Annotated in this window: 100 protein-coding genes (1 of these 100 cut by a window edge); 48 read left to right on the forward strand and 52 right to left on the reverse strand. The window is 65.8% G+C overall.

Translation table 11 applies throughout. The annotated features are described in order from the left end of the window. The 7 genes from rsfS to FSZ31_RS12280 all read left to right on the forward strand — a co-directional run. Window positions 1-212, forward strand: the 3' portion of a protein-coding gene (gene rsfS, locus FSZ31_RS12250) for a ribosome silencing factor (RefSeq protein WP_236643825.1). The gene continues 121 nt to the left of window position 1, outside the view; the window shows 212 of its 333 coding nt (coding positions 122-333); its start codon lies off the left edge, out of view; its stop codon occupies window positions 210-212. A gap of 27 nt (window positions 213-239) precedes the next feature. Beyond that, window positions 240-662: a 23S rRNA (pseudouridine(1915)-N(3))-methyltransferase RlmH gene (locus FSZ31_RS12255; RefSeq protein ID WP_147123703.1), complete on the forward strand. Its 423-nt coding sequence runs from the start codon at window positions 240-242 to the stop codon at window positions 660-662. A 35-nt stretch (window positions 663-697) separates the two neighbouring features. Further along, window positions 698-1,900 carry a murein hydrolase activator EnvC family protein gene (locus FSZ31_RS12260; RefSeq protein ID WP_236643815.1) on the forward strand — a complete coding sequence of 401 codons (1,203 nt, stop codon included), beginning with the start codon at window positions 698-700 and terminating at the stop codon, window positions 1,898-1,900. A gap of 154 nt (window positions 1,901-2,054) precedes the next feature. Beyond that, window positions 2,055-3,413 (forward strand): S41 family peptidase, encoded by a 1,359-nt coding sequence (locus FSZ31_RS12265; protein WP_147123705.1) that lies wholly within the window; start codon window positions 2,055-2,057, stop codon window positions 3,411-3,413. A 7-nt stretch (window positions 3,414-3,420) separates the two neighbouring features. Beyond that, the gene (locus FSZ31_RS12270) at window positions 3,421-3,912 is read left to right on the forward strand and encodes a disulfide bond formation protein B (RefSeq protein ID WP_147123706.1); all 492 of its coding nucleotides are present in this window, start codon (window positions 3,421-3,423) and stop codon (window positions 3,910-3,912) included. Beyond that, a complete protein-coding gene (locus FSZ31_RS12275; RefSeq protein ID WP_236643816.1) occupies window positions 3,909-4,448 on the forward strand; it encodes a demethoxyubiquinone hydroxylase family protein in 540 nt (179 codons plus the stop codon). The genes FSZ31_RS12270 and FSZ31_RS12275 overlap by 4 nt, the downstream gene beginning before the upstream one ends. Window positions 4,449-4,531: 83 nt before the next feature. Further along, complete coding sequence (locus FSZ31_RS12280) at window positions 4,532-5,170, forward strand: hypothetical protein (protein WP_201739185.1); 639 nt, start codon at window positions 4,532-4,534, stop codon at window positions 5,168-5,170. Between the two features lie 11 nt (window positions 5,171-5,181). On the opposite strand, the gene FSZ31_RS12285 is transcribed toward FSZ31_RS12280, so the two are convergent. Further along, window positions 5,182-6,987, reverse strand: a complete 1,806-nt coding sequence (locus tag FSZ31_RS12285) for a DUF885 domain-containing protein (protein WP_147123707.1) — start codon at window positions 6,985-6,987, stop codon at window positions 5,182-5,184. A 243-nt stretch (window positions 6,988-7,230) separates the two neighbouring features. Here FSZ31_RS12285 and FSZ31_RS12290 point away from each other — a divergent pair, with 243 nt between their 5' ends. The 12 genes from FSZ31_RS12290 to FSZ31_RS12345 all read left to right on the forward strand — a co-directional run bounded on the left by FSZ31_RS12290 (window position 7,231) and on the right by FSZ31_RS12345 (window position 19,112). After that, complete coding sequence (locus tag FSZ31_RS12290) at window positions 7,231-7,626, forward strand: hypothetical protein (protein WP_147123708.1); 396 nt, start codon at window positions 7,231-7,233, stop codon at window positions 7,624-7,626. Window positions 7,627-7,689: 63 nt separating this feature from the next. Then, on the forward strand, window positions 7,690-9,036 hold the full coding sequence (locus FSZ31_RS12295) for a TldD/PmbA family protein (protein WP_147123709.1): 1,347 nt from the start codon (window positions 7,690-7,692) through the stop codon (window positions 9,034-9,036). A gap of 31 nt (window positions 9,037-9,067) precedes the next feature. After that, window positions 9,068-9,847, forward strand: a complete 780-nt coding sequence (locus FSZ31_RS12300; protein WP_147123792.1) for a 3'(2'),5'-bisphosphate nucleotidase CysQ — start codon at window positions 9,068-9,070, stop codon at window positions 9,845-9,847. 256 nt (window positions 9,848-10,103) lie between these two features. Then, on the forward strand, window positions 10,104-10,472 hold the full coding sequence (gene rpsM / locus FSZ31_RS12305; RefSeq protein ID WP_147123710.1) for a 30S ribosomal protein S13: 369 nt from the start codon (window positions 10,104-10,106) through the stop codon (window positions 10,470-10,472). A gap of 88 nt (window positions 10,473-10,560) precedes the next feature. Next, complete coding sequence (gene rpsK, locus FSZ31_RS12310; protein ID WP_147123711.1) at window positions 10,561-10,950, forward strand: 30S ribosomal protein S11; 390 nt, start codon at window positions 10,561-10,563, stop codon at window positions 10,948-10,950. Between the two features lie 121 nt (window positions 10,951-11,071). Continuing rightward, a complete protein-coding gene (locus tag FSZ31_RS12315; RefSeq protein ID WP_147123712.1) occupies window positions 11,072-12,133 on the forward strand; it encodes a DNA-directed RNA polymerase subunit alpha in 1,062 nt (353 codons plus the stop codon). Between the two features lie 107 nt (window positions 12,134-12,240). Then, a complete protein-coding gene (gene rplQ, locus FSZ31_RS12320) occupies window positions 12,241-12,660 on the forward strand; it encodes a 50S ribosomal protein L17 (RefSeq protein ID WP_147123713.1) in 420 nt (139 codons plus the stop codon). A 228-nt stretch (window positions 12,661-12,888) separates the two neighbouring features. Further along, entirely contained in the window at window positions 12,889-15,000 is a 2,112-nt protein-coding gene (locus FSZ31_RS12325; RefSeq protein WP_408021668.1) for a prolyl oligopeptidase family serine peptidase, read from the forward strand. A 153-nt stretch (window positions 15,001-15,153) separates the two neighbouring features. Further along, window positions 15,154-15,726, forward strand: a complete 573-nt coding sequence (locus FSZ31_RS12330; protein WP_147123715.1) for a hypothetical protein — start codon at window positions 15,154-15,156, stop codon at window positions 15,724-15,726. Window positions 15,727-15,835: 109 nt separating this feature from the next. Continuing rightward, window positions 15,836-17,443 carry a glutamine-hydrolyzing GMP synthase gene (gene guaA, locus FSZ31_RS12335; RefSeq protein WP_147123793.1) on the forward strand — a complete coding sequence of 536 codons (1,608 nt, stop codon included), beginning with the start codon at window positions 15,836-15,838 and terminating at the stop codon, window positions 17,441-17,443. Between the two features lie 134 nt (window positions 17,444-17,577). After that, window positions 17,578-18,762 (forward strand): formate-dependent phosphoribosylglycinamide formyltransferase, encoded by a 1,185-nt coding sequence (gene purT, locus FSZ31_RS12340; protein ID WP_147123716.1) that lies wholly within the window; start codon window positions 17,578-17,580, stop codon window positions 18,760-18,762. Then, complete coding sequence (locus FSZ31_RS12345; protein WP_201739189.1) at window positions 18,762-19,112, forward strand: ArsC family reductase; 351 nt, start codon at window positions 18,762-18,764, stop codon at window positions 19,110-19,112. Before purT ends, FSZ31_RS12345 begins: the two co-directional genes overlap by 1 nt. Window positions 19,113-19,115: 3 nt before the next feature. On the opposite strand, the gene proC is transcribed toward FSZ31_RS12345, so the two are convergent. From proC to FSZ31_RS12400, 11 genes are all read right to left on the reverse strand, one after another. After that, a complete protein-coding gene (gene proC, locus FSZ31_RS12350) occupies window positions 19,116-19,949 on the reverse strand; it encodes a pyrroline-5-carboxylate reductase (protein ID WP_147123717.1) in 834 nt (277 codons plus the stop codon). 35 nt (window positions 19,950-19,984) lie between these two features. Continuing rightward, complete coding sequence (locus FSZ31_RS12355; RefSeq protein WP_147123718.1) at window positions 19,985-20,488, reverse strand: type III secretion system chaperone family protein; 504 nt, start codon at window positions 20,486-20,488, stop codon at window positions 19,985-19,987. 22 nt (window positions 20,489-20,510) lie between these two features. Continuing rightward, a complete protein-coding gene (locus FSZ31_RS12360) occupies window positions 20,511-20,813 on the reverse strand; it encodes an accessory factor UbiK family protein (RefSeq protein ID WP_147123719.1) in 303 nt (100 codons plus the stop codon). Between the two features lie 22 nt (window positions 20,814-20,835). Beyond that, entirely contained in the window at window positions 20,836-21,390 is a 555-nt protein-coding gene (locus FSZ31_RS12365; RefSeq protein WP_147123720.1) for a TspO/MBR family protein, read from the reverse strand. Next, on the reverse strand, window positions 21,387-22,145 hold the full coding sequence (locus FSZ31_RS12370) for a TlyA family RNA methyltransferase (protein ID WP_147123721.1): 759 nt from the start codon (window positions 22,143-22,145) through the stop codon (window positions 21,387-21,389). The genes FSZ31_RS12365 and FSZ31_RS12370 overlap by 4 nt, the downstream gene beginning before the upstream one ends. Continuing rightward, the gene (locus tag FSZ31_RS12375) at window positions 22,142-24,184 is read right to left on the reverse strand and encodes a protein-disulfide reductase DsbD family protein (protein ID WP_147123722.1); all 2,043 of its coding nucleotides are present in this window, start codon (window positions 24,182-24,184) and stop codon (window positions 22,142-22,144) included. The genes FSZ31_RS12370 and FSZ31_RS12375 overlap by 4 nt, the downstream gene beginning before the upstream one ends. Window positions 24,185-24,215: 31 nt before the next feature. Continuing rightward, entirely contained in the window at window positions 24,216-25,154 is a 939-nt protein-coding gene (locus FSZ31_RS12380) for a right-handed parallel beta-helix repeat-containing protein (RefSeq protein ID WP_147123723.1), read from the reverse strand. 64 nt (window positions 25,155-25,218) lie between these two features. Next, window positions 25,219-27,837 carry a methionine synthase gene (metH, locus tag FSZ31_RS12385; RefSeq protein WP_147123724.1) on the reverse strand — a complete coding sequence of 873 codons (2,619 nt, stop codon included), beginning with the start codon at window positions 27,835-27,837 and terminating at the stop codon, window positions 25,219-25,221. 13 nt (window positions 27,838-27,850) lie between these two features. Continuing rightward, window positions 27,851-28,897, reverse strand: a complete 1,047-nt coding sequence (locus FSZ31_RS12390) for a homocysteine S-methyltransferase family protein (protein ID WP_147123725.1) — start codon at window positions 28,895-28,897, stop codon at window positions 27,851-27,853. After that, complete coding sequence (gene metF / locus FSZ31_RS12395; protein ID WP_147123726.1) at window positions 28,894-29,847, reverse strand: methylenetetrahydrofolate reductase; 954 nt, start codon at window positions 29,845-29,847, stop codon at window positions 28,894-28,896. Before metF ends, FSZ31_RS12390 begins: the two co-directional genes overlap by 4 nt. Further along, window positions 29,844-30,845, reverse strand: coding sequence for an ArsR/SmtB family transcription factor (locus FSZ31_RS12400; RefSeq protein WP_147123727.1), 1,002 nt, complete (start codon window positions 30,843-30,845; stop codon window positions 29,844-29,846). Before FSZ31_RS12400 ends, metF begins: the two co-directional genes overlap by 4 nt. Before the next feature lie 145 nt (window positions 30,846-30,990). Here FSZ31_RS12400 and FSZ31_RS12405 point away from each other — a divergent pair, with 145 nt between their 5' ends. The 3 genes from FSZ31_RS12405 to FSZ31_RS12415 all read left to right on the forward strand — a co-directional run bounded on the left by FSZ31_RS12405 (window position 30,991) and on the right by FSZ31_RS12415 (window position 31,918). Then, complete coding sequence (locus tag FSZ31_RS12405; RefSeq protein ID WP_161596028.1) at window positions 30,991-31,317, forward strand: hypothetical protein; 327 nt, start codon at window positions 30,991-30,993, stop codon at window positions 31,315-31,317. Beyond that, the gene (locus FSZ31_RS12410) at window positions 31,314-31,553 is read left to right on the forward strand and encodes a hypothetical protein (RefSeq protein ID WP_147123729.1); all 240 of its coding nucleotides are present in this window, start codon (window positions 31,314-31,316) and stop codon (window positions 31,551-31,553) included. The genes FSZ31_RS12405 and FSZ31_RS12410 overlap by 4 nt, the downstream gene beginning before the upstream one ends. Window positions 31,554-31,642: 89 nt before the next feature. Continuing rightward, window positions 31,643-31,918 carry a hypothetical protein gene (locus tag FSZ31_RS12415; protein ID WP_236643817.1) on the forward strand — a complete coding sequence of 92 codons (276 nt, stop codon included), beginning with the start codon at window positions 31,643-31,645 and terminating at the stop codon, window positions 31,916-31,918. A 1,473-nt stretch (window positions 31,919-33,391) separates the two neighbouring features. Here the strand turns inward: FSZ31_RS12415 and groL are convergent. After that, on the reverse strand, window positions 33,392-35,044 hold the full coding sequence (gene groL / locus FSZ31_RS12420) for a chaperonin GroEL (RefSeq protein ID WP_147123730.1): 1,653 nt from the start codon (window positions 35,042-35,044) through the stop codon (window positions 33,392-33,394). A 57-nt stretch (window positions 35,045-35,101) separates the two neighbouring features. Further along, window positions 35,102-35,389: a co-chaperone GroES gene (locus FSZ31_RS12425; protein WP_147123731.1), complete on the reverse strand. Its 288-nt coding sequence runs from the start codon at window positions 35,387-35,389 to the stop codon at window positions 35,102-35,104. A gap of 211 nt (window positions 35,390-35,600) precedes the next feature. Here FSZ31_RS12425 and sppA point away from each other — a divergent pair, with 211 nt between their 5' ends. Then, a complete protein-coding gene (sppA, locus tag FSZ31_RS12430) occupies window positions 35,601-37,559 on the forward strand; it encodes a signal peptide peptidase SppA (RefSeq protein WP_147123732.1) in 1,959 nt (652 codons plus the stop codon). On the opposite strand, the gene FSZ31_RS12435 is transcribed toward sppA, so the two are convergent. The 15 genes from FSZ31_RS12435 to FSZ31_RS12505 form a co-directional block, all read right to left on the reverse strand. After that, a complete protein-coding gene (locus FSZ31_RS12435; RefSeq protein ID WP_147123733.1) occupies window positions 37,536-38,180 on the reverse strand; it encodes a trimeric intracellular cation channel family protein in 645 nt (214 codons plus the stop codon). The genes sppA and FSZ31_RS12435 overlap by 24 nt on opposite strands. Next, window positions 38,177-38,866, reverse strand: a complete 690-nt coding sequence (locus FSZ31_RS12440) for a PepSY domain-containing protein (protein ID WP_147123734.1) — start codon at window positions 38,864-38,866, stop codon at window positions 38,177-38,179. The genes FSZ31_RS12435 and FSZ31_RS12440 overlap by 4 nt, the downstream gene beginning before the upstream one ends. A 47-nt stretch (window positions 38,867-38,913) precedes the next feature. Continuing rightward, window positions 38,914-40,329: a dihydrolipoyl dehydrogenase gene (lpdA, locus tag FSZ31_RS12445; protein WP_147123735.1), complete on the reverse strand. Its 1,416-nt coding sequence runs from the start codon at window positions 40,327-40,329 to the stop codon at window positions 38,914-38,916. 112 nt (window positions 40,330-40,441) lie between these two features. Next, the gene (odhB, locus tag FSZ31_RS12450) at window positions 40,442-41,767 is read right to left on the reverse strand and encodes a 2-oxoglutarate dehydrogenase complex dihydrolipoyllysine-residue succinyltransferase (protein ID WP_147123736.1); all 1,326 of its coding nucleotides are present in this window, start codon (window positions 41,765-41,767) and stop codon (window positions 40,442-40,444) included. A gap of 18 nt (window positions 41,768-41,785) precedes the next feature. Further along, a complete protein-coding gene (locus tag FSZ31_RS12455) occupies window positions 41,786-44,638 on the reverse strand; it encodes a 2-oxoglutarate dehydrogenase E1 component (RefSeq protein ID WP_147123737.1) in 2,853 nt (950 codons plus the stop codon). 64 nt (window positions 44,639-44,702) lie between these two features. Next, window positions 44,703-44,993: a GIY-YIG nuclease family protein gene (locus FSZ31_RS12460; RefSeq protein WP_408021664.1), complete on the reverse strand. Its 291-nt coding sequence runs from the start codon at window positions 44,991-44,993 to the stop codon at window positions 44,703-44,705. A 74-nt stretch (window positions 44,994-45,067) separates the two neighbouring features. Further along, window positions 45,068-45,952 carry a succinate--CoA ligase subunit alpha gene (sucD, locus tag FSZ31_RS12465; RefSeq protein ID WP_147123738.1) on the reverse strand — a complete coding sequence of 295 codons (885 nt, stop codon included), beginning with the start codon at window positions 45,950-45,952 and terminating at the stop codon, window positions 45,068-45,070. Between the two features lie 12 nt (window positions 45,953-45,964). Next, window positions 45,965-46,294 (reverse strand): hypothetical protein, encoded by a 330-nt coding sequence (locus FSZ31_RS12470; RefSeq protein ID WP_147123739.1) that lies wholly within the window; start codon window positions 46,292-46,294, stop codon window positions 45,965-45,967. 17 nt (window positions 46,295-46,311) lie between these two features. After that, complete coding sequence (gene mdh / locus FSZ31_RS12475; RefSeq protein WP_147123740.1) at window positions 46,312-47,274, reverse strand: malate dehydrogenase; 963 nt, start codon at window positions 47,272-47,274, stop codon at window positions 46,312-46,314. 163 nt (window positions 47,275-47,437) lie between these two features. After that, window positions 47,438-48,844 (reverse strand): M20/M25/M40 family metallo-hydrolase, encoded by a 1,407-nt coding sequence (locus FSZ31_RS12480; RefSeq protein ID WP_147123741.1) that lies wholly within the window; start codon window positions 48,842-48,844, stop codon window positions 47,438-47,440. Between the two features lie 76 nt (window positions 48,845-48,920). After that, window positions 48,921-49,727, reverse strand: coding sequence for a COG4705 family protein (locus FSZ31_RS12485; protein ID WP_147123742.1), 807 nt, complete (start codon window positions 49,725-49,727; stop codon window positions 48,921-48,923). Between the two features lie 131 nt (window positions 49,728-49,858). Beyond that, complete coding sequence (locus FSZ31_RS12490) at window positions 49,859-51,823, reverse strand: putative bifunctional diguanylate cyclase/phosphodiesterase (RefSeq protein WP_147123743.1); 1,965 nt, start codon at window positions 51,821-51,823, stop codon at window positions 49,859-49,861. A 99-nt stretch (window positions 51,824-51,922) separates the two neighbouring features. Continuing rightward, window positions 51,923-53,047 (reverse strand): cell division protein ZapE, encoded by a 1,125-nt coding sequence (zapE, locus tag FSZ31_RS12495; RefSeq protein WP_147123744.1) that lies wholly within the window; start codon window positions 53,045-53,047, stop codon window positions 51,923-51,925. Beyond that, window positions 53,044-53,523: a PaaI family thioesterase gene (locus tag FSZ31_RS12500; protein ID WP_236643818.1), complete on the reverse strand. Its 480-nt coding sequence runs from the start codon at window positions 53,521-53,523 to the stop codon at window positions 53,044-53,046. The genes zapE and FSZ31_RS12500 overlap by 4 nt, the downstream gene beginning before the upstream one ends. A 15-nt stretch (window positions 53,524-53,538) precedes the next feature. After that, window positions 53,539-54,324 carry a succinate dehydrogenase iron-sulfur subunit gene (locus tag FSZ31_RS12505; RefSeq protein ID WP_147123745.1) on the reverse strand — a complete coding sequence of 262 codons (786 nt, stop codon included), beginning with the start codon at window positions 54,322-54,324 and terminating at the stop codon, window positions 53,539-53,541. 154 nt (window positions 54,325-54,478) lie between these two features. Here FSZ31_RS12505 and FSZ31_RS12510 point away from each other — a divergent pair, with 154 nt between their 5' ends. The 4 genes from FSZ31_RS12510 to FSZ31_RS12525 are packed head-to-tail and all read left to right on the forward strand — an operon-like array spanning window position 54,479 to window position 59,155. Continuing rightward, entirely contained in the window at window positions 54,479-55,621 is a 1,143-nt protein-coding gene (locus FSZ31_RS12510) for a hypothetical protein (RefSeq protein ID WP_147123746.1), read from the forward strand. Beyond that, window positions 55,618-56,706, forward strand: coding sequence for a glycosyltransferase (locus FSZ31_RS12515; protein ID WP_147123747.1), 1,089 nt, complete (start codon window positions 55,618-55,620; stop codon window positions 56,704-56,706). Before FSZ31_RS12510 ends, FSZ31_RS12515 begins: the two co-directional genes overlap by 4 nt. Beyond that, window positions 56,703-58,046, forward strand: coding sequence for a lipopolysaccharide biosynthesis protein (locus tag FSZ31_RS12520; protein WP_147123748.1), 1,344 nt, complete (start codon window positions 56,703-56,705; stop codon window positions 58,044-58,046). Before FSZ31_RS12515 ends, FSZ31_RS12520 begins: the two co-directional genes overlap by 4 nt. Next, window positions 58,043-59,155 carry a glycosyltransferase family 4 protein gene (locus FSZ31_RS12525; protein WP_161596029.1) on the forward strand — a complete coding sequence of 371 codons (1,113 nt, stop codon included), beginning with the start codon at window positions 58,043-58,045 and terminating at the stop codon, window positions 59,153-59,155. Before FSZ31_RS12520 ends, FSZ31_RS12525 begins: the two co-directional genes overlap by 4 nt. Here FSZ31_RS12525 and FSZ31_RS12530 read toward each other — a convergent pair. Then, window positions 59,152-59,922, reverse strand: a complete 771-nt coding sequence (locus FSZ31_RS12530; RefSeq protein ID WP_147123750.1) for a nucleotidyltransferase family protein — start codon at window positions 59,920-59,922, stop codon at window positions 59,152-59,154. The two genes, FSZ31_RS12525 and FSZ31_RS12530, sit on opposite strands and share 4 nt — an antisense overlap. After that, window positions 59,919-60,830 carry an alpha/beta hydrolase gene (locus FSZ31_RS12535; RefSeq protein WP_201739186.1) on the reverse strand — a complete coding sequence of 304 codons (912 nt, stop codon included), beginning with the start codon at window positions 60,828-60,830 and terminating at the stop codon, window positions 59,919-59,921. The genes FSZ31_RS12530 and FSZ31_RS12535 overlap by 4 nt, the downstream gene beginning before the upstream one ends. 34 nt (window positions 60,831-60,864) lie before the next feature. On the opposite strand from FSZ31_RS12535, the gene FSZ31_RS12540 reads away from it, so the two are divergent. Further along, the gene (locus tag FSZ31_RS12540) at window positions 60,865-61,683 is read left to right on the forward strand and encodes a diacylglycerol kinase family protein (RefSeq protein ID WP_161596030.1); all 819 of its coding nucleotides are present in this window, start codon (window positions 60,865-60,867) and stop codon (window positions 61,681-61,683) included. A 2-nt stretch (window positions 61,684-61,685) separates the two neighbouring features. Next, window positions 61,686-62,525 carry a metallophosphoesterase family protein gene (locus FSZ31_RS12545; protein ID WP_147123753.1) on the forward strand — a complete coding sequence of 280 codons (840 nt, stop codon included), beginning with the start codon at window positions 61,686-61,688 and terminating at the stop codon, window positions 62,523-62,525. Window positions 62,526-62,577: 52 nt separating this feature from the next. Here the strand turns inward: FSZ31_RS12545 and rpsI are convergent, their stop codons facing one another. From rpsI to FSZ31_RS12565, 4 genes are all read right to left on the reverse strand, one after another. Further along, complete coding sequence (rpsI, locus tag FSZ31_RS12550) at window positions 62,578-63,153, reverse strand: 30S ribosomal protein S9 (protein ID WP_147123798.1); 576 nt, start codon at window positions 63,151-63,153, stop codon at window positions 62,578-62,580. 11 nt (window positions 63,154-63,164) lie between these two features. Further along, window positions 63,165-63,644 carry a 50S ribosomal protein L13 gene (gene rplM / locus FSZ31_RS12555; RefSeq protein ID WP_147123754.1) on the reverse strand — a complete coding sequence of 160 codons (480 nt, stop codon included), beginning with the start codon at window positions 63,642-63,644 and terminating at the stop codon, window positions 63,165-63,167. A gap of 156 nt (window positions 63,645-63,800) precedes the next feature. Next, window positions 63,801-64,679, reverse strand: coding sequence for a hypothetical protein (locus tag FSZ31_RS12560; RefSeq protein WP_161596031.1), 879 nt, complete (start codon window positions 64,677-64,679; stop codon window positions 63,801-63,803). 11 nt (window positions 64,680-64,690) lie between these two features. Further along, on the reverse strand, window positions 64,691-65,716 hold the full coding sequence (locus FSZ31_RS12565; RefSeq protein WP_147123799.1) for a COX15/CtaA family protein: 1,026 nt from the start codon (window positions 65,714-65,716) through the stop codon (window positions 64,691-64,693). Window positions 65,717-65,920: 204 nt separating this feature from the next. On the opposite strand from FSZ31_RS12565, the gene FSZ31_RS12570 reads away from it, so the two are divergent. Genes FSZ31_RS12570 through dxs form a run of 3 tightly spaced genes read left to right on the forward strand, consistent with a single transcriptional unit; the run spans window position 65,921 to window position 68,875 of the window. Beyond that, window positions 65,921-66,346, forward strand: coding sequence for a MerC domain-containing protein (locus FSZ31_RS12570; protein ID WP_147123756.1), 426 nt, complete (start codon window positions 65,921-65,923; stop codon window positions 66,344-66,346). A 59-nt stretch (window positions 66,347-66,405) separates the two neighbouring features. Continuing rightward, window positions 66,406-66,885 carry a Fur family transcriptional regulator gene (locus FSZ31_RS12575; RefSeq protein WP_147123757.1) on the forward strand — a complete coding sequence of 160 codons (480 nt, stop codon included), beginning with the start codon at window positions 66,406-66,408 and terminating at the stop codon, window positions 66,883-66,885. Between the two features lie 58 nt (window positions 66,886-66,943). Next, entirely contained in the window at window positions 66,944-68,875 is a 1,932-nt protein-coding gene (gene dxs, locus FSZ31_RS12580; protein ID WP_147123758.1) for a 1-deoxy-D-xylulose-5-phosphate synthase, read from the forward strand. A gap of 71 nt (window positions 68,876-68,946) precedes the next feature. On the opposite strand, the gene FSZ31_RS12585 is transcribed toward dxs, so the two are convergent. The 7 genes from FSZ31_RS12585 to purE all read right to left on the reverse strand — a co-directional run bounded on the left by FSZ31_RS12585 (window position 68,947) and on the right by purE (window position 76,149). Beyond that, window positions 68,947-69,351 carry a DUF3035 domain-containing protein gene (locus FSZ31_RS12585; protein WP_147123759.1) on the reverse strand — a complete coding sequence of 135 codons (405 nt, stop codon included), beginning with the start codon at window positions 69,349-69,351 and terminating at the stop codon, window positions 68,947-68,949. A gap of 2 nt (window positions 69,352-69,353) precedes the next feature. Further along, the gene (gene lspA, locus FSZ31_RS12590; protein ID WP_408021665.1) at window positions 69,354-69,935 is read right to left on the reverse strand and encodes a signal peptidase II; all 582 of its coding nucleotides are present in this window, start codon (window positions 69,933-69,935) and stop codon (window positions 69,354-69,356) included. Next, entirely contained in the window at window positions 69,932-72,952 is a 3,021-nt protein-coding gene (ileS, locus tag FSZ31_RS12595; RefSeq protein ID WP_147123760.1) for an isoleucine--tRNA ligase, read from the reverse strand. Before ileS ends, lspA begins: the two co-directional genes overlap by 4 nt. Window positions 72,953-73,138: 186 nt before the next feature. Further along, entirely contained in the window at window positions 73,139-74,071 is a 933-nt protein-coding gene (locus FSZ31_RS12600; RefSeq protein ID WP_408021666.1) for a bifunctional riboflavin kinase/FAD synthetase, read from the reverse strand. Beyond that, the gene (locus FSZ31_RS12605; RefSeq protein ID WP_147123761.1) at window positions 74,068-74,571 is read right to left on the reverse strand and encodes a dihydrofolate reductase; all 504 of its coding nucleotides are present in this window, start codon (window positions 74,569-74,571) and stop codon (window positions 74,068-74,070) included. The genes FSZ31_RS12600 and FSZ31_RS12605 overlap by 4 nt, the downstream gene beginning before the upstream one ends. Continuing rightward, a complete protein-coding gene (locus FSZ31_RS12610; RefSeq protein WP_147123762.1) occupies window positions 74,568-75,650 on the reverse strand; it encodes a 5-(carboxyamino)imidazole ribonucleotide synthase in 1,083 nt (360 codons plus the stop codon). Before FSZ31_RS12610 ends, FSZ31_RS12605 begins: the two co-directional genes overlap by 4 nt. Window positions 75,651-75,660: 10 nt before the next feature. Beyond that, a complete protein-coding gene (gene purE, locus FSZ31_RS12615; protein ID WP_236643819.1) occupies window positions 75,661-76,149 on the reverse strand; it encodes a 5-(carboxyamino)imidazole ribonucleotide mutase in 489 nt (162 codons plus the stop codon). A 221-nt stretch (window positions 76,150-76,370) separates the two neighbouring features. Between purE and FSZ31_RS12620 the strand changes: the two genes are divergently transcribed. The 4 genes from FSZ31_RS12620 to FSZ31_RS12635 all read left to right on the forward strand — a co-directional run bounded on the left by FSZ31_RS12620 (window position 76,371) and on the right by FSZ31_RS12635 (window position 81,375). Further along, window positions 76,371-76,979, forward strand: a complete 609-nt coding sequence (locus tag FSZ31_RS12620; protein WP_161596032.1) for a GGDEF domain-containing protein — start codon at window positions 76,371-76,373, stop codon at window positions 76,977-76,979. A 112-nt stretch (window positions 76,980-77,091) separates the two neighbouring features. Then, the gene (locus tag FSZ31_RS12625; protein ID WP_147123764.1) at window positions 77,092-77,280 is read left to right on the forward strand and encodes a hypothetical protein; all 189 of its coding nucleotides are present in this window, start codon (window positions 77,092-77,094) and stop codon (window positions 77,278-77,280) included. An 89-nt stretch (window positions 77,281-77,369) separates the two neighbouring features. After that, window positions 77,370-79,196, forward strand: a complete 1,827-nt coding sequence (locus tag FSZ31_RS12630) for an ABCB family ABC transporter ATP-binding protein/permease (protein WP_147123765.1) — start codon at window positions 77,370-77,372, stop codon at window positions 79,194-79,196. Between the two features lie 70 nt (window positions 79,197-79,266). Further along, the gene (locus tag FSZ31_RS12635) at window positions 79,267-81,375 is read left to right on the forward strand and encodes a RelA/SpoT family protein (RefSeq protein ID WP_147123766.1); all 2,109 of its coding nucleotides are present in this window, start codon (window positions 79,267-79,269) and stop codon (window positions 81,373-81,375) included. 25 nt (window positions 81,376-81,400) lie between these two features. Here the strand turns inward: FSZ31_RS12635 and FSZ31_RS12640 are convergent, their stop codons facing one another. The 6 genes from FSZ31_RS12640 to FSZ31_RS12665 all read right to left on the reverse strand — a co-directional run bounded on the left by FSZ31_RS12640 (window position 81,401) and on the right by FSZ31_RS12665 (window position 87,716). Beyond that, window positions 81,401-82,123 (reverse strand): GIN domain-containing protein, encoded by a 723-nt coding sequence (locus tag FSZ31_RS12640; protein WP_147123767.1) that lies wholly within the window; start codon window positions 82,121-82,123, stop codon window positions 81,401-81,403. A gap of 93 nt (window positions 82,124-82,216) precedes the next feature. Next, window positions 82,217-83,026: a head GIN domain-containing protein gene (locus tag FSZ31_RS12645; RefSeq protein WP_147123768.1), complete on the reverse strand. Its 810-nt coding sequence runs from the start codon at window positions 83,024-83,026 to the stop codon at window positions 82,217-82,219. A gap of 118 nt (window positions 83,027-83,144) precedes the next feature. Continuing rightward, window positions 83,145-83,675, reverse strand: coding sequence for a CarD family transcriptional regulator (locus FSZ31_RS12650; protein WP_147123769.1), 531 nt, complete (start codon window positions 83,673-83,675; stop codon window positions 83,145-83,147). Window positions 83,676-83,942: 267 nt separating this feature from the next. Further along, window positions 83,943-84,284 (reverse strand): ferredoxin FdxA, encoded by a 342-nt coding sequence (gene fdxA / locus FSZ31_RS12655; RefSeq protein WP_147123770.1) that lies wholly within the window; start codon window positions 84,282-84,284, stop codon window positions 83,943-83,945. 56 nt (window positions 84,285-84,340) lie between these two features. After that, window positions 84,341-84,724 (reverse strand): S4 domain-containing protein, encoded by a 384-nt coding sequence (locus FSZ31_RS12660; protein WP_328592404.1) that lies wholly within the window; start codon window positions 84,722-84,724, stop codon window positions 84,341-84,343. Further along, window positions 84,699-87,716, reverse strand: coding sequence for a helicase-related protein (locus FSZ31_RS12665; RefSeq protein ID WP_147123771.1), 3,018 nt, complete (start codon window positions 87,714-87,716; stop codon window positions 84,699-84,701). Before FSZ31_RS12665 ends, FSZ31_RS12660 begins: the two co-directional genes overlap by 26 nt. 238 nt (window positions 87,717-87,954) lie before the next feature. Between FSZ31_RS12665 and FSZ31_RS12670 the strand changes: the two genes are divergently transcribed. Genes FSZ31_RS12670 through FSZ31_RS12685 form a run of 4 tightly spaced genes read left to right on the forward strand, consistent with a single transcriptional unit; the run spans window position 87,955 to window position 91,707 of the window. Then, window positions 87,955-89,514 carry a M23 family metallopeptidase gene (locus tag FSZ31_RS12670; protein ID WP_236643820.1) on the forward strand — a complete coding sequence of 520 codons (1,560 nt, stop codon included), beginning with the start codon at window positions 87,955-87,957 and terminating at the stop codon, window positions 89,512-89,514. Between the two features lie 60 nt (window positions 89,515-89,574). Then, window positions 89,575-90,570 (forward strand): porphobilinogen synthase, encoded by a 996-nt coding sequence (hemB, locus tag FSZ31_RS12675; protein WP_147123772.1) that lies wholly within the window; start codon window positions 89,575-89,577, stop codon window positions 90,568-90,570. Further along, window positions 90,563-91,150: a GNAT family N-acetyltransferase gene (locus FSZ31_RS12680; RefSeq protein WP_147123773.1), complete on the forward strand. Its 588-nt coding sequence runs from the start codon at window positions 90,563-90,565 to the stop codon at window positions 91,148-91,150. Before hemB ends, FSZ31_RS12680 begins: the two co-directional genes overlap by 8 nt. Next, complete coding sequence (locus FSZ31_RS12685; protein WP_147123774.1) at window positions 91,147-91,707, forward strand: gamma carbonic anhydrase family protein; 561 nt, start codon at window positions 91,147-91,149, stop codon at window positions 91,705-91,707. Before FSZ31_RS12680 ends, FSZ31_RS12685 begins: the two co-directional genes overlap by 4 nt. Window positions 91,708-91,865: 158 nt before the next feature. Here the strand turns inward: FSZ31_RS12685 and FSZ31_RS12690 are convergent, their stop codons facing one another. After that, entirely contained in the window at window positions 91,866-92,390 is a 525-nt protein-coding gene (locus FSZ31_RS12690) for a hypothetical protein (RefSeq protein ID WP_147123775.1), read from the reverse strand. A gap of 219 nt (window positions 92,391-92,609) precedes the next feature. On the opposite strand from FSZ31_RS12690, the gene rplU reads away from it, so the two are divergent. From rplU to FSZ31_RS12705, 3 genes are all read left to right on the forward strand, one after another. Next, window positions 92,610-93,131, forward strand: a complete 522-nt coding sequence (gene rplU, locus FSZ31_RS12695; RefSeq protein ID WP_147123776.1) for a 50S ribosomal protein L21 — start codon at window positions 92,610-92,612, stop codon at window positions 93,129-93,131. A 45-nt stretch (window positions 93,132-93,176) separates the two neighbouring features. Next, entirely contained in the window at window positions 93,177-93,443 is a 267-nt protein-coding gene (rpmA, locus tag FSZ31_RS12700; RefSeq protein WP_147123777.1) for a 50S ribosomal protein L27, read from the forward strand. Window positions 93,444-93,671: 228 nt separating this feature from the next. After that, window positions 93,672-94,253, forward strand: coding sequence for a GNAT family N-acetyltransferase (locus FSZ31_RS12705; protein WP_147123778.1), 582 nt, complete (start codon window positions 93,672-93,674; stop codon window positions 94,251-94,253). Between the two features lie 6 nt (window positions 94,254-94,259). On the opposite strand, the gene FSZ31_RS12710 is transcribed toward FSZ31_RS12705, so the two are convergent. After that, window positions 94,260-94,805 carry a GNAT family N-acetyltransferase gene (locus FSZ31_RS12710; protein ID WP_147123779.1) on the reverse strand — a complete coding sequence of 182 codons (546 nt, stop codon included), beginning with the start codon at window positions 94,803-94,805 and terminating at the stop codon, window positions 94,260-94,262. 35 nt (window positions 94,806-94,840) lie between these two features. Beyond that, on the reverse strand, window positions 94,841-95,725 hold the full coding sequence (locus tag FSZ31_RS12715) for a metal-dependent hydrolase (RefSeq protein WP_147123780.1): 885 nt from the start codon (window positions 95,723-95,725) through the stop codon (window positions 94,841-94,843). 28 nt (window positions 95,726-95,753) lie between these two features. On the opposite strand from FSZ31_RS12715, the gene FSZ31_RS12720 reads away from it, so the two are divergent. Next, window positions 95,754-96,347 (forward strand): TetR/AcrR family transcriptional regulator, encoded by a 594-nt coding sequence (locus tag FSZ31_RS12720; protein WP_147123781.1) that lies wholly within the window; start codon window positions 95,754-95,756, stop codon window positions 96,345-96,347. A 67-nt stretch (window positions 96,348-96,414) separates the two neighbouring features. On the opposite strand, the gene FSZ31_RS12725 is transcribed toward FSZ31_RS12720, so the two are convergent. Further along, complete coding sequence (locus tag FSZ31_RS12725; RefSeq protein ID WP_236643821.1) at window positions 96,415-96,870, reverse strand: ferritin-like domain-containing protein; 456 nt, start codon at window positions 96,868-96,870, stop codon at window positions 96,415-96,417. 162 nt (window positions 96,871-97,032) lie between these two features. On the opposite strand from FSZ31_RS12725, the gene obgE reads away from it, so the two are divergent. From obgE to spt, 4 genes are all read left to right on the forward strand, one after another. After that, window positions 97,033-98,091, forward strand: coding sequence for a GTPase ObgE (gene obgE / locus FSZ31_RS12730; RefSeq protein ID WP_147123782.1), 1,059 nt, complete (start codon window positions 97,033-97,035; stop codon window positions 98,089-98,091). A gap of 4 nt (window positions 98,092-98,095) precedes the next feature. Then, entirely contained in the window at window positions 98,096-99,022 is a 927-nt protein-coding gene (locus FSZ31_RS12735) for an NAD-dependent epimerase/dehydratase family protein (RefSeq protein ID WP_236643822.1), read from the forward strand. Between the two features lie 94 nt (window positions 99,023-99,116). Continuing rightward, window positions 99,117-99,359 (forward strand): acyl carrier protein, encoded by a 243-nt coding sequence (locus FSZ31_RS12740; protein ID WP_147123783.1) that lies wholly within the window; start codon window positions 99,117-99,119, stop codon window positions 99,357-99,359. Between the two features lie 4 nt (window positions 99,360-99,363). Beyond that, window positions 99,364-100,611, forward strand: coding sequence for a serine palmitoyltransferase (gene spt, locus FSZ31_RS12745; RefSeq protein ID WP_147123784.1), 1,248 nt, complete (start codon window positions 99,364-99,366; stop codon window positions 100,609-100,611). Window positions 100,612-100,739: the final 128 nt, after the last annotated feature.

The raw sequence follows: 100,739 nt of genomic DNA on the forward strand, positions 1-100,739 counted from the left end.
GCCACGTCGCGGCAATGGCCAACAAGCTCGCCGAGCGGATCAAGCGCGAGGGCAAGCGCAACGTTCGCATCGAAGGCCTGCCGACCGCCGACTGGGTGCTGGTCGATGCCGACGATGTCATCATCCACCTGTTCCGTCCCGAGGTGCGCAGCTTCTACAATCTCGAGCGCATGTGGCAGGTCGAGGACGCGCCCGCCGAATCGACGCATTAGGCGCGCGCCAGCGCCGCCCCTGCACCCATGCTGCTCCACATCATCGCGCGCGGAAAGATCGGCCGCGGTCCCGAGGCCGAACTGGTCGATCGCTATGCCAAGCGCCTGGCGTGGCCGCACAAGATCACCGAACTGCCCGACACCGGCGGCAAGCTACCCGCTCCCGTTACGCCGGGTGTCACCGTCCTGCTCGACGAAAAAGGCGAGCAGCTATCGTCGATGACGCTCGCGCGGCGGCTTGAACGCTGGCGCGACGACGGCATGCGCGAAGCGCGCTTCCTGATCGGTGCCGCCGACGGCTTTGACGAGGCGCAACGCAGCGAGGCCGACCTGCTGATCTCGTTCGGTCGCGCGACCTGGCCGCACCTGATGGCGCGCGCGATGCTCGCCGAGCAATTGTGGCGGGCGACGAGCATCCTTGCTAACCATCCCTATCACCGGGAGGGATAATGGCACGCAGGGGCAGTTGGATCGCGATTGTCGCAATGGCTGCGTTGGCGCTCGCCGTGCCCGCCATGTCGTACGCCCCGACCCCCGCAAAACCTGTCACGGCTTCGCCGGATCCTGTCCTCGCCGCCGAACGCACCGCGCTTGCCCGCGCCCGGTCGCAGGCGCTCGAGGCGAAGCGGCGCAGCAGCGTGCTCGAACAGCGCGCCGCCGCCGCGAGCACCGCGGCCGATCGCGCCCGGACGCAAGCCGCCGCGATCGCCGCGCGGATCCAGGCGGCCGAGGCCGATATCGGCGCGGGCGAGGCTGAACTTTCGCTGATTCGCCGGCGGCTCGGGCTGCAGCAGGCGCGCCTCGCCGAGCGGCAACTGCCCGTCATCCGCCTGACCGCCGCGCTGCAATCGCTCGCGCGCAAACCCGCGGTCGCGCTGCTCGCGCAGCCCGGATCGATGACCGACATGGTCCATATCCGCAGCGTCCTCAAAGCGGTGCTGCCTGAAATCGAGCGGCGTACCGCCGACCTGCGGCGCGAGCTCGAACGGATGCGGGCGCTCGACCGCGAGGCCAAGCGCGCGGTCGCCTCGCTCCAGGCGGGGCGCGAACGGCTGACGCAGCAGCGCACGCAGCTGTCGCGGCTCGAGGCCGAGCGGCGGCTGACCTCGCGGCGGCTGTCGCGCGGCGCGGGGATCGAATCGGATCGTGCGATTGCGCTCGGCGAGGACGCGCGCGACATCACCCAGTTGCTCGGCTCGCTCGAGGACGCTGCCGATCGCCGCGCCGTGCTCGCCGAACTGCCCGGCCCGATCGCCCGGCCGCGCGACCCGACGCAACCGGTTGCGGTGCGAACTCCGCCGCCTGCCGTCGCGCGCAGCACGGGGCGACCCGCCTATCGCCTGCCGGTGGTCGGCGACATCGTCATCGGCCTGGGCGAGCCGACGCCGAGCGGGGTGCGCTCGCGCGGGCTGACGATCGAGGCGCAGCCGGGCGCCCAGGCGGTCGCGCCGGCCGACGGACGGATCGCCTTTGCCGGGCCCTATCGCGGCTATGGATCGATCCTGATCATCGAACATGACGGCGGCTGGACCAGCCTGATCACCAATCTTGTTGGGGTCAGCGTCGCGGTCGGCGACCGTGTCCGCCAGGGCGATCCGGTCGGCCGCGCCGGGCCGGGATCGCCGCGGATCACGGTCGAACTGCGCCGCGCGGGCAAGCCGATCGACATCGTCGCGCTGCTCGGTTGACGTCTGATCGGCGGACGCCCGGCACGTTCAGCAGCGCTTCAACCCGAGCGGCGCATGCCAGGCGTGTGAAATGCGGGCTTTGCAAGCCTCGCCGAGCGCGCTTAAAGTGTTCGGGAATTTGAACGGGCCACAGGCCCGCTACGGAAAGACATTTATGGTCACCGATTTGCCGCGCACCAAACCATCGAAGTGGAAGGCGTTGCGCCCGCTGCTGGCGCTTTCGGCGATCGCCCTCGTGCCCGTTGCGACGAGCGCGATGGCGGCGGTCGATTCGCGCACGCAGGACGACCTGGCGCGTTTCATGAACGTGTTCATGACGGTCCGTGCCAATTATGTCGAACCGGTCGATGACGGCAAGCTGATCGAAGGCGCGATCAACGGCATGCTCGCCAGCCTCGATCCGCATTCGAGCTATCTCGATATCCACGACTTCGATAACCTGAAGCTGCAGACCGACGGCGAATATGGCGGCCTCGGCTTGACCGTCACGATGGAAGACGGCGCGGTCAAGGTGATCACCCCGACGCAGGGTACGCCCGCCGATCGCGCCGGGATCAAGGCCGGCGACTATATCACCAAGGTCGACGACCAGCTGATCTATGGCATGACGATCGACGAGGCGGTCGACCTGATGCGCGGCAAGCCGGGCACGCCGATCAGTGTCACGATCGTGCGGCCGGGCCGCGACAAGCCGATCGAATTGAAGCTGGTCCGCGAGATCATCGACCTGAAGCCGGTCAAGTGGACGGTCGAGGGCGATGTCGGCGTCATCACGATCATCGGATTTTCGACCGATACCGGCAAGGACGTCCGCGCGGCGATCAGCGGCATTACCAAGCAACTGGGCCATGCACCGACCGGTTACGTGCTCGATCTTCGCTCGAACCCGGGCGGGTTGCTCGACGAGGCGATTTCGGTCAGCGACGTGTTCCTCAATTCGGGCGAGATCGTCTCGCAACGCGGCCGCCGCGCGAGCGACATCGAACGCTATTATGCGCGCAGCGGCGACCAGGCCAACGGCCTGCCGCTGGTCGTGCTGGTCGATGCCGGATCGGCCTCGGCCGCCGAAATCGTCGCCGGTGCATTGCAGGACCAGCATCGCGCACTGGTCATGGGCGAACGCAGCTTCGGCAAGGGATCGGTCCAGACCGTCCTGCCGCTGACCGCCGACACCGCGCTCAAACTGACCACCGCGCGCTATTACACGCCGTCGGGCCGGTCGGTGCAGGAAGGCGGCATCGCCCCCGACATCCGCGTGCCGCAGCTGAGCGATCCCGATTACAAGTCGCGCCCGCGCTTTCGCGAAGCTGATCTGCGGCGCCACCTGATCAATGAAAAATCGGTCAAGGAGGACGTGCTCGAGGACGACGTGAAGGACGATCCGCGCTTCTCGGCAACCGCCGAAGAGCTCAAGGCCAAGGGCATCGAGGATTTCCAGATGCACTATGCGCTCGAGACGGTGGCGCGCACCGCACGCGCGGGCAAGCTCGCGACGGCGCAGGGCAAACGGTGATCACGGCATGATACACCGCACATCCGCCGGTCTGCCGCACCGCCTGCAGGCCGCGCTCGTCGCGCTCGCGGTCCCTAGCGCATTGTGGGGCGGGGCGCTGATCAGCCAGTTCGTCTTCGGCCTGGTGCCGTGCGAGATGTGCTATTGGCAGCGCTGGCCGCACGAGGTCGCGATCGTCCTCGCGCTGTTCTCGCTGCCCTTCCTCGCCAACCGCGCGGGTCCCGTGTTCATTTTCCTGTCCGCCTGCGCGATCGCGGTCAGCGGCGCGATCGGGGTCTTCCACGCCGGGGTCGAATATGGCTGGTGGCAAGGCCTGACGAGCTGCACCGCGACGGGCGGGTTCGACATGATGTCGGCCGATGTCACACCGATCATCCGATGCGACGTGGCGCAGTGGCGGATGTTCGGCATTTCGCTTGCCGGGTTCAACGCGATCTTCTCGTTCGCCGGGGCGGCGCTGGTGCTGTGGCTGCTGCGCGGCAAGGGCCGTTCGCGATGACCGCAGCGAGCCGGATTCCGCCAAGCCGCCGCGCGATCGAGGCGATGATCCGCGTTGACCAGGCGGGCGAATACGGCGCCAAGCATATCTATGCCGGGCAACTCGCGGTGATGGGCGACCGATCGCCCGCAGCGCGCCAGATCGCCGGCATGGCCGCACAGGAAGACCGCCACCTCGCCTGGTTCGATCGCGAAATGACGCGGCGCGGGGTTCGCCCGACTTTGCTCCAGCCGTTCTGGCGTGCCGCCGGCCATGCGCTCGGCGCGGTGACCGCTGCGATGGGCCCAGAGGCAGCGATGGCGTGCACCGTCGCGGTCGAGACCGAGATCGACCGCCATTATGGCGAGCAGCTCGACACGCTCGGCGACCGCGAACCCGAGCTTGCTGCGGCGGTCGCCGAATTCCGCGCCGAGGAACAGGAACACCACGATACTGCGCTCGCCGCAGGGGCGGAAAATGCGCACGGCTATCCGTTGCTCGCCGGTGCGATCCGCGCCGGTTGCCGGCTGGCGATCGGCCTGTCGAAACGCATCTGAACGCTACCGGTCGTCGTGGCGGAACCCGATGCCCGCCGCGACGGTTCATTGACCGTCAATCCATTTGCCCGCAAGGTATCGCCATGAAAGCTTTCCACGCCCCGTCGCTCGCCCTTGCTGCCATTCTCGTTCTCGGAGCTGCGGCTCCGGCGAGCGCGCAGGAAACCGGCACCGAAACGATCCGCCAGGAAACCGTCTATGGCGACGATGCCTGTTCGCAGCCGTCACGTGACGACGAGATTATCGTCTGCGTGAAGCTCAACGAGGCCGAACGCTTCCGCATTCCCGAGATCCTGCGCAGCGACCCCAATGCGCCGGTCAACCAGGCCTGGGCGACCAAGATCGAGAGCATCAGCCGGATCAGCAAGTTCGGCACCGACAGCTGTTCGCCGAGCGGGCTGGGCGGCTTTACCGGCTGCACCCAGCAGCTGATCGATACCGCGATGGCGGCACGTCGCCAGGATTCGAAGGTCGACTGGTCGGCGGCGATCGCGGCCGAGCGGCAGAAGCGGATCGACGCGATCGACGCAAATGCCCGCGAAGCCGAACAGGCGTACCAGCAGCAGCTTGCGACACAGGACGAGCGCGATGCCGAGATGGCCGCTGCGCGCGCCCGGCTCGAAGCAGAAGAACGCGGCGAGACCGTCGCGCCGCTGCCGCCCACCGACGGCTCGCTGGCCGTCCCGCCGGGGGCCGAGGACAGCCCGCAAAAGCCGAATTAGGCTTTAACCGCTCAGGACGCCTTGGCGGGCGTTGCCTGTTGCGCCGCGATCCACTCGTCGATCTGGCGTTCGAGGACCGACAGCGGCACCGCGCCCTGGCCGAGCACCGCGTCGTGGAAGGCGCGCAGGTCGAAGCGCGTTCCCAGTGATTTTTCAGCCCGCTTGCGCAGTTCGCGGATCTTGAGCTCACCCAGTTTGTACGCCAGCGCCTGGCCCGGCCAGCTGATGTAGCGATTGACCTCGGCGTCGATATTGGCGTCGCTCAGCGCGGTATTGTCCTTCATGTAGGCAACCGCGCGCTCCTTGCTCCAGCCTTTGGAATGGATCCCGGTATCGACCACCAGGCGGCACGCGCGCCACATCTCGTACGACAGCCGTCCCATGTCCTTGGCGGGCGTATCGTAGATGCCCATTTCGATACCGAGATGCTCCGAATACAGCCCCCAGCCTTCGACGAAGGCGGTGAAGAACGCCCCGTATTTGCGGAAATCGGGCAGGTCGAGCTCCTGGTTGAGCGCGATCTGGTTGTGATGGCCGGGAACCGCTTCGTGCGCGGTCAGCGCGGGCAGTTCGTAGAGCGGACGCTGGTCGAGCTTCGAGGTGTTGACGTAATAATTGCCCGCCACGCCGATCTCGGGTGAGCCGGGGCTGTAATAGGCGGTCGTCGTGCCTTCGGCGATCTCGGCGGGGATTTCCTTCACGCCATAGGGCAGGCGCGGCAGCCGCCCGAAATATTGCGGCATCAGCCCGTCGTGCTTCTTGGCTTCGAGCGCGGCGGCGGCCATCAGCTCGCCGGGCGTCTTGGCATAATATTTGGGGTCGGTGCGCAGTTCGGTGATGAACGCCTCGCGCGACGCATAGCCTGCCTTTTTCGCGACCGTGTCCATTTCGGCGCGGATCCGGGCGACTTCGCCCAGGCCAATCGTGTGGATCTGGTCGGCGGTGAGATCGGTCGTCGTCATCTGGCGGATCTGGAAATCATAATAGGCCGCGCCGCCCGGCTGCGCCGAGATGCCGACCGCCTTGGCGCAATGCGGCAGGTACGTGTCGCGGAACCAGGCGGCGTGCTTGGCATAAGCGGGGTTGATCTTGTCGGTGATGATCGCGCGCGCCTCGGCCTGCATTGCGCTCCACTGGGCGTCGGTCATGTCGATCGGGCGCGGCTTGGTGAAGGGGGCGTAATACCGGCTCTTGGTCGGGTCCTGCTGGATCACCCCGGTGATCGACCCCTCGCTGTTGCCGAGTACCGCGCATGGCAGGACAAAACCGTCGGCGATGGCGCGATCGCTGACCTTCAGCGCGGCGTCGTTATAGGCAGGATATTCGGCCATCCGCGTCAGGTAGCTGCGATAATCGGCCTGATTCTTGAACGGCAAATTGTCGGACATGCCGGCGAAATTCTGGTGCCAGCCCGAGTAGGTCGTGAACAGCATCTCGCGCTGGCCGAAGCGGTTGGCATCGACGGTGGCTTCAAGCTGCCACTTGAGGATCAGCGCGTTGGTCCGGTCGGTGGCGCTCAGCCGGTCGAGCGGGATCGCGTTGAGCCGGATGAGGAACCTGGCCGCCTGCGCCGCCTGCGCGTCCATTGCGGCAAGGCTGGGATCACCGATCTGGTCGTCATAGTCGCGCACGCCGAGCGAGGTGGCAAAGGTCGGGCTCTGCGACAGGTTATAGCGCCATGCGTCGTCGATCAGCGTGGCGAGCGCGGCGGCCGGATCGGTCGCGGCAGCGTCGGTCGATGCCGGCTGCGCGGTGGCGAGCGATGGATGCACCGCGGTCGCGAGCAGCATTGCAATCAACAGGGGTCTGGCAGCCATATTCTGTCTCCGGAGGGGTCGGTTATCGCGACGCGCGCGCTTGGATCGGGCGAGCTTAGCGAAAGCTCGACCGCTGGCAAGCCAAGCGCGAGCAGACGCGCTGCCGAGGCGCGCGCAAAAGCTGGAAAACCCGGGAATTCGACGAGACGAACGCGCTTTCGGCTGAAATGATCGCATTATCCCCGTGCAGCCGTTGACGCGTGCTCGCGATTCCTGCGACATGCACCCATCGGGCGAGGGTCAATGGCAACACGTTTCACATCGCGCCAAAGCGCGTTTCCGCCGGGCGACCAGCCCGATGCGCGCGCGCTGTCGCGCCGGATGACCTGGCATGTCGCCGCCGCGCTGATTGTCTATGCCGGATTGCAACTGTGGCTCGTCATCGGAGCGGTATCGGGCGGCGCGACGCGCTTGCTGCCCTATGTCGCGGTCGGCCTGATCCTCGTCGCGGTGGTGCCGCTTGCGCGCAAGATCGAACAGCGCTGGGCGCGCCTTGCCCAGACCGCGCTGCCGTCGCGCCAGCTGAGCCGGAACTATCGCCTCGAGGCGCTGCGCCTGTGGGTTGCCGCGATCGTCCTCCCGTTCATATGGGTCGGCGCGTTCGTCGGGGCCAGCGCGGCGGCGCGCGTCATTTCCTGATTTCGCTGCAAAGCGGCGAGTCGGCGCTTTGACGCGCTCGCGCGGCGCGGCTAGGGCGGCGCGATGCTGACCCTAGACCAGGCGATCGATCGCACCACCGACATTACCACCGCAGCCCGCAAGGCAGGCGCCGATGCGGCCGACGCGCTCTATTACTGCGACGCATCGACCTCGGTCGACGTGCGTCTCGGCGTGCTCGAGGACGTCCAGCGCGCCGAGGGCGAGCAAATCGGCCTGCGCGTTTTCGTCGGCCAGCGCTCGGCCAGCGTGTCGACCTCCGACTTCGAGCCCGAACGGCTGACCGCGCTCGTCGCGCGCGCCGTCGCGATGGCGCGCGAGGCGCCCGAGGATCGCTTCGCCGGCCTTGCCCCCGAGGACCGGTTGCTCGACGGCGACGCTCCCGACCTCGACCTCGACGACCACAGCGATGTCGACCCCGCAGCGCTACGCGCCAGCGCGCTGGCCTGCGAAGACGCCGCGCGCGCGGTCGACGGCGTGACCAATTCCGAAGGCGGCAGCGCGAGCCACAACCGCGTCCGCCTCGCGCTCGCGACCAGCCACGGTTTCGCCCGCGCCTATGGCCAGTCGAGCCACGCGATCTCGGCGAGCGTGCTCGCGGGCAGCGGCAGCAACATGCAGCGTGATTACGACTGGCACAGCGCGCGCTACCTTGCCGATCTCGACACGCCCGAAGCGATCGGTCGCAGCGCGGGCGAGCGCGCGGTCGCGCGGATGTCGCCGGGCGAATTGCCAAGCAAGGCGATGCCCGTCGTGTTCGATCCGCGCGTCGGCGGCAGCCTGATCGGCCATCTGATCGGTGCGATTTCGGGGTCGGCGATTACGCGCAAGACGAGTTTCCTGCTCGACGCGGCGGGCCGCCAGGTATTCGCGCGCGGGATCAGCATCATCGAAGAACCGCACCGGCTGCGCGGACTCGCCTCGCGCCCGTTCGACGGCGAGGGACTGCCGACGCAGCGCACAGCAATCGTTGACGACGGCGTGCTTGCCGGCTGGTTGCTCGACAGCGCTTCGGCGCGCCAGCTCGACCTTGCTCCGACCGGCCATGCCTCGCGCGGGACGCACGGCTCGCCCGGCGTCTCGACCGGCAATCTTCACATCGCCCCCGGCGAGGTATCGCGCGCCGCGCTGATCGCCGACATCAAGGACGGCGTGCTCGTCACCGAGCTGATCGGGCACGGCGTCAACGGCGTCACCGGCGACTATAGCCGCGGCGCGTCGGGCTTTCGCATCGTCGACGGCGAAATCGCCGGGCCGGTCGCCGAATTCACCATCGCGGGCAACCTCAAGGACATGTACGCGAGCCTGGTCGCCGCCGATGACCTCGTCTTCCGCTATGGCACCAATGTGCCGAGCCTGCGCTGCGACGCGATGACCGTGGCCGGTGCCTGATCGCGTCCCGCCCGCGCTGACCCCGGCCGCCATGATCGATGCGGTCGAGGCGGCCGCGCGCAGCGTCGGCGACATGGCGATGCGCCGCTTCAAGGGCGAGGGCGGCGCCTACAAGGTGTGGGACAAGAGCCCGGGCAACCCGGTCAGCGATATCGACCTGGCCGCCGACCTTGCGCTGCGCGATCATCTCGCCCGGCTCGACCCCGAGGCCGGCTGGCTGTCGGAGGAAACTGCCGACGAACCCTCGCGGCTCGGCCGGCGACGGATCTGGTGCGTTGACCCGATCGACGGGACGCGCGATTTCGTCCGCGGCCGAACCGGCTGGGCGGTATCGATTGCGCTGGTCGAGGATGGCGCGCCGGTGATCGGCGTTCTTTATGCCCCCGCCCGCGAAGAAATGTGGTGCGCGGCAACGGGCGAGGGCGCGACCTGCAACGGGGTCCGCCTGACCGCTGCCGATTGCCAGGTGCTCGCCGGCGCACGCGTGCCCGCCGACCAGCTCGCACGCGAAGATGCCGACCTTGAGATGATCGCCAAGCCCAACTCGATCGCGCTGCGTATCGCGATGGTCGCGGCGGGCGCCGCCGATCTCGTCGCGACGCTGCGCTGGGGCCATGAATGGGATGTCGCCGCCGCCGCGCTGATCGCCAGCGAGGCCGGCGCGAACGTCACCGACGCGTTCGGCGGTGCACTGAGCTTCAACAAGCGCGACCCGCGCGCGTTCGGCGTGCTCGCCTCGGCACCGGGCATTCATGGCCATGCGGTCGAGCGGCTCGCCGAGCGCGCCGCGCGGATTGCTCCGCAAGGCTGAATGCGCCACGGATTGCGGGGGATACGCCCTCCGGACCGCTTGACATGACAGGCGACTCGCCTTAGTTGAACCCTATTCCGAACCACGGAGCCGATCGGCGGTGCAATTCTTGCGCCCGCCGTATTTGTGCATTCCGGGCAGGGCGATCACTCGTTTTTCCCGAAAATGCGTATGACCGACACTGTGACGTACGGATATTAACGCTTTGAGATGGGACCCCACGCCAGCGGTCCCGTGGAGCCGGGAGAAAACGAACATGGCACGTATTGCGGGCGTCAACCTGCCCACCAACAAGCGCGTGATCATCGCGCTTACCTATATCCATGGAATCGGTCGCACCACCGCGGTCAAGATCGCCGACAAGCTCGGCATCGACCACGCGCGCCGCATCCAGGACCTGAGCGACGCCGAAGTCCTGCAGATCCGCGAGACGATCGACGCCGAGCACACCGTTGAGGGCGATCTTCGTCGCGACACCGCGATGAACATCAAGCGCCTGATGGATCTGGCCTGCTATCGCGGCCTGCGTCATCGCAAGGGCCTTCCCGTTCGCGGCCAGCGCACGCACACCAATGCGCGCACCCGCAAGGGCAAGGCGAAGCCGATCGCGGGCAAGAAGAAGTAATCAGTCCTCGGGACTCGACTATTCTTCTCCGCCGGAGGCAACCAATCCTCCGTCACAGCATTAAAGATATTCAGGCAGGAATTCACACATGGCACGCGAACCACAGCGCATCCGTCGCCGCGAGCGCAAGAACATCTCGTCGGGCGTCGCGCACGTCAATGCGAGCTTCAACAACACGATGATCACCATCACCGATGCCCAGGGCAACACGATCAGCTGGTCGTCCGCTGGCACGATGGGTTTCAAGGGGTCGCGCAAATCGACGCCTTATGCGGCGCAGGTTTGCGCCGAAGACGCGGGCAAGAAGGCCGCCGAGCACGGCGTCCGGACGCTCGAAGTCGAGGTCAAGGGTCCCGGTTCGGGTCGCGAAAGCGCGCTGCGCGCGTTGCAGGCGGTGGGTTTCACCATCACCTCGATCCGCGACGTCACGCCGATCCCGCATAACGGCGTACGCCCTTCCAAGCGTCGTCGCGTCTGACCGCAGAATTTCTCGCCGGGACCGCTCCGTCCCGGCGCCGGTTTCGTTTTTCGGCCGGACGCATTTGACCCGAGGCGAGCAGGGTCAGCAGCGTTCCCGCCCAACACATTAGGGGAAGTCCATGACTGTCAACATCAAGAACTGGCAGGAATTGAAGAAGCCCAACAGCCTCGAGATCAAGACTGGCGGCGACAAGAAACGCAAGGCGACGTTCGTTGCCGAGCCGCTCGAGCGTGGCTTCGGTCTGACCATCGGCAACGCGCTGCGTCGCGTTCTGCTGTCGTCGCTTCAGGGTGCCGCGATCACCTCGATCAAGATCGAGAACGTCCTGCACGAATTCTCGTCGCTGGCCGGCGTGCGCGAAGATGTCACCGACATCGTCCTCAACATCAAGCAGGTTGCTCTGCGCATGGAAGGCGAAGGCCCCAAGCGGCTGCAGCTTTCGGCAACGGGTCCTGCCGAGGTCAAGGCGGGCGACATTTCGGTCACCGGCGATATCGAGATCATGAACAAGGATCTCGTCATCTGTCACCTCGATGAGGGCGCGACGCTCAACATGGAGCTGACCTGCGACATTGGTTCGGGCTATGTGCCCGCCACCGCCAACCGCCCGGCCGACGCGCCGATCGGCCTGATCCCGGTCGATTCGCTCTATTCGCCGGTTCGCCAGGTTGCCTACAAGGTCGAGAACGCCCGCGTCGGGCAGGAGCTCGATTTCGACAAGCTCAACCTGACGGTCGAGACCGACGGCACCGTGACGCCTGAAGACGCCGTGGCCTATGCCGCGCGCATCCTGCAGGACCAGTTGCAGGTCTTCGTCCACTTCGAGGAAGCGCTGTCGCAGAGCTCGCCGATGATCGGCATGGCCGCACCCGGCCAGTCGACCGAGGAAGCCGACACCAACCAGCTCAACCGTTACCTGCTCAAGAAGGTCGACGAGCTCGAGCTGTCGGTTCGTTCGGCCAACTGCCTCAAGAACGACAACATCATCTACATCGGCGACCTCGTTCAGAAGACCGAAGCCGAGATGCTGCGCACGCCGAACTTCGGCCGCAAGTCGCTCAACGAGATCAAGGAAGTCCTTTCGTCGATGGGCCTGCGCCTCGGCATGGACATCCCCGGCTGGCCGCCCGAGAACATCGAGGAAATGGCCAAGAAGCTCGAGCAAGAGCTGCTCGGCTGAACCAATCCGCAATCTTCGGATTGCATCCGGGGTTTGGGCGGCGCCCCTCAACGCCGCCTGGTCTGGGCTACCTCATACGGGCCCTTAACGAACGAAGGACTTAAATCATGCGTCATAGAATGGGTGGCAGGAAACTGCAGCGGACGAGCTCGCATCGTACCGCATTGTTCCGCAACATGTCGGCCGCGCTGATCAAGCACGAGCAGATCACGACGACCGTCCCCAAGGCGAAGGAGCTTCGCCCCTATATCGAAAAGCTGATCACGCTCGCCAAGAAGGGTGGCCTTTCCAACCGTCGCCTGGCGCAGTCGCGCCTGCTCGACGAGACGCAGCTTGCCAAGCTGTTCGATACGCTGGCCAAGCGCTACGAAGGTCGCCCCGGCGGCTATGCGCGCGTCATCAAGATCGGCCCGCGCGCGTCGGACGCCGCACCGATGGCGATCATCGAACTGGTCGACCGCGACGTTTCGGCCAAGGGCCAGGATTCGGGTCCGGTGATGACCGACGAGGACATGGCCGACGCCTGATCGGCACGCCTTTTGATACCGAAAGGGCCGCGCATGTCGCGGCCCTTTTGCGTTGGGGCAAATCGGCGCGACTCGATGGTCAAGGTTTCAGATGAAACCGTTTGATTGCACGCCCATCGCTGTTAGCGTGGCGTCAATTCATCGCCGCCAAGGAGCGCCCCTATGATTTCGACCCGCATGATTCTGTTCGCCACCGCATCGACGCTGATGCTGTCAGGCTGCGCGACGATGGAAGGTACCCCGACCGATATGCCACAGGCCGACGCCACGCCCGTAAAAGCCGCAGCACTGACCTATCCTGCAACGCGCCGCGGCGATGTGGTCGAGACGCAGTTCGGCGTGGCGGTCGCCGATCCCTATCGCTGGCTCGAGAACGACGTGCGCGAAGACAGCGAAGTCGCGCAATGGGTCGCGGCGCAGAACGCGGTGACCGACGCCTATCTCGCCAAGCTGCCCGGCCGCGACGCGTTCAAGGCTCGGATGACGCAACTCTACGATTACGAGCGGATCGGCACGCCTACCAAAAAGGGCGGCCGCTATTTCTACAGCCGCAATGACGGGCTGCAGAACCAGTCGGTGCTTTATGTCCGCGATTCGCTCGACGGACCGGGGCGCGTGCTGATCGATCCCAATGGCTGGTCCGCCGACGGCGCCACCGCGCTAGCCGAATGGTCGCCGAGCGAAGACGGGACCAAACTGCTCTATTCGGTTCAGGACGGCGGCACCGACTGGCGCAGCGTCAAGGTGCTCGACGTCGCGACCGGCAAGCCGATGTCCGACGAGGTCAAATGGGTCAAGTTCTCGGCGCTCGACTGGGCCAAGGACGGCAGCGGCTTTTACTATTCGCGCTTCCCCGAGCCAAAGGCCGAAGGCACCTTCCAGTCGCTCAACACCAACCAGGCGATCTATTTCCACCGCCTCGGCACGCCGCAGAGCGCCGACGTGAAGCTCTATGCGACGCCGTCCAAGCCCGACCTCAACCATGTCGGGCAGGTCAGCGACGACGGCCGCTGGCTGACCGTGACGAGCTCTTCGGGGACCGACGACCGCTATGAGCTCAATTTGATCGACCTCGCGTCGAAGGATCGCACGCCGCGGCTGCTGATCCCCGGCTTCGACAACAACTGGTCGTATGTCGGCAACCGCGGGTCGACCTTCTATTTCCAGACCAACAAGGATGCGCCGCTGCTGCGCGTCGTTTCGCTCGACATCAGCCAGGCCAAGCCGCAGCCCAAGACGATTATCGCCGAAGACAAGGCCACGCTCGACGGCGTTTCGCTGGTCGGCGGCAAGCTGATCGCCGACTATCTCGTCGATGCGAAGACCGAGGTGCGCGTCTACAATCTCGACGGCAGTCTCGAGCGCAAGATCGCGCTGCCGGGCATCGGTTCGGCGGGCGGTTTTGCCGGCACGTTCGACGATGACGAGACGTTCTTTTCGTTCACCAGCTTCGCACGCCCGACGACGGTCTATCGCTATGATGTGAAGACCGGCGGCGTCGCGGTCTGGGCGCAGCCCAAGGTCGCCTTCGACCCCGACGACTATAGCGTCGAACAGCGTTTTTACGCATCGAAGGACGGCACGCGGATCCCGATGTTCGTCATCGCCAAGAAGGGTATCGACCGCACCGGCGGATCGCCGACTTTGCTCTACGGCTATGGCGGCTTCAACATTTCGCTGACGCCGAGCTATTCGGTGACGCGCATGGCGTGGCTCGATGCCGGCGGTGTCGTTGCGGTCGCGAACCTGCGCGGCGGCGGCGAATACGGCAAGGCGTGGCACGATGCCGGCCGCCTCGCCAACAAGCAGAACGTGTTCGACGATTTCATCGCCGCGGGCGAATATCTCAAGGCCGAAGGGATTACCGGCAAGGACCAGCTGGCGATCGAGGGTCGCTCGAACGGCGGGCTGCTCGTCGGTGCAGTGGTCAACCAGCGCCCCGACCTGTTCGCCGCGGCATTGCCCGGGGTCGGCGTGATGGACATGCTGCGCTTCGACAAGTTCACCGCCGGGCGCTACTGGGTCGACGATTACGGCTATCCGTCGAAGGAGGCCGATTTCCGCAACCTCTATGCCTATTCGCCCTATCACAACATCAAGAGCGGGCGCGATTATCCGGCGATCATGGTTACCACCGCCGACACCGACGATCGCGTCGTGCCGGGCCACAGTTTCAAATATATCGCCGCGTTGCAGCATGCCGATACCGGGCCCGAGCCCAAGCTGATCAGGATCGAGACGCGTGCGGGCCATGGATCGGGCAAGCCGACGACCAAGATCATCGACGAGTTCGCCGATATGTACGCCTTTATCGGCTATCATACCGGCCTGACCCGGTAGCTCGCCGCGCCATTGCTGAACGTCAGGCAACTGAACCTTAGATAAGCAAGGGGTTCAGCAGGGCCTCATTGCGAATCACCTATACCAGTCTCAGAGATCGGAGGTCCGGTCTCATGCGAAGTGTTTCAACGCCCGCAAACCAGGAGGCTGATAATGACTTATACGAGCAAATTCACGAAAATCGCTCTCGGCACCGCTGCTGCGGGCATGATGGCAACCGCTGCAGTTCCGGCCCAGGCCGCCGATCGCTATGATCGTCGCGGCGACGGCATCGGCGTCGGCGAAATAATCGCCGGCGTGGCGATCCTTGGCGGTCTCGCCGCGATCCTGTCGAGCGGCAACCGCGATCGCGACTATCGCGGCGGCACCAACGGCTATGACGATCCGTACTACAATAATGGCTACAACGACGGCTATGACCAGCAGTCCTATGGCGGATCGCGTGCAGCGGTGCAGCAGTGCGTAGCCGCGACGCAGAACGAGGCGCGCCGTTACGGCCAGGGCCGCGTGCGGATCACCGATATCACCGATATCGATCGCAACCGCGGCGGTTATACGATCAACGGACGCCTGCAGGTGCAGGACTATAACCGCGGTTACGGCAATCGCTACGACAGCCGTTACGACAATCGCTACGATCGTCGTTCGCGCGTCGACAACGGATCGTTCCGTTGCAAGGTCCGCAACGGCCGTGTCGTCGATGTCGATATCCGCGGCATCCGCTAAACGATAGCGACACGCAGAATACCGCCGCCGGGTGCCGTGTGCACCCGGCGGTTTTTTCGTGTCGGCTGGACAGCGCGCTGCCTGCCGCCTATCCGGCCATCGCATGACCATGCATCAAAATGCCGGCGACCAGCCGCCCCAAAGCCCGTTCGGCGACACCATCCTGATCGTCGATTTCGGCAGCCAGGTAACCCAGCTGATCGCGCGCCGCGTCCGCGAGGCGGGAGTCTATTCCGAAATCGCGCCGTTCACGCAGGCCGAAGAGGCGTTCGCCCGCCTCAAACCCAAGGGAATCATCCTGTCGGGCAGCCCCGCCTCGGTCCCCGACGAGGGGTCCCCGCGGGCACCGCAATGCCTGTTCGATTCGGGCCTGCCGATGCTCGGCATCTGCTACGGCCAGCAGGTCATGACCGAGCAGCTCGGCGGCAAGGTCGTCAGCGGCAGCGGATCGGGCGATGGCGAACGCAGCGGCGAATTCGGCCGCGCGTTCATCGAGGTCGCCGAGGAATGCGTCCTGTTTGACGGCCTGTGGCAGGTCGGCGAAACGCACCAGGTGTGGATGAGCCACGGCGACAAGGTTGCCGAGTTCGCACCCGGTTTTCGCATCGTCGCGACGACGCCCGGCGCGCCGTTCGCGCTGATCGCCGACGATGCGCGGCGCTATTACGGCACGCAATTCCACCCCGAGGTCGTCCACACGCCCGATGGCGGACGGTTGATCGCCAATTTCGTCCGCCATGTCTGCGGCTGTGCCGGCGACTGGACGATGGCCGAATTCCGCGCTGCCAAGATTGCCGAGATCCGCGAACAGGTCGGTGACGGCAACGTCATCTGCGGCCTGTCGGGCGGGGTCGATTCGGCGGTCGCTGCGGTGTTGATCCACGAAGCGATCGGTGACCAGTTGACCTGCGTCTTTGTCGATCACGGGCTGATGCGGATGAACGAGGCCGAACAGGTGCTCGGCCTGTTCCGCGAACATTACGGCATCAAGCTGGTCCACGTCGATGCCGAGGAGATGTTCCTCTCGGGTCTCGCCGGGCTGACCGACCCCGAAAAGAAGCGCAAGTTCATCGGCGGCGCGTTCATCGACCTGTTCGAGGAAGAAGCGCGCAAGATCGGCGGGGCTGACTTCCTCGCGCAGGGCACGCTCTATCCCGACGTCATCGAAAGCGTCAGCTTCACCGGCGGGCCATCGGTCACGATCAAGAGCCACCACAATGTCGGCGGCCTGCCCGAGCGGATGAACATGCAGCTGGTCGAACCGTTGCGCGAGCTGTTCAAGGATGAGGTCCGCGATCTCGGTCGCGAGCTCGGCCTGCCCGAGATCTTCGTCGGGCGGCACCCGTTCCCCGGCCCGGGCCTAGCGATCCGCATCCCCGGCGAGGTGACCAAGGAGCGCTGCGATATCCTGCGCAAGGCCGACGCGATCTACCTCGAGGAAATCCGCAATGCCGGCCTCTACGACGCGATCTGGCAGGCGTTCGCGGTGCTGCTGCCGGTCAAGACCGTCGGCGTGATGGGCGATGCGCGCACATATGACAGCGTCTGCGGCCTGCGCGCGGTGACCAGCACCGACGGCATGACCGCCGACGTCTATCCGTTCGACGCGAGCTTCCTGACGCGCGTTGCGACGCGCATCGTCAACGAGGTCAACGGGGTCAACCGCGTGGTTTACGATTATACGAGCAAGCCGCCCGGGACGATCGAGTGGGAGTGACGCAAAACCGTCGGGGGGACGGCTTTTCGTTACTCTTAGGGGCATAACTATTGGGGGGAGCGGGTTTTGACTAAGCCATCGAGCAAGGCAGGCGCGCCGCGCCGCCGCCGCTTTGACTCTGGGGGGTCGAACGCATGACCCCGACCGCCAAGATCCTGCTGCTCGGTTCGGGCGAACTGGGCCGCGAATTCGTCATTTCGGCCAAGCGGCTCGGTTGCCAGGTGATCGCCTGCGACAGCTATGACGATGCCCCTGCGATGCAGGTCGCCGATGCGCGCGAGATATTCTCGATGCTCGACGGCGTCGCGCTGCGGGCCGCGATCACCAGGCACCACCCCGATTTCATCGTCCCCGAGATCGAGGCGATCCGCACCACGGTGCTCGCCGAAGTCGAGGCGGTGGGATATCATGTCGTGCCGTCGGCACACGCGGCGCAGATGACGATGAACCGCGACGCGATCCGCGATCTGGCCGCCGGCAAGCTTGGCCTGGCGTGCTCACCCTATCGCTATGCCAGCAATGCCGCCGAACTGGCCGAGGCGGTCGACGCGATCGGCCTGCCGATCGTCGTCAAGCCGGTGATGTCGTCGTCGGGCAAGGGGCAGAGCGTGGTGCGCGAGCGCAGCGAGATCGCCACCGCCTGGACCTATGCCGCCGAGGGCATGCGCGGCGACCGCCAGCGCGTCATCGCCGAGGGCTTTATCGATTTCGATTACGAGATCACGCTGCTGACCGTCAGCGCCGCCGACGGCATTCATTTCTGCCCCCCGATCGGCCATCGCCAGGAGCGCGGCGACTATCGCGAAAGCTGGCAGCCGGCGGCGATGTCGCCCGCCGCGCTCGCGGCCGCGCAGGAGATGGCGGCAAAGGTCGTCACCGCGCTCGGCGGCCACGGCATTTTCGGCGTCGAGTTCTTCGTGCACGGCGACGCGGTGATCTTCTCCGAACTCAGCCCGCGGCCGCACGACACCGGCATGGTCACGATGATCAGCCAGGACCTCAATCAGTTCGACCTCCATGCGCGCGCGATCCTCGGCCTGCCGATCCCGCCGATCGTCGCGCGCGGGGCTGCGGCCAGCGCGGTGATCCTTGCCGACCGCGACGCCGAAGATTTCGCGATCGAGGGGTTGGCCGACGCGCTCGTTGCGCCCGACGAGGAAACCCACATCGATGTCCGCATCTTCGGCAAGCCCGTGACGCGGCCCTATCGCCGCATGGGCGTCGCGCTCGCGCGGCATGACGGCGGCGATGTCGATCGTGCGCGCCGCTCCGCGATGGCGGCGGCCGACGCCGTCACGATCACGTACGGAGACGAATGATCATGCTGACGCTCTATGGCATTCCCAATTGCGACACGGTCAAAAAAGCGCGCAATTGGCTCGATGCGCAAGGCATCGCCTTTGATTTCCACGACTATAAGAAGGCTGGCGTGCCCGAGGGCGCGCTGGCCGACTGGGTCGATGCGCTCGGCTGGGAGGTGCTGCTCAACCGGCGCGGGACGACGTTTCGCAAGCTGTCCGAGGACGACAAGGCCGATATCGATGCGGCCAAGGCGCTGCGCCTGATGATCGCAAATCCCTCGATGATCAAACGCCCGGTCGTAACCACCGGCGAAGGCAAGCCGCTGGTCGGCTTCGACGCGAACGCCTGGCGCGCGCGACTCGGTTGATCGTCAGTCCTGGCCTTCGCGCGCCAGGGCGGCGAGCTCGCGTCCGCGCGCGCGCGCGGCGCGCAGCGTTTCGGCCATCAGGCTGGCGAGCCGCGCATCCTCGTCGAGCACGTCGAGCCCGGCCTGCGTCATGCCGCCGCGGCTGGCGACCTGCGCGGCGAGTTCGGTTGGCGTCAGCTCGCTGACCTCGAGCTGGGCGGCGGCACTTGCCAGCGTCGCGCGGGCGAGGCGCAGCGCGGTCGGCTCATCGAAACCGAGGCGTTCGCCGCCGGCGCGCATCGCATCGACGAAGCGGTAGACGAACGCCGGACCCGATCCGGTCAGCGCGGTCAGCGCGTCGAACTGGTTTTCCTCGTCGATCCATTCGACATGACCGAGCGGCTTCATCAACCGGGTGATCGTCTTGCGCGCGGCGTCCTTGCCGTCGGCTCCGGCGAGGCCCACAACGCCCTTGCCGGTCCGCACGGGCATGTTGGGCATGACGCGCATCCGCGCGGCGGCGCCGGGAAAGCGTCCACGCAAATCGTCGATCGTGACGCCGGCGAGGATCGACAGGACGATCGTGTCGGGGCCGATCAGGCGGGCGATATCCTCGGCGACGTCGCCGAGCATCTGCGGCTTTACGCCGATCATCAGGATGTCGGGATTGGCGGGAGCCTCGGCGGACGTCGTGACGACCTTCACGCCGTTGGCGACGGCCTTTCCGCTCGGCCGGATTGCGGTCACCTGGGCCGGATCGAGGCCTGCATCGAGCCAGCGGCCGAGCATCGCGCTCGCCATGTTGCCGCAACCGAACAGGACGATGTGCTGCCCGAAACGGGAGAGAGAAGTGGTCATGTTGGGTTCCTGTCGGAAAGGGAGTGCGGCGGGCGTCAGGCCTCGCCGCGCGTGTCGATCAGCGATGCACTCAAGGCTTCGGCGGGCGTCTTGCCGCCCCATAGCACAAATTGGAAGACCGGATAGAACCGCTCGCATTCATCGATCGCGGTCTCGACGAGCGTCTGCGCCTGTTCGAGCGTCAGCGTCGCATCGGGTCCGAGCAAAACGGCGTGGCGGAACAGGACGATGCCGCTCGACGACCACATTTCGAAATGGCCGAGCCACAGTTGCTCGTTGGCGAGACCGATGACTTCCCAGACGGGTGCGCGCTTGTCCTCGACGACGCGGACGTCGGGAAAGGCGAGCAATTGCAGCACCTGATCCTCTTCGCGCCAGATCGCGCGCAGTTCGTAATTCGCCCACGACCCTTGCGTCGTCGCGACGATCTCGTCGTCGCTGACGTGCTCGTGCGACCAGCCGTGCGCCTCGAAATAGACGCCGAGCATGTCGATCGGGGCGGCATCGTCTTCATCGTCGGGGAAAAGTTCGTCGCTCATGTCGTTGCCTCGATGCGCCCGTTCAGGCGGCGGGCTTTCCCTTCGGCTTGGCGGCGGCCTTGCGCGGTGCTGCGGGCTTCGCGGCGGTCTTGCCCTCGAGCGCGTCGAGCCGGGCTTTCAGGACGTCGACCTCGGCGCGTGCCTTGGCTGCCATGTCCTTGACCGCGTCGAATTCGTCGCGGGCCACGAAATCGAGCCCGCCGATCCATTCGCGCGCGCGGTCGCGGGCCGAGGATTCGGCCTCGCGTCCGACCCCGGCGATGGTCCCGGCGGCGCCGTTGATGACCTTGGCGAGGTCGTCGAAAAATCGGTTCTGCGATTGCATGTCGTATTTCCTTAAAGCGCGTTCAGAGGTCTATCTGGGTACTCGCGGCGGGCGTGTGAAGGGTTGCGGCATCGGGATTGTCGAGCGCGATGGTCAGGTTGAGCATCGCGGCAAAGCCGAGCCATATCATGTATGGCACGAGCAGCCACGCCGCGGCCTTGCGAATCCGCGCGAACAGGACGGTGATGACGATCGCCGAGATGAGCATCGCGGCGATGATCCAGAACGCCGGCCAGACCTGGTGGAGCCGGAAAAATACCGGCGACCAGGCAAAATTGAGCAGCATGTGGAGGCTGAACAATGCGATCGCGATCCCGCGTCCGCGGGCACGGCGGGCATTGAGGACCATCGCAATGGCCAGCCCAAGCATGACATAGAGGATCGGCCAGACGACGCCGAAGACCCAGCCCGGCGGGGTAAGCGCGGGCTTGGCGAGCAGCGCGAACCAGTTGTTCTGATAGCCCGAGTTCGACAGATAGCCCATCGCGCTGCCGATCACGACGATCAGCGGTACGGTGAACAGGGCCCAGCGCAGGTAGGACATGCGCAATTGGCCCGGGGATGCGATCTCGTTCATGACGTCTCCAGTGGAGTTAAAGCGGCTTTGCGCGCGGCGATGAGAAATTCGACATTGCCTTGTGGGCCGGTGATCGGGCTGGAGGTAATGCCTAACACGTCCCATCCGACCGAGACCAGAAATTCGCGCACCTCGTCGCATACGCGCGTGTGGACCGCGGCATCGCGCACGACGCCCTTCTTGCCCACCTCGTGGCGTGCCGCCTCGAACTGCGGCTTGATCAGCGCGACGAGCGTTGCGCCTGCCGGCGCGAAGCCGAGCGGGACCTCGAGCACCTTGGCGAGGCCGATGAAGCTCGCATCGCAGACGATCAGGTCGACCGGTTCGGGGATATGCACCGGCGTCAGGATCCGGGCGCTGGTCTGTTCATGGACGACGACGCGGTCGTCCTGTCGCAGCTTCCAGGCGAGCTGGTTGGTCCCCGAATCGACCGCGTAAACGCGTTTTGCTCCGCGCGAGAGGAGGACGTCGGTAAAGCCGCCGGTCGAGCTGCCGACGTCGATCGCGACGCTGTCGGCCACATCGAGTGCGAAATGGTCGATGGCGTGGTCGAGCTTGAGCCCGCCGCGCGACACCCACGGATGGTCGCGCCCGCGCACGTCGATCGGCGCATCGTCGGCGATCTGTTGCCCCGCCTTGTCGATTCGCCGGTCGCCGGTGAAGACCAGTCCCGCGAGGATCAGCGCCTGCGCGCGCGTCCGGCTCTCGGCCAGGCCGAGATCGACGATCCGCTGGTCGGCGCGGGTCTTGCTCACCGCGCGCGGGCTCGTTCGATCAGCATCGACGGCGTCAGCACCTGCGGCAGGATCTCCGCCTCGCCGCGCCCGCGCGGATACCAGAGGTAAAGCGGCACCGAGTTGCGCTCGAACTGCGCCAGCGCGCGGGTCAGCGCGGGATCGCCGTCGGTCCAGTCGCCGACGAGCACCGCGACATCGTTATCGCGGAATGCCTGTCGCACGCCCTCGCGATCGATCGTCGCGGCCTCGTTCGCCTTGCAGGTGACGCACCAGTCGGCGGTGAAATAGACGAAGGCGGGGGTGCCGCTGGCGCGCAGCGCGGCGATCGCATCGGCGCTGTACGGCGTATCGGCATCGGCGGCGCTCTGGGTGGCGGCGATATGCGGCGCGATGCGGACCAGCGCGATGAGCGCGACGAGGCCGACGAGCAGCGCGGGCGCCAGCGCACGGCCTGCCGATATTCCGCGCTGCTGGTCGCGGCCCGCCTTCCACAGCGCGGCGACGAGGAACAGTCCGGCCATCGCGGCGAAGGCGAGCAACGCACTGCCGCCCTGTTTCCAGAACAACCACAGCAGCGCCAGCGCGGTCAGCCCCATTGGCAACGCCATCCAGCGGCGGAAGCGCTCCATCCACGGGCCGGGCCGGGGCAGGCGGTTGCGCAGCGCGGGGACGTAACCGATCACGAGGAAGGGCAGCGCCAGGCCGAGCCCCAGTCCGCCGAAAATCGCCAGCGCGGCGGCGGCGGGCAGGACGAGCGTCGCGCCGAGCGCCAGGCCCATGAACGGGCCGGTGCACGGCGTCGCGACGAAGGCGGCGAGCGCGCCGGTCCAGAAGGCGCCGCGCGTTCCGCCACGCCCCGCCAAAGCTTCGCCGCCGCCGAAGCCGGGCAGTTCGAACAGGCCGGCAAGGTTGGCGGTGATCGCAACGACGAGCAGCAGCAGGATGAAGACGATGCGGCGGTCCTGGAGCTGGAATGCCCAGCCGAGGTTCTCGCCGCCGGCGCGCAGCGCGATGAGCAGACCGCCGAGCGCGAGGCAGACGAGGATCACGCCGCCGGCATAAGCGAGCGCTTCGTGGCGCGCGCGGCGCTCGTCGCCGCCGGCGCGCGCGAGCGACAGCGCCTTGAGGCTGAGGATCGGGAAGACGCACGGCATGATGTTGAGGATCAGCCCGCCGAGCACTGCCGCACCCAATGCGGCGAGCAGCAGGCCGATATCGAACCCCTCAGCGATCGGCGGCACGTCGCCGGGCGCGGCGCTGAACGACAGGCCGCGCGACCCGGCGAGCCGGATCAGCGCATCGACCCGGGTGCCGGGGGTAAGGTTCGGTGCGGCGCGCGTCGCGACGATCAGCCGGTCGCCGTCGCGCGCGAAGCGCTGTGGCGCGCCCGCCTCGACCGCGTCGATGGTCGCGACGAACAGGTGCGGATCGGCTGCGGCGATGGCGGCGGGCAAGGGGATGGCGAAGCGGATGTCGGCGCCGTCGATCGTATAGGATGCGGGCGAGCCGAGCGGTTGCGGCAGCTGGGCCCGAAAGCCGTCGAAGCGGGCACGGCTGGCCGGATCGATCGTGCCGTCGCCGGCGCGCAGTCGCAGGGTAAAAGTGCCGCTTTCGGGGACGCAGACCTTGTCGGTGCACGCCAGCCAGCGCGCCCGCGCCTCGATCGCGATCATCGTCCCCGGTGCGATTGCGCGCGAGACTTTGAGCGGGACGGTCAGCGCATAGGGCGCCTCATAGACATGGTTCATCAGCCCCGCGATGACGAGCGTCTTGGGCACCGGATAGGCGAGCTCGCCGACACTGACGCCCGTCGGCAGCGACCAGTCGATGTCCATGCCCAGCCCGGCATCGCCGCCGTTCTTCCAGTATCCGTGCCAGCCGGCATCGGGCTTCATGACGAAGGCGAACGTCGTCTCGCCGCCGGGCGCAGGGCGCATCGTCTCGGCTTCGAGCGAAGCCTGGATATGTGCGGGGCCGGCGCCGAAGCCCTGTGCGGCCAGTGGGGCGGGCAGGAGCAACGCCAAGGCGCCGAGGAGGAACAGGATCGTGCGGGTCATGCGGCGCCTATAGCGGGCGAAGCGCTGCGCGTCAGCGTTTCTCGTAAAGCGTCAGTCCGTCGCCGAGCCGGTTGTCGCCGATCGCGAGCTTGTCCTTGCTCCAGTTGGCGATGAAGATTGTCGATCGCGTCACCCCGGGCGCGATCGCCGCGACATTGTCGTCGATCTTGAGACCCGCCGAACTGTACGTCCGGTCTTCGGCGGCGACCGCGATGAAGGCCGAATAGTTTTCCTTGTCGCGGCCCTGGATGAAGAGGTTGCCGGTGATCGCGCCGGTCGACCCTTCGGGCAGGTCGATCATGTAGTTGGTCGCCCGCCCGGCGGTGTCGTCGAAGGTCGAATCGGTGACGACGGTGCGGCGCGACCGGCTCTTGACGTAATGGCCGCCATTGCCCTTTTCAAAGCGCGACTGGGTGACGTTGAGCGAACCGTAATCGCCGATATAGATGCTGTGCGCGCATGACAGGCCGCGGTCGCAGCGGCCGAGCCGCGAAAAGGTCGAACGCGTGACGCTGATCGAAGAGGCGGCATCGTCGGCGCTCAATATCCCTTCCTCGCTGTTGCGGAACAGCGAGTTGGCGACCTCGAGATTGCCCGTCTCGATGCGGATGCCCGCGCCGTTGCCGTCTGCGACCTGGAGGTTCTGGAAGACCAGGCCGTCGACCCGCGCGCCCCTGCCATGGAGGACGAGCGTCGCCTTGTCCTCGCAGATGCCGCCGTCGAAGATCGCGGTGCCCGGCTCGGCGGCGACATAGGCAATGATCCCGCCATCCTGCACCGCGCAGTCGGAATAGGTTCCCGGCGCGATGCGGATCGTCCCCGCGCCGTCGCCGATCGCGGCGACCGCGTCGGCGAGACGCGCATAGCTGCGCCCGCTCTTCTCGATGGTGAAGGGCCCCTCGGCGCGCTGCGCGGAGGCTGGGGCGGCGAGGGCGATGAGCGCGGTCAGCGCGATGGCGAAACGGGTCATGCGATCATATTACCACCGCGCGGGCGGCGCGGTCGAGCGGCTTAACCATGTCAGCCCGGCTCGCTCAGTCGAGATTGGGCCGCAGCCATTTTTCGGCCTGTTCGATATCGACGCCGCGGCGCACGGCGTAATCGGCGACCTGGTCGGGACCGATCCGCGCGACGCCGAAATATTCGGCCTGCGGATGACCGAAATAGAACCCCGACACCGCCGATGTCGGCAGCATCGCGAAGCTTTCGGTCAGCGTAATCCCGGTCGCGTCCTCGCCGCCGAGCAGATCGATCAGCGCGGGTTTCAGGCTATGGTCGGGGCAGGCGGGATAGCCCGGTGCGGGGCGGATGCCGCGATAATCCTCGTGGATCAACGCCTGGTTGCTCAGCCGTTCGGTGCTGCCATAGCCCCACAGGGTCGTGCGGACATGCGCGTGGAGCACTTCGGCAAACGCCTCGGCAAGCCGGTCGGCGAGGGCTTTCAAGAGGATGTCAGAATAGTCGTCATTGTCGGCCTTGAAGCGCGCGAGATGCGGTTCGGCGCCGTGGATGCCGACGGCGAAACCGCCAATCGTGTCGGGCCGGTCGGCGAGGATGAAATCGGCGAGGCAGCGATTGGGCACGCCGTCGCGCTTTTTCACCTGCTGGCGCAGGAAGGCGAGGCGGGTGCCATTGTCGAGGACGACGTCGTCGCCGTCGCGGCGGCAGGCCCACAGGCCAACGCTGCCCTTGGCGGTCAGCCAGTCCTCTTCGACGATCCGCGTCAGCATCGCCCTGGCGTCGGCAAACAGCGATCGTGCGCTCGCACCGACGATCGGGTCCTGCAGGATCGCGGGGTAATTGCCCGCCAGCTCCCAGCTGCGAAAGAACGGCGTCCAGTCGATATGCTCGATCAGCTCGGCGATCGGCCACGCGTCGAAATGATGGACGCCAGGAGCACGCGGCGGCGGCGGGGCGAGGCGCGGGTCGATGGGTCCGCCATTGGCGCGCGCCTCGGCGATCGGGACGAGCGCGCTCTGCCCCTTGCGTGCGCGTGCTACGCGAAGGCCTTCATATTCGGCGACATAGGTGGCGAGATAGGCATCGCGCCCGGTGTCGCTGACCAATGCGGTGGCAACGCCGACCGCGCGGCTGGCGTCGTTGACGTGGAGCACCGGCCCCGAATAGGCGGGATCGACGCGCAGCGCGGTATGGACCTTCGATGTCGTCGCCCCACCGATCAGCAGCGGCATGGTAAAACCGCCGCGCTCCATCTCGCTCGCCACCGTCACCATCTCGTCGAGCGAGGGCGTGATCAGCCCCGACAGGCCGATCATGTCGGCATCGTGTTCGCGCGCGGCATCAAGGATCGTCTGCGCGTGGACCATGACGCCGAGATCGACGATCTCGAACCCGTTGCACTGGAGGACGACGCCGACGATGTTCTTGCCGATATCGTGGACGTCGCCCTTGACCGTCGCCATGACGACGCGGCCCTTGCCGCGTGAGGTCTCGTCCTTTTCGGCCTCGATATAGGGCAGCAAATGAGCGACCGCCTTTTTCATCACGCGCGCCGATTTGACGACTTGTGGCAGGAACATCTTGCCCGACCCGAACAGGTCGCCGACGATGTTCATGCCGTCCATCAACGGCCCCTCGATGACATGGATCGGGCGGCCGCCGTTATCAGCCACGGCTTGTCGCGCTTCCTCGGTATCGTCGACGATATACGCGTCGAGTCCCTTGACCAGCGCATGCGACAGTCGCTCGGTGACCGGCCAGCCGCGCCATTCGGCGGCGGCCTTTTCGGCGACCGCGTCGGTTCCGCGAAAGCGCTCGGCGAGTGCGATCAGGTTCTCGGTCGCATCGCCGCCATTTGTCGGCGCGCGGTCGAGCACGACGTCTTCGCACGCGTCGCGCAGTTCGGGGTCGATCTCGTCGTATATGTCGAGCTGGCCGGCATTGACGATCGCCATGTCGAGCCCGGCAGGAATCGCGTGATAGAGGAACACCGAATGCATCGCGCGGCGAACGGGTTCGTTGCCGCGAAAGCTGAACGACAGGTTCGACAGGCCGCCCGAAATGTGGACGTGCGGACAGCTCGCCTTGATCGCGCGGCACGCCTCGATGAAGTCGAGGCCGTAGCGGCGATGCTCGTCGATCCCCGTCGCGACCGCGAAGATATTGGGATCGAAGATGATATCCTCGGGTGGAAAGCCGATCCCCGTCAGCAGCTTGTACGCACGCTGGCAGATTTCGACCTTGCGCTCCCTGGTGTCGGCCTGGCCGCTCTCGTCGAACGCCATGACGACGACTGCGGCGCCATACGCCATGCATTTGCGCGCCGAATCGAGGAACGCCGCTTCGCCTTCCTTCATGCTGATCGAATTGACGATCGGCTTGCCCGAGACGCATTTCAGCCCCGCCTCGATGACCGACCATTTCGAGCTGTCGATCATCACCGGCACGCGCGATATGTCGGGTTCGGCAGCGACGAGCAGCAGGAAGCGCGTCATCGCGGCTTCGGAATCGAGCAGCCCTTCGTCCATGTTGACGTCGATGATCTGCGCGCCGTTGTCGACCTGGTCGCGCGCGACCTCGACCGCGGCGTCGTAATCGTCGGCGAGGATCAGCTTCTTGAATCGGGCCGAGCCGGTGATGTTGGTCCGCTCGCCGATATTGACGAAGCGCGCGCTCGAGGCTGAATTGGTCATCTGTACAGGGGCCTCAGGCGACGAGGGTGAAGGGTTCGAGGCCCGCGAGGCGCGTCACGACCGGCTGGGCGGGAACTGCGCGCGGCGCGAGGCCCGCAACGGCCTTCGCCATCGCGGCGATATGGTCGGGGCGCGATCCGCAGCAGCCGCCGAGCACGTTGACGAGGCCGCCAGCTGCCCAGTCGCGGACCAGCCCCGCGGTCGTCTGAGGTTCCTCGTCATATTCGCCGAGATCGTTGGGCAGGCCGGCATTGGGATAGGCCATGACGAGCGTGTCGGCGATCGCGCTCAACTGCTTGACGTGGCTGCGCAATTGTTCGGCGCCGAATGAGCAGTTGAGCCCGATCGTCAGTGGGCGGGCGTGGCGGACGCTGTACCAGAATGCCTCGATCGTGTGACCCGACAGGTTGCGACCCGACAGATCGGTCAGCGTCATCGACAGCATCAGCGGCAGTTCGCGTCCCAGAGCCTGCTCGGCCTCGAGCGTGCCGAAGATCGCTGCCTTGGCGTTCAATGTGTCGAACACTGTCTCGACCAGGATGAAATCGGCGCCGCCCTCGGCGAGCGCTTCTGCCTGTTCGCGATAAACGTCTTTCAGCGTATCGAAATCGATCGCGCGAAAGCCCGGATCGCCGACATCGGGCGACAGCGACAGCGTCTTGTTGGTCGGCCCCAGCGCGCCGGCAACGAAGCGCGGGCGCCCGTCGCTGGCGGTCGCGGCATCGACGCGTTCGCGCGCAATCCGTGCGGCGGCGCGGTTGATCTCGCCGACCAGGTGTTCGGCGCCATATTCGGACTGGCTGACGCGGTTGGCGTTGAAGGTGTTGGTCGCGATGAGGTCGGCGCCCGCGGCGAGATAATCGTCGATCACCGCACCGACGATGTCGGGCCGCGCCAGATTGGCCATGTCGCCATTACCGCGCTGGTCGGCGGAAAGACCGAGGTCGCTGGCGAAGTCACCGGCATAGGCGTCGCGGCGCTGCAATTCGGTGCCGAACGGACCGTCCTTGATCAGGATTCGTTCGGCGGCTGCGGCGTGGAAGGCTTCGCGCGACGTCATGCGGCTTGATCCTGGCTGAGGGCGGCGTTCGCGTCGGGCTTCGGCCTGAGACCCAGCAGGTGACAGATCGCATAGGACAGTTCGGCGCGGTTGAGCGTGTAGAAATGGAATTCGCGGACGCCGCCGGCATACAATCGGCGGGCGAGTTCGGCCGCCAACGTCGCGGCGACGAGCTTGCGCGCATCGGGGCGGTCGTCGAGGCCTTCGAACAACCGGTCCATCCAGCCGGGGATCGCGGTGCCGCACAGGCCGGCGAAGCGGCGTGTCTGCGCGACGTTCGACACCGGCAATATGCCTGGTACGATCTCGGCATCGATCCCGGCGGCGGCAACTGCATCGCGAAAGCGGAAAAAGCATTCGGGGGTGAAAAAGAACTGCGTGATCGCGCGGTTGGCGCCGGCGTCGATCTTGCGTTTCAGATTGTCGAGATCGACCGCGCTGTCGCCCGCATCGGGGTGCGTTTCGGGATAGGCGGCGACCGAAATGTCGAAATCGGCGATTTTGCGGAGACCCGCGACGAGATCGGCGGCATTGGCATAGCCTTGCGGGTGCGGCGCATAGGCCTGGCCGTCGGGTGCATCGCCGCGCAGCGCGACGATATGGCGCACGCCTGCCTCCCAGTATCCGCGCGCGACTTCGTCCACCTCGGCGCGGGTGGCCCCGACGCAGGTCAGATGCGCCGCGGGAGTGAGATCGGTTTCGGCAACGATCCGTTTGACGGTTTCATGCGTGCGCTCGCGCGTCGATCCGCCGGCGCCATAGGTCACCGAAACGAAGCGCGGGCCGAGCGGCGCGAGCGTTTCGATCGCGCTCCACAATTTTGTCGCCATCGCGTCGCTCGCAGGCGGGAAGAATTCGAAGCTGACCGCAATATCGCCCGACAGGTCGGCGAACATCGGGGCGCCGAGCGCGCGGCTCGCTTCTTCGAGGTCGGTGAACGAAGGGGTCATGCCGCGTGCCTTTTTTGATGGGCCTTGCTGTTCCAGGCTTCGCCGTCGCCCTTGCCTGCGCCGTCGGCGGCACCGCGCCGCGCAAGCCACAGGCAGACCGTGAGTTCGCCGCCGCCGATCTCGCTCTGGCTCTCGATCTGCATGCCTTCTTCGTCGAGCCATGCCCGCATCTGCTCGTGCGCGAAGCCCAGCCGCGCATGCGCGCTGCCGGTGCGCAGGTCTTCGCGCATATGCGGGGCGAAATCGGCGAACAGCGCGATGCCGCCAGGCGTGAGGACACGCGCGACCTCGGCGATTACGCGTTGCGGGTTACGCGAATAGTGCAGAACCTGGTGGAGGATCGCGGTATCGAACGCGCCGGACTCGAACGGCAGCGCGTTGAAATCGCCCTGGACGAATTCGACCGGCTGCGCGCTTGGCACCAGCTTGGCGCGCGCGATCCGCAGCATTTCCGAACTGCGGTCGAAGGCGACGGCGATATCGGCCTGGTGCGCGAACAATTCGACCATGCGCCCGGTGCCGGTGCCGATGTCGAGCAAGCGGCCGAGCGGGCGGCTGCCGAGCAGTTTCGCCATCGCCTTTTCGATCTCTCCGTCGGGGGCATAGAGCGACCGGATCGCATCCCATTCCTTGGCGTGGTCGGCGAAATAGCGCCGTGCGGCGGCGTTGCGTTCCTCATGGACTTCGCCCAGCGCCGCGTGGTCGGCCGCGATCACGGCCTGTTCTTCGGGCGATTGCTCGACCTTTGCGACAAACACGCGATAGGCACGCGCGGCGTCGCTGTCGGCCATTTTGAGAAAGACCCAACCGCCCTCCTTGCGCCGTTCGACGAGATCGGCCTCGATCAGGATGCGGACGTGGCGCGATACGCGCGGCTGGCTCTGGCCGATAACCTGTGCGACTTCGCCGATCGCCAGTTCGACATCGCCGAGCAGCGCCAGGATACGGAGCCGCGTCGGATCGGCAAGCGCGCGGAAAATGTCGAGAACGGCGGTCATGGATGCCATATAAAGAATTCTTTATATGCCCGTCAATCGACGCTTTGCGTCTTGGTCTGCATGCGCGCGATGCGTACCGGTTGAAACCCGAACGGATTCGCGGGTAGATGATCGCGAGGCTCAAGCACATGGGGACATCGCTGTCATGAAAACGGGTATTTCCGCTATTCTATTGCTTACCGCCGGCGCGTTGCCGCTCGCGGCGTGTGACAAGTCCACATCGGGCGATGGCCAGGACCAGCTGGCAAATGATGAAGCCGTCGGCGATTCGACCGAAGCGGCCGCAGATCGTGCGATGATGGCAGCCGAAAAGGCGATCGATGCGAGCGCTTCAGCCGCCAAGCAGGCTGGCGACAAGGTCGGCACCGCGGCCGGGCGCGCGGGTGCCGCGGTCGGCGATGCGACAAAGGATGCTGTCGGATCGGCATCCGAGCAGGCCGACCGGATTGCCGCCGACGCGAAGGCCGAATGACCGCTCGGCTACGCCTGGTGACAATCTTGCTGCCGGTCGTGCTGTCCGCGTGCGGCGCGAACGACAACGATCCCGGTCCGGGCGGGGTGACCGTGGGCGAGGCCAAGGCGCTCGACGAGGCCGCTGAAATGCTCGAAAAGCGGGGACGCTCCCCGGCCGACGCCAATGCCGAACAGGCCGAACGCCTGCGTCAGGCGCAAGCGCAAAATGGAAGCGATGTTCATGCCCCTGAATGACAGGTTGCCGAGCGCTACTGGCCAGCATCGGAGCCGAGTCGCTTGCGCTCGCGACCGCGAACCCCTAAATAACCCGCTGGACTTCGCCCATGGAGGCGGGTCTGGATTCAATTGGAGGGAATTTCATGCGTAAGTTTTTCACCGTAGCCATGGTTGCTACCGCCGCACTCGGCCTGGCCGCCTGCTCGGAAAAGACCCAGGACAATGCTGCTGAGACGGCTGATTCGATGGGCAATGATGTCGCAAACGCTGCCGACGCAACCGGCGAAGCGATCGACAACACCGGCGAAGCGATTGCCAACGAAGGCACCGCTGTCGAAGCGGCCGCTCAGGACGAATCGATGAACGAAGCTGCTGCCGACTAATTACGGGATGCGGCGACCCTCGGGTCGTTCAAACAGATCAGGGCGCGTCGTTTCGTACGGCGCGCCCTTTTTCTTTGCGGGCCGAGACAGGGTGGGGGCCCGCGGACGTCGCGCTAGAAATTAAACGATACCCTTACATTCGCGCGCTCCGAACCCGGCGGCGTCGGGCAATCGCCTGGCGAGGCGCGAATGATATTTCGCAAGCGCTCAATGGTCGCGGCGAGAGCCGTCGCAAAGCGACCAGCCATTACGCGATCCGCCTCCGCGCGCTTGTTCGCAGCGTCAGGGGTAAATTTCCGACCAGCCGTTTTCGTATCGCGGTCGCTCGCCTCGGCCATTGCCGTCAAGGATCGGGGGCTTGGTGTTACGCGAAAGTGCGGCAGGATCGCCTGCGCGACCGCGCCCGGAAGATCGGCATAATCGAGCAGCAACATTGTCGGATCGAGGCTCGCCGCATCGGCGGCGGCCCTACATATCCGGTCGAGAACCCATGCTGGATAGTCGTCCTCGGCGATGCGATCGGCCCCTATGACGCCGAATGCGTCAAGCGCAATAGCGCCGGGAACGACATGGAGCCCGGGCCTGCGCATCTGGGAAACGATCACTTCGCTGGCGTCGCGAAACGCGAACATGCGCCGGGCGGCCGGAAACAGCAACGCAAGCGGATCGAGCGCCAGCGTGTGCCAGGCGTCGAGTTTGACAAAGCGATGCTCGATGTCGCCGGTCCGGTCCCGAGCCAGCGCACCGATCATGCCTCGCACGACCGCTGCTGGGACCTGACCGCTGAGATAGAGCTGCAAGGCGAAATCGAACGGCGGCGCCTCCGCAACGACGACGGTGCGGTCGAGCGCCGCCAGCATCTGCGCGACAAGCGTCGATCCGCAGCGCGACATGTGGAACACGAATCCGTCGGGCATCGGTTCGTCAGCCAGCCTCTCGAGTGCAGCGAGCGGCGTAGTACATCGCAGCAGCCGGTTTGCCGGGAGTGCGCGAGCGCGCGCGACCGATTGTTCGAAAAACGGTTCGACAAGCGGGGCGGAAGCGAAATGCAGCCATTCGACCGAAAGGTCCGAGCCTTCCGAATAAATCTGGACCGGCAACCACTGGCGCGGCGGCGGCGTATCGAGCCGGTGGGTCGGCGCTGCATCGATTCGAGCATCACGCAAGGCACTGGTCAGCAACGCGCGGTCGCAAGCGGCACCCATCCGGGACAGGATTGCGCCGCCAACGTCCGCCAGCGCCGCGATATCGGACGCCGAAACCAGCGCACGCTGCACGCCCTCATCGGCCAGCGCGGCGGTCATCAGGCGTTCGAGAGGAGAACGAGATTCCAGCGGACAACGGCCTTCGAATGCGAGCAAGATCGAACCGCTTTTATGACTCTCTCGGGAGGCCGGCGAAAGCACAAAGAAACGGGGCCGCAAGATCGCTCTTCCGGCCCCGCTCGGTGCCTGTTGGCAAGTGGTGGACGGTTTAGAAGTCCATGCCGCCCATACCGCCCATGCCGCCCATGCCGCCGGGCATGCCGCCGCCGGACGATTTGTCCTCGGGCAGCTCGCTGACCGCAGCTTCGGTGGTGATGAGGAGGCCGGCCACGCTGGCGGCATCCTGCAGGGCTGCACGAACGACCTTGGTCGGATCGATCACGCCGGCTTCGACGAGGTTTTCGTACACGTCGGTTGCCGCGTTGAAGCCCATGTTCTCGTCGTTTTCGCGGAGCAGATTGCCCGCGACCACGGCGCCGTCATGGCCAGCATTCTGCGCGATCTGGCGCAGCGGAGCTTCGATCGCCTTGCGGATGATGTCGATCCCGCGAGTCTGGTCGTCATTGTCGCCCTTGAGACCTGCCAGCGCCTTGGTGGCGTAAAGCAGGGCGGTACCGCCACCGGGGACGATGCCTTCTTCGACCGCGGCGCGGGTCGCGTGGAGCGCGTCATCGACACGGTCCTTGCGTTCCTTGACCTCGACCTCCGAAGCGCCGCCGACCTTGATCACGGCAACGCCGCCGGCGAGCTTGGCAAGACGCTCCTGGAGCTTCTCCTTGTCATAGTCGCTGGTGGTGTTCTCGATCTGCTGGCGGATCGCATCGGTGCGGGCCGTGATCGCGTCATGATCGCCTGCGCCGTCGACGATAACGGTGTTATCCTTGTCGATCGTGACGCGCTTGGCTTCGCCGAGCATGCCGAGCGTGACGTTCTCGAGCTTGATGCCGAGGTCTTCCGAGATCATCTCGCCCTTGGTCAGGATCGCGATGTCTTCGAGCATCGCCTTGCGACGATCGCCGAAGCCGGGCGCCTTGACCGCTGCGACCTTGAGGCCGCCGCGCAGCTTGTTGACGACGAGCGTGGCAAGAGCCTCGCCCTCGATGTCCTCGGCGATGATCAGCAGCGGACGACCCGACTGGACGACCGTTTCGAGGATCGGCAGCATCGCCTGCAGGCTCGACAGCTTCTTCTCGTGGATCAGGATGTAGGGATCGTTGAGTTCGACCGACATCTTTTCCGGGTTGGTGACGAAGTAGGGCGAAAGATAGCCGCGATCGAACTGCATGCCTTCGACGACATCGAGTTCGAACTCGAGACCCTTGGCCTCCTCGACGGTGATGACGCCTTCCTTGCCGACCTTTTCCATCGCTTCGGCGATCTTCTCACCGACTTCGACGTCGCCATTGGCCGAGATGATCCCGACCTGGGCGATTTCCTTGGTCCCCGAAACGTCCTTCGAACGCGCCTTGAGGTTCTCGACGACCTTCTTGACGGCGAGCTCGATGCCGCGCTTGAGGTCCATCGGGTTCATGCCGGCGGCAACCGACTTCATGCCTTCGCGAACGATCGCCTGGGCGAGCACGGTCGCGGTGGTGGTGCCGTCGCCGGCAATGTCGTTGGTCTTCGAAGCGACTTCGCGGACCATCTGTGCGCCCATGTTCTCGAACTTGTCCTTAAGTTCGATTTCCTTGGCGACGGTAACGCCGTCCTTGGTGATGCGCGGCGCGCCGTACGACTTGTCGATGACGACGTTGCGGCCCTTGGGGCCGAGCGTGACCTTGACCGCGTCGGCCAGGATATCAACGCCCTTGAGAATGCGCTCGCGCGCATCGCGGGAGAATTTTACGTCTTTGGCAGCCATAAGCTATCTACCTCTGCTTTCTGTCTAAATTCGAGTGAGTGGAAGCGCCTTTGATCGTCAGCCGACGATGCCGAGGATGTCGCTTTCCTTCATGATGATCAGGTCTTCGCCGTCGATCTTGACCTCGGTGCCCGACCATTTGCCGAACAGGATCTTGTCGCCGGCCTTGACCTCGAGCGGGTGGATGTCACCGGCATCGTTGCGCGCGCCGGTCCCTGCAGAGACGACTTCGCCTTCCTGCGGCTTTTCCTGGGCGCTGTCGGGAATGATGATCCCGCCGGCGGTTTTCTGATCAGCCTCGACTCGACGGACGAGGACGCGGTCGTGAAGCGGACGAAAATTCATACGCGCTAACCTTGCCTTTCTGGTGCTTTCTGAAAGCGAATGAGTGAATGTCTTGGCACTCGCTCTGGGAGAGTGCCAACCCCCGCCATATGATGGGCGCGGGCCGCAGGTTCAAGGGCCGACAGCGTGAAAATTTGAAAGCGGGATGATCGGGCAACGTCGGGGTGTGTTAGGCGTTTACAACGGTTTGGCGGATCAATAGGGTGGGCGGATGACCACAGCATCCACCGTACCCGCTACCGCCCGCCCCGTCGCCGACAGCGCTGCCGCGACGACATCGAACCGCCGTTTTCTCGGCAAGGCGTGGGGGATATTGGTCGGGATCAAGGACGCGCTGGTCCTCGTCTTCATGCTGCTGTTCTTCATTGCGATCTTCGCGATCCTGTCGGGCCGCCCGAATGCCGCGGCGGTGCGCGACGGTGCGCTGGTCCTCGACCTTGCCGGCGTGGTGTCCGAACAGCCCGCCGATCCCGCACCCTTTGCCGCGCTGCAGGGTCCCGTGACCAGGCAATTCCGCGCGCGCGATATCGTCCGCGCGGTCGAACACGCCGCCAGCGACGACAAGGTGAAGGTGATCGTCCTCGACCTCGACCGCTTCCTTGGTGGGGGACAGGTGACGCTGGAGCGGATCGGCACCGCGCTCGACACCGCGCGCAAGGCTGGCAAGCCCGTCCTTGCCTATGCCACCGCCTATAGCGACGACAGCTATGCGCTCGCCGCGCACGCCTCGGAAATCTGGGTCGACCCGATGGGTGGTGCGCTGTTCACCGGACCCGGCGGCTCACGCCTCTATTACAAGGGGCTGATGGACAAGCTCGGCATCGAGGCGAAGGTCTATCGCGTCGGCACGTTCAAGAGCGCTGTCGAACCCTATATCAGGAGCGACCAGTCGCCCGCCGCGCGCACGATGAACCAGGCCTATGCCGATACCTTGTGGGAGCAATGGCTGGCGCACGTCGTCGCGGCACGGCCCAGGGCGAAGATCGCCGCGTTCACCGGCGATCCGGCGGGCGCGGTCGAAGGCGCCGGCGGCGACCTGGCCAAGGCGGTTGTTGCCGCCGGGCTGGTCGACAAGACGGGCAACCGCATCGCCTTTGGCCGGCGCGTGGCGAACCTCGCAGGCGTCGGTCCCGACAAGGATCGTCCGTGGAAGTTCGCTTCGATCAGGCTCGACGATTACCTCGCCGCGAACGACGCCGATGATAGCGGCGACGAGATTGCCGTCGTGCCGGTGGTCGGAACGATCGTCGACGGCAAGGCGGGGGCGGGGACCGCGGGCGGTACGACGATCGCCACGCAGATCCTCGATGTCGTCGCGCGCGGCGATGCCAAGGCGATCGTCCTGCGCGTCGATTCGCCGGGCGGATCGGCGCTGGCGTCGGAGGAAATCCGCCAGGCGCTGATGTCGGCGCGGGCCAAGGGCCTGCCCGTCGTCGTATCGATGGCCAACGTCGCCGCATCGGGCGGTTTCTGGGTTTCGACCGCGAGCGACCGGATCTTCGCCGAGCCCGATACGATCACCGGATCGATCGGTGTGTTCGGGATCATCCCGACCTTTTCCGGTTCGCTCGACAAGCTCGGCATCGGCGCCGACGGCGTTACCACCACGCCCTTGTCGGGCCAGCCCGATATCTTCGGCGGGACCAGCGAACAGTTTGATCGCGTCGTCCAGGCGAGCATCGAGAATATCTATGGCAAGTTCACCGGCATCGTTGCGGCCAACCGCAAGCTGCCGGTCGAGCGCGTCCGCGAAATCGCCGAGGGGCGCGTCTGGTCGGGCGGCGCGGCACGCCAGCTTGGCCTGATCGACGCGTTCGGCGGACTCGACGAGGCGATGGCGGCGGCGGCCAAGCTTGCCAAGCTCGATCCGGCCAAGGTCCATGCGACCTATTACGAACCGCAGCCCGATGCCTTTGCCGCGATGCTCGCCGATCTGTTCGCCAGCGACCAGGACGACGAACCCGAGGCGCGCGGCATGCTCGCGGTGCTCGGCGCGCGCCACACGCTGCTTGCCGCGCGCGCGGTCAGCGACGTCGAACGGCTGGTTGCCGAGGGCGGATCGGTCCAGGCCGATTGCTTCGAATGCCGCTCGCTGGTCGCGACCGCCGCACCCGATGCGACACGCCTGTCCGGCCTGTGGTCGCGGCTATGGCTGCTCGTCGCGCGCTAGGCCGTAGCTCGGCAGGGCCAGCCCCTTCCAGATCGCCAGCGCGCGCAATCCGAAACCTGCAACGAAAGCAATGCTGGCGGCGGCGACCAAGGGCATGCCCACCAATGTCAGCGCGATGAACAGCGACGATCCCAAGGCGGCGGCGGTGACGTAAAGCTCTGGCCGCATGATGATCGACGGTTCGCCCGCGATGACGTCGCGGATCACGCCGCCGACGCAGGCGGTAATGACGCCCATCATCGCGGCGGGCACCGGGTCGATGCCATAGCGCAGCGCCTTGGCCGCGCCGAACACGGCATAGGCGGCGATCCCGACCGCGTCGAACCAGTCGATCGCCGCGCGTTGCCACAGCGTACCGGGCGCCAGCCAGACGAGTATCGCGGCGACGAGGCAGGCGAGCGCGATCATGCTGTCGTGAACCCAGAAGACCGGCGCACCGATCAGGAGGTCGCGTACCGTGCCGCCGCCGACTCCGGTGACCAGCGCGAAAAAAGCGAAGGTAACGAGCGTCTGTTGCTTGCGCGCGGCGAGCAATGCGCCCGAGATCGCGAACACCGCAATGCCGAGAAGGTCGAGCCAGACCAGGGCAGTCTGGACAAGCGGCGGATCGGTCGGGCTCATCGCGGGCTTCGGTTACGCGATATCCGGAGCTGGCGGATGATCAGCATCGGGAAGGCGAGGAGCAGCGACAGCAAGGCGAGCGCGGCAAAGATCTTGAGCACGGGATTGTTGAAATCCTCGCGCGTGTCGAGATCCATGATGTGGATTCCCCACATGAAGTCATAGGCGCGCCAGAACGGCGTGCGCACCGCGAGCAGCTCTCCGCTATCGGCATCGACATAGGCGTGCGTGCCGTCGGACAGCCTGGCTTGCCAGGCAGGGCGGGGGCGGCGGAAGTCGCCCGGCGCATCGGCGGCGGCAAAACGTGTCATCGCGGTAATCGGTAGGTTGGCGACGATGGCCTTCGCGACGATCGCGCGCGCCTCGGCTTCATCGACAGCCGCGAGCTTCTTTCCGCTGCGCGAATCGAAGCGGGTCGTCGACTCGCCCTGTTCGACGATCCATTGGCCGCCTGAAGGAGATGGCGCGAGGCGCATCGATTTGAGCGGACCCAAGGCCGGGTCGATCATGGGCAGCGCCTCGGCCGCTACGAGGGCGGCGGGTTCCGCGCGCAGATTCTCGCCGCGGACCGCCTCGATCGGTTTCAGCACCATGAACAGCCCCGAGGCGGTCCACAGGATCAACGGCACGCCGATCAGCCAGCCGAGCCAGATGTGCCAGCGATGGAGTTGGCGATAGGTTTTCATGGCAGTGCCCCCTCCGGCCGTGATGCCATCGCACCCTCGCCGGTTGTTCAGATGTGGATCGGCTTGCCCTGGACGCCCATCGCGGCTTCCTTCATCGCTTCGGCATGCGTCGGGTGGGCGTGGCAGGTGTAAGCGATGTCCTCGCTCGTCGCGCCGAATTCCATCGCCACTGCCGCCTCTGCGATCATCGTGCCGGCGACGCTGGCGATCGCCCAGACGCCGAGCACGCGGTCGCTGTCGGCCTCGGCGATGACCTTCACGAAGCCCTCGGGCTCATGGTTGGTCTTGGCGCGGCTGTTGGCCAGCATCGGGAACTTGCCGACCTTGATTCCGCCCTTGTCCTTCATCTTCTCGGCCGCGGCTTCCTCGGTCAGGCCGACGCCGGAAATCTCGGGCAGCGTGTAGACGACCAACGGGATGACGTCGTGATTGACGATGCCGGTCAGCCCGGCGATGTTTTCGGCAACCGCGAGGCCTTCGTCCTCGGCCTTGTGCGCGAGCATCGGGCCGGGAACCACGTCGCCGATCGCCCAGACGCCGTCGACCGCGGTGCGGAACTCGTGATCGATGTCGATCTGCCCGCGTTCGTTGGTCTTCAGCCCCGCCTTGTCGAGCGCGAGGCCGGCGGTGTTGGGCCGGCGCCCGATCGATACGAGTACGCAGTCGGCGGCGATCGTCTCGGCGGCACCGCCCTTGCCGGGTTCGACCGTCACGCTGGCCGAATTGCCCTTGACCGTGACCTTGGTAACCTTGGTGCCGAGCTTGAACTCGATGCCCTGTTTCTTGAATATCTTGCGGGCTTCCTTGCGGACGTCACCGTCGAAACCGGGGAGGATCTCGTCGAGAAATTCGACGCAGGTCACTTTCGCGCCCAATCGCCGCCAGACGCTGCCGAGCTCGAGCCCGATGACGCCGCCGCCGATCACGACCATGTGCTCGGGAACGCTGGCGAGTTCGAGCGCGCCGGTCGAATCGACGATGATCTGCTTGTCGTTGTCGACTTCGACGCCGGGCAGCGGGGTGACGCTTGATCCCGTCGCGACGACGATGTCCCTGGCGGTGACGGTCTTGCCCGCGATGTCGACGCTGTGCGCGCCGGTGAAGGTGGCGCGGCCCTTGAGCCAGTCGACCTTGTTCTTCTTGAACAGGAAGGCGATGCCGCTGGTCAGCTGCTTGACCGCGTCGAGCCGCTGCGCGTGCATCGTGTCGAGGTCGAGCTCGGGGGTCACCTTGACGCCCATCTTGGCCATCGTCCCGTTGGCTGCGGCGTCGAAATACTCGCTCGCGTGGAGCATCGCCTTCGACGGGATGCAGCCGACGTTGAGGCACGTCCCGCCCAGCGTCTCGCGGCTCTCGACGCAGGCGGTCTTGAGGCCGAGCTGCCCGGCGCGGATCGCCGCGACATAGCCGCCGGGCCCGCTGCCGATCACGAGAACATCATAGTCGTAAGTCTGGTCGGTCATGTCTTGCTCCGTTTGCCCCGTTTACGCCGAAGGCTGTCCTTGTCGTATACGTGAGTCCCGCATCTAGAAACAGGACAGGTCTTCGACAAGCTCGGCCCGAACGGGGCTGGGGTTAAAGGTCGATCAGCAGGCGCGTCGGATCCTCGATCGCGTCCTTGATGATCTTGAGGAATGTCACCGCTTCGCGGCCGTCGATCAGGCGGTGGTCGTAGCTGAGCGCGAGATACATCATCGGGCGGATTTCGACCTTGCCGTCGATCGCGACGGGGCGGTCCTCGATCCGGTGCAGGCCGAGCACGGCCGATTGCGGGGGATTGATGATCGGGGTCGACATCAGCGAGCCGAACACGCCGCCATTCGAGATGGTGAAGGTGCCGCCGGTCATGTCTTCCATTGTCAGCTTGCCCGCCTTGGCGCGCGCGCCGAAGTCGCCGATCGTCTTTTCGATGTCGGCGAAGCTCAGTGCCTCGGCATTGCGGATGACGGGAACGACGAGACCGCCAGGCGCCGACACCGCGACCGAGACGTCGACATAATCGTGATAGACGATCTCTTCACCGTCGATCTGCGCATTGACGTTGGGAATGTCCTTGAGCGCGAGGCACGCGGCCTTGGTGAAGAAGCCCATGAAGCCGAGGCGGACGCCGTGCTTTTTCTCGAACAGGTCCTTGTAGCGCGTGCGTGCCGCGATCACCGCGGTCATGTCGACATCGTTGAAGGTGGTCAGCAGCGCGGCAGTGTCCTGCGCCGATTTGAGCCGCTTGGCGATCGTCTGGCGCATCCGCGTCATCTTGACGCGCTCTTCGGCGCGCTCGCCGCCTGCCGACTTGGCTGCAGCAGGCGCAGGCGATGCGGCGGCGGGAGCAGGAGCGGGGGCCTCGCCCTGCTTCTTCGCTGCAGCGAGGACATCTTCCTTGGTCAGGCGACCGTCCTTGCCGGTGCCCTGGACGCGGCTCGGGTCGATCCCGTGTTCAAGGACGAGGCGGCGCACCGCGGGCGACAGCGTCGGCATCTCGCGGTCGGCAGGTCCGTCCTTGCCGCTGCTGCCGTCGATCGCGCGGCGCTGGTCGTCGGGCGCTTCGGGAGCATCGTCGGGATCGCCGTCGCCGGCGGGTTCGGCAATCTTGGTGGGCGCGTCGGCCTTGCTTGCGGCAGGGGCGGGGCTGGCTGCGCTCGATGCCGCAGAGCTAGCCGCGGCGCCGCCTTCTTCGACCACCGCGATGACGGTGCCGACTTCGACGGTCGCGCCTTCGGCGACCTTGTGTTCGCCCATCACGCCGGCAATCGGGCTCGGCACCTCGACCGCGACCTTGTCGGTTTCGAGGCTGGCGATCGGTTCATCGACCGCAACTGCGTCGCCCGGCTGTTTGAGCCATTCGCCGAGCGTCGCTTCGCTGACGCTTTCGCCGAGGGTGGGGACTTTGACTTCGCTTGCCATGATTCTCGTTCCTTGAGGTCAGTCGGTCGCCGGAGCGGACTTGGCCCCGGCTTTCTTGCGCGTGCGGCGGATTTCCTTGCGGACATTGTGGCCGAGCGCGTCGGCGACGAGCGCCGCCTGTTCGGCCTGATGGCGGCTCATCAGCCCGGTCGCGGGCGATGCAGCGGCGGCGCGGCCGGCATAGCGCGGACGCTTGGGCGTCAGCTTGAGCGTCGCAAGGCACTCCTCGATATACGGTTCGACAAAGTTCCACGCGCCCTGGTTCTTGGGCTCTTCCTGGCACCAGACGACGTCTTCGACATTCGTCATTTTCGCGAGCCGCACGGCGAGCGGTTCGCCGGGGAAGGGGTAGAGCTGTTCGAGCCGGACGATCTCGACATCGCTGTCGCCCGCGGCGTCGCGTGCCTCGATCAGGTCATAGGCGACCTTGCCCGAACACAATACGAGGCGCTTGACCGCCTTGTCAGCGGGTTTCGACGGATCGGACTTGATCCGCATGAAATGCTGGTCGTCGAGGAAGTCGGCGCGATCGGACACCGCCATCTTGTGCCGCAGCAGCGACTTGGGCGTCATGATGATCAGCGGTTTGCGGAAATTGCGCATCATCTGGCGCCGCATGACGTGGAAATAGTTCGCCGGGGTCGTGATGTTGCAGACCTGCAGGTTGTCGCCCGCGCACAGCTGGAGGAAGCGTTCGAGCCGCGCCGAGCTGTGCTCTGGCCCCTGGCCTTCGTAGCCGTGCGGCAGGAGCATGACGAGGCCGTTGGCGCGGAGCCATTTGGCTTCGCCCGAGGCGATGAACTGGTCGATCATGATCTGCGCGCCGTTGGCGAAATCGCCGAACTGCGCTTCCCACATGACGAGCGCCTTGGGATCGGCCATCGCATAGCCGTATTCGAAGCCGAGCACGCCGTATTCGGAAAGCGGGCTGTCATAGACCTCGAAGCGGCCATGCGGGACGGTCGCGAGCGGGATGTACTTGGTCTCTTCTTTCTGGTCGAGCCAGACCGCGTGGCGCTGCGAAAACGTGCCGCGGCCCGAATCCTGCCCCGACAGGCGCACCGCATAGCCTTCGGACAATAGCGTGCCCCAGGCGAGCGCTTCGCCGGTTGCCCAATCGAACTTCTCGCCGGTCTTGAACATCTCGCGCTTGGCATCGAGGATGCGGCCGAGCGTCTTGTGGATCGTCAGGTCGTCGGGAACGGTGGTCAGCGTCCGCCCGATCGCGTCGAACAGTTTCTTGCTGACGCCGGTCTCGACATTGCGGCGTGCGGTTTCGGGATCGGCGGGGGTGTGCAGGCCGGTCCAGCGGCCCGAGAACCAGTCGGCCTTGTCGGGCGTATAGTCCTTGCCAGCGGCGAATTCGCCGTCGAGATGGGCGACGAAATCGGCGGTCGTCTGTGCCACCCAGGCATCATCAATGACGCCTTCGTCGACCAGCCGCTGGCCATAGATCGCGCTGACCTTGGGGTGCTTGCGGATCGCGTCGTACATCAACGGCTGGGTGAAGCTGGGTTCGTCGCCTTCGTTGTGGCCGAAGCGGCGATAGCACCACATGTCGATGACGACGTCGCGCTTGAACTGCTGGCGAAAATCGATCGCCAGCTTGCAGGCGAAGGTGACCGCCTCGGGATCGTCGCCGTTGACGTGCAGGATCGGGGCCTGGACACCCTTGGCGACGTCGCTCGGATAGGGCGACGAGCGCGCGAACTGCGGGCTGGTCGTGAAGCCGATCTGGTTGTTGACGATGAAATGGATGCAGCCGCCGGTGTTATAGCCGCGGATGCCCGAGAAGCTGAGGCACTCCCAGACAATTCCCTGGCCGGCATTGGCAGCATCGCCGTGGATCAGCACGGGAAGCGATTTTTCGTGCGTGCCGATATCGCCGGCGAGCACCTGTTGCGCGCGCACCTTGCCGAGCACGACGGGGTCGACCGCCTCGAGATGCGACGGGTTGGGGACCAGCGACATGTGCACCTTGATGCCGTCGAACTCGCGGTCGGTGCTGGTGCCGAGATGGTATTTGACGTCGCCCGAACCGCCGACGTCGTCGGGGTTGGCGCTGCCGCCCTGGAATTCGTGGAAGATCGCGCGATACGGCTTGGCAAGGACGTTGGCGAGGACGTTCAGACGCCCGCGATGCGCCATGCCGTAAACGATGTCCTGGACGCCGTACTGGCCGCCATATTTGATGATCGCCTCGAGCGCAGGGATCATCGCTTCGCCGCCGTCGAGACCGAAGCGCTTGGTGCCGACATATTTCTTGGCGAGAAAGCCTTCCCACTGTTCGCCCTGGATCACCTTGTTGAGGATCGCGCGCTTGCCCTCGGGGGTGAACTCGATGCCCTTTTCGGCGCCTTCCATGCGGTCCTGGAGGAAGCGGCGTTCCTCGACATCGGCGATGTGCATGTATTCGAGGCCGACATTGCCGCAGTAGTTGGCACGCAGGATCGCGACGATGTCCTTGATCGTCGCGCGCTCGCGCCCAAGCACGCCTCCCAAATAGATCGGCCGGTCGAGGTCGGGACCGGTGAAGCCATGATATTCGGGCGTCAGGTCGGCGGGTACATCGCGGTGCGACAGGCCGAGCGGATCGAGATTGGCGGCGAGGTGGCCGCGCACGCGATAGGTCCGGATCAGCAGCATCGCGCGGATCGAATCGTTTGCCGCGCGCTCGACCGCGGCATCGTCGAGCGGCGCGCCGCTCTTGGCCGCGTCGGCGCGAACCGCATCGCGCGCGGCAACCGCCATCTGCGTCGGGTCCATCGCCGCATTGACCGCATCGAGATCCTCGAGCGGCCAGTTCGGGCGCGCCCAGCTCGGTCCGGCCTGCGGTTCGTCAGTTGCGAAGGTCTGCGGTTCGGCGTTCATGTCCTACCTCTCGTGCCCCTGCGAAGGCAGGGGCCCATCACCGGAACGATCGGCCGGGTATCTGCTATGCGCGAATATCGAACCATAAATCCTTCCAATCCGGATTTCCGCTTTCGATCAATCTGATCTTCCAGCTTCGTTTCCATTTCTTGATCTGCAGCTCGCGGTGACGGGCGTTTTGCAGATCGTCGTGTATTTCAAACCAGACCAAGCGTGTGCAGCCGTAAGTCTTACTATGGCCTTCAACCAACCTCTCGCGATGCTGGAATATCCGTGCCAGCAAATTTGACGTCGATCCCGTGTAGATGGCGCCCTGTTTGCGATTGGCCATCATGTAAACCGCGCCGCCCGCCATCGATCATCACTTTGGGTGATGGGCCCCTGCCTGCGCAGGGGCACGATGATGGAACGGTGCAATCAAGTTTCTGTTCAACCCTTGAGCAGGTCGACGAGCGTCGTGCCGAGTTCGCTGGGGCTCTGCGACACGCGGATGCCGGCGGATTCCATGGCCGCGATCTTGTCGTCGGCGCCGCCCTTGCCGCCCGAGACGATCGCCCCGGCATGGCCCATGCGGCGGCCCGGCGGCGCGGTACGGCCGGCGATGAAGCCGACGGTCGGCTTCGATCGGCCCTTCTTGGCCTCGTCCTTCAAAAACTGCGCGGCCTCTTCTTCGGCGCTGCCGCCGATTTCGCCGATCATGATGATGCTCGTCGTTTCGTCGTCGGCGAGGAACAGTTCGAGCACGTCGATGAAGTTGGTGCCGTTGACCGGATCGCCGCCGATGCCGACCGCGGTCGTCTGACCCAGGCCAGCGGCGGTCGTCTGGAACACGGCTTCATAGGTCAGCGTGCCCGAACGCGAGACGACGCCGACCGAGCCCTTCTTGAAGATGCTGCCGGGCATGATGCCGATCTTGCATTCATTGGGGGTCAGCACGCCGGGGCAGTTGGGCCCGATCAGGCGCGACTTCGATCCTTCGAGGCGGCCCTTGACGGTGACCATGTCAAGCACGGGGATGCCCTCGGTGATCGCGACGATCAGCGGGATCTCGGCATCGATCGCCTCGATGATCGAGGCGGCGGCGAACTTGGGCGGGACGTAGATGACGGAAGCGTCGGCGCCGGTGGCGTCGCGCGCCTCGGCAACGGTGTCATAAACGGGCAGGCCGATATGCGTCGTGCCGCCTTTGCCCGGGGTGACGCCGGCGACCATCTTGGTCCCGTAGGCGATCGCCTGCTCGGTATGAAAGGTGCCGGTCGCGCCGGTCATCCCCTGGGTGATGACCTTGGTATTTTTGTCTACGAGAATGCTCATAAATGCTGGTCCTCAGGCGTGTTTTTGTTCGGTAAAGGGTTCGGACGTGTCGTAATCGGAGCGTTGAAGCTGAATGCTGTGCTCATCATAAAACGCCGTCGCATCGAAGCCGTGTTCCCGGTGCGTGGCCATCACGGCGTCGCGTGCCGCGCCCGCAACCGATGCGTCGCGCCAGCGCACGATTGTCGCGATGCGATCGCGGCTGGTCGAGGCGAAGAAAATCTCCGCACCCTCATTGCCGTCGATCCCGGCCAGACATTCGAGCGTGACGCAGATCATCCGGTGAAGCTTGTCGAAAGCTGCGGGTGGTAAGGTAAAGGTATCGATACGGATCAGGGACATTGATTGATGCTCCGGTCTCAGGCGAGGCTGCCATCCAGTTCCTTACACGCGTCGAGCAGTTCCTTGACCGCGTCGACGCTGACCTGGAAGCCCTGCTTGGCCTCGGCGTCGAGCTTGATCTCGACGATGCGTTCGACGCCGCCTTCGCCGATCACGACGGGGACGCCGACATACAGGTCGTCGACGCCGTACTGGCCGGTGAGGTGCGCTGCGGCGGGCAGGACGCGCTTCTTGTCCTTGAGGAAGCTCTCGGCCATCGCGATCGCGCTGGTGGCGGGCGCGTAGAAGGCGCTGCCGTTGCCGAGCAGTTTGACGATCTCGCCGCCGCCGCCGCGCGTGCGCTTGACGATCGCGTCAATCTTGTCCTGCGTGGTCCAGCCCATCTCGACGAGGTCGGGAACAGGGATGCCCGCGACGGTCGAATACTGGACGACGGGGACCATCGTGTCGCCGTGGCCGCCGAGGACGAAGGCGGTGACGTCTTCGACCGAGACGTTGAATTCGTCGGCGAGGAAGTGACGGAAGCGCGCCGAATCAAGCACGCCGGCCATGCCGACGACCATGTTGTGCGGCAGCCCGGAAAATTCGCGCAGCGCCCAGACCATGGCGTCCAATGGGTTGGTGATGCAGATGACGAAGGCGTTGGGCGCGTGCTGTTTGATGCCTTCGCCGACCGCCTTCATGACCTTGAGGTTGATACCGAGCAAATCGTCGCGGCTCATGCCGTCCTTGCGCGGCACGCCGGCGGTGACGATGCAGACGTCGGCACCGGCAATGTCGGCGTAATCGCTCGTGCCCTTCAATTTTGCGTCAAAGCCTTCGACGGGGCCGGCCTGCGACAGGTCGAGCGCCTTGCCCTGGGGGAGGCCGTCGGCGATGTCGAACAATACGACGTCGCCGAGCTCCTTCATTGCGGCGAGATGGGCGAGCGTGCCGCCGATCATTCCGGAACCGATCATCGCAAGCTTCTTGCGGGCCATGGGCGAACCTTTCGAAAAGAGTCGAGGCGCGCCACGAGCGACACGCACGGGGGGATGAAATAGGAAAGGCGCGATTAGGCCGATTGTTCCCTTCGGGCAACCTCGGGCGTCAAACTATCTTTGCACATCATTCGCAATAGCTTTAGCCCGTGTTGCCCTGCGCTCAGCCGGCCAGATCGCGCAGCATCTCGGTCCATATCGCGACGCCGTCGTGGAGCGCCTTGACCGGCAGCCGCTCGTTGAGGCCGTGCGCGCGTTCATCGTCGGGCGAGACGCCCCAGGTGCCGTCGATGCCGTAAACCGGGATTCCCGCGGCACGGAAATAGAGGCCGTCGGTCGCACCGGTCGACATCTGCGGCACGATTGGCGCCGTCGGGAAGCGCGCGCGCACCGCCTTGGTATAGGCGGCGACGACATCGGGACGCAGCGGCGACGGCGGGCTGGCAATCGCGGGTTTGACCGGCTCGACCTCGACACCTTCGCCGGCGATCGCTTTGAGCGCGGCGAGCGTCAGCGCGGGATCCTCGCCGGGCAGGATGCGGCAGTTGACCGTTGCCTGGGCAAGCTGCGGCAGCGCGTTGTCGGCATGGCCGCCCGCGAGGCGCGTCGCGACGCAACGCGTCCGCGTCGTGCCGACCTCGAGCTCGCTCGCCTCGATGATATCGGCGGCAGCGCCATCATCGGGATTGGCGACCCAGGCGCGCATGGCATCGCCGAGCGCGCCGGTCTCCTGCTTGGCGCGCTCGATGTAATAGGCACGCGTGGTTTCGTTGAGCGCGGGCGTGAAGCGATAAACCTCGAGCCGCTTGAGCGCGCCCGCCAGTTCATAGATCGCGTTGTCGGGCCGCGGGCGCGAGCTGTGCCCGCCGCGATTGTGAACGCTCAGCGTAAAGGTCTGATAGACCTTCTCGGCGGTTTGCATGCCAAAGCCGAGCGCGCGGCCGTCGCGGTCGAACGCGCCGCCGCCGGCATCGGCGTTGAGCGCATATTCGGCATTGGTCCATTTCAGCCAGTCGCTTGCGCCGAGGCTGGCGCCGTTCTGGCCGGTCTCCTCGTCGCCGGTGAACAGCACGACGATGTCGCGCGTCGGCTTGAAACCCGCCGCCTTGAGCGCGAGCAGCGAGGCGGTGATTTCGGTCACGCCCTGCTTGTCGTCGCTCGTCCCGCGGCCGTAGAAATAGCCGCCTTCGGTGATCAGCTTGAACGGGTCGCGCTCCCAGTCGGACCGTTTCGCCTCGACGACGTCCATGTGCGCGAGCAGCAGGATCGGCTTGCGATCGGTCTTCTTCGCGGCGGGCCAGCGGACGATCAATGCGGCGGTCTGGTCGCCGGGATCGCCTTCATAAGGAATCACATGGATATCGTCTTCCGCCCAGCCTGCGGTGCGGAATTTGCCCGCGAGATAATTGGCGAGCTTGGGCACTTCGCCGCGGCCCTTGACCGTCGCGGTCTCGATCGCGGTCTGGTAGATTTCGAGCGTCTGCGCCTGTTGATCGTTCGCCGCATGGGCGGGAACCGTGATGGTGGCGGCGCAGCTCAGCAGGATCGCGAGCGAGAACTTGGGACGCATAGGACTTCTCTCCAGGACAGGATAACTCGCCGGCGAAGCTGCGCCGCGCCCGGCCGTGCGTCAAGTCGCGAACCGCTTACGCCGTATCGGGCAGCGGTGCGGCGTCGGGCTCGGCCGGCATCTTGCCCGCGCGTTGCGGCAGGATGAGGATCAGAGCGACGATCGCAACCGTCAGCACGGCGGAAGCGAGCGGGCGGCTGAACGCGAGGCCGCCGTGATCGAGCGGCTTGTCGAGGAAATCGCCGACCGTCGCGCCGAGCGGGCGCGTCAGGATGAATGCTGCCCAGAACAGCGCGCTGTGATTGGCGCGCGTCCAGTAATAGAGCGCGGCGACGACGAGGATCAGCGCGCCGAAGATGAGCGCGCCGCCGCCGAAGCCAATCCCGTTGGTGTCGGCCACCCAGTCGCCGAGCGCGGTTCCGAGCGTTTGCGAAAAGGTGATCGTGATCCAGTAGAACCATTCGGCCTTGGGCGTGGCGATATTGTCGGTCGAAATGCGGCCGAGGCTGACATGCCACAGCGCCAGCGTGCCGAGCACGAGCGCGAGCAGCAGAGCCGATCCACCGGTATAGCCGATCCCCATCGAGCGGGTGACATGATCGGCGAGCGTCGTGCCGAACGTCGTCGAGGCGATGATCGTCGCCCAGTAGAGCGCGGGATGAAAGCCACGCGCCTTGATCTGCGCAACGACGAGCGCGAGGAAGATCACGCCGAAGATCGCGGTGCCGACGAGATAGCCCAGGCTGAGCGTCATCGAGACCGTGTCGCCGCCGGTTTCGCCCAATGTCGTGGCAAGGATCTTGATGATCCAGAAGCCGAGCGTGATCGCGGGAACCTTGGACAAAGCGGCTTTGTGGTCGAACTCGTCGCGGCTGGCGATCATGTCATGCTCCGTTTGCTGCTCTCGTCGGGTCTGACGTTCCCGGATTGCCTTAACCGCAGTCGCCGACAGGATAAATAGTGCAACGGGTCGCGCGCGCGCCGCTCGACTGTGGTGCGAACGGCTCTGACCGATCAGGCGCGCGCGCGGCGCGGGTTATGCTCTTCAGCGTCGTGGGCGAGCAGTATCGCGGCGGCATAGTCGGGCACCGCCCGGCTGAAATAATAGCCCTGGCCGAGCGTGCAGCCTGCCTCGCGCACCGCGCGCACCTGCTCGATGGTCTCGACCCCCTCGGCGACGATGTCCATCCCGAGTTTCGATCCAAGTTCGGCAACGGCGCGGATGATCGCGTCGGTCTTGCGGCCGACGTTCGGACCCGAGACGAAGCTGCGATCGATCTTGATCTTGCTGAAGGGATATTTCTGCACGTAGCTGAGCGACGAATAGCCGGTTCCGAAATCGTCGAGCGCGAACTTGATGCCGATCGCCGACAGGTCGTGAATGAAGTTCTCGGTCGCGTCGTGGTCGTCGAGCAGTAGGCTTTCGGTGACCTCGAGTTCGAGCCGCGACGGATCGAGCCCGGCCTGGCGGATCGCATTGATGATGCCGAGCGCTGCGCCGGGCGCCTTGATCTGTAGCGGCGAGAGGTTGACCGCGAGCGAAATGTCGTCGGGCCAGCGCGCCGCGGCCTTGGCCGCCTGCGCGGTGATCCAGTTGCCGAGCGTCACGATCACGCCGGTTTCTTCGGCCAGCGGGATGAATTCGTCGGGCATCAGTTCGCCCCGGGTCGGGTGAAACCAGCGCACGAGCGCTTCGAAGCCGCGGATCCGCCCCGATTCCAGGTCGACCACCGGCTGGAAATAGACCGACAATTCGTCTTTCAGGATCGCGGCGCGAAGTTCGGCCTCGATCTCGCGCTTGCGGGCGAGATCGCGGTTCATCGACGGGGCGTAAAAACAGGTCTGTCGGCGGCCGTTGACCTTGGCATGGTACAGCGCGAGATCGGCGTTCTGCATCAGCGTTGCCGCGCTCGACGCGTCCTCGGGGAGCAGCGCGACCCCGATCGAGGCGTGGACTTCGAGCCATTTGCGATCGATCCCGACCGGCCGCATGATCTCGGCGTGGATTTCGCTGGCCAGCCGCTCGCTTTCGTGGCGATCGGCAACTTCGCAAAAGACGATGAACTCGTCGCCGCCGAAGCGGGCGACGGTGGCGTGGTCGGGCGAAACTTCGGCGAGCCGGGCAGCAATTTGCGCGAGAACCTGATCGCCGACGGGATGGCCGAACAGGTCGTTGATCTCCTTGAATCGGTCGAGATCGAGCCAGAACAGGGCCAGGATCGTATCCTTGCCGGCGGAGCGCAAGCGTTCGGTCATGTCGTGGTCAAGGCCGGCGCGATTGGCGAGACCGGTGACGACGTCGATCCTCGCAAGATGGCGCATTTCGGCGGCCAGGCGCTCGTTGGTCTCGGCCGAGCCGATCGATTCGCGCAGGACCTTGAACAGGTTGATCGTGATCGTCATCATCGCGACGACCAGGAGCATCAGGTTCGCCGCGAGAAACACGAACGGCAGCGTGCCGATGACCAGCAATGCAATGACGACGGGAAGGACGACGAGGCTGAGCTGGCCCATCGCGATCACGGGTCGCCCGGCGTTGCGGGCGCAGATGCCGACGCCATAACAGAGCGCACTGACCATCAGCAGAATTTCGACCTGTGGGCCGGCGCGGATCAGCAGCGCGACGGCGGCGGTCGCGCCGAGGACGAACGCATAGCTGAACGCGCCGATCTCATAAATGAATTCGAGCAAGCGGGTGCTGCGCGACTGGTCGTCGCAAGCGAGGCTCAGAGCGCCTGCGACGCGGGCGATCGCGATGACCGACAGCAGCGCGCTCAGGAAGACGATCTCGATCTTGCCGCTGACATAGGCGGCGACCCAGGCGCCGACGCTGCCGGTAAACGCACCGATCGCAAGACTGGCAGGCTGGGTATAGAGCGTGCGCACCAGCATCCGGCGAACGCGCTCGGACAGCGCGTCGCTGCCCAGCGAGCGCGCGCCTGCCGCCAAGATGTTTAATGATCGGGCAAATTTTGCCATGGATGCTGCCGTACGCGCAAGACTTCACTGTACAGTTAACAGCTTAGCAGGATCACCGGCGTTGGTGATGCCTATGCGTGAATCACCCGGCGATGGTCTTCAGCCGACATCGTCCCCGACGCCGTGGCCCAGCGCGAGATAGGCCTCCGAGCGCATCTCGAGCAATCGCGAGACGGTGCGGTCGAATTCGAACCGGCCGTCGCCCGCGGGATACAGGCCGTCGGGTTCGGCATCGGCGCTGGCGAGCAGCTTGACGCGATATTCGTAGAGCGCGTCGATCAAGGTGACGAAGCGCGCCGCCTCGTTGCGCATGTCGGGCCCCATCACCGGAATGCCGACGATGATGACGGCGTGGAAGGTCCGCGCGATCGCGAGATAGTCGCTTGCCCCGCGCGCCTCGCCGCACAGGCGTTTGAAACTGAACACCGCGACGCCCTTGAGCGCCTTGGGCACGTGCAGCGTGCGCTTGCCGCCGACCGCCAGTTCGCAACTCGGGACGTGCGCCTTGTCGCTCGGCGGATAGTCGGTGAGGCGAAAGAACGCCTCGCTCAGAGCGGTGGTCGCGGCCGGACCGTTGGGGACATGCCACAGGCTGGCATCGCCCAGCCGGTCGCGGCGGTAATCAGTCGGGCCGTTGAGCGCGATGATGTCGTTTTCCGCCTCGATGGTCGCGATGAAGGGCAGGAAATGCTCTCGGTTGAGGCCGTCCTTGTAGAGGTCGCGCGGCGGCCGGTTCGATGTCGCGACGACGGTCACGCCCTGGCCGAGCAATGCGGTGAACAGCCGCGATATGATCATCGCGTCGGCCGAATTGTTGATCACCATCTCGTCAAACGCGAGCAGGCGCACGCCCTTGGCGATATCCCCGGCGACGGCGTTGACCGGATCGCCCTGTTCGGTCTGGCGCGCGGTCTTGAGCGCGGCGTGGACGTCGAGCATGAAGGCATGGAAATGGACGCGGCGCTTGCGCTCGATTCGCAGCGTTTCGAAGAACAGGTCCATCAGCATCGACTTGCCGCGCCCGACCGCGCCCCACAGATAGGCGCCGCGTGTGCGGTCTGGCTTGCGGTCCAGCAGCCGCGCGATGAAACCGCGTTCGGCGCAGGTCGCCTCGAGCCGGTCCTGCAGGTCGGCGAGCGTCGCGACTGCGGCGGCCTGCTGTGCGTCGGGCTTGAGCTCGCCCGCCTCGATCAGCGCGGCATAGCGCGCGGCGAGGCCGGTCATCCGCCCTTCTTCAACATGCCCGAAAAGCTCGCGACGATGTGCGGGCTGTCGCTGCCGGCCTCCGCGGGCGCCTGGACCAGCCGGCCGCGCAGGAAGACGAGGTGCTTGGTGTCGCGGACGATCTCGACCTCGGCATCGAGCGGCTCGTCGAGTCGCCCCGCGCCGACGAACTGCATCGACAGGTCGACCGTGACGGTGCGCGGCCCCATCGCGATGCCGAGCGTGCGCGCCGCCGCGAACAGCGCGATATCGGCAAAAGCGAGGCTGATCCCGCCATGGACGTTGTCGGCAAGGTTGCTGTGTTTGCGTTCGGGCACGATGCGCACGCGCGCGGTCGTCTTGCCGTTCGGCTGGATCCGCATCGGGCCGAGAAAGTGGTTGAAACGCTCGCCTTCCCTGATCTCCCAGCGGAACCAGCCGGGATGATCGGGATCGGGCCCGAACGCAAAGCGCGGATCGATGTCGGGACCGGTCAACGGACCTCTCCCGCCTTAGAGCTGGCGCTCGACCATCAGCTTCTTGGTCTCGGCGATCGCGCGCGCCGGGTTCAGGCCCTTGGGACAGGCGTTGGCGCAGTTCATGATCGTGTGGCAGCGATAGAGGCGATAGGGATCCTCAAGCTCGTCGAGCCGCTCGCCGGTCATTTCGTCGCGGCTGTCGGCGAGCCAGCGATAGGCCTGGAGCAGGATCGCGGGGCCGAGGAACTTGTCGCTGTTCCACCAGTAGCTCGGGCAGCTGGTCGAGCAGCAGGCGCACAGGATGCACTCGTAAAGCCCGTCGAGCTTGGCGCGGTCCTCGGGGCTCTGCAGCCGTTCCTTGCCCGAAGGCGGCGGCGTGACGGTCTTGAGCCACGGCTGGATCGACGCATATTGCGCGTAGAAATGCGTGAAATCGGGGACGAGGTCCTTGATCACTTCCATGTGCGGCAGCGGCGTGATCGTGACGGTCGACTTGCAGTCCTCGATCGCGGTGGTGCAGGCGAGGCCGTTCTTGCCGTCGATGTTCATCGAGCACGATCCGCAGATGCCTTCGCGGCACGAACGGCGGAAGGTCAGGCTGGGGTCCTGTTCGGACTTCATCTTGATCAGCGCGTCGAGCACCATCGGGCCGCAATCGTCGGTATCGATCTCGAACGTGTCGTAGCGCGGATTCTCTCCGCTGTCGGGATCGTAGCGATAGACCTTGAAGCCGCGCGTCTTGCCCGCGCCGTTGGCGGCAGCGTGACGCTTGCCGTTCTTTTTGATCTTGCTGTTCGCGGGCAAAGTGAATTCGGCCATGTCTTCGATCGTCCTGATAGGGTGCGAGCTATGCGGGTAGCCAAAAGCGCCGCCTGGCTCAACGACCAAATGCTTTCATTTGGCGGCTGCCGGGTTATGGATCGGCACGACCAGCGTGCGGGGCGCGGTTCACGATCACCCGTGGGGAGCACCCTTGCGTATCTGTTTCCTGTTCAACCACGACCAGCCGCACCAGGTTGCGCACAGCCTGCCGATCGCGCGCGCGATGGCGGCGCGCGGGGCGCACGAGGTCGTGCTGGCTGTGACTCACGACGCGGTCGAGCGCGAAGTCCGGCGCCTGCTCGGCGCCGATCAGGCGCGCGTGACGATTATCAGCCTGCGGACCCGGGGGCTGGTCCGGCGCTCGGCGGCGCGCCTGCTCGACCCGCTGTTTCCTGCGCGGCGGCTGGCGATCTATCGCGACAATCTCGACTTCTTTCGGGGATTCGACGTGCTCGTCGTCTCCGAAAAGACGTCGCTCGTGCTCAAGTCGCGCTATGGGCTCGATCGGCTAAAAATGGTCCACAGCCGCCATGGCGCGGGTGATCGGGCGATCGGTTTCGACAAGGCGAGCGCCCGCTTCGATCTCGTCCTCGTCTCGGGTCCCAAGATCCGCGATCGGCTGATCGCCGAGGCCGGGGTCGATCCCGCCAAGATCGCGCTCATCGGCTACGTCAAGTTCGACATCGAACCGCGGCCCCTTGATCTGGGCTTTGCCGATCCGGCGCGTCCGACCGTCATCTATAATCCGCATCCCTCGCCGCATCTGTCGTCATGGTATCGTTTCGGACCATCTGTGCTGCGCCAGTTTGCCGCGAGCGATCGCTACAACCTGATCTTCGCGCCGCATGTCATGCTGTTCCAGCGCCGCTTCAACTTCGCGCTCGACCGGCTGTCGGCAGCGCGCGCGGTGCCGCCGGGGCGCGAATTTACCGACCTGCCCAACCTGCATATCGACCTGGGTAGCACGCGCAGCGTCGACATGAGCTATGTCCGCGCCGCCGATATCTATCTCGGCGACGTCAGCAGCCAGGTGTACGAATTCCTTGCTCGCCCGCGCCCGTGCCTGTTCCTCGATGCGCACGACACCGACTGGCGCGGCGATCCCAACTACCTCCACTGGCAGGCGGGCCCGGTCATCGACGACGTGGGCGATATCATCGCCGCTACCGACGCCGCCGTGGCGAGCCATCCCGACTATCTCGCCCGCCAGCGCGAACTGCTCGCGGCGACCTTTGCGGGTAGTGATCGCCCTGCGTCGGAGCGGGCCGCCGACGCGATCGAGGCGCTGGCATGAGCAAGATCGCGGTCCTGCTTCACGACTGTTCGCTCGGCGGGACCGAACGCGTCGCGCTCGAGCTGGCGCACGAATGGAGCAAGGCAGGGCGCAAGGTCGTGCTGCTGCTCGGCCACGACCGCGGCGCCTTCGCGGGAATGGTCGATCCCGATATCGAGATCGTCACGGCACCCGGACCCATGCGGCGCGGTCGCGGACAGGTCGCCCGGCTGGGCCGCTGGGCCGCCGAAGAATTGGCCGACCGGCCTGACGTGACCGCATTGTTCATACCGGGCAATTATCATTTCCCGGCGATTCGAGCGATCCGGGCACGCAATCCGGACCTCCACATCATTGCAAAGATCAGCAATATTCTCGACCGGCCCGATCGACCCGCCTGGCGCCGCGGCGGCTTTGCCATGATCACGCGCCGGCGGCTGGCGGGCGTCGATGTCATCACCGTCCTGGGAGAATCGCTCCGCGCCGACGCCGAAACGGTCTTCGGTCGGGATGTACGGATCGTGGTTGCTTTCGATCCCTGCCGCGCGGCCGCCGTTCCTGCGCCGAGCCATCCACCGGGAACTGGCTTGATCGCCGTCGGGCGGCTCGTCGGTCAGAAGAACATCGTGCTGCTGGTCGACGCCATGGCGCAACCCAGCCTGGCCGCGCGACATCTGTTGATCGTCGGAGACGGCCCGCAACGCGGCGTATTGGAACTTCGGGCCCGAACGCTGGGCATCGCGGACCGAATCGAATTCGTCGGTATCCGGCACGATGTCAGTGCGATGATGGAGGCCTCGGCGCTGTTGCTGCTGAGTTCGCTTTACGAAGGCTATCCCGCCGTCGCGATCGAGGCGCTCGCAGCAGGTATCGGCGTCGTAACGACCGACTGCACCCCGGCGATGGACGAAATACTTCCGAGCCCGTCGCTTGGCTGCATCGTGAGGTCGCTTAATCCGGCAGACTTCGCGCTTGCGGTCGCGGCCCAGCTTGACGGTGTTGCGTTCGATCGTGACGCCGCCGCACCGGTTGTTTCACGCCATCGGCCCGACCTTGCCGCGGGCCGTTATCTCGCGCTGTGCGACGGACAGGCGGCTGCGGCATGAGCGACCGTAGCGGCCTGAGGCGCGTCGGCGGCAACATCGCCGCGCTGGTCACCGGCAAGGCGGGGGCGGGGCTGCTCAGTGTCGTGACGCTGGCGATCGTCGCGCGCCGGCTGGGGGTCGAGAATTACGGCGTGCTGACGCTGGTCCACGGCTATGTCACGCTGATCGGCAGCGTCGTTGCGTTTTCGGGCTGGCACGGGCTGGTGCGCTATGGCGGCGAGGCGCTCCATCGCGGCGATCATGGCCGCTTCCTGCGGCTGGTCGGATTCCTGTCGCTGATCGAGCTCGGCTTCGCGATCGTCGCGATCGCGCTCGCGGTGCTGCTCGTCCCGCTGGTCGGGCCGCGGCTCGGCTGGCCGCCCGACGCGATCCGCTTCGCGCCATTTTACTGCATCGCGGTGCTGGCGACGGTGCGCGCGACGCCGCAGGGCATTCTCCAGCTCGCCGACCGCTTCGACCTGATCGGCCTGCACCAGATCGTCATGCCGGTCGTCCGGCTGGTCGGCGCGCTGATCGCCTGGGCAATGGGCGGCGGCCTGACCGCCTTCTTCCTCGTCTGGCTGGCAGGCGCGCTGGCCGAGGGGATTTCGATGTGGCTGTTCGCGCTGGGCCGGCTGCCCGGACTCGTGCGCGATTATGACCGCCCGCTTGGCTCGTCGCTCAGGCCCCGTGCGATTCGCCGCGACAATCCCGGCATCCTGCCCTTTATCGCGACGACCAATGCCGACCTGACGCTGCAGGAATTCGCGCCCAACGCGGTGCCGCTGGTGATCGGCTGGGTGCTCGGCCCCGCCGCAGTCGGCCTGTTCGCGCTATCGCTGCGCGTCAGCAACGTCATCATGCAGCCCGCGCGGATGATGGGCCAGGCGAGCTATGCGGTGATCGCCGACCTCATCCGGCGCAAACGCTTTGCCGAACTGTCGCAAACCGTGTGGCGCAGCGTCGCGATCGCGACCGCGCTGGCGGGCGTCCTCGTTGCGGTCATCGCATTGTTCGCGCCGACGATATTGACGCTGCTCGGCGGGGCGAGCTTTGCCGGCGGCGCGGTCCTGTTGATCATCGTCGCGGCGGGCCGCGCCCTGCAGGCGGGCGCGCCGGTGCTGATCGCGACCTTGACCGCGTTCGGGCGGCCGGGTCGATCAATCATGGTCAACCTGTCGGCCAGCCTCGTTTTCCTTGCGGTACTGCCGCTGCTGCTCGCGCGGCTCGGGGTCGAGGGCGCGGGATTGCAGGTGTTGCTGCAGGCCGTCGCGACGATCGCGGCGCTGACATGGCTGGTGCGGCGCTTGCTCGCCGATCCGCCCGAAATGCCCGACGATGCGCCCGAGGTGTCGTCATGACTGCGCCCGATCTTGCCGGGCGGCGCGTTTTCGTTTTCGCCAAGGGCTTCGCCCCCGACGAAGGCGGGATGCAGACCTACGCCGCAGGCGTAGCGCATGGCTATGCGGCGCTGGGGGCAAGCGTGACCGTTTTTAGCCAGACCTCGATCGGCCCGCGCGTTTTCGAAGCCGATGGCCTGCGGCTCGTCGATATCGGGCCGGGCAAGTCGCCGCTGGTGATCGCGCGGCTGCGCGCGGCGGTCCGGCGAGAGATGCGCGCGAACGGTGCGCCCGATTTCGTCCATGCGACGACCTGGCGGACAGCGGTGATCGCGCGGCTCGCGGGGCTGGCTTTTGCCGTCACCGTCCATGGCCGCGAGATGGCGCGTACGCAGGGGCTTGCGGCGATGGTGATGCGCCATGTCCTCGCCCGCGCGGAGCGGATCGTCGCGGTCAGCCATTATACGCGCCGCGTCCTGCTCGTGCGTTTTCCCGAACTCACCGAGCGGACCGTCATTGCGTGGAACGGTTGCGACAGCGATCCGGCCTCGGCGTGCGGCCCCAAGGACACCGATCCGCCGCTGGTCCTGACCCTGTGCCGGATCGAGCCGCGCAAGAATGTCGCGACGGCGATAGGCGCGGTGGCGGCGTGCAACAGCCCCGCGATCCGCTGTCATTATATCGTCGCCGGGCGGGGTCCCGACCTCGCCAAGATCCGCGCGCAGGCCGAGCGGTTGTCGCAAGGGCAGGCGATCCGGATCGCGGGCTTCGTCTCCGATGACGAGATGGCCACGCTCTACCACCGCGCGGCGATCTTCCTCCACCCGCAGATCGCGGTCGAGCAGGGGCGCGATTTCGAAGGCTTCGGTATCGCGATCGCCGATGCGATGGCCGCCGGATGCGCGTGCATCGTCGGGCGCGACGGCGGCACCCCCGAACTCGTCGAAGACGGGGTGTCGGGGATAGTCGTCGATGGCCATGACGGCGAGGAGGTCGGCGCGGCGCTCAGGATGCTGCTCGACGATACCGAGCGATGCCGGGCGATCGGCACGGCGGCGCGGACGCGCGCGGCGCGCTTCACCTGGGATCGCCATGTCCGGATCGCGCTCGGCACGATTCCCGGCGACTAGCGCGCGGCGAGGATCGTCTCGGCGAGCGCGAGGTCGGCGGGCTTGTCGACGTCGATGCACGCCTCGGGCTGCGGCATCGCAACCAGTTTCGCGTCGATGCCGTGGCGCCGTCCGATCCGTGCAATCGCGTCGGGCAGGGTGACGAGGCGCAGCACTGCGGCGATCAATATGGCCGGCCCGAACGCCGATATGACGCGCCAGCCCTTCTTGCGATCCTGTTCGACGTCGCGCCAGATCGCGATCAGCGGCAGGACCGCCTCGCCGCCGATCCAGAACAGGTTGGCACCCGACCAGGCGCCGCCACGGAATTTGAGCCAGCTGCGTTGTGACTTGGGATAGGCGCTGAGCAGCGTGCACCGCTCGACCATCGCGATGCCAAGGTCGTGCGGCTGCGCGGCGGCGAGGAAATGGTCGACCATCGCGCCGGTCAGCAAGGCATTGTCGGCGGTCGTCACCAGCATCGGCGCCGCCCCCTGATTGATCAGCCGGGCGATCGTCGCCGCGATCGTCGGCAGCGAGGGGGCAAAGACGATGCGCGAATCGTTCGCCATCCAGGCGCAGGCGGGATCGTCTTGCAGCGCCGCGAAATCCTGCGCGACGACGACGATGCGGCCGATGTCCCGATGATCGGCGAGAACGCGCACGACACGCGAGACCATCGCTTCGCCCGCAACCGGAATCAGCGCCTTGGCATCGACACCGAGCGAACGCGCGAACGGGTCGCCGCCGGGCCGCTCTCCGGCGAGGACGATCGCGGTCGCCGTCACTGTGCGGGGAGGTCCGCGACGCGGTGGAGGAATGCTGCGCTGTCGGCGAGGACGCGGCCCTTCGACCGGAACGGCCGCGACAGCGCCATGATGATATCCTCATGGTCGAGCCCGGGATACTCCTTGACCTCGCCGTCGCGCCCGGCGGCCTTGAGCGCCTTGGCGAGATCATAGGCATTGTGCGGCTTGACCGTGGTGTCGGCGCTGCCCGTGATCAGCAGCATCGGCGGTGATGCGGCCGAGACGTAATGGATCGGCTGGGTGATCTCGGCCGGGCGCGCCTTGCCCATCGCGTTGATCGACGATTCCTTGTCGAGCGGTAGGAAGTTGTAGGGGCCCGACAGGCCCGCCACACCCTTGATCGCCGACATCGGTACGCCGCTGGCGGCAAGATATTCGGGATCGAGCGCGATCATCGCGGCGATATGCGCGCCCGCCGAATGGCCGGCGAGGACGATCCGGTCGGGATCGGCGCCGTAGCGCGCGGCAAGGCTGCGGGCCTTGGCGACTGCCGCTGCGCCGTCTTCGAGAAAGTCGGGAAAGACGTGGTCGGGGACCAGCCGATAGCTTGGCACTGCAACAACGAACCCCTGTGCGGCATAAGCGCGCCCGGCAAAGCCATAGCTTTCGCGGTTGCCCTGGTACCAGCCGCCGCCGTGGAAAAAGACGAGCAGCGGCCGGGGCTTTCCGGTCGCTTCGGCGGGGGCATAGATATCGAGCTTCTGGCGCGGATCGGAGCCATAGGCGACATCGCTTGCGACCTTGCGCGTGGCCGCATCGCCCGCCCAGGCGCTGTCGATGATATCGAGCTGGCGCGGCGGCTCGTGACTGAGCAGCCAGACCAGCGCCGCGCCCGCGACAACGATGAGGGCGATCGCGATACGCAGCATGTTTCTTCCTTTGATCATGGCACTTTCGCGCGATCATGACGTTATCCCTTCAATGCGCAAGACCTGGCTTATCGTGAACATCGACAGTGGCAGCTACGACGCGACGGCGTGCGATCGCGTCGGCGACGCGCTCGCCGCGAAGGGTTGGCCGTGCGATCGCGTCGTGCAGTTCCCGCAGGACGATCTGCCCGATCGCGCGATGCTCGAACGCGAAGGTGTCGATACGATCGCGATCTATACCGGTGACGGCACGATCAATTCGCTGGCGAGCGCGCTCGAAGGCTGGGCGGGCGAGCTGCTCGTCCTGCCCGGCGGCACGCTCAACCTGCTGTCGAAAAAGCTCCACGGCGACCGCTCGGTCGAGGATATCGTCGCCGATCTCGACGGCGCGCGAACGGTGCGGCCGCCGGTCATCCGCGGCGGCGGCATAACCGCGCTGGTCGGCGTCATCGTCGGCCCGACGACCGTCTGGGGCGAGGTCCGCGAGCAGGCCCGCCATCTCGACGTATCGGCCTTGGTCGAGACGGTGCCCAATGCGGTTTCCGAAACCTTTGGCGATGACAGCGTTCGCCTTGCCGGGGCCGAGCAAGGCTATCCGGCGCTCAACCTGACCCCGCTCGAGGACCGGATTTTCGTCCAGGGGTTTCTGACCGACAATGCGGCGCAGGTGCTCAGCCACGGATTTGCCTGGCTCGGCGGCGATTTTCGCAACGGCCCGCACGACGACCTGGGCCATCACGGCGAGGTCGCGATCGAAGGATCGGGCGAGATCGGCATGCTCTACGACGGCGAGCGCGGCGAGATCGTCTCGGGGACGAAATTTACCCCCGGCACGCTTGACCTTGGATTGCTGGCGACCGACACCGCTTGACCATGATCAAACTTTTTCATGTCAGCGACATCCATTTCGGCGTCGAAGACCCGATGGCGCACGGCTGGTTCAAGGAGTGCGTTGCGCGCGAAAAGCCCGATGGCATCGCGCTGACCGGCGATATCACGCAGCGCGCGACGCTGGGCCAGTTCGCCGCCGCGACGCGCTGGATCGCCTCGCTCGAAGCGCCGGTCAAGGTCGAGATCGGCAATCACGACATGCCCTATTACGACCCGGTCGAGCGCGCCTTTGCGCCCTATCGGCGTTTCCTGACGTTGCAGAAAGCGGTCGAACGGCCGATCGACCTGCCCGGCGTGTCGCTCGTTTCACTGCGATCGACGTCGCGCGCGCAGTGGCGGACCAACTGGTCGCGCGGGATCATTCGCCCCGCCGCGCTCGCCGGGACGCTCGCCAGAATCGCTGCGGTGCCCAAGGGCGACATGATCATCGTCTGCACCCACCATCCGCTCGTTGAGACCAACACCAAGGGCGAGGTGCTGACGCGCCATGGCGAACATGCCCTGTGCGCACTCGCCAAGGCAGGGGTCCACGCGATCCTGACCGGCCATGTCCACGACGCCTTCGACCTCACGCACCCGACCCCCGACGGCCCGATCCGCATGATCGGCGCGGGCACGCTGTCGCGCCGCGTCCGTTCGACCCCGCCGAGCTTCAACGAGCTGACGATCGAGAACGGCATGATCAAGGTGCGCGCGCGCAATGTCGCGGAACTGGAGACTTCGGCAGTCCAGATCGACGACATCCCGCCCGATGCAGAGCCGCCGGAGGCGGGTGACCGGGTCGCCCCGGCCGCGACGCTGGTCGAGGATCGCAGCGCATAGAAAAAGGGCGGCCCCGCGGGACCGCCCTTTTCTTGTAGCGTATCGGTTCGCGTTAGCGCTTCGAGAACTGGAAGCTCTTGCGCGCCTTGGCCCGGCCGTACTTCTTGCGCTCGACGACGCGGCTGTCGCGGGTCAGGAACCCGGCCGTCTTGATCGTCGCGCGAAGCTTGGGCTCGAACTTGCTCAAGGCCTGCGAGATGCCGTGCTTGACCGCGCCGGCCTGGCCCGAAAGCCCGCCGCCCTTGACCGTAGCGACGACGTCGTACTGGCCACGACGGTCGGTGATGTCGAACGGCTGGTTGATGATCAGGCGCAGCGTCGGACGGGCGAAGAATTCCGCCTGGTCACGGCCGTTGACGGTGATCTTGCCGGTGCCGGGCTTGACCCAGACGCGGGCGACCGCGTCCTTGCGACGACCGGTCGCATAAGCGCGGCCCTGGGCGTCGAGTTCCTGCTCGCGAATCGGTGCAGGAGCGCCGCCGCCGCCATCGGTCGCGGGGTTATATTCGGCAGGCGCTTCGGCCTCTGCAACGGCAGTATCGCCACCGGTTGCAGGTGCTTCGGCTGCGGCAGGCGTGCCGCCGGCGATGTCCTTGAGGTCCGCCAGCGACTGGCGGGTGTCTTCGATCTTGTCGGCCATTATGCGCCCACCTTGTTCTTGCGGTTCATCGAAGCGACGTCGAGCACGGTTGGCTCCTGTCCTTCATGCGGATGCTCGGAGCCCTTGTAGACGCGCAGGTTGCGCATCTGCTGGCGACCCAGCGGGCCGCGCGGGATCATGCGTTCGACCGCCTTTTCAAGGATACGCTCGGGGAAACGACCCTCGAGGATCTTGCCGGCAGGCGTCTCTTTCAGGCCGCCGACATAGCCGGTGTGCTTGTAATAGATTTTCTTCTTCAGCTTATCGCCGGTGAAGCGCACCTTTTCGGCGTTGATGACGATGACATTGTCACCGCAATCGACGTGCGGGGTGAAGCTCGGCTTGTGCTTGCCGCGCAGCAGGTTGGCGATGATCGTCGCAACGCGGCCGACAACGAGGCCTTCGGCGTCGATCAACACCCAGTTCTTTTCGACCGTACCGGCATTGGCCGACTTGGTCGTTTTCATCAGCGCCTTCATGGGCCTGAACTCCTCAAAAATGATATCGCGACCGTCAGGCGTATGCGCCGGGCGGTCAAAACAAACGCCGCCCGGAACGGACGGCGCGTTGTTGAGCGAGCCAATGGCCCTCGTTCGCTGCTATGTCAAGCTGGAAGCGGCTTTGCTGACAGGTATTCAAATACCTTGAGGATCAAGCGGGGTCAATGTCCGCGTTTTGCGGCTCAGCGCACGACCGTCGGCCCGGCCGGCGGTGTCGCGCTGTTCGATCCGCGTTGCCAGCCCGGTTGCGCGATCGATCGAATAGGTGATCGCGCTGACGATGGCCAAAGCCTGGTTGCCGTCGTCGCCCGCGCGGACGGTACGCGTCGTTTCGTCTATCTGCATGCTCGCGGCATCGCTGGCGACGATCTCGAGATGGGTCTTGGCGCTGACCGGAGCATCGGTCAGGTCCCGGCCTCTGGTCTGGAGCTCGGCGGGTGCTTGCCCGACCTGGCTTTGCGCGAATTGCAGAAGCGGGCGGACCTCTTCGAACAAGAGCTGCGTCATCGCCTCGTCGTCGAGCTGGGCCATGCGTGCGACCGCAGCGCGCGCAATGGCGACGTCGCCGCCATTGGCCCCGTTGCGCGCGATCTCGTCGACCAGGCGGTCGAATGCAGCCCGCACTGCGACCGGATCGTCGAGATAGACGGTGTGACCGTCCGCCGACAGGTGATAGCCGATCGTCATGCCGAGCAGCGGCCGCAGCGCGGCGCGAAAGGCCGTGACCATCTTTGCGGGGGCGTCGGCGGAGACGTCGGTCAGCGTAACGTCGAGATGAAAGCCGCGTCCGGCGCGTGCGAATTGCAGCCGGTAGCGCCGCGAAAAGCTCAGCTCCTCGCCCGACGGGCCGGGCTGGGCCTGGTCGATGCGATAGTCGAGCGGACGGTCGAGCGGCGGGGCGAAGGGCAGGCTGATCGGGGCGACAGGCGCGGCGGCCGCATCGCCCGCTTCGTGCGCGGCCACCGCGGCGGGGGAACACGCCGCAAGTCCCGCGATCAGGATGGCAATCGGCATATTGGCGGCCATCATGCCATCCGGGTCTGGTTGCCGATCCGGTGCGCGCACAATGTTGCCGCGACGACCAACAGCGCGGCGACGAGCTGATGCGCGACCGCGATGTCGATCACGACGCCGCTCATCACCGTCGCGATGCCGAGGCCGATCTGGATGACGAGCAGCGTCTTGAGTGCGATCGGCGCGCCGCGCGCACCGGCGCGCATCGCGCGGATTGAGAGGACGACGAGCGCGGCGGCGGCGACCCATGCCCACCAGCGATGGACAAATTGCACCCAGACGGGACTGTCGACGAAGGCACCGAGGCCCCATGGCGCAATCGAAGGCAGGAAACCGCCAGCCGACATTGCCGGCCAGTCGGCCGAGGCGTGGCCGGCGTCGAGCCCGGCGGTGAACGCGCCCCACAATAACTGGAGGGCGAAAATGCCGAGCACGATCGCGGCGATCGCGGTCATCCGCGCCGGGCGCGCGGCGGGGTTGCGCGCCAGTGCCCTGAGGTCGGCGGCGGTCCAGACGAGCCCGCCGAGGACGAACAGCGCGGTCATCAGGTGCACCGCGAGGCGATAATGGCTGACGTCGATGCGGCCGACGAGGCCCGATTTGACCATCCACCAGCCGATCGCGCCCTGCAGTCCGCCGAGCGCGAGCAGCGCGACCAGCCGCAAGCCGTAACCCCTGGGGATGGCGCGGCGCAGCGCGAACCAGATCAGCGGCAGCGCGAAGGCGAGGCCGATCACGCGGCCGAGCAGGCGGTGGAGCCACTCCCAGAAAAAGATCGCCTTGAACGCACCCAATGTCATCGACTGGTTGACCGTCTGATATTCGGTGGTTTGCTGGTACAGCGCGAATTCGTGCAGCCAGTCGGCCTGCGACAGCGGCGGCAACGCGCCGGTGATCGGCTTCCATTCGGTGATCGACAGGCCCGATTCGGTCAGCCGGGTAATCCCGCCGACGACGACCATCGTGACGACGAGAGCGGCGACCGCAAGCAACCAGCGCGCGAGCTGCAACGGCTGCGTTGCCGTGTTCAGGGCCATGGGTTCGATCGGTTGGGCGGCGGTTTTCACGATTGCGCCTTATCGCCGCGAACGCGCGCGGCCAAGTGTTTCCCTTCGACGACTCCCTTATACGACGAGGCCGCAGCATTGGCCCGCATGATATATTGTAACTTCGACCGCTCCGTGCCATATAGCGCCCACCACGAAGATCTGACCCCGAAGGAACGGCTTTTGCGCCTTGTCATGGCCAAATTGCAGAATGGCGCATTTGCCCCGCTCGCCGACCGCTGGCGGCGCAGCCGGTTCGCGCGCAATTTCGACGAGATGGCGATCACCCTGTCGGGCCTGTGCCTTGTCCATTGCGTGCTGAGCGCGCTGCTCCTCGCGATGGTCGCGTCGACCGGCAGCGTCCTGCTGTCGCCCGGCATTCACGAATTCGGCCTCGGCCTTGCGATCCTGTTCGGCGCGGCGAGCCTCGGCCCCGGCCTGATGCGGTCCGACACGCGCATGCCGGGCCTGATCGGCCTCGTCGGCATCACGTTGATGGGCATCGGCCTCGTCATGAGCATCGTTTACGATTCGCACAGCGCGGAGATTTTCTTCACGCTGCTCGGGGTAGCGACGGTCGCGCTGGCACACGGGCTCAACGCGACGCCCGCCTGCGACTGAGGCGCTACGCGGCTGGCGCCAAGCTTGCCGATCGCTGCGCGCAGGCCTAAATGGGTCGCATGGCAAATCCGCAACCTTCCTCGCCGACGGCCACGCACCACGTCCATGGCGGCGCATCGCTTGCATCGGCGGCGCGCGCGTCGCTTGAAGCAGCGGGCGAGCAGTGGACCGAGATGCGCGGCGCGATCTTCGATGCGGTATCGCATCATGCCAAGCCCGCTTCGGCCTATGACATTGCCGACATCGTTTCGAGCGCGCGCGGCAAGCGTGTCGCGCCCAACACCGTCTATCGCATCCTCGACCTGTTCGTTGAGACCAACCTCGTCCGGCGAGTCGAAAGCACCAACGCGTTCATCGCCAACGAACATCCCGGCTGCCTGCACGACTGCATCTTCCTGATTTGCGACAATTGCGGCCAGACGACGCATATCGACGACGACAATGCGGCCAGTGGTGTGCGCGAAGCAGCCAAGCGCAAGGGCTTTGCCCCGGCGCGGCCGGTCATCGAAGTGCACGGCCGCTGCGACGATTGCGAGTGACGCACGAAGGCACGGGTTTTCATCGACTTGGCGGATAACCGCCGATAAGGTCGCTGCCATGACCCACCGCCCCGATACTCCATTGCTCGATACGGTCGATGTCCCGGCCGATCTCAGGAAACTCAAACCCGGCCAGTTGCGCCAGTTCGCCGACGAACTGCGCGACGAGGTGATCTCTGCGGTCTCGGTGACCGGCGGGCATCTCGGCGCGGGACTCGGCGTCGTCGAACTGACGACCGCGATTCACTATGTTTTCAACACGCCCGAGGATCGGCTCGTCTGGGACGTCGGCCACCAATGCTATCCGCACAAGATCCTGACCGGACGCCGCGACCGGATTCGCACGCTGCGCCAGGGCGGCGGCCTCAGCGGCTTCACCAAGCGCTCCGAGAGCGAATATGACGCGTTCGGCGCGGCGCACAGCTCGACGAGCATTTCGGCCGCGCTCGGTTTTGCCGTCGCCAACAAGCTGACCGACAGACCGGGCAAGGGCATTGCTGTAATCGGCGACGGCGCGATGTCGGCGGGCATGGCGTACGAGGCGATGAACAATGCCGAACAGGCGGGCAATCGCCTCGTCGTCATCTTGAACGACAACGACATGTCGATCGCGCCGCCGGTCGGCGGGCTCAGCGCCTATCTCGCGCGCGCGGTGTCATCGAGCGAATATCTCGGCCTCAGGAGTCTCGCCAAGCGGCTGGCCTCGAAGATCCATCGCCGCGTCTACAACGCCGCCGAAAAGGCCGAGGAATTCGCCCGCGGCATGGCGACCGGCGGGACATTGTTCGAAGAGCTCGGCTTTTATTATGTCGGGCCGATCGACGGGCACAATCTCGACCATCTGATCCCCGTCCTCGAAAATGTCCGCGACAGCGACCAGGGCCCGATCCTCGTCCATGTCGTGACCAAGAAGGGCAAGGGCTATGCCCCCGCCGAGGCGTCGGCCGACAAATATCACGGCGTTGCCAAGTTCGACGTCGTCACCGGCAAGCAGGACAAGGGCAAGGGCGGCGGCCCGCCCGCCTATCAGAACGTCTTCGGCGAAACGCTCGCCAAGCTGGCCGACAGCGACGATCGCATCTGCGCGATTACCGCGGCGATGCCGTCGGGCACCGGGGTCGACAAGTTCAACCAGGCGCATCCCGACCGCGCCTTCGACGTCGGTATCGCCGAACAGCATGCGGTGACCTTTGCCGCGGGCCTCGCCGCGCAGGGCATGCGTCCGTTCTGCGCGATCTATTCGACATTTCTCCAGCGCGCCTATGACCAGGTCGTCCACGACGTCGCGATCCAGAACCTGCCGGTCCGTTTTGCGATCGACCGCGCCGGATTGGTCGGTGCCGACGGCGCGACGCACGCCGGATCGTTCGATCTCGCCTATCTGTGCACCTTGCCCAATTTCGTCGTCATGGCGCCGTCGGACGAGGCCGAGCTGGTTCACATGACCAAGACCTGCGTCGAGCATGACAGCGGCCCGATCGCGGTGCGCTATCCGCGCGGCAATGGCACCGGGGTGGCGCTGCCCGAAGTTCCCGAAGTCCTTGAAATCGGCAAGGGCCGCATCGTTCGCCAGGGCAAGAAGGTCGCGATCCTGTCGCTCGGCACGCGCCTCGCCGAAGCGCTCAAGGCCGCCGACACGCTCGACGCCAAGGGCCTCTCGACCACCGTCGCCGACCTGCGTTTCGCCAAGCCGCTCGACGAGGCATTGATCCGCAAGCTACTGACAAGTCACGAAGTTTGCGTCACCGTGGAAGAGGCCGCGGTCGGCGGCTTCGGCGCGCATGTGCTGACAATGGCGAGCGACGCCGGGCTGATCGATGCCGGGCTCAAGCTGCGCACGATGCGCCTTCCAGATATCTTCCAGGACCAGGACAATCCCGACAAGCAATATGCCGATGCGGGGCTCGACGCGGCGGGGATTGTCGACACCGTATTGAAGGCGCTGCGCCACAACAGCACCGCGGTCGGCGAAGCGGGCGCGATCGCCTGAACGTAAAAGGGTGACAGCAAAAGGGCGTCGCAAGCGCGACGCCCTTTTGGCTTTTCAATCGTGAGCGAGGCTTAGCCTGCGGGGATTGCCGCGGTGGCTTCCTGGCCGGCGCCTTCGGGCGCGGCGATGATCGTCTGGGTCAGCGTGCCCTTGGCGACGGTGAAGGTCTGCGGATCGCCGACATTGCTGCGGATGCCCGGGTCGCTGCGGCCGTCGTCGGCGCGGCTGATGATGCTGGCTTCGGTCGCGCTGCGCGGGGCGCTGCCGCCGAACAGGGCTTCGAGCGCCTGCTGCTGCGACGAATCGACACCGGCGGGCGCGCCGGGCTGCGGCGGGACCAGCGCGAAATCGGGCGGCACGACGAGCGGCGCCTGGCGCGCAACGGCATATTCGTCGGGCGTGTTGCGGCCACCCATCGCGCACCCGGCAAGGCCGAGCGCTGCGGTGACGAGGACGGCGGTGGCAAGTTTACGCATATTCAATCTCCCTGGCCCGCCGATGCGGCGGGCGGATGGCTTGGGTCTATCGTCTTAGATTTCGCGCGATCATGCAAGAGCGCGCGTGCGACGAGCAGCAGCACGCCGATCGTGATTGCAGCATCGGCGAGGTTGAAGATCATGAACGGGCTGTAGCCGCCGACGTGAAAATCGGCGTAATCGACGACATAGCCCAGGCGGACGCGGTCGATGATGTTGCCGATCGCGCCGCCGAGGATGATCGCCAGCGCGATGATGTCGCCGCGCAGTTTTTCCTTGAAGATCCAGATCACGACGCCGAGCGATATCGCCGCGGTCAGCGCGACGAGACCCCAGCGCATTGCCTCGCTGTCGGCCTGCAGCATGCCGAGCGAGACGCCGTAGTTCTCGGCATATTGCAGGCGGAAGAACGAGACGAGCTCGATCGGGTCGCCGATCCGCGCCTGCAGCGCAAGCGGGCCGGTGACGAACAGCTTGATCAGCTGGTCGGCGGCGACGATTGCCATCGTGACGAACGCGCCGATCCAGCGCGAATGCGCGATGCGCGCGGGAGTCAGGGTCGAATCGATCATTGTTTCGCTCATGTGTCGGCCAATACGCTGTCGCAGCGATCGCACAAAGCGCCGTCTTGCGTCACCTCGGGGAGAAGGCGCCAGCAGCGGCCGCATTTGGCGTTGTCGGTGCGGGTGATTTTCGCGGCGCCTTCCTCGGCGACCGAAACGATGCACAGTTCGGCAAATTCGTCGGACGACAGGCCCAGCTCTGCGAACGGGTAGACGACATCGGCCTCAAGGCTCGAGCGGATGATCTTTTCGCGGCGCATAGGTTCGATTTCCTCGACGACCGCCTCGCGCGCGGCGATGATGCGGCCCCATTTGGTCGCAAGCTCTTCGTCGCGCCAGGCGCTGTCGACCTCGGGCCATTCGAGCAGATGGACGCTGTCGCTGTCGGGGGTGCGCGTCTGCCAGATTTCCTCGGCGGTGAAGGGGATCACCGGCGCGGCATAGCGGACGAGCGCGTGGAACAATGTGTCGAGCACGCTGCGATAGGCGCGGCGCTTGGCCGATCCCTGCGGCAGCGCGGGGCCGACGTCGCAATAGAGGCAGTCCTTGCGGATATCGAAGAAGAACGCGCTCAGATCGTCCTGCGCAAAGGTCGTCAGGACGCGCAGATAGCGGCTGAACTGGAAGCCGTCGACGCTCGCGCGCAGCTCGGCATCGACCTCGGCGAGGCGGTGGAGGATATAGCGTTCGAGCTCGGGCATGTCGGCGGGGGCGACGCGCTCGCTCTCGTCGAAATCGGACAGCGCGCCGAGCAGGTAGCGGAAGGTGTTGCGCAGCTTGCGATAGCTGTCGCTCGCGCCGCTCAAGACTTCCTTGCCGACCTTGACGTCGTCGAAGGTGTCGGTGCTGGCGACCCACATGCGCAGGATGTCGGCGCCGCTTTCGTCCATGACCTTCAACGGATCGACGACGTTGCCGGTCGATTTCGACATCTTGCGGCCGTTGCCGTCCAATGCAAAACCGTGCGTCAGCACCGCGTCGTATGGCGCGCGGCCACGCGTGCCGCAGCTTTCGAGCAGGCTCGACTGGAACCAGCCGCGATGCTGGTCGCTGCCTTCGAGATAGAGGTCGGCGCGCACGCCCTTGCCGTAGCGTGCCTCGATAACGAAGGCGTGCGTGCTGCCCGAATCGAACCAGACGTCGAGGATGTCGGTGACCGGCGTCCAGTCGTCGAGGCTGTAGTCGGGGCCGAGCAGGGCGGCATGGTCGGCGGTGAACCAGGCATCGGCGCCGGCGTTTTCGAACGCGGCAAGGATGCGCGCGTTGACGCCGTCGTCGCGCAGATACTGGCCATCGTCGTTGATATAGAGCGCGATCGGCACGCCCCAGGCGCGCTGGCGGCTGATCACCCAGTCGGGGCGGCCTTCGACCATCGAGCGGATGCGGTTCTTCGACCGTTCGGGGACCCAGCGGACGCGTTCGATCGCGTCAAGTGCGGTCTCGCGCAGCGTCTCGCCATTGCCCTGTACGGCGCGGATTTCGGCCTCGTCGGCGCAGCGCGGCACCTGGCGGTCGACGGGCACGTCCATCGCGATGAACCACTGCGGTGTCGCGCGGAAGATGATCTTGGCCTTCGAGCGCCAGCTGTGCGGGTAGCTGTGGTTGAAATCGTCCGACGCGGCGAGCAGTGCGCCCGCGGCGCGCAGGTCCGAACAGATCGGCCCCTCGGGCGAATTGAACGCCTTGTTGATCACCGACCCCTGGCCGCCGAGCCAGGCCCAGTCGTCGGCATATTTGCCGTCGCCTTCGACCGCGAAGACGGGGCTCAGGCCATTTTCGCGGCACAGCAGGAAATCGTCCTCGCCATGGTCGGGCGCCATGTGGACGAGGCCCGTGCCCGCTTCGGTGGTGACGAACGACGAACCGTCGAGGAACGGGCGCGGCTTGGCAAAGAAGCCGCCGAGTTTGTGCATGGGATGGAGGGCGATTGTTCCAGCGAGGTCGGAGTCCCGGAAGATGGACGTTTTTCGATCGGGTCCAAACTCCCGCGGTACGAAGTTTCCTTGCACGGTTTGCTCGCCGGTCTTTTCGATCCCGCTAACCACATCTTCGGAGTTCATCTGCGAGAGTTCGACTTCTACCTCGTACTCGCCCGAGTTCGGGAGTCGTTTTAGATCGGCCTGCAGGCGGGCTTTGAACTGAGGCAGCAACTCATAGGCCACCAAGAATTTTTTCCCTGCCCATGCGGGCTTGGAGAATGCGTCGCTCGAATCTGTTCTTTCGCGATAAACGTCGGCGACGACCAACCAGTAATCAATCTCAGAACCATAGGCGATCGCCTGGTTGACCGGGATCGTCCACGGCGTCGTCGTCCAGATGACGGCATGCGCGCCGACCAATTCGGGCGCATTCGGCGCCTCGACGATCTCGAACGCGACATCGATCTGCGTCGAGACGATGTCCTCATATTCGACCTCGGCCTCGGCGAGCGCGGTCTTTTCGACGGGGCTCCACATCACCGGCTTGGCGCCGCGATAGAGCTGGCCGGTTTCGGCGAACTTGAGCAGTTCGGCGACGATCGCGGCCTCGGCCTCGAACTTCATCGTCAGGTACGGATCGTCCCAGTCGCCCTGGATGCCGAGCCGTTCGAACTGCGCGCGCTGGACCGCAACCCATTTGGCAGCATATTCGCGGCACTCGGCGCGGAACTCGGCGGCGGGGACGGCGTCCTTGTCGAGCTTCTTCTTGCGATAGGCTTCCTCGATCTTCCACTCGATCGGCAGGCCGTGGCAATCCCAGCCGGGCACGTACGGTGCATCCTTGCCGAGCAGGCTTTGCGTGCGCGTGACGAGGTCCTTGAGCACCTTGTTGAGCGCGTGGCCCATGTGGATGTCGCCATTGGCGTAAGGCGGGCCGTCGTGGAGAATGAAGCGGGTCCGGCCTTCGCGGGCTTCGCGCAGCTTTCCGTACACATCGTCGGCCTGCCATTTGGCGAGGATCGCCGGTTCCTTCTGCGCAAGGCCCGCTTTCATCGGAAAGTCGGTCTTCGGCAGGAAGACGGTGTCTTTATAGTCGGGCTTGGCTGGTGTGTCGGTCATTGTCGGTGCGTTTAGCGGGGAGTCGCGGGCTTGGGAACAGGCGAGCTTGTCTATGATCGTCATTGCGAGCGGGGAAGCCGCGCGGCAATCTCCGCGAAGCCGAAACCTAGCCCTTCCCACCAGCCCAGCGTGGTCGGCTAACTTACCCTCACGGGAGATTGCTTCGCTTCGCTCGCAATGACGGAGCTATTGCCCCAGAATTTCCCTCGCCCGTCCGCAATCCTTTTCCATTTGCGCGGTCAGCGCCTCGAGCGTGTCGAATTTGCCCTCGGGTCGGAGGAATTCGACCAGCTCGACCTCGACGCACTGGTCGTAGAGATCCTCGGCAAAATCGAAGAAATACGGTTCGAGCAATTCCTTGGGCGGGTCGAAGCTCGGGCGGATGCCGAGATTGGCGGCGCCGTCTATAACGCGGCCGTCGGCCAATTGCCCGCGCACCGCGTAAATGCCGTAGCGCGGACGCAGATAGCTGCCCATGTCGATATTGGCGGTCGGATAGCCGATCTCGCGGCCGCGCTTGTCGCCGTGAATGACGATGCCTTCGATCGCGAAGGGGCGCGTCAGCAGGTGCGTTGCCGCGGCGCAGTCACCGGCTTTCAGGGCATCGCGAATGCGGCTTGAGCTGACCGGCTGGCCTGCGTCGAACACCGGCGCAACCGCGCGCGCCTCGATGCCGTGCTGCGCGCCGGTTTCGCGCAGGACATCGACGGTGCCGCCGCGCTTGTGCCCGAAGGTGAAATCCTCGCCGGTGACGACGCCTGCCGCGCCAAGCGCTTCGCCGAGCCAGTCGCCGATAAAGTCGTCCGCCGAAACATTGGCCAGCGCATCGCCGAAGTGGAAGACGTACATTGCATCGGCCCCCGCCGCGCCGAACAGGCGCTGGCGCTGGTCGAGACTGGTCAGGCGGAAGGGCGGGACGTGCGGCGCGAAATGGCGCACCGGATGCGGGTCGAAGGTCGCGATGATCGCGGGGCGATCGTCCTCGCGGGCCCAGTCGATCGCCGCACCCGCGACCGCCTGATGACCGAGGTGAAAGCCGTCGAAATTGCCCAGCGCGACGATCCCGCCACGCAAGTTCTCAGGTATTGGACCCGTGCTGTCGAGGCGGATCGCGCTCACGTCCTGGCGCTCGCCTTCCGGACCAGTGTGATGAACGAGAAGGCAGGGCGACCGTCGCTGGCGGGATGGTCTTCGCGCGCGATCTCTTTCCAGTCGGCGGGGTCGGGCAGGTCGATCGCGGCATCGCCCGCGATGTCGTCGGCAACGTGCGTCAGTTCGATCCGGTCGGCGCGATCGAGAAAGGCGCGATAGATTTCGGCACCGCCGATCACCGCGATGTGCGGCGCGTTGGCGATGCGGACCGCCTCGGCAACGCTGCCGGCACGCTCGGCGCCGTCTTCGCTCCAGTTCGCATCGCGCGTCAGGACGATGTGCCGGCGCCCGTCGAGCAGGCCGGGCAGGCTGTCGAAGGTCTTGCGCCCCATGACCATCGGCAGGCCCATGGTGAGGCGCTTGAAGCGGCGCAGGTCGGCGGGCAGGTGCCACGGCAGCTTGCCGTCTCGGCCGATCGTGCCGTTGGCGGCGCGCGCGATGATCAGGACGATCTCGGGATGGTTCACGGTGCGTCCTTGTGCGGCGTCACACGCGTGACATGGCCCATCTTGCGGCCGGGCTTGATCTCTGCCTTGCCGTAGAGATGGAGATGGTTGGTCGGCTCGGCGAGCAAGGCGGGCCAGCGATTGGCGTCGTCGCCGATCAGATTGTGCATCTCGACCCCGGCGCCGGTCAGCGCGGTCGATCCCAGCGGCAGGCCGCAGATCGCTCGGATATGGTTTTCGAACTGGCTGGTGACCGCGCCCTCGATCGTCCAGTGGCCGCTGTTATGGACGCGCGGGGCCATCTCGTTGAACACCGGCCCGTCTTCATGGCCAAAGAATTCGCAGGTCAGCACGCCGACATAATCGAGCGCGTCGGCGATCGCCTGGGCCGCGGCGCGGGCGCGCGGCTGCTGCGCCACGACGATGTCGGGGGCGGGGAGGCTCGACGTGGCGAGGATGCCGTCGACATGGACGTTGTGCGGACTGTCCCAGAAGACGCAGCTGCCGTCCTCGCCGCGCGCGAGGACGACCGAATATTCGCACGAAAAGTCGACAAAGCCTTCGAGCACGCATTCGGTCTCGCCGAGCTCGCGCCATGCCGCGGCGAGTGCGTCGCTATCGGCGATCCGCGCCTGCCCCTTGCCGTCATAGCCGAGCCGGTTGGTCTTGAGGATCGCCGGCAGGCCGGTCTCGGGAATCGCGGCGGCGCAATCGTCGGCGCCAGCGATCACGGCGAACGGTGCGGTGGCGATGCCGAGGCCTTGCGCGAAGCGTTTTTCCGCCAGCCGGTCCTGGCCGATCGCGAGCGCGCGCTCGCCGGGCCGGACGGGGCAGGTCCGCGCCAGCGTTTCGAGCGCTTCGGCGGGGACGTTTTCGAATTCCATCGTGACGAGATCGACCGTCTCGGCGAAGCGTGCCAGCGCCTCGGTGTCGTCATACGCCGCGCGGGTAAAGGCCGAGGCGACATCGCAGGCGGGGCCGCTGGCGGGCGCGAAAACGTGGATGCGATAGCCCAGTTGCGCCGCGGCGGCGCCGAGCATCCGGCCGAGCTGACCGCCGCCAAGGATGCCGATCGTCGAACCCGGCGCTGTCAGGGGCATTCGCGCATGCTCATTCCGGTTGGTCCGCAACGGCGTCGGTCTGTGCCTGGCGCCAGTCCTTGAGCCGCCCGGCGAGCGCATCGTCGTTGGTCGCTAGGATCGCGGCGGCGAGCAGGGCGGCGTTGGTCGCCCCCGCTTCGCCGATCGCCAGCGTGCCGACGGGAATCCCTGCGGGCATCTGGACGATGCTGAGCAGGCTATCCATGCCCGACAGCGCCTTCGACTGGACCGGCACGCCGAGGACGGGAAGCCAGGTCATCGATGCGATCATGCCGGGCAGGTGCGCCGCGCCGCCGGCACCGGCAATGATGACGCGAATGCCGTTATCGGCCGCAGTCTTGGCGAAATCGGCCATGCGATCGGGTGTGCGGTGCGCCGATACGATGCGCGTTTCGTGCGCGATGCCGAGCGTATCGAGCACTTCGGCAGCGCATTTCATGGTCGGCCAGTCGGACCGGCTACCCATTACGATACTGACGCTCGCGGCCGTTTCGACCATCGTCTGCCCCTTAGTCCGCGGCCGTTCGATCGACCGATATGCAAGCGCTCTAGCGATGATTGGGGCGCGCCGCAATCGGCTCTGGCACCCGCCGTGTGGACGCCGTTGTGCGGCGAGCAAGTCTCCGTTGGCGGGAGTAAATTCCCATTAAACATTTATTTTGCTAAGTCTTTTTGCCTTAACTGCCGTAACTGTGGCGTAGGACATGGGGAGTGATAGCGGTGACGGGGACACAGCGAACCGATGGCGCGGCAGACACCGCCGCCGACGCGACACTTGAACAGCGGCTCAGCGTGCTCGAGCGCGAGAACCGGGCGCTGCGCCTCGCGGTCGCCGAACTCGAGCGCATCTCGGAGCGCGACACGCTGACGCCGCTCTACAACCGCCGCTATTTCCTCGCCGCGCTCGACGCCGCGATTTCGCGCGCGAGCCGCTATGGCGACGAGGCCACTCTGGTCTTTTGCGACGTCAACCGACTGAAGGAAATCAACGACAACCATGGCCATGCAGCAGGCGATTTCGCGCTGATCCGGCTCGCCGAACGGCTGGCCGGGGCGGTGCGATCGACCGACACGATCGCCCGGCTTGGCGGCGACGAGTTCGGCATCATCCTTGAAAAGACCGGGCCCGATGCGGCGCGCGACAAGATCGTGGCGCTGGCCTGCGCGCTCGACGAGCAATGCAAATATGGCAAGAGCCTGATCCCGCTATCGGCCGCGTTCGGCATCGCCGCGATCCGACCAGGGGTCGACAGCGACGCGCTGCTCGAAGAGGCCGATCGCAACATGTACGTCGCCAAGAGCGACCACAAAGCCGCGCGGCATGGTTAACCGTTGATTGTCAAAACTCTGAAATTACTGGAAACAATCTTCCCTGGCCTCGTTGTCTCTCATACGAGGCCTCGCCTGCGGGCCAGAATCGCAGGAAACCCGGAAACATATTATGCCGCATAATTCCGAAAAGAGCCCGATGATCGGCACCGCCGCTGCGGCAACGCCCGAGGGCGATCAGCGCTTCGTCGACATCGATGCGCAGTCGCTCGATGTCGTCAGGCAGATATTGCGCGCCTCGGGCGATAGCGCGCTGGCGCGATCGTATACGCCGTCGTGCTGGACGCCGGGCAAGGGCTGACCGCCGAACCTGCAACATCCTCCCTGCGATATGCTGCGCGATCGCGTGATCGCTCGCAATCGGCGCCATAATCCCTAGATGGGGACGCTATGTCGCCGCCATTCACCATCTCCGCCCAGACCGCCAGCCGTGCCGATGCGCCGGTATGGCCGACGCTCGCGCGGTTCCTGCCCTATCTCTGGCCAGCCGATGCGCCCGGCCAGCGTGTCCGGATCGTCGGCGCGGGGCTGCTGGTCGCCGCGTCGAAGGCGATCCAGCTGTCGATGGGCTTCGTCTATGGCGCCGCGATCGACCGGATGCAGCCGGGACTCGAACCCGGCGTCGCCATCGCGATCGGGCTGGTCATCGCCTATGCCGGCGCGCGCTTTTCGGGCGTCCTGTTCGACAATCTGCGCAACGTCGTGTTCGAACGCGTCGGCCAGCAGGCGACGCGCCACCTGGCCCAGTCGGTCTTTGCGCATCTCCATGCGTTGAGCCTGCGATTCCACCTGTCGCGGCGCACCGGCGAGGTCACAAAGGTCATCGAACGCGGCACGCGGAGCATCGACACGATGCTTTATTTCCTGCTGTTCAACATCGCCCCGACGATTGTCGAGCTGATCGCGGTACTCGTCATTTTCTGGCTCAAGTTCAGCATCTGGCTGGCGCTTGCGACTCTGGCGATGGTCGCCGTCTATATCTTCTTCACGCGCAAGGTGACCGACTGGCGCAACGCGCTGCGTGCGCAGATGAACGACCTCGACACGCTGACCGTATCGCGTTCGGTCGATAGCCTGCTCAACTATGAGACGGTCAAGTATTTCAACGCCGAGGCGCGCGAAATCGAGCGCTACGGGACGACCGCGCAAAGCTATGCCGACGCCGCGGTCAAATCGGAAAACTCGCTGTCGATCCTCAATATCGGCCAGTCGCTGATCACCAACGCGATGATGGCGGGCGCGATGGGCTTTACCGTCTGGGGCTGGAGCAAGGGCATGTTCGCGGTCGGCGACGTCGTCCTCGTCAATACGCTGCTCGCCCAGCTGTTTCGCCCGCTCGACCTGCTCGGCATGGTCTATCGCATGATCCGCCAGGGGATCATCGACATGGATGCAATGTTCAGCCTCGTCGATCGTGCGCCCGAGATTGTCGACGCCCCCGACGCGCCGCCGCTCGCGGTCGATCATGGCGCGATCGCCTTCGAAGGCGTGACCTTCGGCTATGACGACGATCGCACGATCCTCGACGACGTCTCGTTCTCGGTCCCGGCGGGTTCGACGCTGGCGATTGTCGGCCCGTCGGGCAGCGGAAAATCGACGATCGCGCGGCTGTTGTTCCGTTTCTACGATCCGCAAGCCGGGCGAATCGCGATCGATGGGCAGGACATTGCGGGCGTGAGGCAGGCCAGCCTGCGCGCGGCGATCGGCATCGTCCCGCAGGACACCGTGCTGTTCAACGACACGATCGGTTACAACATTGCCTATGGCCGCGAAGGCGCCGGCCAGGACGAGGTCGTTGCGGCGGCCGAGGGCGCGTCGATCGCCGACTTCATCGCGTTGTTGCCCGACGGCTACGACACGCAGGTCGGCGAACGCGGACTGAAACTGTCGGGCGGCGAGAAACAGCGCGTCGCGATCGCCCGCACTTTGCTCAAGGATCCGCCGATCGTCGTCCTCGACGAGGCGACCAGCGCGCTCGATTCGCGTACCGAGGCGGGGATTCTCGACACGCTCGATCGCGTCGCGCGGCGCCGGACGACGATCACCATCGCGCACCGGCTGTCGACGATCGTCGATGCCGACGCGATCCTGGTTCTCGACGCCGGGCGGATCGTCGAACGCGGCAGCCATCGCGAGCTGCTAACCGCGAACGGCCTCTATGCCGAAATGTGGCAACGCCAGGCGCAGGAACGCGAAAAGGGCGAACTGGTCGCCTGATCGCGCTTTTCCATCGCACTGACCGCAAATCCCCACTTGCATTGCCGCCGCGATCCCCCAGAGTCGAGCGATGCTGCGCCAATATGAACTGATCGAGAAGGTCAAAAGCTACGACCCCGACGCCGACGAGGCGCTGATCAACCGCGCCTATGTCTTTTCGGTGCAAAAGCACGGCTCGCAGAAGCGCGCATCGGGCGATCCGTATTTCAGTCATCCGGTCGAGGTCGCGGGAATCCTCACCGAACTGAAGCTCGACGACCAGAGCGTCGTCACCGCGCTGCTCCACGACACGCTCGAGGACACGATCGCGACTCCGCAAGAGATCGAGAGCAATTTCGGCCCCGAAATCGCCCGGCTGGTCGACGGCGTCACCAAGCTTTCGGCAATCGAGGCGCAGGAGATTTCGGCCACCAGCGACAGCGAAAAGGCCGCCGAGAACCTGCGCAAGTTCCTCCTCGCGATGTCCGACGACATCCGCGTGCTGCTCGTCAAGCTGGCCGACCGGCTGCACAACATGCGCACGCTGCATTATATTCCCAAGGAGGAAAAGCGGCGGCGTATCGCCAAGGAGACGATGGACATCTACGCGCCGCTCGCCGAGCGGATCGGGCTCTACGAGTTCATGCGCGAGATGCAGTTGCTGGCGTTTCGCGAGCTCGAGCCCGACGGCTATGAGACCGTCTGCGCGCGGCTCAAAAAGCTGACCGAGGGCGGCGCCAAGAAGGTCGAGAAGATCGCCAAGGCGATCGGCAAGGTGCTTGAGGAAGGCGGCGTCGAGGCCGAGGTGTCGGGGCGCGAAAAGCATCCCTATTCGATCTGGAAGAAGATGCAGGAACGCCATGTCGCGTTCGAACAGCTGACCGATATCATCGCCTTTCGCGTGATCACCAAGAGCCCCGAAGACTGCTATCGCGCGATGGGCGTGCTCCACCGACACTGGAAAATGGTCCCCGGCCGCTTCAAGGACTATATTTCGACGCCCAAGCGCAACGGTTACAAGTCGCTCCACACGACGCTGATCACGCGCGAGAACATGCGCGTCGAAATCCAGATCCGCGACGAAAAGATGCACCGCGAGGGCGAGTTCGGTCTCGCCGCGCACTGGGCCTACAAGCGCGACGGCGAAAAGCCCGACGGCCAGGCGGGGTGGATCCGCGATCTCATCGAGATTCTCGACCAGACGCAGGATGCCGACGAGCTGCTCGAGCACACCAAGATGGCGATGTACCAGGATCGTATCTTTGCCTTCACCCCCAAGGGCGCGCTGCACCAGCTGCCGAAGGGCGCGACGCCGGTCGATTTCGCCTATGACGTCCACACCGACCTTGGCGACCAGACCGTCGGGGCAAAGGTCAACGGGCGCATCGCCCCGTTACGCACGCTGCTGCAGAACGGCGACATCGTCGAAATCCTGGTTTCGGAAAACCAGGTTCCGCAGGCCGGCTGGCTCAGCTTCGTCGTCACCGGCAAGGCGCGCTCGGCGATCCGTCGCCATATCCGCTCGAAGGAGCGCGTCGAGATCATCGCGATCGGGCGCAAGCTGTACGAGGATATCATCGACCGGATTCCTGCGCGGATCGGCAAGAAGGCCGAGGCGGCCGCACGCGAACGGCTCAAGGTCGACGATGCCGCCGCGCTGCATTACGGCATCGGCAAGCACCAGTTCAGCGACGAACAGGTGATGGAAGCGCTCGTTCCGGGCATCCTCAACGACAAGAATATTGCCAAGCGCCCGTCGCGCCGTGGCTCGGCGATCTCGATCAAGGGCCTGTCGGCGGGGGTCGGCTTCGGCCTTGCCGAATGCTGCCACCCGTTGCCGGGCGACCGCATCGTCGGACTGCGCCGTGAGGGCGAGGGGATCCAGGTCCACGCGATCGACTGCGATGTCCTCGCCAATGGCGACGATGCCGACTGGGTCGATCTGAGCTGGTCGGAGGATTCGGAAGGCGGCACCGCGCGCCTCAGCGTCGTGATGCGCAACGAGCCGGGCATGCTGGCCGAGGTTTCGACGATCTTCGCGCTCAACAACGCCAACATCATCAACCTGCGCCTGACCAACCGCGAAGGCGATTTCCACACCTTTGCGATCGACCTCGAGGTCGACGACATCCATCACCTGATGCGGATATTGTCGGCGCTTCGCGCGTCCGACGCGGTGGCGCAGGCCGAGCGCGCCTGACCCGATCGAGGACCGCCAGCGCGGCTCAGTCGCGCATCGGTGCACCGTGTTCGCAGCTGATATTGCCGGTGCCCTTGCCGACCACGGTGCACGGCGCATCGCCGAACACCTCGATCCGGCCGATGCCGCGCGAAGCCAGCTTGGCCGTGCGGCTGGCGGTAAAGCTGCTTGCCGCCGAACCCGAACTGGCGAGCGTCAGGGTGAGCGCGGCGAGGTCGCGCGCGTCGAGCCGGCCCGATCCGTTGACCGAGGCCGACAGGTCGCGAGTCTCTCCCGCGAGCCGCATCGTTCCGGCGCCATTGAGGCTGGCGATCAGCGTGTCGGTGGTGATGTCCTCGGTCTCGAGCCGGCCGGGGCCGTCGAGCGCGACGAACAGGCTGGGGCTGTCGAGCCCGCGCAGCGTCAGCGATCCGCCGCCGGTCAGCGTGGCGCCCTTGAGGCCCTGGCTGGCAATCTTGATCGTTACCGGGGCGAGCGTTCCGTCGTTGCTGCCCCAACGGCCGAACTGCTTGCGGCGCACAACGAGCTTGCGATCGCGCACCTCGATCTCGAGCATGTCGAGCGCGTCGCGGGTGCCCGATGCGGTGGCGAAGACCCTTCGCCCGTCGGTCACCTCGACGATATAGTCGCCTTCGATCTGGATTGAGTCGAAACTGGTCAGGCCGATGACGCGGTCATCGGCGGTGGCAGGTGCGGCGGCGAGGACGGCGATGCCGAGCGCGACGATGAGCCGGGATATGGTTTTCATCGGGCCATCCTGCACCCGCAGCGATAAAAACAAAGTAAATTCGGGTGAAAGGCGATCGATGACGGTGTCGCCATCGATCGCCCGGGTAGCGCCTTATTTACAATCGACGCTGCCGTTGCCGTTCTTGGTCACGGTGCAGTCGCTGGTGCCGCGCACCGTGACGTCGCCGCTGCCCATCGTCGTTACCTTGGCCTTGCCGGTTGCGCCGATCGCGACATCGCCTGATCCCAGGACCCTGACGGCAAGGTCGCTGGCAACGAGTTCGGGCGCGTCGATATCGCCCGATCCGGCGACATTGATGTCGGTCCTGCCGGCGCTGCCGCTGGCCGAAACATTGCCCGATCCGGCGATATTGATCGAGGTTTCGCGGGCATCGAGTGTGCCGCCCTTGAGATCACCCGAGCCGGCGAGCTTGAACGATACCTTGCGCGCGGCGATCGCGCCGGTCGTCAGTTCGCCCGATCCGGCGACGGTCGCGCGAAAGCTTTCACCGGTCGGCGCGGCGTTCGACAGCGTGCCCGATCCGGCGAGCGTCAGCGCGTCGACGCGCGGCATCGTGACGGTGACGGTCACGCCCTTGCGGCTCTTGCTGCTCGGCCACAGGCTCCAGTCGGACTTGCTCTTCCCGCCGATTTCGAGATCGCCGTCATCGACTTCGATCTTGAGCCTGTCGAGCATGTCCTGCGGGCCCGATGCGGAGACCGCGAAGGCGGCGCCCGGCCGGATCTCGACGCTAAAGGGGCCTGCCAGCGTGACGCTGGTAAAGTCGGTCGCGGCGAAACTGCGTTGGACCGAAGGGGCGGCGGCGCGATCGGCCTGGCTGTTGTCGGCCTGACCGCTCTCGGCATGGCCGCAAGCGGCGAGCGAGAGCGCCGAAAGCGTGGCGATAAGAACATGGCGCATCGATAATCTCCTACTGTGTTGCAATGGCAATACACCATTGCCCACCCGCGATCAATACAAAAGGCCCGCCGCTGCCTTGGGCAGGGCGGGCCATTCGTTCTTGCTCTGAACGCCGGTGTCAGTCGGTCTTTTCGGCGTAATAGAGCGGCGCGTATTCGTTGAGAATCTCGTGGATCTTGGCGAGCGCGGTCTTTTCGTCGGTTTCCTCCATCGCGCCCAGTTCGCGCGCGAGGCGCGACGAGGCGGCTTCGAAGATCTGCCGTTCGGAATAGCTCTGCTCGGGCTGGTCCTCGGCGCGGAACAGGTCGCGCGTCACTTCGGCGATCGACACGAGATCGCCCGAATTGATCTTCGCTTCATATTCCTGGGCGCGGCGCGACCACATCGTGCGCTTGACCTTGGGCTTGGTCTTGAGGACGTCGAGCGCTTCCTTGAGCGTCTTGTTCGACGACAGCTTGCGCATGCCGACGCCTTCGGCCTTGTTGGTCGGAACGCGCAGCGTCATCTTTTCCTTTTCGAAGCGCAGCACGTAAAGCTCGAGCTGCATGCCCGCGATCTCGCTGTTCTGCAGCTCGATGACGCGACCGACACCATGTTTGGGATAGACAACGTAATCGCCAACATCGAACAACAGGTCACTGGCACTCATAGGGTCAACCTTTCAGGGGTAGGGCGACGTAAGGGCCGGTGCAGTGGAGTGCACAAAGCCAAGGCACGGCAGTCAAAATGCCGCAACCCCCGTCGCATGTGATTCCGAAAATCTCCAGCCAAGCGGGCACAAACCCGCGCTTTCGACAATTATATAGCACATTTGCAATAAAATTACAACGGCAAGCATAACTATGGCCGGAGCGAGTTCGATAGGCTCAATTGTGCCCGGAAGTCGGCTCGACGGTCGCGCCGAAAGGTCGGCGAATTAGTCGCCTTCGCCGGGCTCGGGCGAGAAGTATTTCTCGAACTTGTCCTCTTCGCCCTTGTGCTCTTCGGCGTCGGCGGGGGTCTGGCCGCTGTTGGTCGTCACATTGGGCCATTGCGCCGAATAGGTCGTGTTGATCTCGAGCATCTTCTCGAGCCCGGTCTCGGTGTCGGGGAGGATCGCCTCGGCGGGGCATTCGGGTTCGCAGACGCCGCAATCGATGCATTCGCTCGGGTTGATGACGAGCATGTTCTCGCCCTCGTAGAAGCAGTCGACGGGGCAGACCTCGACACAGTCCATGAATTTGCATTTGATGCAGGCTTCGGTGACGACATAGGTCATGGACGGTTCTCTCTCTTGCCTTCGTTGGCGGCGCGCGGCCTGATTGTCAGCGACTGCTATGCGTCCGCGATTCGCGCGTCAATATCGGGCGTCTTGATGCGAATCGTTCGCACGGCTTCAACCGGGTTGAGCAACGCATAATGGCGGCGCGCCTCGTCGGCCGGGCCGCGCCGCGCGGGGATCGCGACGATGCGGATGATACGCACCCCGGTCGGCGTCGGCAGCGTCAGGATATCGCCCGCGCGAACGGGGCGATGCGCGGTGCCGACTCGCTGCCCGTTGATCCTGAGGTGCTGGCTCGCCGCAATCCGCGTCGCCAACGAGCGCGACCGGGCAAGGCGCAGGCAATAGAGCAGGCGGTCGATCCGCAGGCCCCCGGGGATCGCACCCCCAGCGACCGCGACCTCGGCCAGATCAGCGCGAGCGGTCTTTCGGCGCACTCTTGAGCATGTCCTTGAGATCGGCAAACGGATTGGCGGTGGCGCGTGCCGAGCTGGGCGCGGGCTTGGGGCGCGGGGCAGGGCGCGGCGGCGAGGAGGGCCGCGCTTCGGACCCGCGGCGCGGCGGCTTGGCCGCTGCGGCGGGCTTCGCGGGACGCGGGGCTCGGGTGCGGACCGCGGGCGCGCGCAATCCGCGCCAGGTCCAGCGAATGATGCTCTCGACGGGTGTCTTGTCCACGGCTGTCTTGTCGACAGGTGGCTGGTCGGCCGAAGTCGCGGCTTCGGGCTTGGCTTCGCCTTGGCCTTCGTCTTGGCCTTCGCCTTGGCCTTCGGCTGCGACCGATGGTTCGGCTGCAGGTTCGGCGGCGGGGGCCGGCGCGCGTTCGACGCGGCGGAAGCCCATGTCGCGCATCAGCGCCGCATAGGCTTCGGGCCTGAGCCCGAGCGAGGTGGCAAGATCGGTCGGCACGTCGAACTGGCCGGGCGGCAAGCTCTCGGCTTCGCTGGCGGGTTCGACCGTAGCGGTGTCCGGCTTGGTTTCTGTGGGAGCAGCGGCGGCGGGTTCGGCGGGCTTGGCGTCGACTGCCGCCGCCGGGGCTGGCGTTTCGGCGGCCGAGGATTCGTCGGCTTTCGCGTCGGGGGCCGGAGCCGCGGCGGGTGCCGCCGCAGGCCTTGGCGGCTTGGGTGGTTGCGCCTTTACGCGATGGTCGTGCGCCTGGCGGGCGAGCCGCTCGACGAGGTCGATGCGCAGCAGCTGGTCGCCGATGCTGCGGAAACCCGCGACCTGCGCGCCCATGCGCTCATTCGCCTCGCCCGCCGCCATGATGACGATCCCGGCGGCGGGGAGCGGCAGCAGCGGCTTTTCGCGTTGCGCGGCGAGCAAGGCGGCGCGCAGTTCGGCGGCGGCCGGCTTGAGCAACGGCGGCATGAAGACGTCGAGCGTGCCGATGACGAGCTTGAGCGGACGCAGCGCGCCGCGTCCGTCCTTGCCCAGCGCGCGCAATGCGGGCTCGATCCGGGTGCGCGGCAATATCCCGCCGGCATCGACCAATGGCGCAAGCACGGCGCGCAGTTCGGGCGCTGCTTCGGGCGAACGCGACAGCGCGTCGGCGGCAGCGAGCGGGGCGAGCAGGCGCGCGATCTCGGTATCGAGAAATTCGCGCAGCCGCTGTGCGATCGCCGCGGTCTCAGTCTTGTCGAGCGCCGCGACCGATGCGTCGAGACGGATTTCGGGATGGAGCAGGTCGCGGCCCCTGGCCAATGTCGCGACCGCATGGCCGCGCCATGTCAGGCGCGGTGCCTCGCCGGCCTGATACGCCAATGCCATCTCTTCCCTCCCAGCCTGGCCCAGCGCACGTGCGCGGGCCCGCAATTCCTTCGCCAGATGCCGGTCGGCGGCGGCGAGCAACAGTTTGCGGTCGCTTGCCCGAACGCTCGCGTCAACCGAAAAACGAAACCCGGCAAGGCTGCCGATCGGTTCGCCGTCGACGCTGACCGCGCCATCGGCGGCGACGCTGACGGGCAAGGCCGCGGCGCCCTTGCCGAGGTCGCGCAGCAACACCGAGGTGCGCCGGTCGACGAACCGCTGCGTCAGTTTTTCGTGCAGCGCGTCGGACAGGCTCGCCTCGATCTCGCTCGATCGCATGGCCATTTCGGCGGGATCGTCGAGCCAGTCGGCGCGGTGCGCGATATAGGCCCAGGTCCGCACCGCGGCGATGCGCGCGGCAATCGCCTCGATATCGCCCTCGACCGAATCGAGCCGTTCGAGCCGACTGGCATACCAGCCGCGATCGATCGTGCCGTTGCCGCTGCTGCGAAAGCGCCACAATTGCTCGACGGTGCGGGCATGGTGCCACGCGCCGGTCTTCTGGAAATCGGGCAGGCCGCAGACCTCCCACAGGCGCGCGACCAGCGCCGGAGAGGTAGCGCGATCGGCGGCGGCGGAATCGTCGGCGAGCAGCTTGAGGACGGCAAGGTCGGTCGCGAGCGGGGCGGCGCGCAGCTCGCGGCGGCCCGGCGGTGCTTCGAGGTCGGCGATCAGCGTCGCGATATCGTCGAAGCGCGGATCGCTCGAGCGCCAGTAGAGATGTTCGAGCGGGGCGAAACGATGCTCCTCGATCCCCATGATCTCTTCGGGGGTGAAGCCCGGCTTGGCCTCGCCGCCGATCGATCCGAAGCTGCCGTCGCGCTGGTGCCGGCCGGCGCGCCCCGCAATCTGCGCCATTTCGGGCAGCGTCAGGCGGCGCGTCCGCTTGCCGTCGAACTTGGTCAGCCCGGCAAAGGCGACATGGCCGACGTCGAGGTTGAGCCCCATGCCGATCGCGTCGGTGGCGACGAGATAATCGACTTCGCCCGCCTGGAACATCGCTACCTGCGCGTTGCGCGTCCGGGGGCTGAGCGCGCCCATGACGATCGCGGCGCCGCCCTTGAAGCGGCGCAGCGTCTCGGCGATCGCATAGACCTGCTCGGCCGAGAAGGCGACGACGACCGATCGTTTGGGCAGCCGCGCGAGCCGGGCGGGGCCGGCATAGCTCAGCGTCGAAAAGCGCGGGCGGGTAACGATGTCGGCCTCGGGGACCAGTGCCTTGACCAGCGGGCGCAGGCTTTCCGAACCGAGGATCATCGTCTCCTCGCGGCCGCGCGCGTTGAGCAACCGGTCGGTGAAGACATGACCGCGCTCGGGATCGACGCCGAGCTGCGCCTCGTCGATCGCGACGAACGATGCCTTGATATCAACCGGCATCGATTCGGCGGTGCAGAGGAAATAACGCGCCTGCGGCGGCACGATCCGTTCTTCGCCGGTCAGCAGTGCGACCTGGTTGCCACCCTTGATGGCAACGACGCGGTCATAGATCTCGCGCGCCAGCAGGCGCAGCGGAAAGCCGATGATGCCGCTCGAATGGCCGCACAATCGTTCGACCGCGAGATGCGTCTTGCCGGTATTGGTGGGTCCCAGCACGGCGGTCACCGCTGGGCGATCGTAATGTGCCATCCGCATCTGGTCGCAGCTTGATATGCGCGGTGCAACCCGGTTTGCGTGTCCGCCCCTGGTTTATGCGGCTCGTCGCCACCAGTCGTCCACTCATCGCATTTGCGCGCGCTGCAGCAGGCGATTTATTTGACATTAACCTCAACGCCCTACAGATTCTGGATGATTAGCGGGGCATCCATCGGTGGCAGGTTTCTGCGCGCACGGCGCGCACCACACCGGGATGCGCAAGGGGTAGGGTGTGTTCAAGCAGCATGAGCTGAGCTACGGCGGCACTTCGGGTACGGCGACGCTGTCGTTGACCGACGCTATCGTTGCGCCGCTGCGCGACGGCGATACGCTGCCCTGGCGCGACCGCTGGCAGGCGACGATCCACAGCCTCGACCTTGTACCCGATCTCGGTTGCGATATCGGCTCGCGCAGCTGGTGGCGCGGCTTCGCGACGCTTGGCGTGCTGATCCTCTCGGCGGCGGCGACCTTCCCGGGCATGGGCGCCCTGCCTGGCGCGAGCGGCCCGATGCTCGATGCCAACGATTGGGAAATGGCGCGCGCGCAGGCGATCATGCCGCTCGCTTATGGCGGCGATACCGGCCTTCACATGGCCGCCACCGATAGCGTCCAGCCGCTCGCAGCGAGCCCCGAACGCCCGCACATCGAACTCACCGCGACGCTCGGCCAGGGCGACGGCTTCGAACGCGTCCTGTTGCGCTCGGGCGTCGGCGAAGGCGATGCCGCCACGATCGCCAACCTTGTCGCTTCGGCGATGCCGCTGGGCGATCTCGAAGCGGGCACGCAGCTCAACCTGAAACTCGGCCGACGCATGGACAAGGCGCTCGCCCGCCCGGTCGACGCGCTGGCATTGCGCGCGCGCTTCGACCTCAGGCTCGAGATCGAACGGGTCGACGGCGCGCTCACGCTGCACCGCATCCCGATCGCGGTCGATACGACGCCGCTCAGGATTCGCGGCCGCGTCGGCGACAGCCTCTATCGTTCGGCCCGCGCGGCAGGCGCACCGGCCAAGGCGATCGAGGCCTATCTCAAGGTGCTCGCGACACAGCTGTCGGTCGGCCGCGACATCGGTGCCGACGACCAGTTCGACATCATCATCGATTATCGCCGCGCCGAAACGGGCGAGGCCGAAGCGGGCAAGCTGATCTATGCCGGGCTCGATCGCGCCAGCGGCAAGGACCTGCGCATGCTCGCCTGGACGCAGGGCGGCCGCCAGCAATGGTTCGAAGCGTCGGGCGTCGGCCAGTCGCGTCAGGGCATGAGCGCACCGGTCCACGGCCGCCTGTCGTCGCATTTCGGCATGCGCCGCCATCCGATCCTCGGTTATGTCCGGATGCATTCGGGCAATGATTACGGCGCGGCTTATGGCTCGCCGATTTTCGCGGTCACCGACGGCCGCGTCGATTATGCCGGGCGCAAGGGCGGCTACGGCAATTACGTTCGCATCCAGCACGGCGGCGGACTCGGCTCGGGCTATGGCCATATGAGCCGCATCGCGGTGCGCTCGGGCGCTTCGGTCAAACGCGGACAGGTGATCGGCTATGTCGGCAATTCGGGCCTGTCGACCGGACCGCATCTCCATTTCGAAATCTATCGCAACGGTCGACCGGTCGATCCGTCGTCGGTGCGCTATGTCACGCGCGCACAGCTCGAAGGCTCCGCGCTCGCCGCCTTCCGCGCCAAGCTCAACACGGTGACGCGAGTCGCCCCGGGTGCCGCGCTCGCCCCGATGCACATTGCCAAGGCCGCCAACACGGCTCCGCCCAGCGAAGCCGACCGCCTGCCCGGTTGATCGGGGGCCTGGCGCCGACGATGATTGCATGCGCGTGCGCGGCGGCTTAAGTCCGCGCCGATGACCCAGCAATCCTATCCCGCCACCCGCCTGCGCCGGACGCGCGTCTCCGCCTGGAGCCGCGCGCTCCATCGCGAGACCGTCCTGACCCCCGCCGACCTGATCTGGCCGCTGTTCGTCTGCGACGGAGAGGGCGAACAGCCGGTCGCCAGCCTGCCCGGCGTTTCGCGCTGGGGCGTCGCGCAGATCGTCGAGCGCGCCCGCGAAGCGCGCGATCTCGGCATTCCGTGCGTCGCGCTGTTCCCCAACACGCCGCCCGACCGGCGCAGCGCCCATGGCGAAGAGGCGGCCAATCGCGACAATCTGATGTGCCGCGCGATTCGGGCGATCAAGGACGCGCTCGGCGACGAGATCGGTGTACTGACCGACGTCGCGCTCGATCCCTATACCGATCACGGCCAGGACGGGCTGCTCGACGATCATGGCTATGTCGCCAACGACGCAACGGTCGATGCGCTCGTCGCGCAGGCGCTCAACCAGGCCGACGCGGGGGCCGATATCGTCGCCCCGTCGGACATGATGGACGGCCGCATCGGCGCAATCCGTGCGGGGCTCGAAGGTGCGGGCCACCACAACGTCCAGATCATGAGTTACGCGGCCAAATATGCCAGCGCCTTTTACGGCCCGTTCCGCGATGCGGTCGGCTCGTCCGGGCTGCTCAAGGGCGACAAGAAAAGCTACCAGATGGATCCCGCCAACGGGTCCGAGGCGCTGCGCGAGGTCGCCATCGATATCGCCGAAGGTGCCGACAGCGTGATGGTCAAGCCGGGGCTGGCCTATCTCGACATCGTCGCGCGTGTCGGCGAAGCGTTCGACGTGCCCGTCTTCGCTTATTCGGTGTCGGGCGAATATGCGATGATCGAGGCGGCCGCCGCGGCGGGGGCCGGCAACCGCGACGCGCTCGTTCTCGAAACGCTGATGGCCTTCAAGCGCGCGGGCTGCAGCGGCGTGCTGACCTATCATGCGGCGCATGCGGCGAGGTTGCTCCATGGCTGAGTTCCGCCACGAGACCGACCGGTTGATCCTGCGCGACTGGCGTGACGGCGATGCCGATCGCTTTTACGCGCTGCTCAATACCCCGGCGGTGATGCGCTGGCTCGGCGGCGTCCAGGATCGCAGCGTGTTCGACGCGGCGGTGGCGCGGATCGAGGGCTATCGCCGCGATTACGGCCACAGCTTCTGGATCGTCGAGCGCAAGGACGATGGCGGCCACCTGGCGGGCGAAATGCTCGGCTTTTGCGGCCTCAAGCGTTCCAATGTCGAAGGCGAAAAGGTGTTCGGCATGGTCGAGGTCGGCTGGCGCCTGCGCGAGGATGCCTGGGGCCACGGCTATGCGAAGGAAGGCGCGCTCGCCAGCCTCGATCTCGCCTTCACCCGCTTTGCTGCGCAAGAGGTCATCGCGCTGACCGTTGCGGGCAACACGCCGAGCTGGGGCCTGATGGAGCGGCTCGGCATGACGCGCCGCGCCGATCTGGATTTCACCGATCCGCGCTATGGCGCCGAACTCAACCCGACGATCGTCTACGCCATCGATCGCGAGACCTGGGCGGCGCAGCGACAGGAGCAGGCAGGATGACCCATCGGCCCGACGTTTCGATCATCGCGATCCACGGCAAGTCCCCGCGCATCGACGACAGTGCGTTCATTGCGCCGGGCTGTCGCATCATCGGCGATGTCGAGATCGGCCCCGATGTCAGCATCTGGTACAATTGCGTGATGCGCGGCGATGTGAACCGGATTGTCGTCGGCGCGCGCAGCAACATCCAGGACGGCAGCGTGGTCCATTGCGACAGCGCCGACGAGGGCCACCCGCAAGGCTATCCCACGATCATCGGCGAAGATGTCCTGATCGGCCATCTCGCGATGGTCCATGGCTGCGTGCTCGAAGACCGCGCCTTTGTCGGGCTCGGCGCGATCGTCATGTCGGGGGCGCGGATCGAAAGCGACGCGATGCTGGCGGCGGGCGCAATGCTGACCGGCGGCAAGACGATCGCGGCGCGTCAGCTGTGGACCGGGCGCCCCGCCAAATATCTCCGCGACCTGCCCGAGCGGGCGATTGCCGAGATGCGCGCAGGCGTGGCCCATTATGTCGAAAACGGCCGCTATCACCGCGCCGCGCTGGACGAGGGCTGAGCGGAAGCGGCCTGACCCCAGTCCGTCTGGGCTGAGCCTGTCGAAGCTCGGGTGCGTTGGCATGCGGCAGGCCAGGAACACATTACCACCGCCCTTCGATACACGCCTGCGGCGCTACTCAGGACAAGCGGGTTGTGTTTCGATCAGGTCGGTTTTGATCAGGCCCGTTCGAGCGCGGCGAGCAGGCGGTCGATCACTGCCTGCTGCGCTGCCACCATTGTCACGAGCCGGTCGCGTAATACGGTCAGTTCGTCGGTGCCCGCACGCTCCCCCGAATCGGCGCGCGCGATGATCAGCGCATCGGCCTCGGCGAGGGCATCGCTGGCCGGGCCGCGTTCGCTCTCGAGGACCGAAATGGCCGACTGGGCGACAACCCAGGCCTCGCTCGACACCGCCGCGCCGCGGGCGTTGGTGACCGCCGCCTGCGTCGCCGGAAGCGCGGCGTCGAATCGCTGCTGCGCGGCCTCAGCCTGCTCGGCGAGCTGGACGATGCGCGCCGCAAGGTCGGCGGCGGGCGGCGGTGCAGGGGGCAGAGCGACGGCTTCGGGCGGGACGGTGTCGAGCCGGCCTTCGACCGCGCGCGGTCCGAGATCGGGATAGCCGTCATCGCCCGTCGTCGCACAGCCGGCGAGCACGAGCAGCGCGGGACTCGCCAGAGTGCATGAAAGGAGCGTGCGCTTCATCGTGTCCGGCTCTATGGATTCGCGCGGGCCCGGGCAAGCGGGACGAAAGCTGGCGGGTAAAAAACATCGCCAATATCCTCGGCATTCCGCCCGTGATCCATTGACAGCGCGGCATGACGGGGCTAGTTGGCCTGACTTTCCGCGCCCCCGCGACCGATTCTATAACGGGATCGGCCACGCAGTTGCGCGGCAATACTAGTTTTGAATTGGATGGAACCGATGTTCGCAATCGTGCGCACGGGCGGCAAACAGTATCGCGTTGCTGCCGGAGACAAAATCGTCGTTGAGAAGCTTGCCGGAGAGGCAGGCGATTCGATCACGTTCGACGATATCCTGCTCGCCGGCGACGGCGACGAGATGAAATCGACCAAGGGCCTCAAGGTCGGCGCAGAGATCATTGCGCAGGCGAAGGCCGACAAGGTCGTCGTCTTCAAGAAGCGTCGCCGTCACAATTACCGTCGCAAGATGGGCCATCGCCAGCAGCACACGATCCTGAAGATCGTCTCGGTCGGCGATTCGAAGGTCGAGAAGAAGGCAGAGGCGAAAGCCGACGCCAAGCCCGCGACCAAGGCCGAAGCGGCTCCCAAGGCGGAAGCTAAGGCGCCCGCAGCGAAGAAGGCTGCTCCGGCGAAAGCCAAGGCCGACGCCAAGCCTGCCGCGGCCAAGAAGGCTCCGGCCAAAAAGGCCGAGCCCGCCAAGAAGCCTGCTGCCAAGAAGGCCGCACCCAAGAAAGACGCCTGAGACAGCGCATCGCGCCCAGGCAAGAGAGACTAGGAGTAACCGAGCATGGCACATAAAAAAGCAGGCGGTTCGTCACGCAACGGTCGCGATTCGGCGGGCCGTCGCCTTGGCGTGAAGAAGTTCGGTGGCGAAAACGTCATTGGCGGCAACATTATCATGCGCCAGCGCGGCACCAAGGTCTATCCGGGCCGCAATGTCGGCATGGGCAAAGACCACACGCTATTTGCGCTGACCGAAGGTCGCGTCATGTTTCATGACGGCAAGCTGGGACGCAAATTCGTCTCGGTGGAAATGGCCGAAGCCGCACAATAGGACGATTCGATACCGGGATCGTCCACAGGACGACCCGGGATCGTACCGCTGGCACCAAGGCCGGCAGACAATCCTCACCGAGAGGGAGACGGGTCGCCCCGCCTCCCTTTTTTCATGCGCGTCGCCGATGCGCGGGGACCCAAGGCAAAACGAGACTCCCTCTCAGCGCTGTCGCGATCCTGTCACCTGGCGGTGGCACGGGCGCGGCGAGAAGAGGGAGTGAGTGAGATGTTCCACCGGACCGAGCGGCTGTTGCTGCGGCCTGGCTTTGCCGAGGATGCGCCCGAGCTCGCGCGGGCGATCGGCGAGCAGGCCATCGTCCGCAATCTGGCGACCGCGCCCTGGCCCTATGGCGAAGGCGATGCGCGCGCCTTCCTCGCCATCGAACGGCCCGCCTTGCTGCCCAGCTTCGTGCTCGCGCTCAGGACGCGCGGCAGCCCACGAATCGTCGGCATGTGCGGGATCGGCGAGGACCCCGAAGGCGGCGTCGAGCTGGGCTACTGGATCGCGCGGCCCTATTGGGGTCTCGGCTTTGCCACCGAGGCGGCGCGCGCGGTGATCGGGATCGCCCGCGCGACGGGCCTCGCCAATATCCACGCCGGGCATTTCACCGACAATCCCGCCTCGGGCCGCGTTCTCGCCAAGGCTGGCTTTCGCGCTACCGGCCGGATCGAACCGCGCTTCAGCCAGGCGCGCGGCGGCCATGCCGATTGCGTCCTCTATGCACTGGCCGAGGACGAAGGTGCCGGTGGGGATGGCGACGTAGCGATGCCCGATTATCGCGAAAACATTCGCCTGCTGGCGGCCTGATCGGTCCTAGGATGCGATCGGGACGCCGCCGCGCGGGCGGGCGAATGTCTCGATTTCGCCGTCCTGGTATGTCGCCATGCCGGTTGAACGATAGCCCAGCTTGCCCGCGACGTTGACCGAGGCGGCATTGCCGGGATCGATGATGCAGCCGGTCTGCGGCGCATCAAGCGTCGCATCGGCCCAGGCCAGGATCGCGCGCATCGCCTCGGTGCCATAGCCCTTGCCCGCGGCGGTTTCGGCAAGCACCCAGCCGGCCTCGGGATAGGCGTCGATCGCCGCGATATCGCGCATGGCGTGCATCAGCCCGGCGATCCCGACGCGCGTCCCGCTTTTGCGTTCCTCGATCAGCCAATAGCCATAGCCGAACAGTTCCCACTGACCAAAATTGAGCAGGAAGCGCGGCCAGTTCTCGGCCCGGGTGCGCGGCTTGCCGCCAATGTAGCGATTGACCGCCTCGCTTTGCCAGGTCGTGTCGAACCAGTCGAAATCGTCGCGGGCATAGCCGCGCAGGCGCAGGCGTTCGGTGGTGAGCTCGGGGGCAAGGTGCGACATTGCGCGGGTAAACCGCCGCTGTGCCGCAGAGTCAATCAGGCGTGTGCAGCGACCGGGGCTGCGGCGCCCTCATGCGACATGACTGCGGCCTGATAATCGCTTTCGTACAGGCCGATCAGCGCGCGGTCGTCGTGCTTCCACGGATGGAAACCGGGCAGGAACCACGCCAGCCACGCGCCCGCGACCTTGCGGAACATGCCGGGCGAGACGAACACATAGCGCAATATCCCGGCCAACGCGCGAGGACCGGTAATGCCATCCTGCGCGAGCAGATCGAGCATTCCGGTGATCCGCTTGGTGGTGAATTGCTGGGTGACCTTGAGCATGACGATCGACTTGACCTTCCAGCGGCGCCAGCGCGTCCAGTCGCGCGTCGCGTGGAGGAAGGTGTCGTAGGCGACGCCCTTGTGCTCGATTTCCTCGGCGGCGTGCCAGCGCCACAATTGGCGCGATTCGGCATCGGCTCCGGCGAGGTGCTTCGGATTGGCGAGCAGCTGCTGCGCGATGATCGCGGTGAAGTGTTCAAGCGCCATCGTCACGATCAGGTTGGCGATTGGCGGGCGGTCCCTGGTCAGTTCGAGCGATTCGGCGACCTGCCGTTCGATCCGGGTCACGTCATAGCCGGCATCGATGACGCGGCGATTGAACGCGACATGCTCGCGACTGTGCATCACTTCCTGCTTGGTGAAGGCGCGGATTTCCTGGCCGAGCCGATCGGGCGTGCCGTCGCGGAATGCCTTGACGCTCTCGACGAAAAACGCCTCGCCCTTGGGAAAGGTTAGCGACAAGGCATTGTAAAAGGCCGTCGCGAAGGGATCGTTGCCATGCCACCATCTTTGTTGCACGGTCTCCTGGTCGCGCCCGAAGCGACGGTCGCGTGGCGTGATGATAAGGTCGGCGGGGGTCATGGCTCTGCTCATCTTTCGAATGTGGAGTTAACTGACACCAATGTCAATAGAGCGCAAACGCCTGACCCCTGCCGAAAGCCGCTCTGCTGCGTTGGTTGCGGCGCGCGCGCTTTTGATCGAGACTGGTCCGCAGGCGGTGACGCTGAAGGCGGTCGCCGGGCGGATCGGCCGGACGCATGCCAACCTCCTTCACCATTTCGGCTCGGCATCGGGGCTGCAGAAGGCGCTGGCCGACTATATCGGAGAGACGGTCTGCGCGGCGATCGGCGCGGCGGTCCTGCGCACGCGCAGCGGCGAAGGCAGCGCGCGCGATATCGTCGATCTCACCTTCGACGCGTTCGACAAGGAAGGCGCCGGGGCGCTGGCTTCGTGGATGCTGGTATCGGGCAACGAGGACGCGCTCGATCCGATCGTCGAGCGGATCCATGCGCTGGTCGACGACCTTGCCGAGACCGGCCATGACGACGTCGCGCTCCACGACGACACGCTGTCGCTCGTCCTGACTGCGCTCGGCGACGCGCTGATGGGGGAGGCGATGGCCGCCTCGCTCGGGCTGCCGCGCACACGCGCACGCGAACTGGCAACCGCCCAGCTCGAAGCGTCGCTGGTTCGCTGGAAGGGAGAGGCGGCCTAACTCTCGCGCAAAAGAAAAGGGCGACCTGCAGGCCGCCCTTTCATTGTCTATTGTTGATCGGTTGCGATCAATGCGCGTCCATCGCGTGCTTGAGCTGGCTCATCTGGTCGTGGCCGCGCTTTACCGAGGTGTAGCAGTCGGCGATGCACGTCTTGGTATCGGCCGACAGATCGTCGTCCTTCAGCGCGTCATCGAATTTCGACTTGATATGGTCTTCGCCGCGCTCGACTTCGGCAACGACCGCGTCGTCGTCACGCTCGCCGGTAACGGCATCGCGCAGCGACAGGAAGACGCGATGGGCGCCCGCCAGGATCGTGCCGTCGTCCTCTGGGTTGCCGCCAGCGGCGCGGACCTTGGCCTGCATCGTGCGGACGACTTCTTCGCGTTCGTTGGCGCGCGCGCGGAAGGTCTCGGCGAGCGTGGCATGGTCGGCCTTGTCGGCGGCTTCGCGATAGCCGTCGACGCTGTCGAGCGTGGTCGCGATCAACGAGTTGAGCGTGCGCGTGTCATGGTCGGTCATCATGGTGAATAGCTCCTGTAGTGAATGGCTTAGTATCTCTCCTTTCAACGAGCATGGCGGCAAAAGTTTCCGCGCAGCCTAGGAAAATCGCCGGGCTTGCCCGCTCATCGTCCGCCAACGCGCGGATCGCTGGTCAAAACCGCCCGCTTGGCCTAAACGCGCGCCATGCATTTTCTCGATCAAGCCAAGATTTTCGTCAGCTCCGGCGCGGGCGGTGGCGGCGCCGTGTCGTTCCGCCGCGAAAAGTACATTCAGTATGGCGGTCCCGACGGCGGCAATGGCGGCAAGGGCGGCGACATCATCTTCGAGGCGGTCCAGGGCCTCAACACGCTGATCGACTTTCGCTACACACAGCATTTCAAGGCGCCGCGTGGCAAGGGCGGCATGGGCCGCGACCGCACCGGTGCGGGCGGCGACGACCTGGTCATCAAGGTGCCGGTCGGTACGCAAGTGCTCGCCGATGACGAGGAGCGCAGCCTGATCGTCGACCTGACGCGGGTCGGCGAGCGCGTGAAGCTACTCCGCGGCGGCGATGGCGGCCGCGGCAACGCCAGCTACAAGAGCTCGACCAACCGTGCCCCGCGCCAGCACGAGCCGGGCTGGCCGGGCGAGGAACAATGGGTCTGGCTGCGGCTGAAGCTGCTCGCCGATGTCGGCCTGGTCGGCCTGCCCAATGCGGGCAAGTCGACCTTCATCAACGCAATCACCAATGCCAAGGCGAAGGTCGGCGCCTATCCCTTCACGACGTTGCGCCCGCAGCTCGGCGTCGTCGGGCACAAGGGCCGCGAATTCGTCGTCGCCGACATTCCCGGCCTGATCGAAGGCGCGGCCGACGGTGCAGGGATCGGCGACCGCTTCCTCGGCCATGTCGAGCGCTGCCGCGTGCTGATCCACCTGGTCGATGCGCATGGCGACGACCCCGTCCTCGCCTGGCAGACGGTCCAGACCGAGCTCGCCGCCTATGGCGAAGGCCTCGAGAGCAAGCCGCAGATCCTCGCGCTCAACAAATCGGACCTGCTCGACGACGAGCTGATGGCCGCGGTGACGCAGGACCTCAAGGCGGCGGGCGCGCCCGATCCCTATCCGCTGTCGGGTGCGACCGGTGCGGGGCTCGAACCGATCCTCGACCAGGTGCTCGGCTATCTGCCCGATTCGAGCTCGATCGAAATGCCGACCGAGACGCAGGACGACGATGGCGAGACGGCGGCGTGGTCGCCGATCTGACCTGATGACTGCCGATCCGATGAAAGTGATCGCACTGACCGGCGCAACGGGCTTCGTCGGATCGACGCTGCTCGATCGTGCGCTCGCGGCGGGTCATGACGTGCGGGCGCTGACCCGCCGACCGCAGCCGCACCGCGACGGCGTCAGCTGGATCGCCGGTGCGCTCGACGATCATGCCGCGCTGGCCGCGCTCGTCGATGGCGCCGATGCGGTCGTCCATGTCGCAGGCGCGGTCAATGCGCGCGATCGCGCCGGTTTCGCCGCCGCCAATATCGCCGGGACCGAAGCGGTCGTTGACGCCGCGCGCACCGCCGGCGTGATGCGCTTCATCCACGTCTCCTCGCTCGCCGCGCGCGAACCTGCACTGAGCGATTACGGCTGGTCGAAAACCGGCGCCGAGACCGTCGTGATGGGCAGCGGGCTCGACTGGACGATCGTCCGCCCGCCCGCGATCTATGGCCCGCGCGATACCGAAATGCTCGCGATGTTCACGATGGCGGCGCGCGGGCTCGTGCTGCTGCCCCCCGCGGGACGCATGTCGGTGATCCATGCTGCCGACCTCGCCAACCTGCTGCTCGCGCTGGTCGACGGCGGGCGCGATTATGTCGGCCAGGTGTTCGAACCCGATGACGGGCGCCCCAATGGCTGGTCGCATCGCGGCTTTGCGCGCGCGCTCGGCAAGGGCGTCGGGCGCAGCGTCTCGACGATTTCGATGCCCGGCTGGCTGGTGCGCGTCGCCGCACGCACGGCGCGCATTGTCCGCCGCGACAAGGCCAAGCTGACCCCCGACCGCGCCGCCTATTTCTGCCATCCCGACTGGACCGCCAGCGCCAGCCGGCGCCCGCCGAGCGACCTGTGGACCCCGACGGTCGAGACGCAGCGCGGCCTTGCCGATACCGCCAAATGGTACCGCGCCGAGGGCTGGCTTTAGCGCCAGGCCTGCCATTCTCCCGCCGTATTCACTTGCCAAGGCGAACGCGCGTCGGGCAATTAGCCCGCCAAAGCGACCCCATAAGGATGCACCCATGACCGACCGCGCCGCCACGTTCGAAACCGTCAAGGCCCAGATCGAACCGTTCAATGCCAAGGGCGTCGCGCTGAGCGACGCGACGACGTTTGCCGGCGATCTCGAATGGGACAGCCTGACCGTGATGGACTTCGTCGCGGCGATCGAGGACGAATTCGACATCATCATCACGATGAACATGCAGGCCGAGATCGAAAGCGTCGGCCAGCTCGTCGATGCGGTCGAGAAACTGAAGGCCTGATCCGATGACCGACGCCCCGATGCCCGACAAGCCCGTGGTCCGCGAAGGCGGCACGCCCGACCTGTTCACCAAGTTCGATCCGCTGATCAAGCAGCGCGAGGATTTGCTCGCGACCGGTCAGCAGGACCCGTTCAGCCTCGTCATGGAAAAGGTCGAATCGCCGACCGTGGCGATCTGCAACGGCAATCGGACGATCCTGCTCGGCACCTACAATTACATGGGCATGACCTTCGATCCCGACGTCATCGCGGCGGGCAAGAAGGCGCTCGACGAATTCGGCGCGGGCACCACCGGCAGCCGCGTGCTCAACGGGACGTACCAGGGTCACAAGGAGTGCGAAGAGGCGCTCAAGGACTTCTACGACATGGACCACGCGATGGTCTTCTCGACGGGTTACCAGGCCAATCTCGGGATCATCTCGGTGCTCGCCGGCAAGGACGATTACGTCGTCATCGATACCGACAGCCACGCCTCGATCTATGACGGCTGTGCGATGGGCAATGCCCAGATCGTCGCCTTCCGCCACAATGATGTCGAGGCGCTCGAAAAGCGGCTCAAGCGCCTCCCCGCCGATGCGGGCAAGCTTGTCGTCCTCGAAGGCGTTTATTCGATGCTCGGCGACGTGGCCCCGCTCAAGGAGATGGTCCGCGTCTGCAAGGAAGCGGGCGCGATGGTGCTGGTCGACGAGGCGCATTCGATGGGCTTCATCGGCGAGAACGGCCGCGGCGTCGCCGAGGACCAGGGCGTCATCGACGACGTCGATTTCATCATCGGCACGTTTTCCAAATCGGTCGGCACGGTCGGCGGCTTTTGCGTTTCGAACCATCCCAAGTTCGAAATCCTGCGCCTCGTCTGCCGCCCTTACGTCTTTACCGCCAGCCTGCCGCCGAGCGTCGTCGCGACCGCCGAGACAAGCATCCGCAAGCTGATGCACGGATCGAACAAGCGCGCGCATTTGTGGGAAAACTCCAAGCGCCTGCACGGCGGGCTCAGGGATCTGGGCTTCACGCTCGGCACCGATACGCCGCAATCGGCGATCATCGCGGTAATCATGCCCGATCTCGAAAAGGGCGCCGCAATGTGGCAGGCACTGCTCGAGAACGGCCTTTACGTAAACCTCGCCCGCCCGCCCGCAACGCCCGCTAACATGACGCTGCTGCGCTGCTCGCTGTGCGCCGAGCACACCGCCGAACAGGTGAGCGAGATTCTCGGCATTTTTGAGAAGAGCGGCAAGGCGGTCGGGATCATCTGATGGGAGCGGCAGGGCGCTGAACGACCGCTTTTGGGTGGTTAGCGGACAATACGCTAATCGCGCAGTGGCGGCGCTCTTAAATCGGCGGCCAAGTTCTCAAGCCAATAGTAAAGAAGCGCGCCTTCCAA

This window comes from Flavisphingopyxis soli (assembly GCF_007995095.1).
GTDB lineage: Bacteria > Pseudomonadota > Alphaproteobacteria > Sphingomonadales > Sphingomonadaceae > Flavisphingopyxis > Flavisphingopyxis soli.

Coding starts and splice junctions, on each gene's coding strand:
- FSZ31_RS12740 (WP_147123783.1), top strand. CDS start 99,117: ATGACCGACCGCGCCGCCACGTTCGAAACCGTCAAGGCCCAGATCGAA.
- FSZ31_RS12280 (WP_201739185.1), top strand. CDS start 4,532: ATGAAAGCTTTCCACGCCCCGTCGCTCGCCCTTGCTGCCATTCTCGTT.
- FSZ31_RS12720 (WP_147123781.1), top strand. CDS start 95,754: ATGTCAATAGAGCGCAAACGCCTGACCCCTGCCGAAAGCCGCTCTGCT.
- lspA (WP_408021665.1), bottom strand. CDS start 69,935: ATGAGCGAAACAATGATCGATTCGACCCTGACTCCCGCGCGCATCGCG.
- FSZ31_RS12300 (WP_147123792.1), top strand. CDS start 9,068: ATGATCGATGCGGTCGAGGCGGCCGCGCGCAGCGTCGGCGACATGGCG.
- FSZ31_RS12705 (WP_147123778.1), top strand. CDS start 93,672: ATGTTCCACCGGACCGAGCGGCTGTTGCTGCGGCCTGGCTTTGCCGAG.
- sucD (WP_147123738.1), bottom strand. CDS start 45,952: ATGAGCATTCTCGTAGACAAAAATACCAAGGTCATCACCCAGGGGATG.
- FSZ31_RS12315 (WP_147123712.1), top strand. CDS start 11,072: ATGACTGTCAACATCAAGAACTGGCAGGAATTGAAGAAGCCCAACAGC.
- guaA (WP_147123793.1), top strand. CDS start 15,836: ATGCATCAAAATGCCGGCGACCAGCCGCCCCAAAGCCCGTTCGGCGAC.
- FSZ31_RS12415 (WP_236643817.1), top strand. CDS start 31,643: ATGGAGGCGGGTCTGGATTCAATTGGAGGGAATTTCATGCGTAAGTTT.
- FSZ31_RS12435 (WP_147123733.1), bottom strand. CDS start 38,180: ATGAGCCCGACCGATCCGCCGCTTGTCCAGACTGCCCTGGTCTGGCTC.
- FSZ31_RS12255 (WP_147123703.1), top strand. CDS start 240: ATGCTGCTCCACATCATCGCGCGCGGAAAGATCGGCCGCGGTCCCGAG.
- FSZ31_RS12650 (WP_147123769.1), bottom strand. CDS start 83,675: ATGAGTGCCAGTGACCTGTTGTTCGATGTTGGCGATTACGTTGTCTAT.
- FSZ31_RS12485 (WP_147123742.1), bottom strand. CDS start 49,727: ATGATCGCCAGCCGCGACGAGTTCGACCACAAAGCCGCTTTGTCCAAG.
- FSZ31_RS12330 (WP_147123715.1), top strand. CDS start 15,154: ATGACTTATACGAGCAAATTCACGAAAATCGCTCTCGGCACCGCTGCT.
- FSZ31_RS12575 (WP_147123757.1), top strand. CDS start 66,406: ATGGCAAATCCGCAACCTTCCTCGCCGACGGCCACGCACCACGTCCAT.
- FSZ31_RS12360 (WP_147123719.1), bottom strand. CDS start 20,813: ATGCAATCGCAGAACCGATTTTTCGACGACCTCGCCAAGGTCATCAAC.
- FSZ31_RS12455 (WP_147123737.1), bottom strand. CDS start 44,638: ATGAACGCCGAACCGCAGACCTTCGCAACTGACGAACCGCAGGCCGGA.
- groL (WP_147123730.1), bottom strand. CDS start 35,044: ATGGCTGCCAAAGACGTAAAATTCTCCCGCGATGCGCGCGAGCGCATT.
- rpsM (WP_147123710.1), top strand. CDS start 10,104: ATGGCACGTATTGCGGGCGTCAACCTGCCCACCAACAAGCGCGTGATC.
- FSZ31_RS12490 (WP_147123743.1), bottom strand. CDS start 51,823: ATGGCAAAATTTGCCCGATCATTAAACATCTTGGCGGCAGGCGCGCGC.
- FSZ31_RS12520 (WP_147123748.1), top strand. CDS start 56,703: ATGAGCGACCGTAGCGGCCTGAGGCGCGTCGGCGGCAACATCGCCGCG.
- purT (WP_147123716.1), top strand. CDS start 17,578: ATGACCCCGACCGCCAAGATCCTGCTGCTCGGTTCGGGCGAACTGGGC.
- FSZ31_RS12355 (WP_147123718.1), bottom strand. CDS start 20,488: ATGAGCGACGAACTTTTCCCCGACGATGAAGACGATGCCGCCCCGATC.
- hemB (WP_147123772.1), top strand. CDS start 89,575: ATGACCCAGCAATCCTATCCCGCCACCCGCCTGCGCCGGACGCGCGTC.
- FSZ31_RS12630 (WP_147123765.1), top strand. CDS start 77,370: ATGTCGCCGCCATTCACCATCTCCGCCCAGACCGCCAGCCGTGCCGAT.
- fdxA (WP_147123770.1), bottom strand. CDS start 84,284: ATGACCTATGTCGTCACCGAAGCCTGCATCAAATGCAAATTCATGGAC.
- FSZ31_RS12515 (WP_147123747.1), top strand. CDS start 55,618: ATGAGCAAGATCGCGGTCCTGCTTCACGACTGTTCGCTCGGCGGGACC.
- FSZ31_RS12560 (WP_161596031.1), bottom strand. CDS start 64,679: ATGCCGATTGCCATCCTGATCGCGGGACTTGCGGCGTGTTCCCCCGCC.
- FSZ31_RS12585 (WP_147123759.1), bottom strand. CDS start 69,351: ATGCGTAAACTTGCCACCGCCGTCCTCGTCACCGCAGCGCTCGGCCTT.
- ileS (WP_147123760.1), bottom strand. CDS start 72,952: ATGACCGACACACCAGCCAAGCCCGACTATAAAGACACCGTCTTCCTG.
- FSZ31_RS12640 (WP_147123767.1), bottom strand. CDS start 82,123: ATGAAAACCATATCCCGGCTCATCGTCGCGCTCGGCATCGCCGTCCTC.
- metH (WP_147123724.1), bottom strand. CDS start 27,837: ATGACCAATTCAGCCTCGAGCGCGCGCTTCGTCAATATCGGCGAGCGG.
- FSZ31_RS12410 (WP_147123729.1), top strand. CDS start 31,314: ATGACCGCTCGGCTACGCCTGGTGACAATCTTGCTGCCGGTCGTGCTG.
- FSZ31_RS12290 (WP_147123708.1), top strand. CDS start 7,231: ATGGCAACACGTTTCACATCGCGCCAAAGCGCGTTTCCGCCGGGCGAC.
- FSZ31_RS12665 (WP_147123771.1), bottom strand. CDS start 87,716: ATGGCACATTACGATCGCCCAGCGGTGACCGCCGTGCTGGGACCCACC.
- rpsK (WP_147123711.1), top strand. CDS start 10,561: ATGGCACGCGAACCACAGCGCATCCGTCGCCGCGAGCGCAAGAACATC.
- FSZ31_RS12715 (WP_147123780.1), bottom strand. CDS start 95,725: ATGAGCAGAGCCATGACCCCCGCCGACCTTATCATCACGCCACGCGAC.
- FSZ31_RS12390 (WP_147123725.1), bottom strand. CDS start 28,897: ATGACGTCGCGCGAAGCCTTCCACGCCGCAGCCGCCGAACGAATCCTG.
- odhB (WP_147123736.1), bottom strand. CDS start 41,767: ATGGCAAGCGAAGTCAAAGTCCCCACCCTCGGCGAAAGCGTCAGCGAA.
- purE (WP_236643819.1), bottom strand. CDS start 76,149: ATGGTCGAAACGGCCGCGAGCGTCAGTATCGTAATGGGTAGCCGGTCC.
- FSZ31_RS12400 (WP_147123727.1), bottom strand. CDS start 30,845: ATGACCGCCGTTCTCGACATTTTCCGCGCGCTTGCCGATCCGACGCGG.
- rpmA (WP_147123777.1), top strand. CDS start 93,177: ATGGCACATAAAAAAGCAGGCGGTTCGTCACGCAACGGTCGCGATTCG.
- FSZ31_RS12380 (WP_147123723.1), bottom strand. CDS start 25,154: ATGACCCGTTTCGCCATCGCGCTGACCGCGCTCATCGCCCTCGCCGCC.
- FSZ31_RS12285 (WP_147123707.1), bottom strand. CDS start 6,987: ATGGCTGCCAGACCCCTGTTGATTGCAATGCTGCTCGCGACCGCGGTG.
- rplM (WP_147123754.1), bottom strand. CDS start 63,644: ATGAAGGCGCTGATGAAAACGACCAAGTCGGCCAATGCCGGTACGGTC.
- FSZ31_RS12270 (WP_147123706.1), top strand. CDS start 3,421: ATGATACACCGCACATCCGCCGGTCTGCCGCACCGCCTGCAGGCCGCG.
- FSZ31_RS12735 (WP_236643822.1), top strand. CDS start 98,096: ATGACTGCCGATCCGATGAAAGTGATCGCACTGACCGGCGCAACGGGC.
- FSZ31_RS12425 (WP_147123731.1), bottom strand. CDS start 35,389: ATGAATTTTCGTCCGCTTCACGACCGCGTCCTCGTCCGTCGAGTCGAG.
- FSZ31_RS12325 (WP_408021668.1), top strand. CDS start 12,889: ATGGAAGGTACCCCGACCGATATGCCACAGGCCGACGCCACGCCCGTA.
- FSZ31_RS12460 (WP_408021664.1), bottom strand. CDS start 44,993: ATGGCGGGCGGCGCGGTTTACATGATGGCCAATCGCAAACAGGGCGCC.
- rplU (WP_147123776.1), top strand. CDS start 92,610: ATGTTCGCAATCGTGCGCACGGGCGGCAAACAGTATCGCGTTGCTGCC.
- FSZ31_RS12260 (WP_236643815.1), top strand. CDS start 698: ATGGCTGCGTTGGCGCTCGCCGTGCCCGCCATGTCGTACGCCCCGACC.
- FSZ31_RS12610 (WP_147123762.1), bottom strand. CDS start 75,650: ATGCCCCTGACAGCGCCGGGTTCGACGATCGGCATCCTTGGCGGCGGT.
- FSZ31_RS12525 (WP_161596029.1), top strand. CDS start 58,043: ATGACTGCGCCCGATCTTGCCGGGCGGCGCGTTTTCGTTTTCGCCAAG.
- FSZ31_RS12565 (WP_147123799.1), bottom strand. CDS start 65,716: ATGGCCCTGAACACGGCAACGCAGCCGTTGCAGCTCGCGCGCTGGTTG.
- lpdA (WP_147123735.1), bottom strand. CDS start 40,329: ATGACCGACCAGACTTACGACTATGATGTTCTCGTGATCGGCAGCGGG.
- FSZ31_RS12570 (WP_147123756.1), top strand. CDS start 65,921: ATGGCCAAATTGCAGAATGGCGCATTTGCCCCGCTCGCCGACCGCTGG.
- FSZ31_RS12375 (WP_147123722.1), bottom strand. CDS start 24,184: ATGACCCGCACGATCCTGTTCCTCCTCGGCGCCTTGGCGTTGCTCCTG.
- FSZ31_RS12295 (WP_147123709.1), top strand. CDS start 7,690: ATGCTGACCCTAGACCAGGCGATCGATCGCACCACCGACATTACCACC.
- FSZ31_RS12625 (WP_147123764.1), top strand. CDS start 77,092: ATGCCGCATAATTCCGAAAAGAGCCCGATGATCGGCACCGCCGCTGCG.
- FSZ31_RS12405 (WP_161596028.1), top strand. CDS start 30,991: ATGAAAACGGGTATTTCCGCTATTCTATTGCTTACCGCCGGCGCGTTG.
- FSZ31_RS12480 (WP_147123741.1), bottom strand. CDS start 48,844: ATGCGTCCCAAGTTCTCGCTCGCGATCCTGCTGAGCTGCGCCGCCACC.
- FSZ31_RS12505 (WP_147123745.1), bottom strand. CDS start 54,324: ATGGCCGAATTCACTTTGCCCGCGAACAGCAAGATCAAAAAGAACGGC.
- FSZ31_RS12365 (WP_147123720.1), bottom strand. CDS start 21,390: ATGAACGAGATCGCATCCCCGGGCCAATTGCGCATGTCCTACCTGCGC.
- FSZ31_RS12725 (WP_236643821.1), bottom strand. CDS start 96,870: ATGATGACCGACCATGACACGCGCACGCTCAACTCGTTGATCGCGACC.
- FSZ31_RS12685 (WP_147123774.1), top strand. CDS start 91,147: ATGACCCATCGGCCCGACGTTTCGATCATCGCGATCCACGGCAAGTCC.
- proC (WP_147123717.1), bottom strand. CDS start 19,949: ATGACCACTTCTCTCTCCCGTTTCGGGCAGCACATCGTCCTGTTCGGT.
- FSZ31_RS12710 (WP_147123779.1), bottom strand. CDS start 94,805: ATGTCGCACCTTGCCCCCGAGCTCACCACCGAACGCCTGCGCCTGCGC.
- FSZ31_RS12545 (WP_147123753.1), top strand. CDS start 61,686: ATGATCAAACTTTTTCATGTCAGCGACATCCATTTCGGCGTCGAAGAC.
- dxs (WP_147123758.1), top strand. CDS start 66,944: ATGACCCACCGCCCCGATACTCCATTGCTCGATACGGTCGATGTCCCG.
- rplQ (WP_147123713.1), top strand. CDS start 12,241: ATGCGTCATAGAATGGGTGGCAGGAAACTGCAGCGGACGAGCTCGCAT.
- FSZ31_RS12440 (WP_147123734.1), bottom strand. CDS start 38,866: ATGAAAACCTATCGCCAACTCCATCGCTGGCACATCTGGCTCGGCTGG.
- obgE (WP_147123782.1), top strand. CDS start 97,033: ATGCATTTTCTCGATCAAGCCAAGATTTTCGTCAGCTCCGGCGCGGGC.
- FSZ31_RS12680 (WP_147123773.1), top strand. CDS start 90,563: ATGGCTGAGTTCCGCCACGAGACCGACCGGTTGATCCTGCGCGACTGG.
- FSZ31_RS12635 (WP_147123766.1), top strand. CDS start 79,267: ATGCTGCGCCAATATGAACTGATCGAGAAGGTCAAAAGCTACGACCCC.
- zapE (WP_147123744.1), bottom strand. CDS start 53,047: ATGACCGGCCTCGCCGCGCGCTATGCCGCGCTGATCGAGGCGGGCGAG.
- spt (WP_147123784.1), top strand. CDS start 99,364: ATGACCGACGCCCCGATGCCCGACAAGCCCGTGGTCCGCGAAGGCGGC.
- FSZ31_RS12645 (WP_147123768.1), bottom strand. CDS start 83,026: ATGCGCCATGTTCTTATCGCCACGCTTTCGGCGCTCTCGCTCGCCGCT.
- mdh (WP_147123740.1), bottom strand. CDS start 47,274: ATGGCCCGCAAGAAGCTTGCGATGATCGGTTCCGGAATGATCGGCGGC.
- FSZ31_RS12540 (WP_161596030.1), top strand. CDS start 60,865: ATGCGCAAGACCTGGCTTATCGTGAACATCGACAGTGGCAGCTACGAC.
- sppA (WP_147123732.1), top strand. CDS start 35,601: ATGACCACAGCATCCACCGTACCCGCTACCGCCCGCCCCGTCGCCGAC.
- FSZ31_RS12275 (WP_236643816.1), top strand. CDS start 3,909: ATGACCGCAGCGAGCCGGATTCCGCCAAGCCGCCGCGCGATCGAGGCG.
- FSZ31_RS12265 (WP_147123705.1), top strand. CDS start 2,055: ATGGTCACCGATTTGCCGCGCACCAAACCATCGAAGTGGAAGGCGTTG.
- FSZ31_RS12470 (WP_147123739.1), bottom strand. CDS start 46,294: ATGTCCCTGATCCGTATCGATACCTTTACCTTACCACCCGCAGCTTTC.
- FSZ31_RS12690 (WP_147123775.1), bottom strand. CDS start 92,390: ATGAAGCGCACGCTCCTTTCATGCACTCTGGCGAGTCCCGCGCTGCTC.
- metF (WP_147123726.1), bottom strand. CDS start 29,847: ATGACCCCTTCGTTCACCGACCTCGAAGAAGCGAGCCGCGCGCTCGGC.
- FSZ31_RS12535 (WP_201739186.1), bottom strand. CDS start 60,830: ATGATCAAAGGAAGAAACATGCTGCGTATCGCGATCGCCCTCATCGTT.